This is a genomic window from Micromonospora sp. NBC_01392, assembly GCF_045040125.1.
In the GTDB taxonomy this organism is placed as follows: Bacteria; Actinomycetota; Actinomycetes; order Mycobacteriales; family Micromonosporaceae; genus Micromonospora.
The window spans coordinates 6505237-6617532 of sequence record NZ_CP109549.1; the positions used below are offsets into that span (position 1 = coordinate 6505237).

The window sequence follows — 112296 nt, forward strand, 5'->3', positions numbered from 1 at the left end:
CCGGCCAGCCCACCGACGGTCCGACCGAGGACAACGCCGGCCAGCGCGGCACCGGCGACTGAAGCGGCGCTCCCCCGGCCCGCCACCCACCTCCGGTGGCGGGCCGTTCGCCGTCTCCGGGCCGCTTCGCCGCGCCTGCGTCGTCCTCCGCCCGGCTCAGCCCTCGGCGACCGGGACCCGCAACCGGCGGGTGAGGTCGGCGCGGCGGGCGTACTCCGCCGGGTCGGCCGGGTAGCCGACCTCGACCAGCGCGAGGCCGTGCGCGGGTGCCACGGTGACCTCGCTGGACCGTTCCCGGCGGGTCAGCAGCCCGGCCGGCCACTCGACCGGCCGCCGGCCGTCACCGGCGACCAGCATGGCCCCGACCAGACTGCGCACCATGTTCTGGCAGAACGCGTCGGCCTGCACGGTGGCGACCAGGATCCCGTCCGGGTCGCGCCGCCAGTCCAGCCGGGTCACCTCGCGCAGCGTGGTGGCGTTCTCCTTGCGCCGGCAGTACGCGGCGAAGTCGTGCTCGCCCACCAGACCGGCCGCGGCGGCGTTCAGTGCGGCCAGGTCCAGCGGCTTCGGCCAGGCCAGCGTGTCCCGCTGACGCAACGGCTCGGCGCCCCACGGCGCGTCGGTGACCCGGTACTCGTAGCGCCGGAACGTGGCCGAGAACCGGGCGTCGAAGTCGGCCGGCACCTCGGTCATCGCGCGTACCCGGGCGTCCGGTGGGAGCAGTCGGGCCAGCCGGCGCAGCAGCCGTCCCTCGTGCGCCCGCCACACCTCGGTCGGCAGGTCCAGGTGGCAGACCTGCCCGGTGGCGTGCACCCCGGCGTCGGTCCGCCCGGCCACGGTGAGCCCGGGGACCGTGCCGGCGCCGAGCACCAGGTCCAGCGTCGCCATGAGCACGCCGGCGACCGTGCGCCGGGTGGGCTGGGGCGCCCACCCGGAGAAGTCGGTGCCGTCGTACGAGACGTCCAGCCGCAGCCGGGTCCGCTCGTCCACCTCGTACCTCCCGTTGACGGCGACGGGCCCGGCACCCCCGTGGGGATGCCGGGCCCGGTCGAGCCTGAACTCAGGCCTTGTCGTTCTCGGTGGCCTCGTCGCTGTCCTCGCGGGCGGCGGCGGTGTCACCGGAGGCGGAGACCGGAGCCTCGGCGTCCTGGTCGCCGGTGCTGGCCTTGGGGGCCTCCTCGGCCGGGGCCAGGGCCTCGACCTTGTCCTGCTGGGCGGCCTTGCGGGCGGCGGTCTTCTTGTTCGCCTTCGGCTCGGCGACCTGAAGCTCCTCGACCAGCTCGATGATCGCCATCGGAGCGGCGTCACCCTTGCGCGGACCGGTCTTCACGATCCGGGTGTAGCCACCGTTGCGGTTGGCGTACCGGGGCGCGATCTGGTCGAACAGGGAGTAGACCACGTCCTTGTCCTTGACGACGCCCGCCACCCGCCGACGCGAGGCGAGGTCGCCGCGCTTGGCCTTGGTGATGAGCTGCTCGGCCAGCGGACGGAGCCGCCGGGCCTTCGTCTCGGTGGTCTGGATCTTGCCGTGCTGGAACAGCGCGGTGGCCAGGTTGGCCAGCATCAGCCGCTCGTGCGCGGGGCTGCCGCCGAGGCGGGGGCCCTTGGTGGGCGTGGGCATGCTTGGTGCTCCTCAGGTGTGGCGGCAGCGCGGACTAGAGCTGCTCGGTCTCGCGGTAGTCGTCGGTGTCGTAGTCGGCCTCGCCGAAGGTGTCCACGACGTGCGCCGGGTCGAAGTTCGGAGCCGAGTCCTTCAGCCCCAGGCCCATCCCGGCGAGCTTCATCTTGACCTCGTCGATCGACTTCTGGCCGAAGTTGCGGATGTCGAGGAGGTCGGCCTCGGTACGCCCGATCAGCTCACCAACGGAGTTGATGCCCTCGCGCTTGAGGCAGTTGTAGGAGCGGACGGTCAGGTCCAGCTCCTCGATCGGCAGAGCCAGGTCCGCCGCCAGCTGGGCGTCCTGCGGGGACGGCCCGATGTCGATGCCCTCGGCGGTCTCGTCCAGCTCGCGGGCGAGCCCGAACAGCTCCACCAGCGTCGAGCCGGCCGAGGCCAGCGCGGTACGCGGGCCCATCGACGGCTTGGTCTCGACGTCGATGATCAGCCGGTCGAAGTCGGTCCGCTGCTCGACCCGGGTCGCCTCGACGCGGTACGTCACCTTCAGCACCGGCGAGTAGATCGAGTCGACCGGGATCCGGCCGATCTCGGCGCCCGCCTGCTTGTTCTGCGCGGCGGTGACGTAGCCCCGGCCCCGCTCGACGGTCAGCTCCATGTCGAGCCGGCCCTTGCCGTTGAGGGTGGCGAGCTTCAGGTCCGGGTTGTGCACGGAGACACCGGCCGGGGGCTGGATGTCGCCGGCGGTCACGTCGCCCGGGCCCTGCTTGCGCAGGTACATGCTGACCGGCTCGTCGTGCTCGGAGCTGACGCACAGCTCCTTGATGTTCATGACGAGCTCGACCACGTCCTCCTTGACGCCGGGGATGGTGGTGAACTCGTGCAGCACACCGTCGATCTTGATCGAGGTGACCGCGGCGCCCGGAATGGACGACAGCAGCGTACGCCGGAGCGAGTTGCCGAGCGTGTAGCCGAAACCGGGCTCCAGCGGCTCGATGGTGAACTTGGACCGGGTCTCGTTGATCGACTCTTCGGAGAGAGACGGTCGCTGGCTGATGAGCATCTTTTCTCTTCTCTTCCGGGGCGCCCGCTATTTGACGCCCACGACACAACTGTTCCGGTGGCCCGCCCCGCAGGACGGGCCACCGCAACGAGCCCTTACTTGGAGTAGAGCTCGACGATCAGCTGCTCCTGGACCTGGGTGTCGATCACCTGACGGGCCGGGAGCGAGTGCACGAGGACCTTCATCTGGCTGGGGATGGCCTCGAGCCACGCCGGAACGGTCTTGGAGCCGGCCTCGGCCTGCGCGACGATGAACGGGGTGAGCTCCTTGCTCTTGCCCCGGACCTCGATGATGTCGTGCTCCTTGACGCGGAACGACGGGATGTCGACCTTCTTGCCGTTCACCGTGAAGTGACCGTGCTTGACCAGCTGACGGGCCATGTCCCGGGACTTGGCGTAGCCGGCCCGGTAGACCACGTTGTCCAGCCGCGACTCGAGGATCTGGAGCAGAACCTCACCGGTCTTGGCCTTCTTGCCCACGGCCTCTTCGTAGTAGCCGCGGAACTGCTTCTCCAGCACGCCGTAGACACGACGGGCCTTCTGCTTCTCACGGAGCTGGAGCAGGTACTCCGTCTCCTTCGTGCGGCCGCGGCCGTGCTGCCCGGGCGGGAACGGCCGGGACTCGAACGGGCACTTCGGACCATCGCACTTGCTGCCCTTGAGGAACAGCTTCATCTTCTCCCGCCGGCAACGGCGGCAGTCAGCACCGGTGTAACGAGCCATCTCTCTCTAACCTCTCAGACCCGGCGACGCTTCGGCGGACGGCACCCGTTGTGCGGCTGCGGCGTGACGTCGGAAATCTGCCCGACCTCGAGACCGGCGGCCTGCAGCGAACGGATGGCGGTCTCCCGGCCGGAGCCGGGGCCCTTGACGAACACGTCGACCTTGCGCATGCCGTGCTCCATGGCCCGACGCGCGGCGGCCTCGGCGGCCAGCTGCGCGGCGAACGGGGTCGACTTGCGGGAGCCCTTGAAGCCCACCTGGCCGGAGGAGGCCCAGGAGATGACCGCACCGGTCGGGTCCGTGATGGACACGATGGTGTTGTTGAAGGTGCTCTTGATGTGCGCCTGCCCGTGGGCGACGTTCTTGCGTTCCTTGCGCCGGACCTTCTTGACGGCGGCTCCGGCACGAGCCTTCGGTGGCATAAGTCTGTGCGCTCCTAGTTACTTCTTGCCGGGCTTCTTCTTGCCGGCCACGGTCCGCTTCGGGCCCTTCCGGGTCCGCGCGTTGGTCTTGGTGCGCTGACCACGCACGGGCAGACCGCGGCGGTGCCGGATGCCGGCGTAGCAGCCGATCTCGACCTTGCGGCGGATGTCAGCGGCGACCTCGCGGCGCAGGTCGCCTTCAACCTTGTAGTTGCCCTCGATGTGGTTCCGGAGCTCGACGAGCTCCTCGTCCGTGAGGTCCCGAACGCGCTTGTCCGGCGAGATGCCGGTCGCGGCGAGCGTCTCCAGGGCGCGGGTACGGCCGACCCCGAAGATGTAGGTGAGCGCGATCTCCATCCGCTTCTCGCGGGGGAGATCCACGCCGACTAGACGTGCCATGTGCGGGCGTACTCCTCATGATTTGTGGCGGAGGTGTGGACCCGTCCCACCCCGCTGCCCGAGCGGGCCCCGGCCTCCGACCGGGGGTCAACCACGAGGGGTACGCGTGTGGCGCACCGTCCGCGGCGGGACGAGCTGGTGATGTGTGGGGCGTCAGCCCTGGCGCTGCTTGTGACGCGGGTCGCTGCAGATGACCATGACCCGGCCGTGCCGACGGATCACCCGGCACTTGTTGCAGATCCTCTTGACGCTCGGCTTGACCTTCACGGTTGCCTTACTTCCCATCTGGCCCGGAGCGCGACGGATCGCGACCCGGACGTCGAAGACGGACACGGGGACGTCCCGGCCGTCGTCAGGCTTACTTGTAGCGGTAGACGATGCGCCCGCGGGTCAGGTCGTACGGCGACAGTTCGACGACGACCCGGTCCTCCGGCAGGATGCGGATGTAGTGCTGCCGCATCTTGCCGCTGATGTGAGCCAGCACCTTGTGGCCGTTCGCGAGCTCCACCCGGAACATGGCGTTCGGCAGGGGCTCGATGACCCGACCCTCGATCTCGATGGCTCCGTCTTTTTTCGGCATGTACTCCGCTGTCCTGACGTCGGTTGCTCCGGACGGCCCACAACGTCTTACACGGGTGAACTGACCAAGATCAGTGAACCCGCGCCAGCCGCGGCTCCGACTCCCACCGAAGCGCAGGGTGGGCATGGCGGAGTGGACGCTGTGCGCCGATCTGAAAGTGTACGCCCGCCCGCGCGGAGTCGCCAAACCGGCCGGCCGGCAGATCCCTCGAACGGCGGATTTCCGGCCCGGTTGTGACCAGCGGCACAGCTATCGGCGGCGGTCGCGCCGCTTCCGGCCGTGATCCGCGCCGATCAGCCCGACCGACTGCATCAGCACCAGGCCGCCCCACGGCCCCAGCACCCAGAGCGGCTCCGCGACGGCCTCCCGGTCGCGGTCGGCCGCCCGCATCTCCCGCTGCCCGTCCATGTCGGCAAGGATGCCACCGGACCGCCACCCGACGGAAACCCGCTCCGACCTCGGCCAGTGTCCGACCGTCAGACGGCGTGGTCACTCAGGGTGATGCGGCCAGCGGACAGGCAACTCCGGGACGGTATGCCTGTGCGTCATATTTATGACCAGGAGGTATACCGCCGAAAAGTAGCTGCTTCAGTCACCGGCGCAGGCCAGATATGCCGCAGACGTGGGCACGGCACGGACGCCGGCATGGCGTGGGTCCGTCGGGGCGGGGACCGCGCTCCGCTCGGACGCCGCGTTCCGGGCCGGAGTCGGGCCGGTCAGCGGGCCGGGGAGTCCGCCGGCTGGCGGGCGGTCACCAGATCGCCGAGGCGGGCCCGGCCGCCGTCGGAGGCGGTGAGCACCCACACCCCGTCCGCCAGCAGCGCCATCGAGTGCTCCACGTGCACCGCCATCGAGCGGTCCCGCGTCACCACCGTCCAGCCGTCGGCCAGCTCGACGGTGCGCGGGGAACCCGCCGTGATCATCGGCTCGATGGCGAGCGCCAGACCGGGCACCAGCCGTGGGCCCTTGCCGGGGCGACCGTGGTTGAGCACGTGCGGGTCCTGGTGCATCTCCGTGCCGATGCCGTGGCCGCCGTAGCCGTCGACGATGCCGTACCGGCCGCCCCTGCGGACCGCGGTCTCCACCGCGTGCGAGATGTCGGTCAGCCGGCCCCTGCCGGAGGCCGCGCCCCGGGCCGCGGCCGCGATCCCGGCCCACATGGCGTCCTCGGCCACCTCGGCCATCCGCAGCAGCGCCGGGTCGACCTCCCCCACCGCCACCGTGATCGCCGCGTCGCCGTGCCAGCCGTCGAGCACCGCCCCGCAGTCGATCGAGATCAGGTCGCCCTCGCGCAGCACCTGTTCCGGCGACGGGATGGCGTGCACCACCTGCTCGTTGACCGAGGAGCAGATCGAGGCCGGGAAACCGTGGTAGCCCTTGAACGACGGGACCGCGCCGGCCTCCCGGATGGTCGCCTCGGCGATCGCGTCGAGGTCGGCGGTCGACACACCGGGCGCGACCGCCTCCCGCATCCGGGCCAGGGCACGGGCGACCACCAGACCGGCGGCCCGCATCAGCTCGATCTGCTCGGGGGTCTTCAGCTGGATGTCCAGCTGGGGACGGCGCATGACGGCGTTCACCTTTCGTTACACGGAACAGCGGGGCACGTCGCGCGTACCCCGCTGTTCACAGTCTATCCGCCGGGCGGCGGCGGGAGGTCAGCCGCCGTACGACCGCAGGGCGTCGATGGCGCGGACCGTGACGTCCTCCACCGGCCCGGTCGCGTCGATGCCCACCAGCTTGCCCTGGGCGCCGTAGTAGTCGACAAGCGGCGCGGTCTTCTCGGAGTATTCCCGCAACCGCGCGGCGATCGTCTCCGGCTTGTCGTCGTCGCGCTGGAACAGCTCCGCGCCGCACCGGTCGCAGATGCCGTCCCGGGTGGTCGCGTCGAACTCGACGTGCCAGATCTTGCCGCAGCCCCGGCAGGTACGCCGGCCGGAGAGCCGCCGGATCACCTCGTCGTCGTCGACCACCAGCTCCAGCACCAGGTCCAGCATGCTGCCCAGGTCGGCGAGGAGCTTGTCCAGCTCGGCGGCCTGCGGCGTGGTGCGCGGAAAGCCGTCGAGCAGGAAGCCCTCGCCGGCGTCCGGCTCGGCGAGCCGGTCCCGGACCATGTTGATGGTGACGTCGTCCGGGACCAGCTTGCCGGCGTCCATGTACCGCTTCGCCTCGACGCCCAGCGGAGTGCCCTGGGTGACGTTGGCCCGGAAGATGTCACCGGTCGAGATCTTCGGCACCGAGAGGTGCGCGGCGATGAACTCCGCCTGTGTGCCCTTGCCCGCGCCCGGCGGGCCAACCAGAACGAGTCGCATCTACCGCAGGAACCCTTCGTAGTTCCGCTGCATGAGTTGGCTCTCGATCTGCTTCACGGTCTCCAGACCGACGCCGACCATGATGAGCACAGCGGTGCCGCCGAACGGGAAGTTCTGGAACTGCTGGTTGTCCAGCCAGATGAAGAAGAAGTTCGGCAGGATCGCGATGATGCCGAGGTAGAGCGCACCCGGCAGGGTGATCCGGCTGAGGATGAAGTCGAGGTACTCGGCGGTCGGCTTGCCGGGGCGGATGCCCGGCACGAAGCCGCCGTACTTCTTCATGTTGTCCGCGACCTCGGTCGGGTTGAACGTGATCGACACGTAGAAGTACGTGAAGAAGATGATCAGCAGGAAGTAGATCGCGATGTGCTCCGGCGCGCTCGCCTTCACGATGTGGTTCTGGATCCAGGCCTGGACCTTGCCCGGGTCGTTCTGGTCGAAGAACTGGAGCGCGAGCGTGGGCAGGTAGAGCAGCGACGAGGCGAAGATGACCGGGATGACGCCGGCCTGGTTCACCTTGAGCGGGATGTAGGTGGAGGTGCCGCCGTACATCCGCCGGCCGATCATGCGCTTCGCGTACTGCACCGGGATCCGGCGCTGCGCCTGCTCGATGAACGTGACCGCGGTGATGACCAGCAGCACCAGGGCGATGACGAGGAGGAACATCCCCCAGCCCTTGGTGGTCTTGATCTTCCAGCCCTCGCTGGGGAGCCGGGCCGCGATCGAGGTGAAGATCAGCACCGACATGCCGTTGCCGACGCCCCGGTCGGTGATCAGCTCGCCCAGCCACATCACCACGCCGGTGCCGGCGGTCATCGTCATCACCAGGACGGTGAGCGTCAGCCAGTCCGGGATGCCGGTGCCCTTGGGCACGATCGGGAACTGGTCGCACTGGTTGTTGAACAGCTGCCCGGAGCGGGCCAGCGCCACGAACGCCGAGGACTGGAGGATGCCCAGCCCCAGCGTCAGGTAGCGGGTGTACTGGGTGATCTTCGCCTGGCCGGCCTGGCCCTCCTTGCGGAGCTGCTCCAGGCGCGGGATCACCACCGTCAGCAGCTGCAAGATGATCGACGCGGTGATGTAGGGCATGATGCCCAGCGCGAAGACCGAGAGCTGGAGCAGCGCGCCGCCGGAGAAGAGATCCAGCAGGTTGAGCACGCCGGTGCTGCCCTGGATGGTGTCGAGGCACTTCTGCACGTTGCCGTACGAGACGCCCGGGCTGGGCAGCGTGGCGCCCAGCCGGTAGACCGCGATGATGCCTACTGTGAACAGCAGCTTCTTGCGCAGGTCAGGCGTACGGAACGCACTGAGAAAGGCGGACAGCAACTTCTTCCTCCTGCGCGACGCGGGCCGCCGGTGACGATCCCTGGCGGGGCGGGGTGGGTGCCGGGCGGAGTGCCCGGTATCCATGGCTGGCAACGGACTCTAACAGTCCGATCCCGGTCCGGGCAGATGTGCCCGGCTACATAAAACGAATCCGATGTTACCCGGCGCACACGCGACCGGTAGACCATGACGCCCGCCCAGTCGCGAACAACTGAGCGGGCGCCACGAAAATGCCCTTAGAGCTCGGTGACCGAGCCGCCGGCCGCGGTGATCTTCTCCTTGGCCGACGCGCTGAACGCGTGCGCCGACACCTGGAGGGACACACCGCCGAGGTCGCCGGTGCCGAGCACCTTGACCGGGTGGCCCTTGCGGACCGCGCCGGCCTCGACCAGCTCGACCGGGCCGACCTGGCCGCCGTTCGGGAAGAGCTCCGCCAGCCGGTCCAGGTTGACCACCTGGAACACGACCTTGAACTTGTTCTTGAAGCCCTTCATCTTCGGCAGGCGCATGTGGATGGGCATCTGCCCACCCTCGAACGCCGGCGAGATGTTCTTCCGGGCCTTCGAACCCTTGGTACCGCGTCCAGCGGTCTTGCCCTTCGAACCCTCACCGCGACCCACACGGGTCTTGTCGGTCTTGGCTCCCGGGGCGGGACGCAGGTGGTGCACCTTGATCGTCATTACTCGACCTCCTCGACCTTCACGAGGTGGTTGACCGTGAAGATCATGCCGCGGATCTCCGGCCGGTCCTCCTTGACCACCACGTCGTTGATCCGCTTGAGACCGAGCGAACGCAGCGAGTCACGCTGGTTCTGCTTCCGCCCGATGCCGGACCGGACCTGGGTGACCTTCAGACGTGCCATCAGGACGCCACCCCCGCACGCGACGCCAGCATGGCGGCCGGCGCGACATCCTCCACCGGCAGGCCACGACGCGCCGCGACCTGCTCGGGGGACTCGAGCCCCTTCAGGGCCGCCACGGTGGCGTGCACGATGTTGATCGGGTTGGACGAGCCGAGGCTCTTGGAGAGCACGTCGTGGATGCCCGCGCACTCCAGCACGGCACGCACCGGACCACCGGCGATGACACCCGTACCGGCGGAGGCCGGCTTGAGCAGCACCACACCGGCGGCGTCCTCGCCCGTGACCGGGTGCGGGATCGACTGACCGATCCGCGGCACCTTGAAGAAGTGCTTCTTGGCCTCCTCGACGCCCTTGGCGATCGCCGCGGGCACCTCCTTGGCCTTTCCGTAGCCCACGCCGACGGTGCCGTCGCCGTCGCCCACGATCACGAGGGCGGTGAAGCTGAAGCGACGACCGCCCTTCACGACCTTGGCGACGCGGTTGATCGCGACGACCCGCTCGAGGTGCGGGGTCTTCTCGACGGGCGCGTTTCCGCGGCCGCCCTCACGGCGGTTGTCGCGGCGACCACCCTCGTTGCCACCGGACCCGCCGCCACGGCGCTGTTGACCTGGCATCAGCAGCCTTCCTTCTCTCTCGTGACGGGGTTTCTAGAACTCGAGCCCGGCTTCGCGGGCGGCCTTGGCAAGCGCGGCGACCCGCCCCGCGTACCGGTTGCCACCGCGGTCGAAGACGACCTTCGAGACGCCGGCGGCCTTGGCCCGCTCGGCGAGCAGCGCGCCGACCTTGCCGGCCAGGGCGCTCTTGTCGCCCTCGGCGCCGCGCAGCGAGGCGTCCATGGTCGACGCGGACGCCAGGGTGTGACCCTTGGTGTCGTCGACGACCTGGGCGACCATGTGCCGCAGGGAACGGGTGACGACGAGGCGAGGACGCTCGGCGGTGCCGCTGACGTTCTTGCGGACCCGGAAGTGCCGACGCGCACGCCCGACGGCACGCTTGGCGGCAACGCCGCGGCGGCGCTTGAGCAGCGTGGCGCTCACTTCTTACCTGCCTTTCCAGCCTTACGGCGGATGACCTCGCCCTGGTACTTCACGCCCTTGCCCTTGTAGGGCTCCGGCGGGCGGATCTTCCGGATGTTGGCGGCGACCTCGCCGACCTGCTGCTTGTCGATGCCGGCCACGTGGAACAGCGTCGGCCGCTCGACCGTGAAGGTGATGCCGTCCGGTGCCGGTACCACGACCGGGTGCGAGAACCCGAGCGCGAACTCCAGGTCCTTGCCCTTGGCGGTCACGCGGTAACCGGTGCCGGCGATCTCCAGGCTCTTGCGGTAGCCCTCGGTCACCCCGACGATCATGTTGGCCACCAGCGTACGGCTCAGGCCGTGCAGCTCCTTGGCCTTGCGCTCGTCGTTGGGCCGGTTGACGAGCAGCTCGCCGTTCTCGCTGCGCTCCGCCGTGATCGGCTCGGCCAGCACGTGGCTCAGCTCGCCCTTGGGGCCCTTGACCTTGACGGTCTGGCCGTCGATCGTGATGTCGACGCCGGATGGCACCGGGATCGACTTACGTCCAATACGCGACATTTCTACCTGTCTCCCGTTACCAGACGAAGGCGAGGACTTCCCCGCCAACGCTCCGCTTGCGGGCCTGCCGGTCGGTGAGCAGCCCCTGGGACGTCGAAATGATCGCCACACCAAGCCCGCCGAGCACCCGCGGGAGCCCCTCCGACTTGGCGTACACCCGGAGACCGGGCTTGGACACGCGCTTGATGCCGGCCAGGCTCCGCTCGCGGTTCTGGCCGTACTTCAGCTCGACGACCAGTCGCTTGCCGACGGCACCCTCCTCGGGGTCCTCGACCGACCAGGTGGCGATGTAACCCTCGGCCTTGAGGACCTCGGCGATGTTCGCCTTGATCTTCGAGTAGGGCATCGTCACCCGGTCGTGGTACGCCTGGTTGGCGTTACGCAGACGCGTGAGCATGTCTGCGATCGGGTCGGTCATCGTCATGAAAACTCGTCAACCTTTCTCGCCGGGGTTCCCCGGGCCGGGCCCGGGGCCTACGGCGAAGAGACAGTTCAGCTGACGCGCCGGAGCGCGCCGGGCTATTACCAGGAAGCCTTGGACACGCCGGGCAGCTCACCGCGGTGGGCCATCTCCCGGATGCACACCCGGCAGAGACCGAACTTGCGGTAGACCGCCTTCGGACGCCCGCACCGCTGGCAGCGGGTGTACGCGCGAACCGAGAACTTCGGCTTCGCGGCCGCCTTGAGGATCAGCGCCTTCTTGGCCATCTCAGTTCTCCTTGAACGGGAAGCCCAGGAGCTTGAGCAGCGCCCGGCCCTCGTCGTCGGTCGTGGCGGTCGTGACCACCGTGATGTCCATGCCCCGCTGGCGATCGATCTTGTCCTGGTCGATCTCGTGGAACACCGACTGCTCGGTCAGACCGAACGTGTAGTTGCCGTGCCCGTCGAGCTTGCGCCCGTCCAGACCGCGGAAGTCACGGATACGCGGCAGCGCGATGGAGAGCAGCCGGTCCAGGAACTCCCACATCCGGTCGCCCCGGAGGGTGACCTTCGCGCCGATCGGCATGCCCTCGCGGAGCTTGAACTGCGCGATGGACTTGGTGGCCCGCCGGACCAGCGGCTTCTGGCCGGTGATGGTGGCCAGGTCGCGGACGGCGCCGTCGATCAGCTTGGCGTCGCGAGCGGCCTCGCCGACACCCATGTTGACGACGATCTTGACCATCCGCGGCACCTGCATCGCGTTGCCGTAGCTGTACTGCTTCTGCAGCTCGGCCACGATCTCGTTGCGGTACCGCTCCTTGAGGCGCGGCTGGGTCTTGGTTTCGGTAGCCGTGGTCATCACAGGTCCTTACCGGTGCTACGCGCGATGCGGACCTTCTGGCCGTTGTCGTCGATCCGGTAGCCGACGCGGGTCGGCTTGCCGTCGGAGTCCACGACCATCACGTTCGAGACGTGGATCGGGGCTTCCTGGGTGACGATGCCGCCGGTCTTGGCGCCACGCTGGGTGGTGCTGATGCGAGTGTGCTTCTTGACCCGGTTCACGCCCTCGACCAGGACCTTGTCCTGCCGCGGGTAGGCCGCGATGACCTTGCCCTTGGCACCCTTGTCCTTGCCGGCGATGACGACGACCGTGTCGCCCTTCTTGACCTTCACGGTCACAACACCTCCGGCGCGAGAGAGATGATCTTCATGAACCGCTTGTCCCGCAGCTCACGACCCACCGGGCCGAAGATACGGGTACCGCGCGGGTCCCCACCGTCCTTGATGATGACGGCGGCGTTCTCGTCGAAGCGGATGTACGACCCGTCCGGCCGCCGCCTCTCCTTGGCGGTCCGAACGACGACGGCCTTGACGACGTCGCCCTTCTTCACACCGGCACCGGGGATCGCGTCCTTGACCGTGGCCACGATGACGTCGCCGATGCTCGCGTAGCGCCGACCGGAGCCACCGAGAACCCGGATGCACAGGATCTCCCGGGCACCCGTGTTGTCGGCGACGCGCAGTCGCGACTCCTGCTGAATCACGTCTATCTCCTATGTCTGCCGGTTCTCCGGCCGCCGGGGGCGGCCGGAGCCTGGCGGAACCTGCGCCCGACCGATCCCGGCCGAGCTCGAGCCTTCGCTACTTGGCCTTCTCGAGGATTTCCACGAGCCGCCACCGCTTGGTGGCGGAGAGCGGCCGGGTCTCCATGATCAGGACCCGGTCGCCGATACCGGCCGAGTTCTGCTCGTCGTGCACCTTCAGCTTGCGGGTACGACGCATGATCTTGCCGTACAGCGCGTGCTTGACCCGGTCCTCGACCTCGACCACGACGGTCTTGTCCATCTTGTCGCTGACCACGAGGCCCTCGCGCACCTTACGGCGGGACCGCGCGGCGGCGGTGGTAGTGGTGTTCTCACTCATGATGCAGTCACCTCAGTCGGCGCGGCCGAGAGACCCAGCTCACGCTCACGCATGATCGTGTAGATCCGGGCGATCTCCCGACGGATGACCTGCAGCCGCCGGTTGTTGTCGAGCTGCCCGGTCGCGCCCTGCACGCGGAGGTTGAACAGCTCCGCCTTAGCCTCGCGCAGCTTCGTGACCAGCTCCTCGTCGGAGAGCTCACGCAGCTCGGAGGGCTTGACGCCGGCTGCCATCAGGATTCACCCACTTCGCGCGTAACAATGCGGCACTTCATCGGGAGCTTGTGGATCGCGCGACGCATCGCCTCTCGCGCGATCTGCTCGTTGGGGAAGGACATCTCGAAGAGAACCCGCCCCGGCTTGACGTTGGCGACCCACCACTCGGGAGAACCCTTACCGGAGCCCATCCGGGTCTCGGCCGGCTTCTTGGTGAGGGCCTGGTCCGGGAAGATCGTGATCCAGACCTTGCCGCCACGCTTGATGTGGCGGGTCATCGCGATACGTGCCGACTCGATCTGACGGTTGGTCACGTACGCCGGCTCGAGAGCCTGGATCCCGAACTCGCCGAACACCACCCGGTTACCACCCTTGGACGCGCCACTGCGGTCCGGGTGGTGCGGCTTGCGGAAGCCCTTCGGGGGCTTGCGCGGCATCAGCATCTGTCAGCCCTCCTGCTGCTGTTCTGCCGGCTGGTTCGGAGCCGAGGCGGCGGCGGCGACAGCGCTGCTGTCGACCGGCTCACCGGCCGGCGTCTCCGCCTGCTGCGCGATGGTGGTCGCGGCAGCGCGGCCGGCCTCGGTGCCGCCGGCGGTCGTACCCGACGAGCCCGACCGGCCACGACGCGGCCGGTCCGGCCGGTCGCCACGGTCACGGCGCGGGCCGCGCGACGGGGCCGCCTCGGCCGGGGCCTCGCGGCCCGGCACGGCGTCGCCCTTGTAGATCCAGACCTTCACGCCGATCCGGCCGAAGGTGGTACGGGCCTCGAAGAAGCCGTACTCGATGTTGGCCCGCAGCGTGTGCAGCGGGACACGACCCTCGCGGTAGAACTCGGTCCGGCTCATCTCGGCGCCGCCGAGACGGCCCGAGACCTGAACCCGGATGCCCTTGCAGGCCGGGTTCTTCATCGCGGACTGCATCGCCTTGCGCATGGCCCGACGGAAGCTGACCCGGCTGGACAGCTGCTCGGCGACGCCCTGGGCGACCAGCTGCGCGTCCGACTCGGGGTTCTTCACCTCGATGATGTTCAGCTGGACCTGCTTGCCGGTGAGCTTCTCCAGCTCGCCGCGGATCCGGTCGGCCTCCGCACCCTTACGGCCGATGACGATGCCCGGCCGGGCGGTGTGGATGTCCACGCGGACCCGGTCCCGGGTGCGCTCGATGTCGACCTTGGAGATGCCGGCACGCTCGAGGCCCTTGGACATCATCCGGCGGATCTTGACGTCCTCGCCGATGTAGTCCTTGTAGAGCTTGTCCGCGAACCAGCGGGACTTCCAGTCGGTCGAGATGCCGAGCCGGAACCCAGTGGGGTGAACCTTCTGACCCATTACTCGGCACCCTCCGTCGTGCTCTGCGCCTGCGCCGGCTCGGCCTGCTTGGCCGGAGCGGCCTTCTTCGCCGACTTCTTCGGCGCGGCCGGCGCCACGGCCTCGACCGCCACCGTGATGTGGCACGTCCGCTTGCGGATCCGGTACGCCCGGCCCTGCGCCCGCGGCCGGAACCGCTTCATCGTCGGGCCCTCGTCGACGAACGCCTCGCTGACGAGCAGCGCGTCGGGGTCCAGCCGCTCGTTGTTCTCCGCGTTGGCGATCGCGCTCGCGAGCACCTTGTACACCTGCTCGCTCGCAGCCTGCGGCGCGAACTGCAGCACCGTGAGCGCCTCCTTCGCGGGCAGGCCGCGGACGAGGTTGACCACCCGGCGCGCCTTCATCGGCGAGATGCGCACGTGCCGCGCAACCGCCCGCGCGCCCGGAAGCACCGGAGCGTCGCCCTTTCCTGGCATCGCTGTAACCCCTTGTTCCTCTATCCGTATGCCCGCGGCGTCAGCGCCGGCGGCTCTTCCGGTCGTCCTTCTCGTGACCCTTGAACGTGCGGGTCAGCGCGAACTCGCCGAGCTTGTGCCCGACCATGGCCTCGGTCACGAAGACCGGGACGTGCTTGCGTCCGTCGTGCACGGCGATCGTGTGTCCCAGCATCTCCGGGATGATCGTCGAGCGCCGCGACCAGGTCTTGATCACGTTCTTCGAGCCCTTGTCGTTCTGCGTCTCCACCTTCTTGAGCAGGTGGTCGTCGACGAACGGGCCCTTCTTCAGGCTGCGAGGCATGTCTTATCTCCCTCAGCCGCGCTTACGCGTGGCGTAGCGGCGGCGGACGATCAGCCGGTCGCTCGGCTGGCCCTTACGACGGGTACGGCCCTCGGGCTTACCCTGCGGGTTGACCGGGTGGCGACCACCGGAGGTCTTACCCTCACCACCACCGTGCGGGTGGTCGACCGGGTTCATGGCGACACCACGGACGGTCGGGCGCTTGCCCTTCCACCGCATCCGGCCGGCCTTGCCCCAGTTGATGTTCGACTGGTCGGCGTTGCCGATCTCGCCGACGCTGGCGCGGCAGCGCACGTCGACCCGCCGGATCTCACCGGACGGCATACGCAGGGTCGCGTACGCGCCCTCACGGCCGAGCAGCTGGATGCCGACGCCGGCCGAGCGGGCCAGCTTGGCGCCGCCGCCCGGACGCAGCTCCACGTTGTGGATGGTGGTACCCACCGGGATGTTGCGCAGCGGCAGGTTGTTGCCCGGCTTGATGTCAGCGCCCGGGCCGGACTCGACGCGGTCGCCCTGCTTCAGGTCCTTCGGCGCGAGGATGTAGCGCTTCTCGCCGTCGGCGTAGTGCAGCAGCGCGATGCGCGCGGTGCGGTTCGGGTCGTACTCGATGTGGGCGACCTTCGCCGGCACGCCGTCCTTGTCGACCCGCTTGAAGTCGATCAGACGGTACTGGCGCTTGTGGCCGCCACCGTGGTGCCGCGTGGTGATCCGGCCGTGGGCGTTACGCCCGCCCTTCTTCGGCAGCGGAGCCAGCAGCGACTTCTCCGGCGTGGACCGGGTGATCTCGGCGAAGTCGGCGACGCTGGAGCCTCGCCGGCCCGGCGTCGTCGGCTTGTACTTACGGATAGCCATTGTCTACACCCCTCAGCTGACCGGGCCGCCGAAGGCCTCGATACGGTCACCGTCAGCCAGCTTCACGATCGCCCGCTTGGTGTCCTTGCGCTTGCCGAACCCGGTCTTGGTCCGCTTGCGCTTGCCCTGGCGGTTGAGCGTGTTGACCGTCAGGACGCGGACGTTGAAGATCTGCTGGATAGCGATCTTGATCTCGGTCTTGTTCGCGTCCGGGTGCACCAGGAAGGTGTACCAGTTCCGGTTCAGCTCGCTGTAGCTCTTCTCCGAGACGACCGGCGCGACGATGACGTCACGCGGATCGGCGATCGTGCTCACTTGCCATCCTCCTCGGTGGTCTCGGCGGGCACACCCAGGAACTCGTCCAGGGCCTCCTTGGTGAAGACCACGTCGTCGGCCACCAGCACGTCGTACGTGTTGAGCTGGCCGGCCTCGATCAGGTGCACCCGGCTGTCCCGCGTGTTGCGCAGGTTCCGCAGCGACACCCAGTTCAGCTCGTCGGTGCTGCTCAGCACGACCAGGACCCGGCGGGCGGCGGTCAGCTTGGTCAGCGTGGCCAGGGCCGCCTTGGTCGACGGCTTCTCGCCCGAGACGAACGCCTCGACGACGTGCACCTGGCCGGCGCGGGCCCGGTCGGAGAGGGCGCCACGCAGGGCGGCGGCCTTCATCTTCTTCGGGGTGCGCTGGCTGTAGTCGCGCGGCGTCGGGCCGTGGACCACGCCACCGCCGGCGAACTGCGGCGCGCGGGTCGAGCCCTGACGGGCCCGGCCGGTGCCCTTCTGCTTGTAAGGCTTCCGGCCACCGCCGGAGACCTCACCGCGGGTCTTGGTCTTGTGCGTGCCCTGCCGGGCCGCGGCGAGCTGAGCCACCACGACCTGGTGCATCAGCGCGACGTTCGCCTGGACGTCGAAGATGTCGGCCGGCAGCTCGACGGAGCCGCTCTTGCCGCCTTCGACGTTGAGGACGTCAACGGTGGTCACTTGGCCACACCGCCCTTCTTCACCTTCGCCTTGGCCGCGGTGCGGACCAGGACGAGCGCGCCCTTCGGGCCCGGGATGGCGCCACGGACGAGCAGGAGGTTGTTCTCGGTGTCGACCGCCTGGACGGTCAGGTTCTGGACGGTGTAGCGAACGCCACCCATCCGGCCCGCCATCCGGGTGCCCTTGAAGACGCGACCCGGGGTGGCGCAGGCGCCGATCGAGCCGGGCGAGCGGTGCTTGCGCTCGACACCGTGGCTGGCGCGCAGACCGTGGAAGCCGTGCCGCTTCATCGGGCCGGCGTAGCCCTTGCCCTTGGTCTTGCCGGTCACGTCGATCACGGCGCCGACCGGGAACTCCTCGACCGTGACCTCCTGGCCCGGCGCGTAGTCCGCGGCGTCGGAGGTGCGCAGCTCGACGATGTGCCGGCGCGGCGAGACGTCCGCCTTGGCGTAGTGCCCGGCGACCGGCTTCTTGACCTTGCGCGGGTCGATGGCCCCGTAGGCGAGCTGAACGGCGGTGTAGCCGTCCTTGTCGGCGCTACGAACCTGGCTCACGACGCACGGGCCGGCCTCGACCACGGTCACGGGGACGACCTTGTTGTTGTCCCAGACCTGGGTCATGCCGAGCTTGGCGCCCAGGATCCCCTTGACTTGCCTGTCCATTTGATCGATCCCTACAGCTTGATCTCGATGTCGACGCCAGCCGGCAGGTCGAGGCGCATGAGCGAGTCGACCGTCTTCGGGGTCGGGTCGATGATGTCGATCAGACGCTTGTGCGTGCGCATCTCGAAGTGCTCGCGCGAGTCCTTGTACTTGTGCGGCGAGCGGATGACGCAGAAACGGTTGATCTCCGTGGGCAGCGGCACCGGGCCAGCAACCTGCGCCCCGGTACGCGTCACCGTCTCGACGATCTTCCGAGCCGAGGAGTCGACGACCTCGTGGTCATAGGCCTTGAGCCGGATGCGGATCTTCTGTCCCGCCATGGTGGCTTCTGTTCCTTCTCTCGATGCCGCTGTGTCGCGGGCACCTGTACCGGCTGGTACAGGCCCACTTCCGCCGACCCCCGCGGTCGGGCGTGTCGCGCCCGTGGACCAGGCTCCGCCCCGAGGCTCCGGAGCGATTCTGACCGCGCGGTGGGTCATGGCGCCGATCGCGGTAACCGCGACCTGGACGCCGCGCGAGGGTGGTTGACCGCCGATGGCGATCAACCACCCCACGCGAAACGATCTGACTCCCGGAGGTCCAGCCTCAACCGGACGCAGGTGACCGACCGTCGTTACGCAACCTGACTAGTATGCCGCACGACCGGCGGCGACGCTAATCGGGGTTACCCAGCTCACTTGACGATCTTGGTGACGCGACCCGCGCCAACCGTACGACCGCCCTCGCGGATCGCGAACTTGAGGTTGTCCTCCATCGCGATGGGCTGGATGAGCTTCACGGACATCGTGGTGTTGTCGCCCGGCATGACCATCTCGGTGCCCTCGGGCAGCGTGACGACGCCGGTGACGTCCGTGGTGCGGAAGTAGAACTGCGGGCGGTAGTTCTGGAAGAACGGGGTGTGCCGGCCGCCCTCCTCCTTGGAGAGGATGTAGACCGTCGCCTCGAACTCCGTGTGCGGGGTGTTGCTGCCCGGCTTGATGACCACCATGCCGCGCTCGACGTCCTCGCGCTTGGTGCCACGCAGCAGCAGACCGACGTTCTCGCCTGCGCGGGCGTCGTCCAGGGTCTTCCGGAACATCTCGATCGCGGTGACCTTGGTCTTGAAGCCCTTCTCGCGGATGCCGACAACCTCGACGTCCTCGTTCGGGAGCAGCACGCCACGCTCGACACGACCGGTGACGACGGTGCCACGACCGGTGATCGTGAACACGTCCTCGACGGGCATGAGGAACGGCTTCTCGGTCTCGCGCTCCGGCTGCGGGATCGCGGTGTCGACCGCGCTCATCAGCTCGAGCAGCTTCTCGGTCCAGACCGGGTCGCCCTCGAGCGCCTTCAGCGCGGAGACCTGGACGACCGGCAGGTCGTCACCCGGGTACTCCTGCGCCGACAGCAGCTCGCGGACCTCGAGCTCGACGAGCTCCAGGAGCTCCTCGTCGTCGACCATGTCGCTCTTGTTGAGCGCCACGACGATGTACGGCACACCGACCTGACGGGCCAGCAGCACGTGCTCGCGGGTCTGCGGCATCGGGCCGTCGGTCGCCGCCACCACCAGGATCGCGCCGTCCATCTGCGCGGCACCGGTGATCATGTTCTTGATGTAGTCGGCGTGACCGGGGCAGTCGACGTGCGCGTAGTGACGCGCCTCGGTCTGGTACTCGACGTGCGCGATCGAGATCGTGATGCCGCGGGCCTTCTCCTCCGGCGCCTTGTCGATCTCGTCGAACGGCGTGTACGGGTTCAGGTCCGGGTACTGGTCGTGCAGGACCTTCGTGATGGCCGCCGTCAGCGTCGTCTTACCGTGGTCGATGTGACCAATGGTGCCGATGTTGACGTGCGGCTTAGTCCGCTCGAACTTCGCCTTCGCCACTGGTGTCCTCCTGGTGGACTTTCTTGGTTCGTTCGCCCCGGTGCGCCGGTCGGCGCGTAGGACTCTGTCGACAGCCTTTCCGGCCTGACGGCCGGATAGCCTTTGTGGGTTCTGCGGCGATGAAGCCTACAGGCCCGGATTCACACAACCCGACCGAGGTGGCCGCGGGCGGGAGAACCCTCCCGCGACCAACCCCGGATCACCGGGTCAGCTCGGGGTGAGCGTCACTCACCCGTCGCCTTGGCGATGATCTCCTTCGCCACGCTCTGCGGCACTTCGGCGTAGGAGTCGAACTGCATGCTGTAGCTAGCCCGGCCCTGGGTCTTCGACCGCAGGTCGCCGACGTAGCCGAACATCTCCGACAGCGGCACCAGAGCCCGGACGACGCGAGCGCCGCTGCGCTCCTCCATCGCCTGGATGATGCCCCGCCGGGAGTTGAGGTCGCCGATGACGTCACCCATGTTCTCCTCCGGAGTGGTGACTTCAACGGCCATCATCGGCTCGAGCAGTGCGGGGTCGGCCTTGCGGGCCGCCTCCTTCATCACCATCGAACCGGCGATCTTGAACGCCATCTCGGACGAGTCGACCTCGTGGTACTGGCCGTCCAGCAGCGTCAGCTTGAGACCCACCAGCGGGAAGCCGGCGAGAATGCCGTACTGCATGGCGTCCTGGGCACCGGCGTCCACCGACGGGATGAACTCCCGCGGGATGCGGCCACCGGTGACGGCGTTCGCGAACTCGTAGGTCGGCGAGTCGTTGCCCATGGGCAGCGGCTCGAGGCTCACGATCACGCGGGCGTACTGGCCGGAACCACCGGTCTGCTTCTTGTGGGTGTACTCGACCTTGTCCACCTTGCGGCGGATGGTCTCGCGGTACGCCACCTGCGGCTTACCGATGTTCGCCTCGACGTTGAACTCGCGGCGCATCCGGTCGACCAGGATGTCCAGGTGCAGCTCGCCCATGCCGGAGATGACCGTCTGACCGGTCTGGTCGTCCAGCTTGACGCGGAAGGTCGGGTCCTCCTCGGCCAGCCGCTGGATGGCGGTGCTGAGCTTCTCCTGGTCGGCCTTGGTCTTCGGCTCGATGGCCACCTCGATGACCGGCTCCGGGAACGTCATCGACTCGAGGATGACCGGGTTCGCCGGGTCGCACAGGGTGTCACCGGTGGTGGTCTGCTTCAGACCCTGGACCGCGATGATGTCGCCGGCCTTGGCGGAGCCGCGCTCCTCACGCTTGTTCGCGTGCATCTGGTAGATCTTGCCGATCCGCTCCTTGCGGTCCTTGGTGGAGTTGACCACCTGGGACCCGGACTCGACCACGCCGGAGTAGACCCGGACATAGGTGAGCTTACCGAGGTGCTTGTCGGTCTGGATCTTGAACGCCAGGCCGGAGAACGGCTCGGAGGGGGACGGCTTCCGCAGCATCGGCGTCTCGCCGTCGGTGGCCGTACCCTCGATCGCCGGGACGTCCAGCGGCGACGGCAGGAAGTCGATGACGGCGTCGAGCATGGGCTGCACGCCCTTGTTCTTGAACGCCGAACCGCAGAGCACGGGGTTGGCCTTGCCGGCGATGGTGGCCCGGCGGATGGCGGCCTTGGCCTCCTCGGCGGAGATCTCCTCGCCCTCGAGGTACTTCTCCATCACCGAGTCGTCGACGTCGGCGAGGGTCTCCATCAGCTTCTCGCGCCACTCGGCCGCGGAGTCGGCCAGCTCGGCCGGGATCTCCTCGATCGCGTAGTCCTCACCCTTCTGGGTCTCCCCGCGCCAGGTGAGGGCACGCATGCCGATCAGGTCGACGACGCCGATGTGGTCGCCCTCGAGGCCGATCGGGATCTGGAGGACCAGCGGGGTGGCGTTGAGCCGGTCGATCATCATCTGCACGCAGCGGAAGAAGTCGGCGCCGGTCCGGTCGAGCTTGTTGACGAAGCACATGCGGGGGACGTTGTACTTGTCCGCCTGCCGCCAGACGTTCTCCGTCTGCGGCTCCACACCGGCCACGCCGTCGTACACCGCGACCGCACCGTCCAGAACCCGCAGCGACCGCTCGACCTCGACCGTGAAGTCGACGTGGCCGGGCGTGTCGATGATCTGGATCGTGTGGCCCTTCCACTCGCACTTCGTGGCGGCGGAAGTGATGGTGATACCGCGCTCCTGCTCCTGCTCCATCCAGTCCATGACGGCGGCGCCCTCGTGGACCTCACCGATCTTGTACGTGATGCCGGTGTAGAACAGGATTCGCTCGGTGGTAGTGGTCTTACCGGCATCGATGTGCGCCATGATGCCGATATTGCGTACGTTGGCGAGCGCGTCTGCGGCGGCCACTTCAATCCCTACTTATCGTCGTCTCGACACAACTGGTGGTTGGTTCCGGCGCCCAACCGGGCGCCGGAACCACAGGTGTTACCAGCGGTAGTGCGCGAAGGCCTTGTTGGACTCGGCCATCTTGTGCGTGTCCTCACGCCGCTTGACGGCGGCGCCGAGGCCGTTGCTCGCGTCCAGCAGCTCGTTCATCAGCCGCTCGATCATGGTCTTCTCGCGCCGGGCCCGGGAGTAGGTCACCAGCCAGCGCAGACCGAGCGTGGTCGCGCGGGCCGGCCGGACCTCGACCGGAACCTGGTAGGTGGCGCCACCGACACGACGGCTGCGCACCTCGAGGGTCGGCTTCACGTTGTCCATCGCCCGCTTGAGCGTGACGACGGGGTCGGTGCCGGACTTCTCGCGGCAGCCCTCCAGGGCGGCGTACACGATGCGCTCGGCGAGCTGACGCTTGCCACGCAGCAGGATCTTGTTCACCAACTGGGTGACCAGCGGCGAGTTGTACACCGGGTCAGCGACCAGCGGCTTCCGCGGAGCGGGTCCCTTACGCGGCATGTCAGCTCTTCTCCTTCTTCGCGCCGTAGCGGCTGCGAGCCTGCTTGCGGTTGCGGACACCCTGGGTGTCCAGCGAGCCGCGAACGATCTTGTACCGCACGCCGGGGAGGTCCTTCACACGGCCGCCACGCACGAGCACGATCGAGTGCTCCTGCAGGTTGTGGCCGACGCCCGGGATGTAGGCGGTCACCTCGATCTGGCTGCTGAGCTTGACACGAGCGACCTTGCGCAGCGCCGAGTTCGGCTTCTTCGGGGTGGTGGTGTACACGCGGGTGCACACACCGCGCCGCTGGGGAGAACCCTTGAGCGCAGGGGTCTTGGTCTTGGTCGTCTTGGCCTGTCGGCCCTTTCGGACCAGCTGCTGAATGGTGGGCACCGGGTTTCTCCGCTCCCTTCGGCCGCTGCGAGGCGACCGCGCCGTCTGCTCTAGCCGGCCTGATGGACGGCTCTCCTACATTCCAGCCGGGGTCCCCTGAGGCGGCCCCAGCACCCGCGGTCGGGCGTGTCGCCCGAGTCACGGTCCCGGTGCCGGCCGCTGACGCGTCGTACCGGAATTTGGTCTTTGGTGGTGCGACCACACGATCACCGACTGAGCGGCTCCAGCGCACGCACGCATTGCCCGGGCGAGCCCGGGCGCAAGGGGAAAGAGTACCTACCACAGCCGCGCCGGTCAAAACGGATCGACTCGGGAGGACTGCATCGCAGCCCCGAACGGTCGGTTCCGGATCACCGGTGCGCCCCCGACAGGCACCTACGACCACAAGTGTACCGGCTCGTCCGGCGCACGGCCCGGCGGCCCCGACACCGGATGAGCGCCGAAGACCCGGACATACATTCCTCAACCGGTCAGCGACGCGCCGGCCGTCACGTGATCTGCACCACCAGGGCGATCCCGAGCCCGACCACGCTCAGCAGGAGCCCCACCGCGCCACAGCTCAGCCCCGCCACGGCCAGGCCGCCACCGGTGAACCGGACCGCCGGTGGCGGCGCCGGTCGCCGGATCTGCCGGCGGGCGAGCAGCCAGGCCACGATCGCCCCGACCCCGGCCAGCGCACCGAGCACCGTGAACGCGCCGGCCGCCCACGCGCCGCCGTAGTCCGGCCCGGCGATGCCGAAGCAGAGGACCAGCAGCGACACCAGGATCGAGGCGACGCCGGTGATCAGCGAGCCGATCGCCAGCCCGGAGGTGACCGGCGGCACGTCCAGGTGCACCACCCCGAACGGGGTGCCCGGCACCGCGTCGACCCGCTTCGGCGGCCGGGGCGCCTCGCGCGGGGGCGGCGGGAGCGCCGGCGCCCCCCACCCGCCGCCGTGGCCGGGCTCGTTCCCCGGGTACGCCCCGAACGCCGCTCCTCCAGCGCCGTACCCGTGCTGTCCCGGCGGGTACGCCGACCCGGGCCCGGCCGGTCCGGGCGGGTACGCCGACCCGAACGGTCCGGGCTGGTGTGCCGCCCCCGGCCCGGGCGACCCCGGATGGTGGGCCGGCGCGGACGCCGGACCGTGGCCGCCCGGCGGATACGGTCCCGCCGGCGGCCAGGGACCGGGCGGCGCGGCGTGCGGCGGGGCCGGGTCCGGCGTCCGGGCCTGGTCGAACGGCGGCGCGGACGGGTCCGACGGCGGGACGGAGTGCGGCGGCGGGCCCGGGTTCGACGGACGGGGGTCGGACGGCGCGGCCCACGGGCTGACCGGGTCGGGGCCCGGCGACGCGGCGGCGTCCGGCTCGGAACCGGGGCGGATCGGGTCGCCTCCCGGCGCGGCCGGTTCCGTCACGGGGTCCTCCTGTCACCTGGCTCACCCGCCACGCGGCGGACACCGGCCAGGCTACCGCCGCGCGTCACCACCGGGTGGGCCGGCGCGGGCCGCTCCCCCGCCCGGTCAGTCGAAGTTCGGGGCGAAGTCGTGCCCGAACGACGCGTCGGCGTGCCGGACCACCCCGATCACCACCGCGGCCACCACCGCCACGGCGGTCAGCAGCAGGCCGATCCGGGCCAGCCGCTCACCGCGCCGCAGCCAGTCGGCGCCGGTCAGGTAACCGCCCGACGCGTACGCCTCCCGGCGGGCCTGCCGGGCCAGCGTGAGCGCGATGGTCGACGGCACCACCCCGCCGACGAAGAAGCCGGTCAGCGCGCCGATCAGGCCGAGGGCGAAGACCGCGCGGGCCTTCGTGGAGCGGACCGGATCCGGGTCGTGCGGATGGCGGTGCGCCTGCGGCACGTGGGGCGCCTGCCCGGGCACGGTCGTCATGCCTCCATCATGCCTCCGCTCCGGGCGCGACCGGGCCCCGGACGCGACGAGGCCCCCGGCGGATGCCGGGGGCCTCGTCGTCCGTGCGGGTTAGCGGTACGACCCGAAGTCGAAGTCGTCCAGCGGAACCGCCTGGCCGCTGGCCGGCCCGAAGCCGTAGTCGGTCTCCGGGTAGCCGGTCATCGAGTAGACCTTGGCCTTCGCCTCCTCGGTCGGCTCGACCCGGACGTTGCGGTACTTGCTGATGCCGGTACCGGCCGGGATGAGCTTACCGATGATCACGTTCTCCTTGAGGCCGATCAGCGAGTCGCTGCGGGCGTGGATCGCCGCGTCCGTCAGCACCCGGGTGGTCTCCTGGAAGGAGGCCGCCGACAGCCAGGAATCCGTGGCCAACGAGGCCTTGGTGATACCCATCAGCACCGGGCGACCGGCGGCGGGCTCGCCACCCTCGCCGACAAGCCGGCGGTTCTCCGACTCGAACAGCGCCCGGTCGACAAGCACGCCCGGCAGGAACTCGGTCGAGCCGGAGTCGATGACCGTCACCCGCTTGAGCATCTGGCGGATGATGATCTCGATGTGCTTGTCGTGGATGAGCACACCCTGCGAGCGGTAGACCTCCTGGACCTCCTGGGTCAGGTGGACCTGGACCGCGCGCGGGCCGAGGATGCGCAGCAGCTCGTGCGGGTCGATGGTGCCCTCGGTGAGCTTCTCGCCGACCTCGACGTGGTCGCCGTCGTGCGCCCGGAGCCGGACCCGCTTCGAGATCTTGTCGTAGACGATCTCGTCGCTGCCGTCGTCCGGGATGACCACGATCTTGCGGGACCGCTCGCCGTCCTCGATCCGGATGCGGCCGGGGGTGTCGGCGATGGGCGCCTTACCCTTCGGCACCCGGGCCTCGAAGATCTCCTGGACACGGGGCAGACCCTGGGTGATGTCCTCACCCGCGACACCACCGGTGTGGAAGGTACGCATCGTCAGCTGCGTACCCGGCTCACCGATCGACTGGGCGGCGATGATACCGACCGCCTCGCCGACGTCCACGGTCTTGCCGGTCGGCAGCGAGCGGCCGTAGCACGCACCGCAGACGCCCAGCTTCGACTCGCAGGTGAGCACGCTGCGCACCCGCACCGTCTCCACGCCGGCGGCGACGATCGCGTCGACGCCGATGGAGTTGATGTCCTGGCCGCGGTGGGCTACCACGGTGCCGTCCGGCCCCTTCATGTCGTCGGCCAGCGTCCGGGCGTGCACGCTGGTCTCGGCGTGCTCGTGCACGACCAGCTTGCCGTCGACCCGCTCGCCGATCTGCATCGGGATGGCCCGGTCGGTGCCGCAGTCCTCCTCGCGGATGATGACGTCCTGCGAGACGTCCACCAGACGCCGGGTCAGGTAACCCGAGTCGGCGGTACGCAGGGCGGTGTCCGCGAGGCCCTTACGGGCACCGTGCGTGGAGATGAAGTACTCCAGCACGGACAGACCCTCCCGGTACGAGGCCTTGATCGGCCGCGGGATGATCTCACCCTTCGGGTTGGCCACCAGACCACGGATCGCCGCGATCTGCCGGAGCTGGAGCAGGTTACCGCGGGCACCCGAGTTGATCATCTTCCACAGCGGGTTCTCCTGCGGCAGCGCGGTGTCCATCTCCTTGGCAACCTCGTTGGTCGCCTTGGTCCAGATCTCGATCAGCTCGCCGCGGCGCTCCTCGGCGGTCATCAGACCACGCTGGTACTGCTTGTCGATCCGGTCGGCTTCCTTCTCGTACCGCTCCAGGATCTCCCGCTTGCGCGGCGGAGCGATGACGTCCTCCATGCCGATGGTGACGCCGGACCAGGTGGCCCAGTGGAAACCGGCCTCCTTGAGCCCGTCCAGGGTGGCCGCCAGGGCCACCTTCGGGAAGCGCTCGGCGAGGTCGTTGACGATCGCGGAGAGCTGGCCCTTGCGGATCTCGTAGTTCACGAAGCGGTAGCCCGGGGGCAGCGTCTCGTTGAACAGGACCCGACCCAGGGTGGTCTCGACGGTCACCGTTCCGCCCTCGACCCAGCCCTCGGGCGCGGTCCACGGCTCGGCGCCGGCGCCGTTGTCGACCCCGACGACGTCGTGCAGCCGGATCTTGACCGGGGTCTGCAGGTGCAGCTCGCCGTTGTCGTACGCCATCCGCGCCTCGGCGTCCGAGCTGAACGCCCGGCCCTCGCCCGTGCCGCCCGGGGTGAGGTGGGTGAGGTGGTAGAGGCCGATCACCATGTCCTGGGTGGGCATGGTGACGGGCTTGCCGTCGGCCGGCTTGAGGATGTTGTTCGACGACAGCATCAGGATCCGCGCCTCGGCCTGGGCCTCGGCGGACAGCGGCACGTGGACCGCCATCTGGTCACCGTCGAAGTCGGCGTTGAAGGCGGTGCAGACCAGCGGGTGGATCTGGATGGCCTTGCCCTCGACCAGCTGCGGCTCGAAGGCCTGGATGCCCAGGCGGTGCAGGGTCGGCGCGCGGTTCAGCAGCACCGGGTGCTCGCCGATGACCTCTTCCAGCACGTCCCACACGACCGGCCGCTGCCGCTCGACCATCCGCTTGGCGGACTTGATGTTCTGCGCGTGGTTGAGGTCGACCAGCCGCTTCATCACGAACGGCTTGAACAGCTCCAGGGCCATCTGCTTGGGCAGGCCGCACTGGTGCAGCTTGAGCTTCGGGCCGACCACGATGACCGAACGGCCGGAGTAGTCGACGCGCTTGCCCAGCAGGTTCTGGCGGAACCGGCCCTGCTTGCCCTTGAGCATGTCGGAGAGCGACTTCAGCGGCCGGTTACCCGGGCCGGTGACCGGGCGACCACGACGGCCGTTGTCGAACAGCGCGTCGACGGCCTCCTGGAGCATCCGCTTCTCGTTGTTGACGATGATCTCGGGCGCGCCGAGGTCGATCAGTCGCTTGAGGCGGTTGTTCCGGTTGATCACCCGGCGGTAGAGGTCGTTCAGGTCGGAGGTCGCGAAGCGGCCACCGTCGAGCTGCACCATCGGGCGCAGGTCCGGCGGGATGACCGGGACGCAGTCCAGCACCATGCCCAGCGGGGAGTTGCGGGTGTTCTGGAACGCCGCGACGACCTTCAGCCGCTTGAGCGCCCGGATCTTCCGCTGGCCCTTGCCGGAGCGGATCGTCTCGCGGAGGTTCTCCGCCTCGGCGGTGAGGTCCATGTTCTGGACCAGCGCCTTGATGGCCTCGGCGCCCATGCTGCCGGTGAAGTACTCACCGAAGCGGTCGCGCAGCTCGCGGTAGAGCAGCTCGTCGGTGACGAGCTGCTTCGGCTCCAGCTTGCGGAAGGTGTCGAGGACCTCGTCGAGGCGGTCGATCTCGCGCTGGGCCCGGTCGCGGATCTGGCGCATCTCGCGCTCTCCGCCCTCCTTGACCTTGCGCCGGACGTCCGCCTTCGCGCCCTCGGCCTCCAGCTCGGCCAGGTCGGCCTCCAGCTTGGCGGCCCGCTTCTCGATCTCCGAGTCGCGGCTGTTCTCCGACTGCCGCTTCTCGGCCAGGATCTCGTTCTCGATGGTCGAGAGGTCACGGTGACGCGACTCGGCGTCCACGCTCGTCACGACGTACGAGGCGAAGTAGATGATCTTTTCGAGGTCCTTCGGGGCGAGGTCCAGCAGGTAGCCCAGCCGGCTCGGCACGCCCTTGAAGTACCAGATGTGGGTCACCGGAGCAGCCAGCTCGATGTGACCCATCCGCTCCCGGCGAACCTTGGAGCGGGTCACCTCGACGCCGCAGCGCTCGCAGATGATGCCCTTGAAGCGGACCCGCTTGTACTTACCGCAGTAGCACTCCCAGTCCCGCTGCGGGCCGAAGATCTTCTCGCAGAAGAGCCCGTCCTTCTCCGGCTTGAGGGTGCGGTAGTTGATGGTCTCGGGCTTCTTGACCTCGCCGTGGGACCACTGACGGATGTCGTCGGCGGTGGCGAGACCGATGCGCAGCTCGTCGAAGAAGTTGACGTCGAGCACTGTGTCCCCTATGTCGTCGTCTGTACTGCTAGCTAACGGGCGGGATCGGGGGCCGGCGAGCCGGCCCCCGATTCATCGCCTCAGACCTCTTCGACCGAGCTCGGCTCGCGCCGGGACAGGTCGATGCCCAGCTCCTCCGCGGCCCGGAACACCTCGTCGTCGGTCTCGCGCATCTCCAGGGCCACACCGTCGCTGGAGAGCACCTCGACGTTGAGGCACAGCGACTGCAGCTCCTTGAGCAGCACCTTGAACGACTCCGGGATGCCCGGCTCGGGGATGTTCTCGCCCTTGACGATCGCCTCGTAGACCTTGACCCGGCCGAGGACGTCGTCGGACTTGATGGTCAGCAGCTCCTGCAGGGCGTAGGCGGCGCCGTACGCCTGCATGGCCCAGCACTCCATCTCACCGAAGCGCTGGCCACCGAACTGCGCCTTACCACCCAGCGGCTGCTGCGTGATCATCGAGTACGGGCCGGTCGACCGGGCGTGGATCTTGTCGTCGACCAGGTGGTTGAGCTTCAGGATGTAGACGTAGCCGACCGCGATCGGGTCGGGCAGCGGCTCGCCGGAACGACCGTCGAACAGCTGCGCCTTGCCGGTGCGCCCGATGAGCTGGTTGCCGTCCCGGTTGGGCAGGGTCGACGCCAGCAGGCCGGAGATCTCCTCCTCGCGGGCACCGTCGAAGACCGGGGTGGCCACGTTGGTGTCCGGCTCGGACTCGTGCGCGTTGATCGACTTGAGCTGGCGCTTCCACTCCGCGTCGTCGCCGTCCACACTCCAGCCGGTCTTGGCCACCCACCCGAGGTGGGTCTCCAGGACCTGGCCGATGTTCATCCGGGACGGCACACCGAGCGGGTTCAGCACGATGTCGACCGGGGTGCCGTCCTCCAGGAACGGCATGTCCTCGACCGGCAGGATCTTGGAGATGACGCCCTTGTTGCCGTGGCGGCCCGCGAGCTTGTCACCGTCCTGGATCTTGCGCTTCTGGGCCACGTAGACCCGCACCAGCTCGTTCACGCCCGGGGGCAGCTCGTCGCCGTCCTCGCGGGAGAAGGTACGCACACCGATGACCGTGCCGGTCTCGCCGTGCGGCACCTTCAGCGAGGTGTCCCGGACCTCGCGCGCCTTCTCACCGAAGATCGCGCGGAGCAGCCGCTCCTCCGGGGTCAGCTCGGTCTCGCCCTTCGGCGTGACCTTGCCGACCAGGATGTCGCCGGGGACGACCTCGGCGCCGATCCGGATGATGCCGCGCTCGTCGAGGTCGGCGAGCATCTCCTCGCTGACGTTCGGGATGTCGCGGGTGATCTCCTCCGGGCCGAGCTTGGTGTCCCGGGCGTCGACCTCGTGCTCCTCGATGTGGATCGAGGTGAGCACGTCCTGCTGCACGAGGCGCTGCGACAGGATGATCGCGTCCTCGTAGTTGTGGCCCTCCCAGCACATGAACGCCACGAGCAGGTTGCGCCCGAGCGCCATCTCGCCCTCGTCGGTGCACGGACCGTCGGCGACGACCTGACCGGCCTCGACGCGGTCGCCCTCGAAGACGACCGGCTTCTGGTTGACGCAGGAGCCGGCGTTGGAGCGGCGGAACTTGTGCAGCAGGTACGTCCGGCGGTGGCCGTCGTCCTGGTGCACGGTGATGTAGTCCGCGCACAGGTCCTCGACCACACCGCCGACCTCGGCGACGACCACGTCGCCGGCGTCCACGGCCGCGCGGTACTCCATGCCGGTGCCGACCAGCGGGGCCTCGGCCTTGACCAGCGGCACCGCCTGACGCTGCATGTTCGCGCCCATGAGCGCGCGGTTGGCGTCGTCGTGCTCAAGGAACGGGATCATCGCGGTGGCGACCGAGGTCATCTGCCGCGGCGAGACGTCCATGTAGTCGACGGCGCTGGGGACCACGTCCTCGGTCTCGCCACCCTTACGGCGGCACAGCACCCGGTCCTCGGCGAACGTGCCGTCCGACTTCAGCGGGGCGTTGGCCTGCGCCTTGACGAACCGGTCCTCCTCGTCCGCGGTCAGGTAGTCGATCTGGTCGGTGACCCGACCGTCGATGACCTTCCGGTACGGCGTCTCGATGAAGCCGAACGGGTTGACCCGGGCGAACGTGGAGAGCGCGCCGATCAGGCCGATGTTCGGGCCTTCCGGCGTCTCGATCGGGCACATCCGGCCGTAGTGGGACGGGTGCACGTCCCGGACCTCGAAGCCGGCCCGCTCCCGGGACAGACCACCCGGGCCGAGCGCGCTCAGCCGGCGCCGGTGGGTCAGACCCGCCAGCGGGTTGGTCTGGTCCATGAACTGGGACAGCTGCGACGTGCCGAAGAACTCCTTGATCGCCGCCACCACCGGGCGGATGTTGATCAGGGTCTGCGGCGTGATCGCCTCGACGTCCTGGGTGGTCATCCGCTCGCGGACGACCCGCTCCATCCGGGAGAGACCCACCCGGACCTGGTTCTGGATCAGCTCGCCCACGGTACGCAGGCGACGGTTGCCGAAGTGGTCGATGTCGTCGGCCTCGTAGCCGTCCTCACCGGCGTGCAGCCGGCAGAGGTACTCCACGGTGGCGACGATGTCGTCCTCGGTCAGCGTGCCGGTGTTCATCGGCACGTCGACTTCGAGCTTCTTGTTGAACTTGTAGCGCCCGACCTTGGCGACGTCGTACCGCTTCGGGTTGAAGAAGAGGTTGTCGAGCAGGGTCTGGGCGTTCTCACGGGTCGGCGGCTCGCCAGGGCGGAGCTTCCGGTAGATGTCGAGCAGCGCCTCGTCCTGGCCGGCGATGTGGTCCTTCTCGAGCGTGGTCATCATCAGCTCGGACCAGCCGAACTTCTCGCGGATGCGCTCCGCGGACCACCCGATGGCCTTGAGCAGGACGGTGACGGCCTGCCGACGCTTGCGGTCGATGCGTACGCCGACCGTGTCGCGCTTGTCGATGTCGAACTCCAGCCAGGCACCCCGGCTCGGGATGACCTTGACGCTGGAGAGGTCGCGGTCGGAGGTCTTGTCCGGCTGCTTGTCGAAGTAGACGCCCGGCGAGCGGACGAGCTGGCTGACCACGACGCGCTCGGTGCCGTTGATGATGAAGGTGCCCTTCGGCGTCATCATCGGGAAGTCACCCATGAACACCGTCTGGCTCTTGATCTCGCCGGTGGTGTTGTTGGTGAACTCCGCGGTCACGAACAGTGGCGCGCAGTAGGTCAGGTCCTTCTCCTTGCACTCCTCGATCGAGGCCTTGACCTCGTCGAAGCGCGGAGCGGAGAAGGAGAGCGACATGGTGCCGGAGAAGTCCTCAATGGGACTGATCTCGTCGAGGATCTCCGCGAGACCCGAGCGTGCGTGCGGGTCGTCCGCCGACCGGCCCTGCCAAGCCTCGTTGCCGACGAGCCAGTCGAAGGACTCGTTCTGAATGGCAAGGAGGTTGGGGACCTCGAGGTGTTCGGTGATCCGGCCGAATGAAACTCGGCGGGGTGCGAAAGCGCTCGACGTACGACTGGTCTTCGCAGGGCGGGAAGCTGCCAAGATGCGTCCTTCCGAGGACCGGTGCTGCAGAACGGCTGGTACGCGTGCACTCCAATGACCCCACCAGAAATATCCACAATCGGACATTTCCGAGCAGGGGTCAAGTCGGAAGGCAGCGCAAACTAGCAGTGTAGCCGAGAGGCTAACCGCTGTCCAGCCCACCCCGCAGGTCGTCGCGGAACAAGCCCTGGGACCTCGAAAACCCGGGTCCATCGGGCCGCTCGGAACGCGACGCTCCTGCCGGTCCGCTCGGGAGCCGCGGCGTTGGTGCTGCCGTTGCCCTTACCCGAGTGGCGGCCGTTGCAAGCGCGGAAGGTCTTGCTGATGCCAGCGTGCCTGCCGGCCGGTGCCGCGTCAAGGGCCGGTTACCGCTCAGAGTGTCTTTCCCACCGACGGGCTACCGGCTCCCCATCGCTGAGAGGCCGGTACGAGGAACCTGTACGCCCTGCTCACGGCGCTTCCAGCGGGTGACACCACGACAGCGGGCGGTGACCCGGTCTCCCGGATCACCGCCCGCTGCGACACGGTGTGCCCCGGCTCACGTGAGCCGGACGCGCGTCAGGTCAGCACAAGGTCACTTGAGGGTGACCTTGGCGCCCTCGCCCTCGAGCTTGGCCTTGGCCTTCTCGGCGGTCTCCTTGTTGGCCTTCTCCAGGACGGCCTTCGGAGCGGCCTCGACCAGGTCCTTGGCCTCCTTGAGGCCCAGGCCGGTCAGCTCACGCACGACCTTGATGACCTGGATCTTCTTGCCACCGTCGGCCTCGAGGATGACGTCGAACTCGTCCTTCTCCTCCTCGGCCGGGGCGGCGGCAGCGCCACCGGCACCGCCGGCAGCGGCAACCGCGACCGGAGCGGCGGCGGTGACCTCGAAGGTCTCCTCGAACTGCTTCACGAACTCGGAGAGCTCGATCAGCGTCATCTCCTTGAACGCGTCGAGCAGCTCGTCGGTGCTGAGCTTCGCCATGTCTGGCGTCCTTTCTGAAAGTGGAAACTAAGAATGTGGTGCGCCGTGCGGCCTCAGGCCGCCTCGGCGCCCTCCTGCTCGCGCTTCTTGTCCGCCAGGGCGGCCGCCGCGCGGGCGGCCTTGGAGAGCGGCGCCTGGAACAGGGCCGCGGCCTTGCTCAGGTTGCCCTTCATGGCACCGGCCAGCTTGGCCAGCAGCACCTCGCGGGACTCCAGGTCGGCGAGCTTCGTGACCTCGGCCGCGGAAATGGCCCTGCCCTCGAAGACACCGCCCTTGATGACGAGCTTCGGGTTGGCCTTCGCGAAGTCGCGAAGCCCCTTCGCCGCCTCGACGACGTCGCCCGAAACGAAAGTCAGCGCGGTAGGACCGGTGAACAGCTCGTCGAGGCCGGAGATGCCCGCATCGGTCGCGGCACGCTTGGCCAGCGTGTTCTTCGCGACCGTGTAGCTGGTCTCCTTGCCGAGCGCGCGCCGCAGCTGGGTGAGCTGCGAGACCGTGAGCCCGCGGTACTCGGTGAGCACGGTGGCTCCCGAGGTGCGGAAGTTCTCGGTCAGCTCGGCGACGGCCGTGGCCTTGTCGGCCCGGATCGGCTTGTCCGCCATGTCCCTCCTCTCTCGTTACTCGGAGCTGGCACGCCGGCGACAGGACGTCGCGACGGCGGCGGAGGCACCACGACAACGAAAAAGCCCCGGCGCGGGGCGCACGGGGCGAGGGCCGGGATCATGGAACACAGTCGGCGGACCGTGCCTGACACCGAGTTTCGCTTGCCGCCCTGCGCGGGTCGCCCGTCGTCGCGGGACCTTCGACCGTGCCGGGGCACGGTGACCAGCGGTCTTTGGGTGGAACTACCGGTTCAGGTTACGCGACGTGCGGCAGAGCGCCAAATCGCCCCGGAGTGCTCCGGGTCACCCGGCGGTCAGGCCCGGGTGCGCCGCCCCCAGGCGTAGCCGGCCAGCGCCACCGCCACCCACAGCGCCGCCCAGCCGGTGAGCAGCAGCCCCGCGCCGGGCGTCACCGGCGCGGTGACCGCCCGCGCGGTCGCCATCACCGGCGGGACCAGCCACGGCACCACCGAGTCGGACAACCCGCACACCACCACCCCGACCACGCCGACCGCCAGCACCGCCGCACCGTAGCCGGCGCTGCGGGTGATCGGCCGGCTGGCCAGCGCGCCGAGCGCCACCGCCGCCGGCAGCGCGAGCAGGTGCGCCCAGACGCCGAGCGCCACCCCGACGAGCGCCGGCCGGCCCGCCGGCCCGCCCGCCAGCGACACCGCGCCGAGCGGCCACGGCATCGCCAACGCGACAAGCACCACGGCGAGCCCGGCCACGAGCGCCGCGAGCAGCCCGGCCGCCCGTTCCCGGGCCGGCCCGACCACGACCCGGGCCAGCCGGCGCTGCACGTCGGGTTCGACGTCCAGCAGGATCTTGGTCTGCCAGGCCAGCACCGGGAAGATCACCACCGCGGAGACGCCGTAGACCTCCGCCGGTCGGCCCGCGCCACCGCCGCCGTAGAGGATGCCCAGGGCGAGCAGGCCGGTCAGCACCGGCGCGAGCGCCCGTCCGGTACGCACGAAGCCGGCCAGCCGCAGCCGGACCAGCGCGATCACCGGCCCACCTCCGACGCCACGCCGGCGCGGCCGGCACCGGCCTCCGGCGTCCCCGACCCGGCCCCGCCCTCGACGCCGGGCGGGCCGGAGACATCCGGTGACCCGCCGTCGGACTCGACCGTCGACGCGCCGGGAAGGCCCGGCGACCCGCCATCGGGCTCGGCCAGCGACGCGCCGGACCGGCCCGGTGCCGGCGACTCGCCGGGGGCCTCGACGCCCGGCCCGCCGGCGGGAGCCGGTGCCGGTGACCCGGCGGCGGGCGGGACGGCGGGTTCGCGTACCCGAAGGATCTGGTGGCCGTCGGCGCGCAGGCGGGCGACGGCGGCGGCGAGCCCCGCGGCCGGCACCGCCAGCTCGACCACCGCGACGGCCGAGCCCTCGGACGACGCCTCCTCGGTCAGCGTGCCGTCGGTGACCGACCAGCGGCGGGCGCCGGGCAGCCGGACCGTCTCGCCCCGGTGGTCGCTGACCAGCACCGCGCCGCCGCCGGCCAGCACCTCGCCGATCATCTCGGGGACCAGCTCGCGGGCCGCCGCGTCGAGCCCCTCCCAGGGCTCGTCGAGCACCAGCAGGCCGGGCGGGCGCAGCAGCGCCTGGGCCAGGCCGACCTTCTGCGCGGTGCCCTTGGAGAGCTGCGGCAGACGCACGTCGGAGAAGCGGGTCAGGCCCAGCCGCTCCACCCAGTGGCGCACCGCCCGGTCGGCGGCGGGACCGGGCAGGCCGGCGACGCGGCCCATGGCGGCCAGGTAGTCCCCGACGGTGAACGGCTGGTCGGCGGGGAAGCGTTCCGGCACCCAACCGACTGTCGCCGGCCGGTCGACCACCCGACCACGGCTCGGCCGCAGCACCCCGGCGGCGAGCTGGAGCAGCGTGGACTTGCCCGCGCCGTTGCGGCCGAGCACGACCGCGACCTCGCCCGGACCGATCGTCGCGTCGACCTGTCGCAGCACCCAGGGGCCGTGCCGGTGATACCGGAGCCAGACGCCGTCGAGCCGCATGCGCCGAGCCTGCCACAGCGGACAGACGGACGGGGCCCCGCCACGTGGTGGTGGCGGGGCCCCGTCCGGGAGGTGCGTGCTCAGGCCTCGGCCGAGCCCTCCTGCAGGTTCTTGATCAGCTTCGGGTCGACCGGGACGCCCGGGCCCATGGTGGTGGTCAGCGTGACCTTCTTGAGGTACGTGCCCTTGGCCGCGGACGGCTTGGCACGGAGGACCTCGTCCAGCACCGCGGCGTAGTTGTCGATCAGCTGGTTCTCCGAGAAGGATGCCTTGCCGATGATCAGGTGCAGGTTCGAGTGCTTGTCCACCCGGAAGGTGATCTTACCGCCCTTGATGTCCGCGACCGCCTTGGTGACGTCCATGGTCACGGTGCCGGTCTTCGGGTTCGGCATGAGACCGCGCGGGCCCAGGATCCGCGCGATCCGGCCGATCTTGGCCATCTGGTCCGGCGTGGCGATCGCCGCGTCGAAGTCCAGCCAACCGCCCTGGATGCGAGCGACCAGCTCGTCGGTGCCCACCTCATCCGCACCCGCGGCGGCGGCCTCCTCGGCCTTCGCGCCGGCGGCGAAGACGATCACGCGGGCGGTCTTACCGGTGCCGTGCGGCAGGTTGACCGTGCCGCGGACCATCTGGTCCGCCTTGCGGGGGTCGACGCCGAGGCGCATCGCGACCTCGACCGTGGCGTCGAACTTGACGTTGGTGTTCTCCTTGGCCAGCTTCACGGCCTCGGCGGGGGCGTACAGCTTCGACCGGTCGATGACCTCGGCGGCCTTGCGGTAGCTCTTGCTGCGCTGCATTTCTGGTGACTCCTGTGGTCTCTGGCGGGCGCGCGGGACTCGCGGCCCTCCCACGAACGGATCGGGTGGAGCGGGTACGACGAGATCAGTCGGCGACGGTCAGGCCCATCGACCGGGCGGTGCCGGCGATGATCTTCTCGGCCTGCTCGATGTCGTTGGCGTTGAGGTCCGCCATCTTCTTCTCGGCGATCTCGCGCAGCTGGGCGCGGGTGACCGAGCCGACCTTCTCCTTGTGCGGGACGCCCGAGCCCTTCTGCACGCCGGCGGCCTTGATCAGCAGCCGGGCGGCGGGCGGGGTCTTCAGCACGAAGGTGAAGGTGCGGTCCTCGTAGACGCTGATCTCGGCGGGGACGACGTCGCCACGCTGGGACTCGGTCTGCGCGTTGTAGGACTTGCAGAACTCCATGATGTTCACGCCGTGCTGGCCGAGCGCGGGGCCGACCGGCGGCGCCGGGGTGGCCTGGCCCGCCGGCAGCTGAAGCGTGAACGTCTTGACGAGCTTCTTCTTCGGAGGCATGTCTCTTCCTGGGGCTTGAAACTGGGATTCTCCGCCGCCCGCGGGCGCGCACGGTCAGCGCGGTGCGGACGGCCGACGTTCAAGGGTAGCGCAACCCGCTACCGGCTTTGCCGCCGAGGTCGGCGACCGGTGGAACGGCACACCGGCGGCCGGCCCGGGAAGGCCGACCGCCGGTGCGGACATCCGTCAGATCTTGGCGACCTGGTTGAAGTTCAGCTCGACCGGGGTCTCCCGGCCGAAGATCGACACCAGCACCTTGAGCTTCTGCTGGTCGGCGTTGATCTCACTGATCGTCGCCGGCAGCGACGCGAACGCGCCGTCGGTGACGGTGACCGAGTCGCCGACCTCGAAGTCGAGGACCTTGATCTCGGGCTTGGCCTTCTTCTGCTCGGTCTCGACCGCCGGGGCGAGCCACTTGAGCACCTCGTCGAGGCTCAGCGGCGCCGGCCGGTCGGCCCGGTCGGTGGCGCCGACGAAGCCGGTGACCCCCGGGGTGTTCCGGACGCAGGAGTAGGACTCCGCGGTCAGCTCCATCCGGACCAGGATGTAGCCCGGGAAGACCTTCGCCTGGACCTGAGACCGCTTGCCGTTCTTGACCTCGACCTCTTCCCGGGTCGGCACCTCGACCTGGTAGATGTAGTCCTCCATGTCGAGGGACGTGATCCGGGTCTCGAGGTTGGTCTTGACCTTGTTCTCGTAGCCGGCGTACGAGTGCACCACGTACCAGTCACCGGGCGCGTAGCGCAGCTTCTGGCGCAGCTCGGCGACCGGGTCGAAGTCCTCGTCCGGGGCCGGCTCGGTGGTCGGGAACTCCGGCTCGCTGGCGGCCTCGACCGACTCGTTGTTGGCCGCCGTCGCCACCGCGGACTGCTCGTCCGGGGTCTCGGCGGTCTCGTCGTACTCAGGCACGCTCGCTCACTTCCGTCAGTATTACTGTGCGCAGGTCAGCTGGGGTTGCCGAAGACCCACAGCACCGCCTTGGCGAAGCCGTAGTCCAGACCGGCCACGATCGCCAGCATCACCGCCACGAAGGTGACCACCACGGCCGTGTAGGTCAGCAGCTCCTTGCGGGTCGGCCAGATGACCTTACGCAGCTCGGCCACGACCTCGCGGAAGAACCGCGCGATGCGGGCGAACAGCCCGATCCGCTCGGTGTCCTTGCGGGTCTTCCGGCCCTCGGCCGGCTCGGCCTGGGCCCGCTTGCGGGTGGCAGTGCCGCCCCGGGAGACCGGCTCGTCCGCGTCGGCGGCGTCGTCGGCCACATCGTCGTCGGCCACGCCGTCGACGGTCGCGTCGTCGTTCAGACGCTCGTCGCCGTCGTCCTCGCCGCGCCGCTTCTTCTCGGCCACTTCGCCCTCCGTGCGGGTATGGGGTCGCACGCCGGGCGGCGTGCGCGGCGTGTTGGTCACGCCGGCCGGACCAACCGTCCCGCGACGGGCCGCGGCCGGCGGACCGGACGGGAGGGCCCCGAACGCCTCGGAACCACCCCACCGGTGCCACCACCACGGGCCGGACGCCGCCGCGAACGGCGGCACGACCCACGGGAACGGTCAGGCCTGAGGCGCAGGGGTGACAGGACTTGAACCTGCAGCCTGCGGTTTTGGAGACCGCTGCTCTGCCAATTGAGCTACACCCCTGTGCGGCAACTCACCTCCACCCGGACACGTTGTGCCGAGCGGGGGTCACTTGCCCCACGGCGGACCAGTGTACGGGTAGTCGTGCGACTTTCCCAACCGGTCTGCCCCTCGCGCGTCGGGTGGCCCCTCAGCGAGGAGTACGGATCAGTGCCCGGGCCTGCGACAGCACCTTCTCGCCCCGACAGGTGGCGGTGATGTCGAGCCTGGTCAGGCCCGCCTCGGTGACCTCCTTGACCACGGCGGCGACCTCGATCTCGGTGCCCTCGTCGGTGTCCGGCACGACCACCGGCCGGGTGAAGCGGACACCGAAATCGACCACCGCGTCCGGCGCGCCGGCCCAGCCGGCGACCGCGCGACCGACCAGGGCCATGGTGAACATGCCGTGGGCGATGACCCCGGGCAGGCCCACCCCGGTGGCGGTGCGGTCACTCCAGTGGATCGGGTTGAAGTCCCCCGAGGCGCCGGCGTAGCGGACCAGGTCCGCCCGGGTCACCCGGAACGTCTGGACGGGCAGTTCCATGCTCACGCCTCCTCCCGACGTACGACGATCTTGGACCAGACCGCGACCACCGGCTCACCGGCCACGGTGCTCACGTCGGTGCGGGTGGTCAGGAACCCGTGCCCGCCCCGGCTGCTGACGTCCTCGATGACGTTGACGCACACCAACTCGTCACCGGCCACCACCGGCCGGGTGTACGCGAAGCGCTGGTCGCCGTGGACCACCCGGCTGTAGTCGACGCCCAGCGCCGGGTCATCGACGATCTGCTGGTTGGCCGCCATGGTGACGATCACCGGGAAGGTCGGCGGCGCGACCACGTCGGGGTGGCCGAGCGCCCGGGCCGCCTCCGGGTCGTGGTGCGCCGGGTCGGTCGCGCCGACGGCGGTGGCGAACTCGCGGATCTTTTCTCGGCCCACCAGATAGGGGGCGGTCGGCGGATAGGTCCGGCCGACGAAGGACGGGTCCAGGGACATGCCGCGAACCTACACGGAACACACGAACGCCGATCCGCGCGGTCGAGCGACCTTCTCAGGCCGTCGACCGGTGCGAATCGGCGTACGGGATGCTGCTGCGGGGCCGGCGGTGCCGGCCGGGCGTCAGCGGGTCTCGCGGTGGACGGTGTGCTTGCCGTCCCGGGGGCAGAACTTCTTCAGCTCGATGCGGTCCGGGTCGTTACGGCGGTTCTTGCGCGTGATGTAGTTGCGCTCCTTGCACTCCACACACGCCAAAGTGATCTTCGGCCGGACATCGGTCGCCTTCGCCACGGCGGAGTGCCTTCCTCGCTCACGGATATCAACTACGGCGTGTCAGCCTACGCGCTGACCACGCGGACATGCAAAGTGGGCGCCCTGTGGCGCCCATCCCACCGACCACCGGGCGGACCCGGGGGACGAGAGTAGCGGTGGCCGGACTTGAACCGGCGACACAGCGATTATGAGCCGCTTGCTCTACCATCTGAGCTACACCGCCGTGGCGGGTCCAGCCGGACCCTTTGAGCCCCCTTACGGAATCGAACCGTAGACCTTCTCCTTACCATGGAGACGCTCTGCCGACTGAGCTAAGGGGGCCTGCTCGATCACCCTTCGGGTGTCGCGCAGAGGAAACAGTACACGACCGCGTCGCGGAGGTGAAATCGGATCCCCCCGACAGGTGCCAGCCCTGCTCAGGGCACCACACGCAGCCGCGGCAGCTCCCCCGCGGCGACCGTCTCGGGGTCGACCTGAGCGCCGAACCACGCCTCCAGGCGCTCGTACGGCAGCGGCCGGCTGAACAGGAAGCCCTGGCCGATCTCGCAGCCGATGTCCTGGAGCAACTCCAGGGTCAACTCGCTCTCCACCCCCTCGGCCACCACCGTCAGGCCGAACTGCTGGGAGAGCGTCACCACCGCGTTGACGATGGCCAGATCGCCCGGGTCGGTCGCCATGCCCTGCACGAACGACCGGTCCACCTTCACCTCGTGCACCGGCAGCCGACGCAGTTGGGCCAGCGACGAGTTGCCGGTGCCGAAGTCGTCCACCGAGAGCCGGACCCCGATGTCGCGCAGACAGCGCAGGATCGGCACGGGCCGTTCGGTGCCGTCCAGCACGCCCGCCTCGGTGATCTCCAGCGTGAGCCGCTGCGGCGGCACGCCGTACTCCGTCAGCAGCTCCCGCACCAGCCCCGGGAAGCGCGGGTCGTTCACCGTCCGGGCGGCCAGGTTGACCGAGACGCAGAGCGGCTGCTCGCCGTGGCTCCAGTCGCGGCTGCGCCGCAGGCTCTCCCGCAGCACGAACTCGGTGAGCCGGCCGAGCTGGCCGGTGTGCTCGGCCACCGCCACGAAGTCGTCCGGCGAGACCGTGCCGTGCGCCGGGTGCTCCCAACGCGCCAGGCACTCCACGCCCACCAGGCGGCGGTCCCGCAGCGTGACCTTGGGCTGGAAGTAGACCTCCAGCGCGCCGTCCTCCAGCGCCCGCTTCAGGTCGCCGGCGAGACCGAGCCGGCGCAGCGACCGCGACTCCAGCGCCGGGCTGTAGAGCTGCACGCTGCCCGGCACCGACTTCGCCGCGTTGGCCGCCAGGTCGACGCGCTGGAGCAACGCCACCGCGTCCCCACCGTGGTCGGGGTGGACGGCCACGCCGACGGCGGTGTCCACGTCCAGGGTGAGCGCGTCGAAGACCATCTCGTCCCGGATCTGCTCCCGGAGCTGGGTCGCCAGGTCCAGCGCGGCCTCGACGCCCTCCAGCCGGAGCGTCACCAGGAACTCGTCCCCGCCGGCGCGACCCACAAGCGCCGAGGAGGGCGCGCAGGCCCGAAGCCGCTCGGCCACCTCGACCAGCACCTTGTCGCCGGCCGCGTGGCCCAACGACTCGTTGACCTGGCGCAGCCGGTCGACGTCGAAGAGCAGCAGCGCCACCACCTCGCCGGGGGCGCGGATCTTGACCGCCTCCCCCACCGCCGCGATGAGTCGCCGCCGGTTCGGCAGCTTGGTCAACGTGTCGTGCTCGGCGTCGTGCCGCAGCCGGTCGACCAGGCGGGAGTTCTCCAACGCGACCGCGGCGTGCGCGGCGACGGTCTCCAGCAGCGGCACGTCGGTGCGGCTGAACGAGTTGCTGGCACCGAGCCGGTTGGCCACCTCAAGGGTGCCGACGACCGCCTGCCCGGAGCGCAGCGGCACCACGATGACGTCCTTGACCCGCTGCTCGGTGAGCGCGGTCCGCAGTTTCCCGTCCGCGCCCGCGCCGCGGGTGAGCACCAGCGTCTGCCCGTCCCGGCGGACCTGCTCGCGCAGGGCGGCGGGCGTGGGCGCCACGTCCAGCAGCCCCGGGTCGGCGATCCGGGAGGTCAGCAGCACCTCCGGGTGGCGGCGCTGCGCGGGCAGCCAGAGCGTCGCGTACTCCGCCTGGAGCATCGACCGGACGCGGCCCAGCAGGGCGTCGGCGAGCGTGCCGTCCTGGCCGCTGCCGCTGACCGCGCGGCTCAGCTCGTACATGTCGGAGAGCGTCCGGTGCTGCCGGAAGAACTGCGCGTACGCGCGGTAGACAAGCGCCAGCGCGGAGATCAGCGCGGACAGCAGGACCAACGACCACCAGTTGGAGGTGATCAGGATCAGGACGATCAGACCGGCGACGATGTTGATGCCGGCGGAGAACAGCGCGGAGGGCGACTTGCGGAAGGCGTCGCGGCCGGTCTGCCAGCCCTGGACCAACGTGTAGACGCCGGCCACCGACGTGATGCTGACCAGGTTGACCATGATGGCGGCGGTGAACAGCGTCAGCCAGGTGCGCGGGCCCACGCCCTCGACCGGGGGCAGCACCTGCAACACCAGCACGGCGAGCGAGGAGCCGGCCGCCGCACGGGCGACGTTGAACCAGAGCTTCGTCGCGCCCATCCGGTGCCAGAGATGGGTGAGGATCGCGGCCCCGGTGCAGATCGCGACCACCGTCAGCGGACGGGTCAGATAGAACGCGAGCACCAACGGGATCTCGGTGATCGTCACACCGAGCGACTGGCGTCGTACGGTGAAGTTGAGCACCGGGAGCCCGGCGGCGACCATCGCCACCAGCAGCACCACCGCCAGCGGCCAGCCGCCGAACGGATGGTCACTGATCAGACCGGTCACCGTCGAACAGACGACAGCGAAAAGGACGAGCGGCCCGGTGATCAGCCAAGCGTGATCATTGGACCGCGAGCCCTTGACGGGCTGTGCGGACATGCCGCCCCTTCCGTCGATCGACGTTCGCCTGGCTCGGAGGGGACGGTGAACGTCAGCGAGTCGCAGGCATGTTCCAGATGACGTCCGCGGTCTGCATGTCGCCGAGCTCGGGCCCTGCGCCGACCAGGACGCCACTCATGACAGCGGCAAAAACCAGCATTGAGCCAAGCAGCCGGCCCAGTCTTCGACCAGACATGTTCGCTCTCCTGTCGGGGATGGGACACCGGGGATGGTGGAGGTTCCACGATCGTGCCACAGGGCCCGCACGCAGGAAAGCGGTGGGAACAGGCCCGATCCGACCGTCGAAAAGGTTTCGCCGATCGGCCCGGTGCCAGAGGGACGCGAAGCCAGATCAGCGGGCTCAGGGGCCCCGCGGCCGTCCGTCCATTGCGTATTCCGACCTTCAGCGCGAACTGATCTAGGCGGCCTCGAAGCGATCGGGCCGCTGCGCCCGGCCGCACTCCCCATCCCCGTGGCTCGGACGACCCTGGGCATAGACCACCATACCTATAACTCGCCGCAGCACCAGAGGGCGATACGGGTCAATCGCTGGCGAATCACCGACACATCCCCTCACCTGCCGATTGCGCCTCAGTCGTCCACCGGCATCGGCCACACGTCCCGGGCGTCGTTGAACGCCGCCCCCGGCGGCGGCTCGACCGTGAACGACCGAAGCCGGCCGGGCAGCGCCCGCAGCCGGCCCGGCAGCGCCGCCACGCCGCGTCGCGTCGACCACCACAACCACCGCGCGAGGCAGACGATCGCGACGACCGCGGCGAGGGCCAGCACGTGGATCAGCACCCAGCCGAGCAGGCCGACATAGAGCATGACCGCACGGTACGACCTTTTTCTTGTACGCGGCGCGGCGGCGCTCAGACCAGGCGTTGGATGCGGACCTTCGGGCGCTCGTTCCTCAGGTGGCCCTGCTTGTGCTGGCGCACCTGTTCGCCCCAGACCTCCTGGTCGTAGTCCGGGTCCGGCGGGCCGTCACTGCAAGGGACTTCTCGTCAGATCACCCGTGGCGTTCCAGTCGCGCTCCCAGACGCCCGCGAGTGGAACGCCACGGGTGCATCAGGGCGCCGGAGACAGCCATAGCGTTCCACCCGATGGCGACCCGGCCGGCGGGTGGAACGCCAGGGGTGCGTAGAACCGTGAGCGGCGGCGCTCAGACCAAGCGCTGGATGCGGACGGTCGGACGCTCGTTCCGCGAGTGACCCTGCTTGTGCTGGCGCACCTGCTCGTCCCAGACCTCCTGGTCGTAGTCCGGGTCCGGCGGGATCCACCGGTGCGAGCCGTCGCTGTAGTGGAACTTCTCGTCGCCGGCCCGAAGGATGCTCATCGCGCCCAGCCCAGGAACCGGCGGTGCAGACGATCGGCGGGCACGTCGACCACCTGGGCCGCCGGCGTGCGGTGAGTGGTCATCGCGGCTCCTCCCGGCCCGGCCCGTTGGTGCGGTCGATCGGACGGGGTGGTGGTTCCGGCCACAATGCCCTGGCCTCGGCGAGCATCCGCTCCCTGTGCGCAGCCACCTTTGCCTCGTCGAGGTTCATCCGGGAGCGGGTGTCCCGCCAACTACGCACCATCAGTCCGTCCCTGTCCTGTCCATTGCCGCGCCGAGCGGGGAGAGGGGCGACTGGTCGGCACCCGCGCTCCATTGCTCCGGCGCCCGCCGTCCGGAGCCGGCCTCATCCCCAGCATTCGTTGTGAAGAAGCGGAGCCTGCGCTCAACCCGCACCGCTTGACGAAGATCGACCGCCGCGCCACGGCGTCGCCCTGCTCGTCGAGCTGGTAGCCGTCCAGCCACGTCCAGCCGTCGTAGGTGCTCCAGTCGAGGACGCGGATCAGCCGGAAGTGGAACGGCCTCGCGAACTGCACGCCGGCCGCCCTGCCCACGAGGAGCAGCACGCCGGGCTTCAGCTCCGTCACTGCCCACAGACCTTGCGCCAGGCGCGGATGCGGGCGCGGGCGACGACCACCCGGGGACACCATCCGTACGGCCGGCAACGCGGGCAGGTGTACGCCACGTGGTAGTCGATGACGGCCCAGGACACCGCCACGATGAGGGGCGTGTCCGGTCTCCGCTCCGGCCTCACGGCTCGCCACCGTTACGACGCTTCCCGCCATCTTCTGTTCGCGCCTGAGCGGCCCGGGTCGCTGGAGAGCGGACCAACGGCAGGACGTTGGCGCCGTCGTTGCGCTTCCCGGTTTCGCCAGGGCGCTCGCTGCTGGTCGGCCGCTGCACCAGATCGACCGGCTCGTTGCTGCGGTGGAACCACTTCCAGCGGGGCATCGCGCACCTCCGGCGAATCGTCAACCGATCCTTCGGCTGTCAACGTGGCGTAGTGGCACCGTCACTGCAACATCTCATCGCGGGTTTCAGACATCGAGATTGACGTCGTGCCATCCGGGCGGGCAGGGTGGCTGAAGTGAGACACACAGGCGGTTGAGGCGAGATTGGGGATCAGATGGCCGAGACGGGATCTTCCGTCCCGCGTCGACAACTCGGTCGGCTGCTGCGGCAGGCGCGCGAGGAAGCCGGCATCAATCTGGAAGCCGCCGCGAAGACGCTGGAGTGGTCGCGGGCGAAGATGTATCGGCTGGAGGCCGGTCATACCTCACTGCGCACCCACGACGTGAACCTCATGTGTCAGCTCTACGGCACCTCCACCGACCTGACCGAAGTCCTCGTCTCGCTCGCCCGGGAGAGCAAGAGCCGGGGCTGGTGGCACTCCTACGGCGACGTCATCCCAGCATGGTTCGAGTTGTACGTGGGGCTGGAAGCGGCGGCTCGCCACATCCGGCACTACGAGCCGAACCTGGTGCCAGGGCTGCTCCAGATACCCGAGTACATGTCTGAGGTCTTCAAGACGAAACCCGGTCGAACGCCGCAGGAGGTGGCGCAGAAGGTCGCCTTCCGGATGGAGCGGCAGAAGCTGCTCGTGCGAAGGAGTCCGGCAGCGCCGCTCTTCGAAGCCCTCATTGATGAGGCAGTTCTTCGTCGCCCCATCAGCGATGTGGACGCGTGGCGGGCTCAGTTGGCCCATCTGGTCAACGGGACCCAGGCAAGCAACATCAAGGTCCGGGTGCTGCCGGCGAGCGTCGGCCCACACCGGGCGTCCGTCGCCGGGGCATTCATGATCCTTGACTTTCCCACGAAGGGCACTCGTCCCGCCGAGCCCAGCACCGTCTACGGCGAGTCGATGACCGGCAGCATCTACCTCGATAGGCCGAGCGAGGTAGAGACTTACTCTTCGGCTTGGGAGACTCTGTGGGACCTTGCCCTGGACGAACGCGCCTCCGAGGATCTGGTGGGCGCCCTGATCAAGGAGACTTATGATGACTGAGATGGCCACGGCCCGCTGGCGCAAGAGCAGCTACAGCGCGAACGAGGGCGCATGCGTCGAGGTCGCCGACAACCTTCCGGGCGTCGTAGGCGTGCGCGATAGCAAGGACGTCGCCGGCCCGTCGCTAACGTTCAGCGCGGCCCACTGGGGCTCCTTCGTCGAGTTCGTCAAGGACTACTCCCGCAACTGAACTTCGACATCCGAGAGGGGCTTGCCAGGCAAGGCATACCCCCTTCTCGGCCCTCATGCTCTTCCAGCGGTACGTCGTCGCGAGCAAGTTAGAGAACGCGAGCACCCGATATAGCGGGCCACCCATCCAGTGCCACTCATGTCCCACTCCGCCCTGCCTTCCAGACCAACAAAACGGCCCCCGATCAGCGTCACGCTGTTCGAGGGCCGCATCTGCACCTGGTGGCGGGTAGAGGATTCGAACCTCTGAAGCTTTCGCGACGGATTTACAGTCCGCTCCCATTGGCCGCTCGGGCAACCCGCCAGGGCACCCACCGCGTCGTGACGCGGCAGCGGAAGCAAGGATAGCGGTTGTCCCCGGCCCCTGCGCAACGGGGTACCGTCAGGGGGTCCCACGCTGGTCAGTGCGGGACGGATCAGGACACACCGCCGGACAGCAGGAGCATGATCATGGCAGCGAACCCGTCGTTCGACATCGTGAGCAAGGTTGACCGCCAGGAGGTCGACAACGCCCTCCGCCAGGCGGAGAAGGAGCTCGCGACGCGGTTCGACTTCCGCGGCACCGGGGCCGAGATCTCCTGGTCGGGCGAGGAGGCGATCAGCCTCCAGGCGGAGACCGAGGAGCGGGTGCGCGCCGCGCTGGACGTCTTCAAGGAGAAGCTGATCAAGCGGAACATCTCCATGAAGTCGCTGGACGCGGGCGACCCCCGGTCGTCCGGCAAGATCTTCAAGATCGACGCCAAGGTGATCCAGGGCATCGACACGGAGAAGGCGAAGGCGATCAGCAAGAAGATCCGCGACGAGGGCCCGAAGGGCGTGCAGGCGCAGATCCAGGGCGACCAGCTCCGCGTCACCGGCAAGAAGAAGGACGACCTTCAGGCCGTCATCTCGCTGCTCAAGGGTGAGGACTTCGGGGTGGCGCTCCAGTTCACCAACTACCGCTAGGGGAGCCGGCGTCAGTCGTCGCCGACGTGCTCGGCCAGGATCGCCAGGAGGCGGTTCAGCTCCCGGTGGTCCCGTTCGCCGAGCCGCCGCCGGGTGGAGTCGTCGAGCGCGTCGACCAACCGGGCCGCCTCCCGTAGCAGCGCCGCTCCGGTGTCGGTCACCCGGATCGGCGCGGCTCGGCCCCGACCACGGCCGGCGGTCCGCTCGACCAACCCTCGGGTCTCCATCTGGTCCAGCAGTGGGCCCATGCTCTGCGGTGTGGTCAGCACGGCCCGCGCGAGGTCGGCGGAGGTCACGCCGGGCGATTCGGTGAGGACCGTCAGCACGCTGAACTGGCGGGGTGAGAGCCCGGTCGGGGCGAGCGCCGAGGCGAAGCGGCGTTCCAGCCGGCCGGCCAACCGGACCAGGCGGTATTCCAGGAACTCGTCGGGCGGTCGCCCGGGCGTACGGCTCGTCACGGCTCCACCGTACCGAGCGCGGCTGACGTGGCAGCGAGAATCAGTTGCCTGATACTCTGAGTATCAGGCAACTGATTCTTGGGAGGTTCCATGTCCACGATCACCCCTGACGCGACCAGGGTCGCGCTGCTCCGGTCCACCCGGACGCTCACCCTGACGGCGGCGCTCTGCCTCGCCGTACAGCTCTTCGGCAATCTCTACGAGGAACTGGTCAGCAACGTCGCCGTCCTCGCCCGGCCGCAGCCCGGCGAGGCGGTGGGTGCCCTCGACGCCGGCAGCCCGATGTACTACTACCTGCCCTGGGCGCCACTCGGGGTGGTCCTCGTCGCGGTGCTCGCGCACCGGCTCGCCACCCGTGGCGCACCGGGCTGGGTGGTCCGTCGGCTGCGGCTCGCCCTGGCCGCGCTGGCCGTCGCGGTGGCGGCGAAGGCGGTGCTGATCTCCTCGGTGAACCCGCGCTTCCGCGACCCGGCCGAGGACGCCGCGACGCTGCGGGAGCTGGCGACGCTCTGGGCCGGGATCAACGGGCTGGCGATCGTCGCGGTGGCCGTCGCGTTGACGCTGCTGCTGTCCTGGCGCGCCAGGGTCGCCGACCACGGCCCGGTCCCCGCGACCGGGCCGGTCGCCCGCGTCGCGGTCGGCTGACCACGGGACCGGAGGCTCGCCCCCAACACCGGTCGCCGGTCGTCCCGCGCGAGGTCGCACCGCGCGGGACGACGGGCGGGTCACCGGCCCAGCGCCTCGATGATCACCTTGGCGGTCTCGGTGCCGCTGAAGTTCTGCTGACCGGTGACGAGGTTGCCGTCCCGGATCGCGAAGCCCTTCCACAGCCCGGCCTGGATGAAGTTCGCCCCGAGCCGGCGCAGCTCGTCCTCGATCCGCCACGGCATGACGTGCGTGCCCCGCGGCAATCCGCCGGCGTCCCACACCGCCTGGTCCGCGAAGTCCTCCTCGACGTTGGCGAACCCGGTCACCGTCCGGCCCTTCACCAGCGGCTCCCCGTTGGACAATCGGGCGTACCGCAGGATCGCCGTGCCGTGGCACAGCGCGGCCGTCACCTTGCCAGCCTCGAAGAACTCGACGAACGTGCGGTGCAGGCTCTCGGCCGTGTCGAACGTGAACATCGGCCCCTGGCCGCCGGCGACGACGAGCGCGTCGTAGGCGTCCACCGAGATGTCGGCGACCGGCCGGGTGTTCTCGACGAGCTTGGCGAACTCCGGGTCGTGCCGGTAGCCGCGGCTGATCACGTCCTCGGCCTGCCAGCGGCTGGCGTCCTCGGGGTCGCTCATCGCGTCGGCCACGCACGGGCCGCCGTCCGGGCTGAAGATGTCCACCCGGTAACCCTGCTCGGTCATGTGGAAGTAGGGGTGGGTGAGTTCGCTCCACCAGAAGCCGACCGGCCAACCGGTCGTGGTGGACACGGCCGGGTTCGAGATGACGATCGCGACGCGCTTCGGCCGCTCGGCGCTGACCGGGTTCAAATCCTTGTGGCTCATGCTGTTCCTTCCCGTTTTTCTCACGAGGGGCGTCCGGGATCGGTCAACACCCGGATCCCGTGGTGTCGGCCGTGGCCCTGGCGGAAGGCCAGGGCGAACCAGAGGCGGGTGACGCCGTCGACCAGGTCGGCCGCGTCGAGCCCGCCCAGGTGGATCGGTCGGAGACCGACATCGGTGATCAGGTCCGCCACCCGGACCCGGTCCGGCCCGTCGGGGCCGCAGAACACGAGGTCGGCGCGGGCCCCGTCGATGACCGGTTCGGCCATGACCTCGACGCCGACCGAGCAGAAGGCACGGAAGACGCGGGCGCGTGGCACCCGGGCCAGCAGCAGCGGAAGCTGATGCATCGTCGTCCCGCCGAGGACGTTCGTCGCGTCGACGAGCAGGTGGCCGTCGAGGCTGCCGGCGTGGGTGTCGAGCAGGTCCGCCAGGGCCGCGCCCGGCACGGCGACGAGCACGGCCGCCGCCCCGTCCACGGCCGCCTCGATCGGCGCCACACCGGGCAGGTCGCGGTGCCGGTCGGCGTCGCGTACCCCGAAGGTGACGTCGTGCCCGGCCGCCCGCCACGCCGCGCCGACGGCGCGGCCGACCCCACCGGCGCCGAGCACCGCGAGCCTCACGCCGCGCCTCCCCGACCGAGCCCGCGCGGCGCCAGTGTGAAGTAGACCGCCACCAGCGCGCAGACCGCGAGGCCGGCGGCGGCGTGCACCGCACCCACCACGATCGCGATCGCGTACGCGGTCGGGCCGGCGAGGCTGCGCCGCAGCGCTACCCGGACGCCGCCACGTGCCGCCTCGCGCAGGAGGTGGGGCCGGGCCCGCAGGTAGCACCAGATGCCGGTGAACGCCGACGCGGTGCCGCACAGCACGGCCGCGTAGAAGACGGCGGCGGCACGGTCGTGCACGCCTCCTTGCAGCGCCCGTCCCAGCGTCGCCGTCGGATAGCTGATGAAGCTGATGCCCAGCAGCACGAGGCCGTTGAGGAACAGCAGCGGTCGGTCCACCTGCCGGATCAGCCCGAACAACGCGTGGTGGTTGACCCAGAAGATCAGGATGGTGAGGAAGCTGACGGCGTAGGTGAGGAACGCCGGCACCTCCTCGCGCAACGCGTGCCCCACGTCGGCCCCGGCCGCGGGCACGGCCAGCTCGATGACCAGCAGCGTGGCGGCGATGGCGATGATGGCGTCGCTGAACGCCTCGACCCGCGCGCCGCTCGGCCCGGCCATCTCCCCGGACACCTGATGGCCGGCACCGTCGGCGCCGACAACTCCGTCTCTCACGGTCGTTCCTCCCCGGCTGCGGCGCTCCGCGCGCCGCCACTCGCCTCGGCCACTATGCATGAGTGCATTGCTTGGACGCAAGCAATGCATCCGATCTACTTACCGCGATTGCTTGAGTTCGAGCGGTTCACTAGGCTGACCGGGTGCCCCGCAAGAGCCCGCCCACCGACCGGACGCCACCCCGCCCGGCCGTGCCGGACTCCGTCGACCAGATCCTCGCCGAGTGGGCCACCGAACGCCCCGACCTCCCGGTCACCCCGATCGCGGTCGTCACCCGACTCAACCGGCTCCGGACCCGGTTCGACGAGGAACTGTCGACCGTGTTCGCCCGCTACGACCTGTCGGCCGCCGACTTCACCGTCATCGCCGCCCTGCGCCGCGCCGGCGTCCCCTACACGCTTCCGCAGAGCGTGCTCATGAACCGGCTCGGCCTGACCAGCGGCACGGTCAGCGTCCGGCTCACCCGCCTCGTCAAGAAGGGCATCGTCGACCGCCGGCCCAGCCCGGAGGACGCCCGGGGCACCGTCGTGACCCTCACCGAACGGGGCGCGGCGCTGTTCGACGACATCGCCCCGGTCCACCTCGCCAACGAGGAGGTGCTGCTCTCCGCGCTCACCGCGGCCGAGCAGCAGCAACTGGCCGACCTGTTGCGCAAGCTGCTCGTCGGCTTCGAGCACCAGAGTTCGACCAGCCCGCTCGGCATGACGCTCGCCCCGGCCCATCTCGCCCGGCGGATGCGCAGCGCCGTCGGGTTGCCCGACACCCCCGGCCTGCTGATCACCGACGTCACCCCGCAGAGCCGCGCCGACACCGCCGGCCTACGACCGGGCGACCTGCTCACCAGCGTCGACGGCACGGAACTGCGATCCTGCGTCACCCTCGCCGAGGCGCTGGCCGGCACGTCCGGCGTCACCATCAGCTACCTGCGCGGCACCGACCAGCACCAGGCGCGGCTCGCGCCGGGCTGACCCGGATGGCACCCCACCCGACGGCGGTTCTTCTGCCCTGAGGCAACTTCGTTGAGCTGAGACCCCCGGATGCGGTCGGGTGGGAGCCATGCCGCTCCTCCCCTATCGCCCGGTCCTCGCCCAACCCGTGCTGCGCCGGCTGCTTCCCGGGCTCGCGGTCTCCGCGCTCGGTGACGGGCTGGCCCTGGTCGCGGTGACGTGGCTGGCGCTGCAACTCGCGCCGGTCGGGCAGCGCGGCACCTGGACGGCGTTCGCGGTGGCCGCGTACACGTTGCCGGGCGCGGCCGGCGCGGTGCTGTTGGGGCGCGTGCTGGGCGGGCGCAGCGGGGCGCAGCTCGCCGGCTGGGACGCGACGCTGCGGGCGCTGGCGTTGGGGGCGATCCCGGTCGCGCACCTCGCCGGGATGCTGGACGTCGGGCTGTACGTGGCGCTGCTTGCCGCCTCCTCGCTGCTGCACCCGTGGGGGTCGGCCGGCCGGTTCACGCTGGTGGCCGAGCTGCTGCCGGAACGGGATCACCTGGCCGGCAACGCGCTGCTCGGGCTGTTCGGGCAGGCGGCCACCGTGGTCGGGCCGCCGCTGGCCGGGCTGCTCATCGCCGGGGCGGGCGCGGTGTGGGTGATCGCCGTCGACGCGGCCAGTTTCGCGGTGCTGGCGGTCAGCTACCGGCTCGTGGTCCCGGCCGGGCGGCGGCGCGCGGGTCGGGCGGCGGGTGCCGGCCCGTCGCGTACCTCCGGTTTCCGGGTCATCGGCCGGGACCGGTCGCTGCTCGGCCTGCTGGCGTTGAGCTGTGGGTTCTTCTTCCTGTTCGGGCCGTTCTACGTGGCCATGCCGGTGCACGTGACCGAGGACCTGCACGCGTCCGCCGCGACGCTCGGCGGCTACTACACCGCGTTCGGCGTCGGGTCGCTGGCCGGTGGGCTGCTCACCGGTCAGCTGCGGGACCGGCCGCTGCGACCCACGCTGCTCGGCATCGTGGTGGCGTTCGGGGCCGCGCTGCTGCCGCTGGGTCTGGGCGCGCCGGTCGTGGTGTCGCTGCCGGCGTTCGCGCTGGCCGGCCTGGTCTGGGCGCCCTACCTGCCGACCGCGACCGCGTTGTTCCAGCGGCGGGCCGGCGCGGCGGAGCTGCCCCGGGTGCTGGCCGCCAACGGCGCGGTGACGGTGCTGGCGGTGCCGCTGGGCACGATGCTGGGCGGCCCGGCGACCGCCGCGCTGGGCGCGCGGCCCACGCTGCTGGTGTGCGCGGTCGGAACCATCGCGCTGGGTTTACTGGCAGCCGGGGCAGGCGCGCTCCGCCGGCCCGGGAATTGTCGCGTTGACCATGAAGTTGGCGGTGACAAATCGGGCGCAGGTTGCCGCCAACTTCATGATCAACGCGAGGGAGCGGCGCGAGGGAGAGGGTAGGAGGGGCTCAGGCGGCGAGCGACTGCTCGGCGCGGACCGCGGACGCCTCGGCGCGGGCGATCGGGCCGGTGGGCAGCGCGGCGACCACGGCCCCGACGGCGACGGCCGCGCCGGCGAAGAGGAACGCCCACGGCACGCCGCCGGCGTGGTCGACGATCAGGCCGGCGACCGCGCCGCCGGCCGCGCTCGCCGCGACCGACATGGTCACCACCCAGGTGTACGCCTCGTTGAGCATGCCGGCCGGGGCGATCCGCCCGACGAGCGTGTTCTCCAGCGTGAGCGCGGGCGCGATGGCGGCGCCGCCGAGCACCAGCGCGACGCCGAGCGCGACCGGGCCGGGCATCACCGCGAAGACGGCGAAGCTGGCCGCCACCGCGCCGAGCAACCAGGCGAACTGGCGGGTCATGTTGGCGGCCGGCTTGCGTACCCCGAAGGTGAAGCCACCGGCGGCGCTGCCGATGCCCCAGACGGCGAGCAGCACGCCGGCCAGGCTCTCCGGGTCGGCGGCGCCGCTGTTGCCGGCGAAGGCCGGGACGATCACGCCGGACGCGCCGAACGCGATGCCGAGGCTGGCCACGCAGAGCAGCAGCGCGGGGAAGCCACCGACCCGCAGCGGGCCGAGCCCCCGGGCGTGGTGTTCGCGCGGGTGCGGGCGCCAGGCGCGCATCACCCGGCCGAGCGCGACCGATCCGGTGCCGACCAGGGTGACCACGGCGGCGCCGAGCAGCGCGGTGGACGCGTCGGCGAACAGCACGAAGCCGGCCACCAGCAGCGGGCCGAGCACGAAGACGACCTCGAACAGGGAGGTCTCGGCCGCGAGCGCGGTGTTGCGCAGGTGCCCGCGCCCGCTGGCCGGCGTGGTCAGGTCGTTCCAGGCGCCCCGGATGGCGGCGGTCAGCGGCGGGTACGTGCCACCGGCGACGCCCGCCGCGAGGTAGATCAGGGCGAGGTTACCGGCGTCGGAGCGGCTGGCGCCGAGCAGCCCGAGCAGCGCCAGCGGGTGGGCCAGCGCGGTGGCCAGCAGCACCGGGGTGGGGCCGACCCGGTCGGCGATCCGGCCGGCGATCGGGCTGAGCGCGGCGCCGGAGAGCGCGTAGATGCCGCCGGCGACGGCGGCGAGCGAGTAGCGGCCGGTGACCTGCTCGACCACGAGCAGCAGCGCCAGCGGGGTCATGCCGATCCCGAGCCGCCCGATGATGCCGAGGATCAACAGCATCGGCGCGCCGGGGATCCGCCAGACACCCAGGTACTGGCGCAGCGCGGCCACTGTCGACCTCCAGGGATGTAACGAGTCAGAAGCCCTTCGACCCTAACGCCGACCGAGGGCGGGCGGAACGGTCGGCTGTCTCACAGTGGCCCGGCACACCCGGATCGCGCCAGCTATTTCCGGCATTCCGTCCCGCGCGGCCAGCCGGCGTCGGAGAGTCGGGGAGGGAGACCGGGGTCGAGGAGGAGCGGTGAGCCACCCGAGGGGCAGGTTGCTCGGGCTCGTCGCGCTCGCCGCGGCCGTCCCGGTGCTGCAGAACGTGCTGTTCCTGGCGCTTGACTTCCGCAGCGCGGAGGGCCTCTCGCCGCAGGGCTCGGCGGTCTGGCCGTACGACTCGTACAACGACATGCGGTGGCTGCTGGTCTACCACGACTCCTGGCAGGACTACCTGCTCGGGCTGGTGATCGCCATCGGGCTGCGTGGGCTGCTGTCCGCGACCCTGGTGAGCCTCGCCTGGCCGGTCGAGGCGACCCGCCCCGACCGCCGACGCATCCTGCTGCGCAACCTGGGGATCGCGGCGTTGACGGCGGTGATCGTCACCCCGTTCGCCGCGCTCGCCGTCGCCGCCGGCGTGGTGTCGCTGTCCTGGTTCGTGTTCGCCGCGGTGGGGCCGATGCTGCTGCTCGCGCCGTTCCTGCAACGGGCGGCGGTCAACGCCCACGGGTGGCGCGGCCTGCCGTCGGCGGCGCTTGTCGGCTGGTCGCTGCTCGACTTCGTGGTGATCACCATCGCCGGCGCGGTGGTCTGGCGGGTGCCCGGCTGGTGGACGCTGCTGGTGGCGGCGCTCGCCGGGGCCGCCAACGGGCTGCTGTGGAACCGGTCGGTACGCGCGGCGCTGCTGCCGTCCCGGGTCCACTGGCCCCGGGTGCCGGTGACCCCGTTCGTCGTGGTGCTCGCCCTGGCCATCCCGCTGGCGGCGCAGGCGGTGACGTCGAGTCCGTCGTACCAGGTGGGCGCGTTCCGGCCGCTGCTGCTCGACCGACGGCTACCCCCCTCGGTCCGGTACGCGGTGATCGTGATCGGCCCGCACAACTCGCGGTACGACGGGCGGCCCGCCGCCGACCCGGCGGTGGAGACGTTCTCCTACACCGGTCCGGACGCCGCCGGTCGTCCGAAGCCCTACCAGTCCCGGGACACGCACCGCTCGCTCGACTCCAGTTCGGTCCTGCTCGCCCGGCAGGTGGACGCGCTGCACGCCCGGACCGGCCGGCCGGTGGCGCTGCTCGGCGAGAGCGAGGGGGCGATGGTCGGGCGGACCTACCTGCGTGACCGGCCGAGTTCCCCGGTGAAGGCGCTGCTGATGTTCAGCCCACTGGTCCGCGCTGCCCGCGACTACTACCCACCGGAGGACGCGGCGACGGGCTGGGGCATCGCCCCTGGCTGGCAGTTACGCGGGATCTTCGCGCTGGCGGCCCGCCTCAGCGGGGGCGGCGACAGTCCGGACGAGCCGTTCATCCGCTCGCTGCTGGACCACGCGCCGTTCTACCGGTTCCAGACGATGTGCCCGGTCCCCGGGGTCCGGATGATCGCCTTCCTGCCCACGGTCAGCGCGACCGAACTCCCGCCGGGCCCGTTCACCCAGATCCCCGTCTACGAGGTGCCCGCCCTGCACGGGGGACTGCTGGGAGAGAAGACGATCACCGACCGGGCGATCGCGTTCCTCTCCGGCGAGGACATCCGGTCGCGGCGGCGCGAGTACGGCACGTTCCAACAGCTCGGTGCCGCCTGGCAGGCCCCCACGTTGGCCATCACCCTCAACCACGTCTGGCGGGGCCACGTGCCGCCGGGACCGCCGTTCTCCCAGACCCGGCTCTGCGGAAAGCCGAGCTGACGCGGGCGTCGCGACGCGGTCGGAACCACCGCCCGGAAACAGGGGCTGCCGTACCGATCGGTACGGGGTAGGTTCCTCATCGAATTGAGTCCATGCCAACGGCGGCAGGGTCGCCGTCGGCGTCTACGGAGGTCGGATGAGCGGCACGGCGGGTGCGCCGTCGCGGGTCGAGACAGCGGACCCGTCAGCCCGATGACCGACCCCGCGACGCCCGGTTACCGGGCGCTCTTCCGGCATCCGGTGGCGTCCCGGCTGCTGATCGCCCGGGGCATCTCCGAGCTGGGTGACTTCGTCGGGCTCGCCGCGCTGCTGCTGCTCGCCTACGACCAGACCGACTCGGTGCTCGGGCCGGCCGCCGTCTACGCCGCCCGGACGCTGCCCGCGCTGCTGGTCGCGACCGTGTTCAGTGGTTGGCTGGACGTGCCGGCCCGACGCACCATGCTGGTCGGGCTGTCGCTGGCCGGCGCGGCGCTCATCGCCGTACCGGTGGTGGTGCCCGAGCCGCTGCCGGCGATCGTGGCCGCCGGGCTGCTCGGCGCGGTCCGGGCCGGGTATTCGAGCGTGCACGTGGCGGTCACCGCGGAGGCGGTGGCGGCGCCGCTGCGGTTGCCGCTGTTCGGGCTCTCCGCGTTCGCGAACCAGAGCGGCCAGGTGGTCGGCCTGGTCGCCGGCGCGAGCATGACGGTGGCGCTCGGCCCCCGGACGGCCCTGGTGATCGACCTGGTGTCGTTCCTGCTCGCGGCCGTGGTGCTCGCCGGCCTGCCGGTCGGTCGGCAGGAGAGCCGGGGTCCCCGACCGCCCGCCACCGCCGGCCTGCGGATCATCGCCGGCCATCCGGTCCTGCGCGGGGTGGCCCTGCTGACGGTGACCACCGCGCTGTCCGGGGCGCTGCCGGAGACGCTCGCCCCGGACCTGACCGGCGGGGCCTGGCGGCCGGTGCTGCTGGCCGCCTCGTCGTTCGGTGGGGCCGTGTTCGTGCTGGTGGTCGGGCGTCGGAGCTGGCTGGCCCGGATCGCCGGGCAGGTCCTGGCCACCCGCGCGCTCGGCACCGCGTTCCTGCTGGCCGCCCTGCTGGTGGTGACCGGTGCCCCGCTCTGGGCGCTGGCCGTGGCGAACGCGCTGATCGGCGCCGGTGGCGGCTGGCTGATCGGCGCGCAGGCGACGTTCGCGCGGTTGGCGCCCCGGGAGCGGATGGGACAGGTGGAGGCGACCATGGTGGCCGGCAACATCATGCTCTCCGGCGTCGGGATCTTCCTGCTCGGCGGCACCGCCGCGCTGTTCGGTCCGGCCGCGGCCTATCTGGCGGCGGGGCTGCTGCTGCTCGTCGTGGGGCTGTTCACCCGGCTGGACCGGATTCCCGAACCGGCCTGAGACCGGCCCCGTCGGGAGGCGGCCCGAACGCGACTCCGCCCGCGTCCGGGGCCGGACGCGGGCGGAGGTGACAGACGAACGGGTCAGCGCTGGAACTGCACCGGCCCGGAGTTGCGGGCCATCTGCTCCAGCCGGGCCACCCGCTGCTCCATCGGCGGGTGGGTGGCGAACATCGCGGCGATGCCGCCGCCCCGCTTGAACGGGTTGTCGATCATCAGGTGCGCGGTGCTGGCGAGCTGGCCCTGCGGCGCGAGCGGGCGGGCCTGCGTACCCATGTGGATCTTCTTCAGCGCGCTGGCCAGGGCCAGCGGGTCGCGGCTAAGCTCCGCGCCGGACTGGTCGGCCTGGTACTCCCGGCTGCGGCTGATCGCCAACTGGATCACGGTGGCCGCGATCGGGCCGAGAATCAGGGTGAGCAGCAGCACCGCCGGGTTCGGGCCGTCCTCGTCGTCCGAGGAGCCCAACGGGATGAACCAGGCGATGTTCGCCAACATGGTGATGATGCCGGCCAGACCGGCCGCCACGCTGGAGATCAGGATGTCCCGGTTGTAGACGTGGGACAGCTCGTGCCCGATCACGCCGCGCAGCTCCCGGTAGTCCAGGATCTCCACGATGCCCTGGGTGACGCAGACCGCCGCGTGCTCCGGGTTACGCCCGGTGGCGAACGCGTTCGGCTGCGACGTCGGGCTCACGTAGAGCCGGGGCATCGGCTTGCCGGCCTGCGTGGACAACTCCCGCACCATGCGGTACAGCTCGGGGAACTGGGCCTCGCTGACCGGCTGCGCCTTCATCGAACGCAGGGCCAGCTTGTCGGAGTAGAAGTAGGTCACGCCGTTCATCACCAACGAGACGAGCACGGCGATGACGAGACCGCCGCTACCGCCGAACCAGTAGCCGACCGCGAGGATCAGCGAGGTCAACAGGCCGAGCAGCGCTGCGGTCTTGAGACGGTTGTGATGCACGATCGCTCCTTCGGTGCCGCGGGACCACACGGGAACCCGCTGACCGGTCCAACACACCGGTACCCGTCAACCATCCGGCTCATGGCTGAAAGTTGACTGGGGATTCCTGTGCGCCGGCTGAACCGACCGCCCACCCGGGCAGGAACCGGTCAGCGGGCCGCCACGTCCAGCACGAGCTGCGGTGCGACCCCGATCACCACGGCCGCCACGGTGGCCACCCCGAGCGCGACCGCCACCGCGCGGGCCGGTCGGGCCGCGGCGACGCCGCTCGGCACCGCGTAGAGCGACGCCGTCACCCGCAGGTAGTACGCCAGGCCCAGCACCGCGTTCAACGCCACCACCAGGGCCAGCCAGCCGGCGTGCCCGGCCAGCAGCGACCGGACCACCGTCACCTTGGCGAACAGCCCGGCCAGCCCCGGCGGCAGCCCGGCCAGCCCGATCAGCGCCAACGCGAACGCGCCACCCACCCACGGGTGCCGCCGCGCCGCGCCGCGCAGGTCGGCGAGCGTGCCGCCGTCGCCGTCCGCCGGCCGCAACGCCACCACCGCGGCGAACGCGGCCAGCTCCAGCAGCACGAAGAACACGGCGTACGCGACCGCTGCCGCGTACGCCCCGGCGCGGGCGTCCGGGGTGCGCCCGGCGGCCAACGCCAACGCGCCCAGCGGGGCCAGAATGTAGCCCGCCTGGGCCACCGACGACCAAGCCAACAACCGCACGGTACGCCGCTGACGCAGCGCCACCAGGTTGCCCACCGTCATCGTCAGCACCGCCAGCAACGCCAGCACCGGACCGGTCACCCCACCCGGCAGCGCCCGCTGCACCACCGCCAGCAACGCCACCACGCCGCCCAGCTTCGACGCAGTCGACAGGTACGCGGCCACCGGCAGCGGCGCGCCGTCGTAGGTGGCCGGCGCCCAGGCGTGGAACGGCACCGCGGCGACCTTGAACGCCAGCCCGGCCACCACCAGCGCCACCGCGACAGTGGTCAGCGGCAGGTCGGTCAGGTCGTCCCGCGCCGCCAGGGTGGCGCCGAGCCGGTCCAGGTGCAGGCTGCCGGTGACCGCGTAGAGCAGCGCGGCACCGAGCAGCGTCACAGTGGTGGCGACCACGCTGACCACGAAGAACGTCACCGCCGCCTCGGCCCCGGCCAGGCTGGCCCGGCGCAGCCCGACCAGCACGTACAACGGCAGCGTCAACGTCTCCAACGCCACGATCAGTGTGATCAGGTCACCGGCCGCGCCGAGCACCACGCCGCCGGTCATCGCGCAGGCGAGCAGGAAGCAGTATTCGCCGGCCGGCGTGCGCCCGGCGCGCAGCAGCGGACCGGAGATCGCCAGCACACCGAGCGTGAGCAACGCGATCACCACCGCCGCCAACGCGGCCCGACCGTTCCACACCCAGGAGCAGTCCGCGCCGACGCAGAACGTGCGCCGGGTGCCGGCCGCGCCGACCAGCGCCGCACCGGCCGCGGTGCCGGCCGCGCCGAGCGCCGCCACGACCACCGTCACCGTCGAACGGGCCACCAGCAGGTCCACCAGGAGCACCAGGATCGCGGTGCCGGCCGCCAGGTAACCCGGCAGCAACGCCACGTTGTCGACGCTCTGCACCAGACTCATGGCACGACCCCCAGCAGCGCCTCCACCGGGCCGGAAGCGTAGGACAGGACCAACGCCGGGGCCAGGCCGACCGCCAGCGCCAGCAGCACCAGCGGCGCCCAGGCGGTCAACTCCGCGCCGGCCAGCCCCGGCCCGAGCGGCGCCACCGCCGGGGAGGGCCGGCCGTGGGTGACCCGGCGCAACAACCGCAACAGGTACGCGGCGGCCAGCGCGCCGCCCAGCGCGGCCAGCACCGCCAGCGTCAGCCACAGCGGGCCGCCCCGCCGCACGGCCGCCACCACCGCGAACGCCTCACCCCAGAAGCCGGCCAGACCGGGCAGCCCCAGCGAGGCGACCGCCGCGAAGCCCAGCAGCCCGGCCAACCGGGGCGCGGTCTCCCGCAACCCGGACAGCTCGGCCAACGAACCGGTGTGCGTCCGGTCCTTGACGGCCCCGGCCAGGAAGAACAACAGGCCGGTGAGCACCCCGTGGGCGATGTTGCCGATCAGCGCCGCCTGGAGGCCGGTGGCGGTGAGCGTGGCCACCCCCAGCAGCACGAAGCCCATGTGCCCCACGCTCGAATACGCGATCAGCCGCTTCAGCTCGTCCTGCGCCAGGCAGACCAGGCCACCGATCAGAATGGCCGCGACGGCGAGCGCGCCGAGCACCGGCGACGCCCAGCGGGCCCCCTCCGGAGCCACCCCCACCGCCACCCGGATCAGCCCGTACGTGCCCATCTTCAGCAGCACCCCGGCCAGGATCACGCTGCCCACGGTCGGCGCCTGGGTGTGCGCGTCGGGCAGCCACGAGTGCAGCGGCCAGAGCGGGCTCTTCACCGCGAACGCCAACGCCAGCAGCGTGAACGCGGCAAGCTGGGTGCTCCGCGACAGGCCGGCGCCACCGGTCAACGCGACCAGGTCGGCGGTGCCCGCGGCGGCCACCACGACGTAGACGCCGACCAGCAGCAACACCGAACCGAACAGCGTGTAGAGCGCGAACTTGCGGGCCGCCCGCCGCCGGTCGTCGCCACCCCAGCCGGCGATGATCGCGTACATCGGCAGCAGGACGACCTCGAAGAAGAGGAAGAACAGCACCAGGTCCAGCGCCAGGAACGTGCCGAGGATGCCCACCTCGACCACCAGCAGCAACGCCACCAGCGCCCGCCCGCTGCCGCCGCCGGCCGGCACCCGCCACCACGTGTAGCCGCAGCACAGCACCGTGAGCAGCGCGGTCAGCACCACCAGCGGCCAGGAGATGCCGTCCACGCCCAGGTGGAAGCGCAGGTCGAGGCCCGGCACCCAGGGCACGTCGAGCCGGTGCCACGGCTGCACCGCCGGGCGCGGACCGTACCCGAACCAGCCGTGCTCGCCGCCGACCAGCGGCAACGTCGCCAGCAGCGTCAACGCGGCGGCGACGGTGCCGACCAGCCGGCCGGCCCGGTCACCCGGCACGGCGGCGGTCGCCACCGCGCCCAGCGCCGGGACCGCCACCACGGCCACCAGCAGGACCTGCCCGAACGTCATGAGGTGACTCCGATCAGGGCGACCGCCAGGCCGATCAGCAACGCGCCGGCCAGCACGCCGGCCACCGCGCGGGGCAGCGCCGCCCGGTGCAGCGCGGCCAGCCCGCCGCCCGCCTCCACCGCCGCCCGGCCGGCGCCCTCGACCAGGCCGTCCACGCCCAACTCGTCGCCGGCCCGCACGGCCCGCGCCAACGCGCCGGTCGGGCGTACGACCAGGGCGTGCTGGACGTCGTCGAGCCGGAACGCCCGGGCGAACACCGGCCGCAGCGGACCCAGGAAGCGGGCCGGGTCGGCGGCCGGGTCCCGACGCCAGCCGGCCCAGGCCCCGCCCGCGCCGGCCACCAGCAGCAGGAACGGCAGGATCAGGTTCGGCGCCAGGTGCACCAGCTCGACCGCCTCGCCGGAGGCGTCACCCGGCACCCGCAGGCGGTCGGCGAACCAGGGCGCGAACGCGGCCAGCCCGAGCAGCGCCGCCGGCACCGCCAGCAGCAGCACCGGCCAACGCAGCGACGCCGGCGGATCGTGCGGCCGGAGCAGTGGCGTACGGGTCGCGCCGAAGAACACGCGCAGCAGCAGGCGGGTCGCGTACCAGGCGGTGACCGCCACCCCCAGCAGCCCGGCCAGCCAGACCAGCCAGCCCACCCACGGCGCGGTCGGGCCGGCGTCGTCGAGCGCGGCGGCCTCGGCGGCGGCCAGCACGCCGTCCTTGCTCCAGAAACCGGACAGCGGCGGCACCCCGGCCAACGCGCCGAGCCCCACCACCATGCACCAGAACGTGACCGGCATACCGGCGCGCAGGCCACCCATCCGGGACATCAGCGTGGTGCCCACCGCGTGGATCACCGCACCGGCGGCGAGGAACAGCAGCGCCTTGAACGCGGCATGGGTGAGCAGGTGGAACAGCGCGGCGGCCGGCGCGCCGACCGCCAGCGCGCCGGTCATGTACCCGATCTGGGAGACCGTCGACCAGGCCAGCACCCGCTTGAGGTCGTCCTGGGCGGTGGCCGCGAACGCGCCCAGCAGCATCGTGACCGCCGCCATCACGCCCAGCACGGCGAGCGCGGCCGGGGCCCGCTCGAACAGCGGGAACAGCCGGGCCACCGCGTACACCCCGGCGGCCACCATGGTCGCGGCGTGGATCAGCGCGGAGACCGGCGTCGGGCCGGCCATCGCGTCCGGCAGCCAGGTGTGCAGCGGGAACTGGGCGCTCTTGCCGGCCACGCCGGCCAGCAGCAGCAGACAGGCCGCGGTCAGCGTGCCGGTGCCGTAGTCGTGCGCCAGCACGTCGGCGATCCGGAAACTGCCCGCGCCCACGCCGAGCAGCGCGATGCCGAGCAGGAAGCCCACATCACCCACGCGGGTGACCAGGAACGCCTTCACCGCCGCGCCGGGCGCCTCCGGCAGCCGCCGGTCGTGGGCGATGAGCAGGTACGAGCAGATGCCCATCACCTCCCAACCGACCAGCAGCATGATCAGGTCGCCGGAGACCACCACGGTCAGCATGGCGGCGGTGAAGAGACTGAGCTGCGCCGCGTACGGCGGGTAGCGGTGGTCCACGTCGACGTCGTCGTGCGGCCCGCGACGCAGGTAACCGGTCGAGTAGACCTGCACGGCCAGCGCCACCACGGTGACCGCGGTGGCGACCAGCACGGCCACGCCGTCCAGCCGCAGGCCCAACGTGACCCGCAGCCCGCCCACCTCGACCCAGGTGGTGGCCGCCTCCACCGGCCCGTCCACGCGGACCAGCAACGCCAACGCGGCCAGCGACGCCACCGCCGCGCCGGTCACCCCCAGCCCGACCGCCAGCTTCCGGGCCGGCGCCCGGTCCCCGTGCGACGCGGGCGGCAACAGCAGCCCGAGCAGGCCGGCGACCAGCGGCGCGGCCGGCAGCACCGCCGCCAGCCAGACCGTCGACGCGCTCATCGGGCCGCGCCTTCCGAGGACCGCTCGGCCAGCGGGACGTCGTCGACCGTGACGCTGGCCCGCAGCCGGTAGAGCTGGAGCACGATGGCCAGCCCGACACCGATCTCGGCGGCGGCCAGCACGATCACGAACAGCGCGAACACCTGCCCGGAGTGCGGCAACGCGGCCTGGACCGTGGTGTCCGCGGTGACCAGCACCAGGTTGACCGCGTTCAGCATCAACTCCACCGCCATCAGCACCAGCACCGCGTTGCGGCGACGCAGCACGCCGTACACGCCGAGGCCGAACAGCAGCGCGGCGGTGACGTACGGGATGACCGGCCTCACCGGCGCCCGCCCTCGTCGGCGGCTGCGGCGGCCGGTTCCAGACCGGCGGCCGGCCCGGATTCGCCGGCCGGACCGGTGCCCGCGGTCGGGTCGGCGCCCGCGGTCGGGCCGGCGGTGTCGACGGGCCCGGTCGGGCGGCCGATGTCCGGGCGGGAGAGGACGATCGCGCCGACCAGCGCCGCCAGCAGCAGCACCGAGAGCACCTCGAACGGCAGCACCCAGGAGCGGAACACCTGCTCGCCGAGGCGCTCGGCGGTCCCCGCCGCCGGCAACTCCACCCGCGACCACCGGAACGCGTCGACAAGCAGCACGGCCAGGCCGAGGCCGCTGCCGGCGCCGACCAGCGCGGCCGGCCAGCCGGGCCGGTCCAGGTCGTCCGAGGGGCCGATCGGGGCCCGGGTCAGCATCACCGCGAACAACAGCAGCACCACCACCGCGCCCACGTAGATCAGCACCTGCACCCAGGCCACCAGCTCGGCGGTGAGCACCAGGTAGTCGCCGGCCAGCGCACCCAGGCACACCACCAGCCACAGCCCGGCCCGGACCAGGTGGCGGGTGCCCACCACCAGCGCACCCGCGCCCACCGCCACCGTGCCGAGCGCGAGCAGCAGCACGTCCGCACCGGTCATGAGGCCGCGCCTCCGCCCGGGGAGTCGGCGTCGTCGGAGCGTACCCGGGTCGGGGCCGGACGAGCGGCGGGCGCGGCGGCCTTACGGGCGGCGGTGGTCTCCTCCTTCGAGGGGTCGCCGAGCGGGTCGTGGGCCGGCGGCGGCGGTACGGTGCCCATCCACTCGCCCAGGTGGTCCTTGTCGTGCAGCAGGTCCTTGATGTCGTACTCGGCGTACTCGAACTCGGGCGACCAGTAGAGCGCGTCGAACGGGCAGACCTCGATGCAGATGCCGCAGTACATGCAGAGCGAGAAGTCGATGTCGAACTTGTCGAGCACGTTGCGCTGCCGGGGGCGGGCGGCGCCGGGCACCGCCACCTCCTCCTTGTGCGAGTCGATGTAGATGCACCAGTCCGGACACTCGCGGGCGCACAGCATGCAGACCGTGCAGTTCTCCTCCAGCAGCGCGATCACGCCACGGGAGCGGGGCGGCAGCTCGGGCGCCACGTCCGGGTACTGCTGGGTGGTCGACCGGCGGGTCATCGTCTTCAACGTGACCGCCAGGCCCTTCACCAGCCCGCCGCCGGGCACTCCACCGTGCTCGCTCATGCCGCCCATCCTGCCCTGTGCCCCCGGCGCGCGCGACCACCACCCGACTCTTGGCGGCGCTATCGTGAGCGCGGGGAGAACGACACACCGGGAAGGGCCGGTCGATGACCGCCGACCTGGAGAGTCTGCGCCCGCCGGTGGGCGGCTGGACGACCGATCACCTGGACCTGCTGCCGGAGGACGGTCGCCGTCGCGAACTGGTCGACGGCGCGATGCTCCTGTCCCTGCGCGGCCAGACGCACCAGAGCATCGCTGCCCTGCTCATGGTGGCCCTCCACGAGGACTGCCCCGCCGGGTACGACGTGACCCAGGCGGTGGGGGTGCGGCTCGACCGGGACCGCTTCTTCATCCCGGACGTGCTGGTCACCACCGCGGCGGCCGCCGCCCGCGAGCCGTCCCGGTATGAGCCGCACGAGGTGGTGCTCGCCGTGGAGATCGTCTCGCCTCGCACCATTTCCATCGACCGGGTGCTCAAGCCGGCGCTCTACGCGCAGGCCGGCATCCCGTTCCACTGGCGGATCGAGATCGAGGACGGGGGCCTCGTCGTCCACACCTACAAGATTGATCCGGTGCACGAGGTCTACACGGAGACCGGGCGGTGGACGAAGTTCGTCGACACCGGCGAGCCGTTCCCGGTGAACCTGCCGATCAGCCGGATCACGCCCCGCCGGGTGTGAGCGGCGGCAACATCTCCACACCGAGCTGCTGGAGCACCTGGAACAGCTCGTTGACGCTCCACACGTCCACGATCCGCCCCGCGTCGTCGAAGCGCAGGAACGACGCCCCGGAGTAGCTGACCACCCGCCCGGTCGGCGGCACCGGACCGAACTGCCCGGCCTGGGTGCCGGCCGCCCGCCAGTGCACCGCGACCCGTCCGTCGCCGGCCACCAGCTCGACGATCTTGTAGCGCAGGTCCGGGAAGGACGCCCGCCGGTCCCGGTGTCCGGCCAGCACCGCCGCCGGCCCGGCGCCGCCCAGCCCGGGGCACTCCGGGGCCACCAGCTCGTACGCGCTGTCCTCGCGGCCGGCGTTCCACACGTCGGCGATGAATCGTCGGGCCGCCGCCTCCAGATCGGTCACGGCCGGCAGCCTATGCCGGCCCGGCGGCACCCGGCCCGCCGGGACGGACCGGCGCGACGGTCTCCGCCGCTCGAACTGCCGGGACCGGTGCGAGCGACCATGATGGGAGGTGACGACAACCTGGGAGGTGGGCGTGGGCGGCAGCGACGACGAGATCCTCGACCGGACCGGCGGCAAGTACGTGGAACCGGGCGGCGAGTTCACCCGCGACCAGCGGTACATCGCCACCCGGATCACCGCCGACGGGCGGGACGGCTGGCCGGTGGAACCGGGCCGCTACCGGCTGGCGGTCAGCCGGGCCTGCCCGTGGGCGAACCGGCTGATCATCGTGCGCCGGCTGCTCGGGCTGGAGGACGCCATCTCACAGGCCGTGGCCGGCCCCACGCACGACAAGCGGAGCTGGACGTTCGACCTCGACCCCGGCGGCAAGGACCCGGTGCTCGGCATCGAGCGGCTCGCCGACGCCTACTTCGCCCGCTTCCCCGGCTACGAGCGGGGCATCACCGTGCCGGCGCTGGTCGACGTGGCCACCGGCCAGGTGGTGACCAACGACTACGCGCAGATGAGCCTGGACCTGTCCACCGAGTGGACCGCGTACCACCGGCCGGGCGCGCCGGAGCTGTACCCGGAGCCGCTGCGCGCCGAGATCGACGAGGTCAACAAGGTCGTCTTCGCCGACGTCAACAACGGTGTCTACCGGTGCGGCTTCGCCGGCAGCCAGGAGGCGTACGACAAGGCGTACCACCGGCTCTTCGACCGGCTGGACTGGCTGAGCGAGCGGCTGACCGGCCAGCGGTACCTGGTCGGCGACACGATCACCGAGGCGGACGTGCGGCTGTTCACCACGCTGGCCCGCTTCGACCCGGTCTACCACGGGCACTTCAAGTGCAACCGGCAGAAGCTGAGCGAGATGCCGGTGCTCTGGGCGTACGCCCGGGACCTGTTCCAGACGCCGGGTTTCGGCGACACGATCGACTTCGACCACATCAAGCGGCACTACTACGAGGTCCACCGGGATATCAACCCGACCGGCATCGTGCCGCTCGGCCCCGACCTGTCGAACTGGCTGACCCCGCACGGCCGCGAGGACCTGGGCGGCCGCCCCTTCGGCGACGGCACCCCACCCCCGCCTCCGCCCCCCGCCGAGCGCGTGGACCCCGCCCACACCCCCCTGCGCTGACCCGCCCCGCCCCGCCCCACCCCGCCCCGCGATCTTGCACTTTCACGGAAAGAGTGGCTATTCGAGCCCCGTTAGCCACTCTTTCCGTGAAAGCGTGCGACCCGTAAAGGGGCGCGGGGCGCGGGCGCGGGGCTACAGCGCCAGGCGGACGGCGACGGTGAGGACGAGCTGGGCCAGCGCGAGGGGGACCAGGACCAGCCAGCAGAGGCGTTGGAGCTGATCCTCGCGAAGCCGGGGGTAGCTCACCCGCAGCCAGATGATCACGAACGCCACGGCGAACACCTTGAGCAGCGTCCACAGCCAGCCGAGCTGCGCGTCGGCGAACGGGCCCTGCCAGCCGCCGAGGAAGAGCACCGTGGTCAGCGCCGCGATCACCACGATGCCGACGTACTCGGCGAGCAGGAAGAACGCGAAGCGCAGGCCGGTGTACTCGGTCATGTAGCCGAAGACCAGCTCGGAGTCGGCCACCGGCATGTCGAACGGTGGACGGCGGATCTCGGCCAGCCCGGCCACGAAGAAGATCACCATGGCCGGCGCCTGCCAGAGCAGCCACCACGGCCGCCATGCCTCGACGATGCCGCTCAGGCTCAGCGTGCCGGCCGCCATCGCCACCGAGGCGGCGGCCAACACCAGCGGCAGCTCGTAGCCGAGCAACTGGGCCGCGCCGCGCAGCCCGCCGAGCAGGCTGTACTTGTTGGCCGACGCCCAGGCCGACATGAGCACCGCCAGCACTCCGATGCCCACCACGGCGAGCACGAAGAACAGGCCGATGTCCAGCGGCTGGGCGACCAGGCCCGCGGGGCCGAGCGGGATGACCAGCAGCACCAGCAGGTACGGCACCAGCGCCACCGCCGGCGCCAGCCGGAACACCGGCCGGTCCGCCTCGCGCGGGGTGACGTCCTCCTTCTGCACGAACTTGATGCCGTCCGCGACGAGCTGCGCCCAGCCGTGGAAGCCGCCCGCGTACATCGGGCCGAGCCGGCCCTGCATGTGCGCCATCACCTTGTGTTCGGCCTGGCCGACGATCAGCGGCAGGGTGAGGAACGCGACCAGCACGCCGGCCACCCGCAGGACCAGCTCCAACCAGTCCGGCATCAGTCCTCCCCCGCCTCGGCGCCGGAGCCCGCGTCGGGCCGGGCCGGGCCGGCGGGCCGGTCGTCCGCCGGTTCCTGCCGTGCGGGGCCGGTCGGTCGCTCCCCCGGCAGCGGGCGCCCGAGCGGGCCGGGTTCCGCCGGCGGCGGGGCGGGTTCCCGCCGGGCCGGGCCGGTCGGCCGGGACGCGCCCGGGACCGGACGAGCCTCGGGGCCCGGCCGCGTCCCACCCCCAGCAGAGGCCGGAGGCGCGGGGCGCTCACCGGAGGCCGGAGGTACCGGGCGCTCGCCGGACTCCGGGCGCTCGCCCGCCTCCGGGCGCGGCGGACGCTCACCGGAAGCTGGAGGCGCGGGGCGCTCGCCGGACGCGGGGCGCGCCGGACGCTCGCCCGGGGCCGGGCGGGGTGGTCGCTCGCGGGCCGGGCGGGCCGGCGTACCGCCGCGTGGGCCCTCGCCGACGCCGGCCGCGCCGGCCGGCGTGGGCGTCGTCCCCCACTCACCCGGCGCGGGCACGCCCGGCGGCCGGACCGGACGGCGACCGCCGCCCGCCTCCGACTCGCCCGGCTCCTTCGCGCCCGGCCACGGCTTCGCCACGCGGGAGGCCAGCACGAACTCCTTGCGCAGCGGGTGCCCCTCGAACTCCGGCGGCAGCAGCAGTGGCCGCAGCTCGCCGTGCCCGGCGAAGTCGATGCCGAACATCTCGTGGGTCTCCCGCTCGTGCCAGGCCGCGCCGGGGAAGACGTCGACCACCGAGGCCACGACCGGCGTGTCCCGGGGGACCCGGGTGCGCAGCAGCAGCCCGTGCCGGTGCCGCACCGACCAGAGGTGCGCCACCACGTCGAAGCCGTCGGCCAGCTCGTCCACCGCCGACAGCCAGTCGAGGAAGTCGCAGCCCAGCTCGGCGTCGTCGCGCGCCGCGCGCACCGCGTCCGCCCAGCTCGCCGGCGGTACGTCGACGGTGGCGCGGGCGTACCCCTGACCGCCGGAGACCGACGCGGCGGCCTCGACGGGCGCGAGCAGCACGACCACGCGACGGCCGACCTCTTCCGGAGTCATGCGCTGATCCTATGGCCGGCAGCTCGCGGCCGGGTCGGGCCGTCCGGGCCCGGTTCGCCGCTTTGCCGAGCGGGCGGCCGGCCGGCGGGGAAAGATGAGGGCCGTGCGCGCTGTGACTGTGACCCCTGGTGTCCCGGACTCGCTGCGGCTCACCGAGGACTGGCCCGAGCCGGCGCCCGAGGAGGGCGCGATCCTGGTCGAGGCGCTGGCCGTCGGCATCTGCGGCACCGACCAGGAGATCATCGCCGGGGAGTACGGCGAGGCGCCGCCGGGTCAGGAGCGCCTGGTGCTCGGGCACGAGTCGCTGGGTCGGGTGCTGGAGGACCCGACCGGCACGTTGCACCCCGGTGACCTGGTGGCCGGTGTGGTCCGCCGCCCCGACCCGGTGCCCTGCGCGAACTGCGCGGTGGACGAGTGGGACATGTGTCGCAACGGGCGGTACACCGAGCACGGCATCAAGGGGTTGCCCGGCTTCGCCCGGGACCGCTGGCGGCTGCCGCCCAAGTTCGCCGTCGGGCTGGACCCGGCGCTGGAGTCGGTGGGCATGCTGCTGGAGCCGACGAGCGTGGTGGCGAAGGCGTGGGACCACATCGAGCGGATCGGCCGCCGGGCCGAGTGGAAGCCGAAGACCGCGCTGATCACCGGCGCCGGGCCGATCGGTCTGCTGGCCGCGCTGCTGGCCAGCCAGCGTGAGCTGTCCGTGCACGTGCTGGACCGCAACACCACCGGCCCGAAGCCGGACCTGGTCCGCGCGCTCGGCGCGACGTACCACACGTCGACGGTGGCCGAGCTGGACCTCGCACCGGACGTGGTGGTCGAGTGCACCGGCGCGCCGCCGGTGGTGCTGGACGCGATGTGCAAGGCCGCGCCGAACGGCATCGTCTGCCTGACCGGGGTGTCCAGCGGCGGCCGGACCATCGACTTCGACGCCGGCGCGCTCAACCGGGAGCTGGTGCTGGAGAACAACGTGGTGTTCGGGTCGGTCAACGCGGGCCGCCGGCACTGGGAGCTGGCCGCCGAGGCGCTCGCCCGCGCCGACCGGTCCTGGCTGACCTCGCTGGTCACCCGCCGGGTGCCGGTCTCCGCGTACCGGGAGGCGTACGCGTCGACCGGCGACGACATCAAGGTGGTGCTGGACTTCGCGCAGTGAGCCGGGCGCCGGCTCAGATGCCGGGCAGCCGGCCGTTGCGGAACAGGTCCACGAAGAGCTGGTGGTCCTCGCGGGCCCGGATGCCGTACCGGTGGGCGAAGTCGACCAGGTAGTCGACGAAGCCGTCGACGTCGGCGTCCACGGCCGCGACGATCGACTCCTCGGTGGAGTAGTCGACCAGGTCGTGGCTGGACTCGTCGTCGGCAACCGAGTGCATCCGGGCCACCGCCCGGCCCAGGTCGGTGAGCACCCCGGCCAGGTCCTCGGGCTCGTTCACGTCGGCCCAGTCGAGGTCCGCCGCGTACGGGGAGACCTCGGCGACGAGCTGGCCCACGCCGTCCAGCTCCGTGAAACCCAGCCACGGGTCGGCGTGCGCCTGCAACGCCCGCTGCGACTCGGCGGTGCGGTGCCCCTGGTGCCGGAAGTACGACCGGACCCGCTCGTCGTCGATGTGCCGCGCCACGGCCGGCACCTGGGCCTGCTTCATGTAGATGACGACGTCGTTCTCCAGCGCCTCGGTGTGCCCCTCCAGCAACAGGTTGTACGACGGCAGCCCGGCCGAGCCGATGCCGACGCCCTTGCGCAGCACCACGTCCTTGATGGTGGTCGCCACCGGGCGCAGTCGGGCGCTCGACTCCGGCAGCGTGTGCAGGTAGTCGCCGAACGCGGCGCAGACCCGTTCCCGGGTGGCGGCGTCGATCTCGTGCACGCCGTCGCCGAGCGAGAACCGCCGCTCGTAGTTGTCGACGGTGGTCTGCGTGGCGAGCAGATCCACCCGGGTGCTCAGCCGGGCCTGCTGGAGCACCCGGCGCAGCACGCCGTCGGCGTTCTCCAACGTGATCGAGCCGATCGCGTCGTCCCCACCGGTGGCGATCGCCCGCAGCTCGGTCAGGTACGACCGGGCGAAGCCGGTCACCAGCTCGCCGATCACCCGGTCGGAGAGCGCCTTGGCGTAGCCGAGCAGGGCCACGCTGGCGGCCAGCCGCTTCAGGTCCCAGGTGAACGGCCCGACGTACGCCTCGTCGAAATCGTTGACGTTGAACACGAGCCGGCCGGATGCGTTCATGTAGGTGCCGAAGTTCTCGGCGTGCAGGTCGCCGTGGATCCACACCCGGCTGGTCCGGTCGTCGAGGAACCGGTCGCTGGCGAAGTCGCCGCGCTGGTCGGCGTAGAACAGCGCGGCGCTGCCGCGGTAGAACGCGAACGGCGAGGCGGCCATCTTGCGGAACTTCCGGCGGAACGCCGCCGGGTCGATCGCCATGGACGCGCCGAACTCCTCGGTCAGCACGTCGACGATGTAGGCGGAACGCTTCTCCGCGGAGTCGGTCATGGTCCGCAGGCTAGCCCCGCCGCGCCACCGGAGCGGGTCAGCCGATCGGGGGACGCACCGGGGGCGCGGTCAGCGCCTCGACCGGGCGCGGGAGCACGTCCGCCGGGGAGGCGAGCCGGTCCGGGCGAGGCACGCCGCCGAGGCCGGACTGCTCGGCGGCGATCTTCTCCTGGAGGCGGAGGATGCCGTGCAGCAGCGCCTCCGGGCGGGGCGGGCAGCCGGGCACGTAGACGTCGACCGGGATGAGCTGGTCGACGCCCTTGGTCACCGAGTAGGAGTCCCAGTACGGGCCGCCGCAGTTGGAGCAGGCGCCGAACGAGATGACGTACTTCGGCTCGGGCATCTGGTCGTAGAGCCGCTTGACCGCCGGGGCCATCTTGTCGGTGACCGTGCCGCTGACCACCATGAGGTCGGCCTGTCGGGGGCCGTGGGCGAACGGGATCACGCCGAGGCGCATGAAGTCGTGTCGGCCCATGCTGGTCGCGATGAACTCGATGGCGCAGCAGGCCAGGCCGAAGTTGAACACCCAGAGCGAGTAGCGACGGCCCCAGTTCAGCACGAACCGGATCGGCTCACCGAGCACGGCCGGCAACTGCACCTGACTCTCCCTCCACGGTCCCCGAACCGACAGTCAACCACAGCGTCCGGGGCCCGGACCGGCCGCCGGCCACCGCCGCTGTCCCCGACCGGACAGTCGGCCACCCGCCGGTACGGCAACGGCCGCAACCCGTACCGGCGTCCGGACGTGTGACCGGTGTGACCGCGCCGGCGGCATGCTCACGGGGAGGACCGGATGACAGTGACGAGGGAGCCGCGGCTCGACGAGCCGCCGCCCGAGGAGACCACGAGGCGCCCGGCCGGAGCGGGGCCGGTCGACTTCGACGGTCTCTACCATGCGCACTTCCGGTCGCTGACCGTTCAGCTCACCGCCTACTGCGGTGACCTGGCCCAGGCGCAGGACATGGTGCAGGAGGCGTTCTGCCGGGCGTTCGCGCGCTGGTCCCGGGTGTCCCGCTACGACGATCCATTGGCCTGGATCCGTCGGGTGGCATGGAACCTGGCGACGAGCCGGTGGCGGCGGGTGCGGACGGCCCAGGCGTGGCTGCACCGGCAGCGTGAGGAGCACGTGCCGGGGCCCGGGCCGGACCGCGTCGCGTTGACCGCGGCGCTGGCCGACCTGCCCGCCAACCAGCGTCGCGCGGTGGTCCTGCACTACCTGGCCGATCTCAGCGTCGCGCAGATCGCGGCCCAGGAGAACGTGCCGGAGGGCACCGTCAAGTCCTGGCTGCACCGGGGGCGGGCCGCGCTGGCAGCGAAACTCACCACCACGAACGAGGTGCACCACCATGACTGAGCCCGACGACATCCTGGTCGGCGGCGAGTTCGCCGAGTTCCGCGCGGCGTACGTGCCGGTGGTGCACCCGGCCGGGACGGCGGCGGTCCGGCGGACCGTGCGCCGGCGCCGCCGGCGGACCACGGTGGTGACCGCCGCGGCGGTGGTGCTCGCGGTGGCGGTGCCGGTGGGGGCCAGTGGGGCGTTGCACCGGCGCACCGGGCCGCCCCCGACGCCGGCCCAGACCGTCACCCCGAGCCCGTCCGAGACCACGTCGTCGCCACCCCCGCCGCCGACGACGCCGGCGCCGAGCACCGCCAGCCCGAGCCGGGCCGCACCGGACGGACGGATCAGCCGGTCCCAACTGCTGGCTGCCCGGGTCGACCTGCCGGCCTGGACACCCGACCCGGACTGCACGGCGGGTCCGACCCGGATCGCCGCCAGCTACCGCAAGGAGGGCGACGTGCTGCTGGAGGAGCTCGTCCACGGCGACGTGGACGGCGACGGCACGGTGGAGACGGTCGCCCTGCTCCGCTGCCAGATCTTTCAGCACGGCCCGTCCCAGGTGGTGGCGCTCGACCGGGACGCCGACGGCCGGATCGTCGTCCTCGGCCAGGTCGCCCGGTCCGCGAAGACGGCTCCCGAGTGGCTGCTCGACGCACAGGTCACCGACCGCGGCACGGTCCGGGTGGAGATGGCGGACATCGCGCCCGGCGGCGGCTGGTCGCTGGACTGGTCGCAGCGGCAGTGGCGCGGCTACCGGTGGACCGGCACGCGTTTCGACCAGGTGGACGGGCCCACCTCGTTCGGCCCGAACCCGCACCTGGCCGACCTGACGGTCTCCGCCGGCGACGTGGCGTGGAGCGCGCCGGACGCGGACGGCGCACGTACCGGGACGATCGCGGTCACGGTGCGGAACCTCAGCGCGGTCCCGGCCGAGCTGGTCGAACTGCACCTGCGGATGCAGGTGGGCACCGTCGCGGACGGTGACGCCTGGTCGGCCTGCCGGGACGGGGCACCGCCGAAGGGACCGATCATCTGCCGCTTCGGTCCGCTCGGACCCGGCGCGGAACGGATCTTCCGGTTCGGCCTGCGCAACACGAACAGCGCCAGCGGCACCGGCATCGCCGAGGTGACGCCGGTCGGCACCGACGCCGACCCGCTGATGGACCCAAACCACGAGAACAACGAGGACCGCTACACGTACCGCTGAACCGCTGTCGGATTCCATCCAGAAAGAGATCGCAACCGGATCGACGCCCGTCGCGTGCTACCGGTGACGCCGCGCGGACCAGCCGCGCGGTGACGGGGACCTTGGGAGGACCTTCCAGATGAGGACACGTATCGGAGGCCGGCTCGCCGGCGTCCTGCTCGGCTCGGCCGCCGCGCTGCTGGCGCTCACCGCTCCGGCCGCCGCCGCACCCACCACCGACCCGGCCGCCGACATCTCGGTGGGTCGGCTGGTGCTGGAACCGGGCGCGCGCGGCTACCACGGCAGCCTGCCGGTCACGGTGACCAACAACGGCCCGGTCGCCACCTACTTCAGCGTCTTCCTGCGGGAGCCGGTGGCCGGCTCGTTCCGCGGCGTGAACCCGGAGGAGGCGTGCGGCTTCGGGGCGTTGCAGGACAACCGGCGGACCGCCACCTGCGGCGTGCCCGGCGGCGACATCGAGCCGGGCGAGAGCCGGCAGTTCGCCGTCACGTTCGAGGTGCTCACGGCGACCCGCGACGTCGCGATGATCGCGAAGGGCGGCACGATCTCGGTGAACGTCGGCGACGGCCGGGACGAGGTCGCCGACCGGGCCAGCTACGCGGCACGGTTCCGCTCCACCACGGGGTCGCTGCGCGACCCGGTGCCCTACGTGCAGGACACCCAGGCCCGTGCCTCGATCACCACGGCCGGGGCGGCGACGCTGACCCGCCAGGAGGACGGCAGCTACCGGGGCCGGCTGCCGGTGACGGTCGGGTGGGCCGGTGACACCGCGCACGACCAGCTCTGGGCCGAGGCGACCGGGCTGCCGGCGGGCGTGCAGATCTGGGGCACCGACCCGCAGGACGCACCGAGCTTCTTCACCAGCTTCACCGTGCCGGGCGGACGTTTCATGGCCGGCGAGCAGCGGAGCTTCGACGTGCTGCTCTACGCCGAGCCGGGCACCGTGCCAGGTGACCTCGGCGCCGCCACGCTCCAGCTCAACACCCAGTGGGACGCCGTCACGGTGCCCGACGCCGCCCCGGCGGACAACGCCGCCTCGTTCACCGTGACGGTGGCCGACGCGGGCTGACACCCCCTCGCCCGGCCGGCGCCCACGCGCCGGCCGGGCTGCTCCGGCGGGCGGCCGGGCTGCTCCGACGGGGCGGCCGGGCTCACCAGGCGGGTCGCTGGAGCAGCCCGACGAACTCCGCCAGCAGGCGTTCCCGGACCGCCGCCGGGGCGGCGTCGAGCAGCGTGTTGACCACCGCCATCCGGTCCGGGACCCCGCCGGCCAGGCCGAGCCCCTCGGCCAGCCCGGCCACCAGCTCCGGGGTGAGCGCCTCCGGGGCGAGGCCGGCGGCCAGCGCCCGCAGCTCCGGCGGCAGCACGACCGGGCCGGCGGCCCGCGCCGCGGCGACCGCGTCGGCCAGCGCCGGTGCGAACTCGGCCACCCGGGGCGCCACCGCGGCGGTCACCGTGAGATGCACACTGGCCGGCAGGTCGGCGTACCGGAGCTGGGGCTGGGTGTGCCAGCCACGCGCGGTCAGCTCGTCGACCAGCACGAACAGGTCCAGCTTCGGGTCGTCGGCGGTGAAGCACACCACTGTGGACTCCGGCTCGGCCATCAGCCGCAGCCCGTCCGACGCCCGCACCGCGTCGGCCAGCCCGGCGACCGCGTCCCGGGTGGACGCGGCCAGTCGCAGGTAGCCGTCCTCGCCGAGGTGCCGCAACGTGGCGTACGCGGCGGCGATCGGGCCGCCGGACCGGGTGGAGGCGATCACCGGGTTGACCATCGTGTAGCCGGGCCAGTCCGCGTACGCGAAGAACTGCGGGGCGCGCAGCGCCGGATCGCGGTGCAGCAGCACCGACACGCCCTTCGGCGCGTACGCGTACTTGTGCAGGTCGACCGAGACCGAGGTGACGCCGGGCACGGCGAAGTCGAACGGCGGCACCGGCGCGCCGAGCCGACGCAGCCAGGGCAGCGCCCAGCCGCCGAAGCAGGCGTCCACGTGGCAGCGCACCCCGGCCCCGGCCGCCACCTCGGCGATCCCGGCCACCGGGTCGACCACGCCGTGGGCGTACGACGGCGCGGACGCGACCACCAGCACGGTCTCCGGCCGGATCGCGGCGGCCACGTCGGCCACCGCCGGACGCAACGTCGCCGGGTCGACCGGCACCGTGTCCAGCTCGACCCGCAGGTAGTGGGCGGCCTTGGCGAACGCGGCGTGCGCGCTGGCCGGCACCACGAGCCGCGGCGCGGTCAGCTCGGGGCGGGCGTCCCGGGCGGCCTTGACGGCGAGCAGGAGCGACTCGGTGCCGCCGCCGGTGACGCTGCCCACCACGTCCGGCGCGGCGGTGCCGGGGCCGCCGCCGAGCAGCCGGGCGGCGGCGGCGACCAACGCGTTCTCCATCGCCAGCAGCGACGGGAAGGCGGTCGGGTCGAGGCCGTTGACGTGCGCGCTCGCCGCGTACGCGGCCTGGGCCAGCTCGTCCAGGCCGGCCACGCCCGGGTCGTAGACGTAGGCGAACAGCCGGCCGCCGTGCGTCGGGCGGTCGGCCGACCGCAGCGCCCGGATCTCGTCAAGCACCCGCGCCGCCGGCACCCCTCGCGCGGGCAGCGCGCCCGTCCCCGCCGTGTCGCTCATCAGGTGTTCCTCTCGTGACGGTCCGCGTCGACCGGCGGACGGGTGCGGCGCCTCACGCCCGAGCCACCGGCGCGGTAGCGGTGTCGCCCGACCCGGACGCGCTGCCATCGGACGCGCCGGCGTCGGACGCGGTGCCGCCGGACGCGGTGGTCAGGTCGGCCGGGGTGAGCGTGTAGCCGCGCAGCAGCGCCACCGGGGCGGCCACCAGCAGGGCGGGCAGCACGGTGAACCCGAGCAGCACCCCGAGCCGGGCGGAGTCCGGCTGGACGGCGGCGGCACCGGTCGACGAGGAGACGTAACCGGAGAGCTGGAGCACCAGGCCGTAGATGCCGGGCCCGAGCGCCAGGCCGAACGTCTCGCCGGCGGTCCACAGCCCGGTGAACACCCCGGCCTGCCGACGGCCGGTGCGCGCGGTGTCGTACGCGATGCAGTCCGGCAGCATGGCCAGCGCGAACACCTGCTGGCCGGCGTAGCCGACGCCGATCAGCGCGACCACCGCGTACACCCCGGCGGCCGGCAGCGCGGGCGCGGCGACCAGGGCCAGCGCACCGGCCGCGAAGAGCAGCGACGCGGCGACCAGCGAGGTGCGCTTGCCGAGCCGGTCGCCGGCCCGGCGCCAGAGCGGCATGACCAGCAGCGCGGGCGCGACGAAGCAGGCGAAGAGCAGGGTGGGCCCGCTGTCCGGCGCGCGCAGCACCTGGTCGGCGAAGTACTTCACGCCGGCCAGCACGGTCGCCACCCCGGCGGACTGGAGCACGAAACAGACCAGCAGCACCCGGAACGGCCGGTTGCGGCCGGCGACCGCGAGCTGGGCGCGCAGGCTCGGCTCGCTCTCCCCGACCGTCCCGGCCGGCGCGGACCGGGTGCCGAGGAACGCGCCGACCGCGCCCACCACGATCAGCGCGGCGACGAACAGGCCCATCCAGCGGTGACCGGGCACGCCGTCGCCACCGGCGGCCACCACCGCCGGGGCCACCGCGCCGGAGACCAGGATGGCCAGCGCCAGCACCGCGATCCGCCAGGTCATCAGCCGGGTACGCTCCGCCGGGTCGGCGGTCAGCTCGGCCGGCATGGCCACGTACGGCACCTGGAAGAACGCGAACGCGGTCGCGGTGGCCAGGAACGCCAGCGCCACGTATCCGGCGGCGGCCGGGCCGCGCCCGAACGGGGCGGCGAAGATCGCGGCGAACAGCACGGCCAGCGCCAGCCCGCCGCCGAGCAGGTAGGGCCGGCGGGCGCCCCAGCGCGAGCGGGTCCGGTCCGAGACGCGGCCGGCGACCGGGTTGACCAGCACGTCCCACGCCTTCGGCAGGAGCACCAGCAGCGCGGCGAGCCCGGCCGCCACGCCCAGCGTGTCGGTCAGGTACGGCAGCAGGAGCAGCCCGGGCACGGTCCCGAACGCGCCGGTGACCAGCGAGCCCGACGCGTACCCGAGGTGCACCCGGCGGGGCAGGCCCGAAGCTGTCATGGAGTCGAATGTTACTCACGTTATGGTCGCGGTCACATCCCCTCCTCCGGCGACCAGGCGGCCACCGCCAGGTCGACCCGATCCCCGCGCAACGGGCAGCCCTCGGCGCGCAGCCGGGCCCGCGCCTGAGGCTCGTGCCCCGGCGGCAGCCGGCCGGCCGCGTTCACCACGCGGTGCCACGGCACCCCGCCCCCGTGCCGCGCCATGATCGAGCCGACCAGCCGCGCCGATGCCCGCCCCGACCGCTCGGCCAGCGCGTCGGCCACCGCCCCGTACGACATCGCCCGCCCGGGCGGGATGCGCTCGACCAGCGTCAGCACCGCCTCGACGTACTCGTCAGGTGTCACGAGCTGCCACGATATGGGAACGCGCCACGATCGCGCGGACCGCGACCCGCAGAATGGTCGGGTGCGTGAAGCAGTCGCCTCGGCCCGCCGGATCGTGGTCAAGATCGGATCGTCCTCGTTGACCACCGCGACGGGCGGTCTCGACGACGCCCGGGTCGACGCGCTCGTCGACACGCTCGCCGCCCTGATCGGCGCGGGACGCGAGGTGGTGCTGGTCTCCTCCGGTGCGATCGCCGCCGGCCTCGCCCCGCTCCGGCTGCCCCGACGCCCGCGCGGCCTGGCCACCCAGCAGGCCGCCGCCAGCGTCGGCCAGGGCCTGCTCATCGGCCGGTACGCCACCGCGTTCGCCCGGCACGGTCACCCCGTCGGGCAGGTGCTGCTCACGGTCGACGACGTGACCCGGCGGGCGCACTACCGCAACGCGTACCGCACGCTGCGCAAGCTGCTCGACCTGCGGGCCGTGCCGATCGTCAACGAGAACGACACGGTGGCCACCGACGAGATCCGGTTCGGCGACAACGACCGGCTCGCCGCGCTCGTCGCCGCGCTCGTCGACGCCGACCTGCTGGTGCTGCTCTCCGACGTGGACGCGCTCTGGACCGGCGACCCGACCCGTCCGGACAGCACCCGGGTCACCGAGGTGCACGGCGAGGGCGACCTGGCCGGCGTCGACGTCGGCGGGGCCGGCCGGGCCGGGGTGGGCACCGGCGGCATGGTCACCAAGGTGGAGGCGGCGCGCATCGCCACCGGCTTCGGCATCCCGGTGGTGCTCACCGCCGCGCCGCTGGCCGGCCCGGCGCTGGCCGGCGAGCCGGTCGGCACGTTCTTCCACGCCAGCAGCCGACGCCCGGCCGCCCGGCTGTTCTGGCTGGCGCACGCCACCGCGCCGCGCGGCCGGCTGCACCTCGACCCGGGCGCGGTGCAGGCCGTGGTCGGTCGGCGCAAGTCGCTGCTGCCGGCCGGCATCACCGCGGTGGACGGCGCGTTCACCGCCGGGGACCCGGTGGACCTGGTCGACACCGCCGGCGCGCCGGTGGCCCGTGGCCTGGTCAACTACGACGCGGTGGAGCTGCCCGGCCTGCTCGGCCGCTCCACCGCGGAACTCGCCGCGGCGCTCGGCCCGGCCTACGAACGTGAGGTCGTCCACCGCGACGACCTCGTCTTGTTGTAAGCAGGGGCCCCCTGTTAACGCATTCTGCATAACAGGGGGCCCCTCCTAACGCCACTGCGAAGGAGAGCGCACCATGAGCGTCGTCGAGCAGGCCCGCCGGGCCCGGGACGCGGCGGAGGCCCTGGCGGCGGCCACCCGTACCGCCAAGGACGCCGCGCTGCACGCGATGGCCGACGCGCTGGTGGCGCGTACCCCGGAGATCCTGACCGCGAACGCGACGGACCTGGCGGCCGGGCGCGACGCCGGACTGACCGCGGCCGTGCTGGACCGGCTCGCGCTCGACGAGGGCCGGGTCGCCGCCATCGCGGACGCGTTGCGCGAGATGGCCGCGCTGCCCGACCCGGTCGGCGAGGTGGTCCGCGGGTCCACGCTGCCGAACGGGCTGGAGCTGCGCCAGGTCCGGGTGCCGTTCGGGGTGGTCGGCATCGTCTACGAGGGCCGGCCGAACGTGACCGTGGACGCGGCCGGCATCTGCCTGAAGTCGGGCAACGCGGCGCTGCTGCGCGGCTCGTCCTCGGCGGCGCACTCCAACGCCGCCCTGGTCACGGTGCTCCGCGACGCGGTCGCCGGGGCCGGCCTGCCGGCCGACGCGGTGCAACTGCTCGACGCGTCCTCGCGTGACTCGGTCAAGGAGCTGATGCGCGCCCGGGGCCTGGTCGACGTGCTGATCCCGCGCGGCGGCGCGTCGCTGATCCGGGCCGTGGTCGAGGAGTCGACCGTGCCGGTGATCGAGACCGGGGTGGGCAACTGCCACGTCTACGTGGACGCCGCCGCCGACCTCGACAAGGCGGTGGCGATCACGCTGAACGCCAAGACGCAGCGGCTGTCCACCTGCAACACGGCCGAGTCGCTGCTGGTCCACCGGGCCGTCGCGGACGCGTTCCTGCCGGCCGTGCTGGCCGCGTTCGCCGAGGCCGGGGTGACCGTGCACGGCAGCCCGGAGGTGGCCGCCCACTCCGACGCGGTGGTCGCGGCGACCGAGGAGGACTTCGCCACCGAATATCTGTCCGCCGACATCTCGGTCGCCGTGGTCGACTCGCTCGACGCGGCGGTCGCGCACATCCGGCGCTACGGCACCGGCCACACCGAGGCGATCGTCACCGACTCGCAGCGGGCGGCGCGGGAGTTCGTGGCCCGGGTGGACGCCGCCGCCGTGATGGTGAACGCGTCCACCCGGTTCACCGACGGCGGCGAGTTCGGGTTCGGCGCCGAGATCGGCATCTCCACCCAGAAGCTGCACGCTCGCGGCCCGATGGGCCTGCCGGAGCTGACCAGCACGAAGTACGTGGTCACCGGCGACGGCCACCTGCGCTGAGCCGCACCCGGTCCCGGCTCGCGCCCGTGGCTGCGGGCTACGCCACCCGGAGCGGATTCGGGGCCGGAGCCGGCGTCCCGGTCGGGACCACAACCGGAGCCCGACCCGGCGTCCCGGCCGGGACCACAATCGGAGCCGGAATCACGACCGGAGCCGGGACCACGACCGGAGCCGGGACCACGACCGGAGCCGGGACCACGACCGGAGCCGGGACCACCGCCGGAGGCGGAACCACGGCCGGAAGCCGGGTCGGGGGTGCGGCCGGGGCCGGAAGCAGGGCCGGGGCCGCGGGCGCGGCCGGGTCGGGAACGGCCGGCGCGGCCTGCTCAGCCGGCGCGGGCGGAACGGGCGGCGCGGCCGGAGCGGGCGGCGCGGGCGCGCGGCGGCGGGACGGCGGCTCGGGCAGCGCGGCGGCGCGCGGCGCCACGAACGGGGCCCCGGACGCCGCGACCTCGGGCTCGGTCGGCCGGCAGGCCCGGATCGCGCGCAGCGTGGTGTGCACGTCGAACTGGTGACCGTCGTCGCTGTCCCAGCCGCCGTCGCTGCGTTGCGTCCCGGCCAGCCGACGCCGCGCCGAGACCAGCAGCCACTGCTCCTCGCCCACCTCCACCCGGCGCAGCGTGGCGGCGAGCCACGCCACGTCGGCCGGGGACATCTCCGGGATCCGGTCGGCGAGCACCGCCTGGATCCGGGCCGACTCGTGGTACATCCGCTGGCGGTGCAGCACCGCCGCGGCGAGCCAGCCGGCGGGCAGGAACGACGGCCAGCTTCCGTCCGGGGCGAGCTGCGCGGCGAGCGTGTGGGCCGCCGCCTGCACCACCCCGGCGTACGCCCCGCCGACGCGGTGGTCGAGCGGGCCGGCGGCTCGGGCGTCCAACCCGGCCACGGTGAGCCAGAACCCGGCGTCGGCGGTCAGGTAGAACCGCGCCTCGGGGTCGCCGGGAGTGGCCCACTCCGGCGCGAACCCGGCCAGCGACCGGTGCTCGTCCCAGCCACCGTCGGCGAGCTGGCCGGCGGCCAGCCAGTCCAGCGCGTGCCGGGCGGCGGGGCGGCCCAGCGCGCCGAGGTCGTCCAGCTCGGCGAGGCGGAAGCAGGTCGCGTCGACGGAGGCGACGTCGCCGCCGAGCACGGCGGGCCAGCCACCGCCGGGAGCCTGACCGGACTCCGCCGCGTCGAGCACCGCCGGCGGCACCGGCGTGCCGGAACGCAGTCGGGACAGGCGGGCCCGGTCCACCGCGTCCCCGTGTGCCACGACGAACCCGATCGCCGCTTCCAGATCGACCACGGTCGTGACGCTACCTGCGCGGACGCGGTCCCGCCTCGGTAGCTCGGCCAGAAAGCGGCAGACGCCGAGGGCCCTCCCGGCGCACCGGAAGGGCCCTCGGCGACATCGACGTCAGTACGCGGGCAGCGACGGGTCGACCTGCTTGACCCAGGAGAGCACGCCACCCTGCACGTGGACGGAGTCCTTGAACCCGGCCGCCTTGAGCGCGGCCAGCGCCTCGGCGGACCGGGCGCCGGACTTGCAGTGCAGCACGATCTGCCGGTCCTGCGGGAACTTCGCCAGCGCCTCGCCGGAGAGGATCTCCCCCTTCGGGATCAGCGTGGAGCCGGGGATGCGGACGATCTCGTACTCGGCGGGCTCGCGCACGTCGACCAGGAAGACGTCCTTGCCGGCGTCCTGCCACTCCTTCAGCTCCCGCGCGGTGATGGTGGAGTCGACCACCGCCTCCTGCGCCTCCTCGGAGACCGCGCCGCAGAAGTCCTCGTAGTCCTCCAGCAGGTCGGTGACCGTGGGGTTCTCGCCGCAGAGCGCGCAGTTCGGGTCCTTGCGCACCTTGATCTTGCGGTAGCTCATCTCCAGGGCGTCGTAGACCATCAGCCGGCCGACAAGCGGCTCGCCGATGCCGGCGAGCAGCTTGATCGCCTCGTTGACCTGGATCGACCCGATGGAGGCGCAGAGCACGCCGAGCACGCCGCCCTCGGCGCAGGAGGGGACCATGCCGGGCGGCGGCGGCTCCGGGTAGAGGCAGCGGTAGCACGGGCCGTGCTCGGCCCAGAACACCGACGCCTGGCCGTCGAAGCGGTAGATCGAACCCCAGACGTACGGCTTGCCGAGCAGCACGGCCGCGTCGTTGACCATGTAGCGGGTGGCGAAGTTGTCGGTGCCGTCGACGATCAGGTCGTACCGGGAGAAGATGTCCCGGACGTTCTCCCGGTCCAGCGCGGTGTCGTGGATCTCCACGGTGACCAGCGGGTTGATCTCGCGGATCGAGGCAGCGGCGGACTCGGCCTTGGACCGGCCGACGTCGGAGACGCCGTGGATGATCTGCCGCTGGAGGTTCGACTCGTCGACGGTGTCGAAGTCGATGATGCCGAGCGTGCCGACGCCGGCGGCGGCGAGGTACAGCAGGGCCGGCGAGCCGAGACCGCCGGCGCCCACGCAGAGCACCCGGGCGTTCTTCAGCCGCTTCTGCCCCTCGACCCCGACGTCCGGGATGATCAGGTGGCGCGAGTAGCGACGGATCTCGTCAACGGTCAGCTCGGCGGCGGGCTCGACGAGCGGGGGCAACGACACGGTGGACTCCCCGGAATCGGCGGTGGGAAAGCGCCATTGTCGCTCGCCGGAGTGCGGATCGGCCATGACGAGGGACACCCGGCCCGAACTGCGGGACCGGGAATATCTCAGACGCCGTCGGTGGGCTCGCCGGAGTACCGCGCCCCGTCCACGTACGGCCACGCGTTCGGCAGGCAGCCGTCCAGCCCGTACGTCTGCTGCTGCATCACCGGGGCCGGGGCGCCGGGGCGCGGGCACGCCTGGTGCAGCTCGCCGAACTCGTGCCCGACCTCGTGGTTGACCACGTACGTCCGGTAGACGTCGAGCGGGGCGCCGTAGTCGGGCACCGCGGTCATCCAGCGCGCCAGGTTCAGCACCACGCGACCGGGCAGCCGGCAGGACGTGTAGCGCTCGGTGTGCAGGCCGCCCTCGGCGCACATCCGCTCGGAGGTGGCCGGCGTGGCCAGGTAGACGGTGAAGTCGGCGGCGGCGGCCTCGGGCACCCGCTGCACCCGCAGCTCCCCGGAGGCGATCCAGCTACGCGGGTCGCCGAGCACCGCGTCCACGGTCGCGGCGAACGCGTCGGCGTCCTGCCCCGTACCGTGCTCGACCTCGATCCGGTAGCGACGCAGCGGGCCGGCGTGGCCGCGTACCGGTGAACGCCCGTCGGCCACCGCGAACGTGCCGGGGCCGGCGGTGGGGTAGCCGGTCGGCGACGCCGCCGCGGCGGTGTCGGCGTCCGGCATCAGCGTCGGCTCGGCGGCGAGCGGGACCCGCACGGGACGCGGCGGCTCGCTCAGCCGGGTGATGCCCGCCGCGCCGCCGACGGCCGCGAGCAGCATCGCCAGCAGCAGCACCGCGCGTCGGCGTCGGCGGCGCATCCGGCGCAGCCCGGGGCGTTCGGGCGGGTACGACGTCATGCGGACAGCGTGCCACGCAATTCGGGCATTTAGCTGCTTTTGCGGCGCAAGTCCTGAGAATTACTCACAACTCGGTCACAATGCCGGTCCGGTGTACCGCTTCCCGCCCAGGTACGGCCACGGGTTCGGCCGGCAACCGTCGAGGAAGAGCGTCTGCTGCTGCATCACCGGCGCGGCCCGCCCGGCGCCCGGACACGCCTCATGATGGTGCCCGAGCTGGTGCCCCACCTCGTGGTTGACCACGTAGAGCCGGTACGAGTCCAACGGCATCCCGGCGGCCACCAGGTGCGGCGCGGACGTCCGCCACCGGTCCAGGTTGAGCACGACCTTGCCCGGCACCCGGCAGGACGTGTACGGCACGCCGCCCTTGCGGATGTCGATCCCGCCCGCCCCACACAGCCGGCCGGCGGTGTCCCGGCTCGCCAGATAGATCGTGAAGTCGTACCGGCTGCCCGGCGTGACCCGCTGCAACCGCAGTCGGCCGCTGTCCACCCAGCTCCCCGGCCCGGCCAGGGCCCGCTGCACCGCGTCCCCGAACGCCCGGACGTCCTCACCGACGCCCCGCTCCACCGCCACCCGGAAGCGGCGCAGCTCACCGCCCCGGCCCAGCACGCCGCCGGCCCGGTCGTCGTACCCGAAACCGCCCGTGCCCCGCGCGGGCACCGGACCGGGCAGACTCAGCACGGGTGCCGGCGAGCGAGGCGGCGCGGCCAGCGCTGGCGACGACGAGACGCTCGGTGCCACCGGCGCCGGCGGCTGGGCGACGAACCCGTCGGCGACCACCTCCCGCGCGCCGGCCGGCGGCAGTTGCAGCGCCACGCCGACGCCGGCCCCGGCGGTGGCCAGGAACGCGCAGACCACCACGGCGGAGCGCCACCGACGGGCAGCGGACAGGGACCGCGGAAAACGCGGACGGCGGGAGCTGGGCATCCCGCTCAGCCTGCCATGTCGCGGACGCCGCCGCTCTCCCCCATTCCGCTCACCAGCGCCGTGACCTGCGCTTTCCAGCTGTCCGACCCCGGCGTGGCGGCCTCCGGCGACCCGGCCGGCGCCGCCTCGTCGAGCAGTGCCAGCACCGCCCGGGCCACCGTCCGGGGCACCTCCAACTGGGCCACGTGCCCGACGCCGTCCAGCATCAGCAGCCGGCTGTCCGGGATCACCCGGGCGGCCTGCGGAGCGACCCGCACGTCGACCAGCCGGTCCTGCCGCCCGCCCACCACCAGCGTCGGCACCCGCACCGCCGCGGCCTGCCGCCAGAGCGCGCCCTCCCCCGGCAGGTACGACCGCAGGAAACTGCCGACCAGGCCCCGGAACGTCCGGACGTACGCGGCGGCGTAGTGCGCCGCCTCGTACCGGATCCGGATCTCCTCGATCGCCTCCTGCCGGCGCTGCTCGCTGATCCGGGTCAGGTCCGCCACGCACGACTCCATCACCTGCTGCGCCATCGCCTCCGGAGCGAGCTGGGCCAGCCGCCAGGCGGCCAGCCGCTCGCCCCGGGGGATCACCAGCACCGGCAGCATCCGCCCCTGCAACGAGCGCCGGAAGTCCAGGAACGGCAGGGCCGGCGAGATCAGCGTGAGCGTGCGGACCAGATCCGGCCGCAGCGCCGCCACCCGGACCGCGACCGCCCCGCCCAGCGAGTTGCCGAACAGGTGCACCGGGCCCCGGTCGCTGTGCTCGATCCAGCGGACCACCCGGTCCGCGAACGCCGGGATCGTGTACCGCCGGCCGGGCTCGCTGCGCCCGAAGCCGGGCAGGTCGATCGCCTGGCCGTCGAGCCGGGGCGCCAGCAGGCCGGCCAGGTCGGTCCAGTTCTGCGCGGAGCCGCCGAGCCCGTGCACGTACAGCGCCGGCTCGGCGTCGGGCCCGGTGGCCGGCGTGTCCCGGACGTGCACGAGCGTGCCGTCGAGCCGCACGTGCCGGCCCGGCCAGGGCGGCGGGAGATGATGCGCGGGAAGGAGATGCTCGGGCCCGAGCGCGGCACGCTTCATGCGTTCAGTCTTCCCCGCGCCGGCCCCGCCCGCACAGTCCCCTAGGCGAGCAGCGCCTCCAGACGCCGGTTCACCGCGGCCAGCGTGGCCCGCACCACAGCCTGCCGCGGATCGCCCGCGACCAGGGCGGAACCGGCCAACTGCTCCACCCACCCGTCGCAGACCAGCAGCACCACCACGGTCGCCACCTCGCAGTTGCCGAACGGCACCACGGCGGCGTGCTCGACGAAGCACCGGCCCCGCTCGCCGGCCGGCAGGGCCGGGCCGAGCAGCTCGTCCACCGCGGCAGCCGCGGCCACCGCGCAGAGCCGCAACACGTACCCGTCGACGGCCGGCCCGGTCGCGTGCCCCTCGGCCATCCGGTCCCCGGCGAGCAGGCGGACCTCGGTGGTGGCGTCCAGCCCCAACGTGCTCACCAGGACGTGGTCGATCACCACCCGGGGCCCGGGCACGCCGCCCGGATCCAGCGGTCGCGACGGCGCGGTCTCCGTCGTGGTGATCTGCCCACCGGAGTACGAGGTGCCGAGCGTGACCGGACTGCCGGTGGACATGCCGGTGGGCGCGGCGGCCAGCGACGTCTCGTCCACGGTGGCCCGGCCCCGGTGGGTGGCCTGCCGGCGGCGGCGCGGCGGCTCGTCGGCGTCCTCCCCCGGCGCGTCGACCAGCCGGCCGGCGCGCGACTCCACGCCGCCGAACCGGCCCTCGCCGGAGCGGTTCTCGGCCGGCCGGTTCGATGCCGGCCGCACCACGCCGGCCCGCGCCGGCACGTCCGCCTCGGCCGGACCGGACGAGGCCCCGCCCCGCGCCGGAGCGCCCGGCTCGTCGTCGGCGCGCGGCGTACCGGATCGGGGCTCGGCCGACGCGGCCTCGGCGCGGCGGTCGGCAGCACGGCCCGGCGGGAACTCCGCGACCGGCGGGGCCTCGGCGAGGCGGTCGGCGCGGCCCGGTGGGACCTCCACCGGACGGTCGCGGCCGGCCGCGGCCTCGGCCAGGCGGTCCGCGCGCGCGGTGGCGGACCGGCGGCGGACCGGCGGCGGCGGTACGGCCGGCGCGCCGGGCAGGTTCTGCGGGGCGGCGGCCAGACCCATCCGATCCTGGAGCAGCCGGGCCACCAGCCGGCTCACCTCGGCCGGGTCCGCGCCGTCGGCCAGGTCCAGCCGGAGGCTGTGCGCACCGGCCGGGGTGCGGCGGAGCGCGGCGTCCCGGACGCCGGCCACCTCGCGCACGGCGTCCAGGATCGCGTTGACGTCGAAGCCCTCCGGCCGCTCGCGCAGCGGCGCCGGTTCGTCGTCCCGACGCAGGTGGGTGGCGATGCGGGCCAACTCCGGGGTCTCGGCGGACGGTTCCACGGCCGGCGGCTCCGGCACGACCGGCACGTCCGGCTCGGCGGGGACGCGCTGCGGCAGCACCGCCGGGGCCGACTCGGTCGGCTCCGGCCCGGCAGCCGCCTCGGCGGCCGGCGTCGGCTCCGGGGCGGACCGGCGGGCCGCGTAGGGCGGGGCGCTCGTCGGGCGGGGCGCGGACGGCGGGTCGAACCGCGCCGTCCCACCCGGCGCGGGGACGCCGGCCGACTCGCCGTGCGACGGCTCCGGTGCGGGGTACGCGGCGGCCGGCTCACCGAGGGCCCGGGCGGCCGGCCCCGCAGCGTACGCCGCCGGCGGTGGACCGGCCGGCGTCTCGCGCTCACGGGCGACCGGCGGCGCGCCGGCCGACTCGGGACGCGGGCCGAACGGGGTCACCGGCACCGGCGGACCCGCCCAGGAGGGCCGCTCGGCAGGCGGCTCGTGGCCCGAGCGGGACTCGGCGTCCTCGCGGGGCAGCCGGAACGGCCGGGTCGCCTCGGGACGCGGCGGCTCGGGCGGCGTCGCCGACTCGGCCCGCACCGCCTCATACGGCCGGACCGGCTCGGGCCGCGGCTCGTAACCGCCCGCCGGATCGACACGGGTCGGCTGGTAGCCGGTGGGCGGATCGACGCGGGTCGGCTCGTACTGTCGCATCGGTTCGGGCGCCCACTCGGACGCGCGGTCCTCGCGGGCGGCGCGGCGGCCGGTCGGCTCGTCGTCCCCGGTCCGTCGCTCGGCCGGCGCGTCGTCGCGGGCCGACCGGCGCGCGACCGGCTCGTCGGCGCGGGCCCACGGCGGGGCCCAGCCGTCGCCCCAACTCGGGCGGTTCCAGGACGGCCCGGGCCACTCCGGCTCGCCCGCCGGCCCCGCGCCCGGGTCGTTCGGCGCGGCAGCGTGGGGATCGGCGGCGGTCCGCTGCCCCTCTCCGGGGTGGACGTCGCCCGGGTGGTGCTCCGCCGCCGGCGGCTCGCCCCGGCCGGAAACCGGCACCGGCGGCTCGGCCGGGCCCCGGTGGGGCCAGCCCTGGTGCAGCGTCGGGGCCGGGTCGACGGTCGGGGCGTGGAAGCCCGGCGGCACCTCGAAGCCGGAGGCGGCGGCGCCGACCGGCGGCACCTGGAGCGCCGGGGGCGCGGAGGCCGGACCACTCTCGGCCCAGCGGGGCGACCGCCCGGCGGACGTGTCGTCCGAGGCGTGCCGGGAGCCGGTGGGGTCGGTCGGGCCGGGAAGCTGTTCGACGGCGGGCGCGGGGCGGGGGGCGGGCACGGCCAGCCGGTCGCCGTCGGTCTCCCGCGGCGGCTCGCCCACGGGCGGTGCACTCACCGGCGCCTGGCGGGTCACGGGTGACTCCTCCCCGGCGTGGTGCACGCCGTTGACGTGGCGGCCGTTGACGCGCGCCGGCGGCTCCTCGGCCGGGTGGCCGGGCAGCGGGGCCGGCAGGTCGCCGTGCCGGGGCGAGGACGCCGCCCACCCGCCACCGAGGTCGCCGTAGGGCCAGCCACCGGGCGCCGGGGCGCCGCGGGACCAGCCGTCCGCCGGGGGCGCCCATCCGCCGCCGGTGCGGGCCGGGTCGTCGTGCTGGCCCGTCCCGTCGCCGTGCTCTCCCGGGGTGGCGGCTCCGGGTTGCCCTGTTTCACTCACCGCGCGCTCCTTGGTCGCCCCCGCTGAGGCTACCGTGTGGTGACAGTGGCGATAAGTTACAGCGGCGGGCCAATTCCGCGACGGGTTCACGAACCCGGACCGGTTCGGGCGATACGTGCCGGCTCGACGCAGATACTCGGAGGTTCCCATGACGGCAGTGGGGAACGGTGCACACACGGCCGGCCGGCCCACCCGCCTGCCCCGCTCGGCGCGCCGCAAGCAGCTGCTCGCCGCGGCCCAGGAGGTGTTCGTCGCACACGGCTACCACGCCGCCGCGATGGACGACATCGCCGAGCGGGCCGGCGTCTCCAAGCCCGTCCTCTACCAGCACTTCCCCGGGAAGATGGAGCTCTACCTGGCGCTGCTGGACACCCACTGCGACGCCATCGTGGCGAAGGTGCACGACGCCATGCGCGGCACCAACGACAACAAGGAGCGGGTCGGCGCCGCGGTGCGGGCCTACTTCGACTTCGTCGACCACGAGAGCGAGGCGTTCCGCCTGGTCTTCGAATCCGACCTGCGCAACGACCCGGCCGTGCGGCAGCGGGTGGAGCGGGTCGAGCAGGGCTGCATCGCGGCGATCACCGACACCATCATCTCGGACACCGGGGTGAGCCGGGCGCACGCCGAGCTGCTCGCGTCCGGCCTGGTCGGCGCCGCGGAGACCGCCGCGCAGTTCTGGCTGGCGGGCGGTCGGCAGGTGGCCAAGCCGGAGGCGGAAGCGCTGGTCGCGGCGCTGTCCTGGCGTGGCATCGCCAGCTTCCCGCTGCAAGGTGAGTCAGCCTGACCATCGCCCCGCCCGATCGGATAGCCTTCCCACGGTGGCTTTTTCGCCCCAGTTGAGGAGGCACAGTGGAGGTCAAGATCGGCGTGCAGTACGCGCCGCGGGAGCTGGTCCTGGAGAGCGCGCAGTCGCCGGCCGAGATCGAGCAGATCGTGACCGACGCCTTCGCCGGGAGCGAGGGCACGCTCTCCCTGACCGACGAGAAGGGCCGGCGGGTCATCGTGCCGGTCGGCAAGGTCGCCTACGTCGAGATCGCGGAGGCCTCGCCCCGCGCGGTCGGGTTCACCGTCCGCTGATCCGCGTCGCACCGGTCGCCGTGGCGGGGAGACCCGCCGCGGCGGCTCAGTTGTCCCGACCGACCGATCAGGTGGTCGGTCCGACGGTCAGTTGTGCGGCCTGACGGCTCAGTTGTGCGGCCTGACGGCTCAGTTGTTCAGCCCGACCGCCGACATCCGCGTGGCGTGCGCCTCGGTCAGCCGGCGCAGCACCGCCGGCACTTCGTCGCCGGCCCTGCCGAGCAATGCGGCGAGCGCGCCCCGGTCGGCGGCGGCGACGCGTCCGGCCTGCGAGAGCGCCTCGCCGAGCAGTCGACGCGCCCACATCGAGAGCCGTCCGGCCGCCCTCGGGTCCGCCTCGATGGCGGCCCGGATCTCGGTGGCGGCGAACTCGGCGTACCGGGAGTCGTGCAGGACGTCGAGCAGCAGCGCGCGGTCCGGCCCGGCCAGGCCGTCGGCGATCCCGCGCAGGAAGTCGTCGGTGATCGCGTCGCCCACGTACGCCTTGGTCACCGCCTCCGCCCAGTCCCGCGGCTCGGTCGAGTCGTGGTACGCCCGCAACGCCTCGACGTAGGGGGCCATCGCCTCCTCGGGGGTCACGCCCAGCGCGGTGAGGCGGTCGGTGAGCCACCGGTAGTGCGCCATCTCGCCCGCGGCCAGCTCGCTGAGCGTGGCGCGACGGCGCAGGTCGGGGGCGAGCCGGGCGTCGGCGGCCAGCCGGTCGAAGGCGAGCAGTTCGCCGTACGCGACGAGGCCGAACAGGCCGACGGCGGCGGAATCGGGGGCGGACACGAGCGCAGGCTACCGCCCACTTGCTGTGATGCAGGTCACAGGAAGCACCCCCGGCTGCCTGGCCGACACCTGGAATCGGGACGGCTCGGAGGCCGTTCAGGTAGGATGAAGCAGTTGCCGTGGGCACCGACCTGGCCAGCATCGCTGATCAGCACCGGTCCCCGGCGCGCGTGCGGCCCGGTCCGGCTCGGCGAAACCGCCCCCGACCGCGTGGCCCGCGTCAAACCGTCCGCGCCCTGAGGACATGAGGGGCGCACCACGAGAGGGCACCCCCACATCCACATGAGTGAGCAGAGCACAGGCCAGCCACTGGCCCCCACCGCTCCGGTTCCCCCGGAGGCACCCACATTCGCCGCGCTCGGCGCCCGCCAGGAGACCGTCGAGGCGCTCGCCGCCGCGGGCATCACCCGCGCCTTCGCCATCCAGGAGTACGCGCTGCCGATCGGGCTGCGCGGCGTCGACCTGATCGGGCAGGCCCCGACCGGCACCGGCAAGACGCTCGGCTTCGGCATCCCACTGCTGGAGCGGGTCTTCGCCCCGTCCGAGGGCAGCGACGGCGTGCCCCAGGCACTCGTCGTCGTCCCCACCCGCGAGCTGGGCATCCAGGTCGCCAAGGACCTCGACGCCGCCGGTCGCACCCGGGGTGTCCGGGTGCTGCCGATCTACGGCGGCGTGGCGTACGAGCCGCAGATCGAGGCGCTGCGCAAGGGCGTCGAGATCCTGGTCGGCACGCCCGGCCGCCTGCTCGACCTGCAGAAGCAGAAGCACCTGCGGCTCGACCGGGTCCGCGCGCTCGTCCTCGACGAGGCCGACCGGATGCTCGACCTGGGCTTCCTGGACGACGTCGAGAAGATCCTGGCGATGCTGCCGGAGGACCGGCAGACCATGCTGTTCTCGGCCACCATGCCGGACCCGATCGTGGCGCTGTCCCGGCGGTTCCTCCGCCGGCCGGTCACCATCCACGCCGGGCACACCGCCGAGACCGGCCCGTCGCCGCAGACCCAGCAGCTCGCCTACCGCACCCACTCGATGAACAAGGTCGAGATCGTGGCGCGGATCCTCCAGGCCGAGGGGCGCGGGCTCACCATGATCTTCTGCCGCACCAAGCGGGCCGCCGACCGGGTCGCCGAGGATCTCGACTTCCGCGGCTTCGCCGTGGCGGCCGTGCACGGTGACCTGGGCCAGGGTGCCCGGGAGCGGGCGCTGCGGGCGTTCCGCGCCGGCAAGATCGACACGCTCGTCGCCACCGACGTGGCGGCCCGGGGCATCGACGTCACCGGCGTCACCCACGTGATCAACTACGACTGCCCCGAGGACCAGGACACCTACACCCACCGGATCGGCCGCACCGGCCGGGCCGGGGCGACAGGTGTCGCGGTGACGTTCGTCGACTGGGACGACATGCCCCGCTGGCGCATCATCGACAAGACGCTCGGGCTGGACATGCCCGAGCCCCCGGAGACCTACCACACGTCCCCGCACCTCTACACCGACCTGGACATCTCCCCGGACGTCAGCGACACCCTGCCGACCGCCGCGCGTACCCGCGCCGGCCTGTCGGCCGAGGTCGAGGAGGACCTGGGCGGCGGCCGGTCCCGGCGGGACGGCCGGCGCGGTGACACCCGCGGCGACAGCCGCGGTCGCGGCGGGGACCGCCGACGTGGGCGTGGTGGCGAGACCGGCGGCGCACCCGCCGAAGGCGGAGCGACAGCGGTCGCGACGGACGAGGGCACCCGTACCCCGCGCCGGCGGCGTCGCCGCCGGGCCGGCGAGACGGTGGCCGGCGAGCAGCCGACCGTGGTCGCCACCGAGGGCGCGACGGAGCAGCCCACCGCCACCACCGCCACCACCGCTACCACCGTCGCCACCGTCGCCACCACTGACGGCGGCGACGAGACCGCGACCAAGCCGCGCCGCCGCCGGCGTCGCCGCAGCGGCGCCGGCGCCGGCACCGCCGAGTCCCCCACCACGGACTGAGCAGAGCACCCACACACGACGGCCCTCGGACCCGCTCCGGGGGCCGCTCCCTGTCCCCACCCCGGCACTCTCCTCGTCGATCATGAGGTTGGCGTCCGCCCGCCCGGCGTGTCGCGCCGCCAACCTCATGATCGACCGGGCGCGAGCGGGGGACGGCGGGCGGGGAGGCTTGCCGCACGGGAGGAGCAGGGATGCCGGAGGCGTTGGACGCGGCGCTGCGGGAGGTACGGGCACTGCTGCTCGACCCCGGTCTGACCCGGGCGGTGGCCGCCGGCCGGCAACGAGGACAGCGGCCCTCGGTGGTCCGCGCGGAACTGCGCCCGGTCACGCTGAAGGCCGGTGCGCGGTTGCAGATCGCCACCTCCGACGGCGCCCGACCGCACACCCGCAACGTCACCCCCGGTACGGAGGAGGCCGACACGGCCGTCGACGCGTTGCTCGCCGAGCCGTTCGGCAACTGGCACGTGGAGACCACCGGCACCACGCTCCAGCTCCGGGTCACCAAGTCCGGCGAGGCGCAGGTGCACCGCGCCAAGGCCAGCCGGACGGTCGCCGAGCCGGACGGACACGACCGGGCCAAGGACTGGCTGCTCGACCCGGGCGACCCGCTGTTCGCCGCGATCGGCGGCTCGGCGGCCAAGCGCCGCCAGGTCGACGCGTTCCTGCGCGCGCTGGCCGCGACGCTGCCGGACGACCTCACCGGCCCGCTGCGCGTGGTGGACCTGGGCTGCGGAAACGCCTACCTGACCTTCGCCGCCCACCGCTACCTGACCCGGCGCGGCCTGGACGTGACGTTGATCGGCGTCGACGTCCGGGAGGACCAGCGCCGCCGCAACACGGAACTGGCCGAACGGCTGGGCTGGGCCGACCGGGTCAGCTTCGTCGCCGGCACCATCGCGCAGGCCCCTGTCGAACCGGCCCCCGACCTGGTGCTGGCGCTGCACGCGTGCGACACGGCGACCGACGAGGCGTTGGCCCGGGCGGTGCACTGGGGCGCCCGCTGGGTGCTCGCCGCCCCGTGCTGCCACCACGACCTCGCCGCCCAGCTCCGGGCCCGGCCCGCGCCCGGGCCGGACGGACTACTCACCCGCCAGGGCATCCTGCGCGAGCGATTCGCCGACGTGCTCACCGACGCGCTGCGGGCCGGGCTGCTCCGGCTGCACGGCTACCGTGCCGAGGTGGTGGAGTTCGTCGACTCCCAGCACACCCCACGCAACCTGCTCATCCGGGCACGACGGACGGCCGGCTCGCCGACCGACGGCCAGCGGGCCGAATACCGCGAGCTGGTGGACCGGTGGGGCGTCACGCCCCGGCTGGAGACGCTGCTCGCCGCCCCGAACCCGAACCCGGCCTCGGTCTAGCGGCGCCGCTCGCCGCGGTTGCGGTCGCCGCGGTCCAGCGCCGACACCCGCTCGCCGGGGCCGCGGTTGGTGGCCCGATCGCTGTCCGGCGGAGCGGTCGGGAACGGGACCACCTTCGCCTGCTGCTGGTCGGAGTTGCCGACGGCGGCGAACGCGTTCCAGGAGATGTCGACAAGCAACCGCTTCAGCTCGGCGTGCCGGGCCGCGGCGTTGCGCTGGAGCGCCATCCGCGCGCCCAGCACCACACCGACCAGCGTGGTGCAGACCGCGCCGGTCGCGGCGATCAGGTGCACGCCCTCCGCCGGGTCGCCCCGCACCGCCAGCACCAGCAGCCAGATCCAGAAACCCAGCGCGAACACGCCGGCCTTCGCCACGAAGAAGAGGCTCACCGCGCCAGGACGGTGCGGAACGGGACGGTCCGGTTCGGCCATGCTGCTCCTCTGAAGTCACTGCCGGGGAGGATTCATTCAGCTTAGTTGACAGTCCGCAACTGTTCACGCTGCGTCGGTCCCGCCCACGGGACCTTCCGACCGATCAGTCAGTTACTTCTTCCCCCGGGCGTACTAGGCTCGGGGCGCAGAGCCGGGCGCACCGGCGGAAAGGGACAGCCGAGGAGGGATGGGCTCCGCAGAGGTTTCGCCGCAGATGGCCTTCGCACGGTTCGTGCGACGGGCCATCGACGACGCCCGCGAGGAGCGCGGCTGGACGGTGACCGACCTCGCCACCCACACCGGCGTCGGCCGTTCCACGGTGTTCCGCTGGCTGGCCGGCGACTGGCAGGACTATCCCGAGCTCGCCAAGGTGCGCGGCTTCTGCGCCGCCCTCGACCTGCCGGTGGCCGCCGCGTTCCGGGCCCTGGGCCTGCCCGACGCCGGGGCCGTGCCCCGCCGACGCGCCGCCGAGGACGGTCCGGTCGAGGCAGACGTACGGGTCATCCTGGAACGGCTGGCCGACCCGAACGTCCCCGCCGAGGAGAAGCACCACATCCGCGACCTGCTGCGCTACCTGGCCCGCCGACCGGTCCGCCGCGCCGGCTGACCGTACGAGCCGGCCGGTCAGGGCCGCCCACCACGACCACCTCCGGGTCGAGCAGGTCGTTCAGGACAGACACCGCACGTGCCGCCGGTGCCGGCTGAGGCACGGGCCAGCCCGGTCAGGCGACGGTCAGCGTGAACTCGGCGGTCCGCACCACGCCGCCGACCTGGAAGTCCAGGAACATCCGGTAGCGGCCCGGCCCGGGGGCGGTCAACCAGAACGTCACCGCGTCGCCGTCCCGCACCGGCTCCGGGTGCACGTGCAGGTAGCCGAGATCGCCTTCACGCAGCGCCACCAGGTGACCGAACGCGCCCAGGTAGGGCTCCAGGGCAGCGGCCGCGCCGCCGGCGTCGGTGACCCGGAACCGCAACGGCACCGACCGTCCCACCTCGGGCGTGCCGGCGTACCCGACGGTGAACCCGTCGACCGTGGCCGACGTCTCCGGGGCGGGCAGCGGCCGGGGCAGGTAGTCACCCGGCACGGCCAGGTCGGCACCGAGCACGGCAGCGACCTGCCGGCCGTCGTCGGCTACGGCGGTGAAGTCCGCGTACATCCGCCAGGCCCCCGGCGCGGTGGGCGTCAACGGCACCGACCAGGTGCCGTCGGCGGCCATCGTCGGGTGCAGGTGCCGGTAGCCGGTGAGGTCGCGGCGGACCACGATCACGTGCATCGGCTTGTCGTGCACGACGGCGAAGCGGGTCACCGCCCGACGGTTGTCGTCGCGGACCTGGAACCGCAGCTCACCGACGCGGCCGGCGGTCAGGCCCCCGGTCGACGGGACGAGCGTGTAGCCGGCCGAGCTGATCGACAGCCCGGTCGCGCCGTCGCCACCGCCCTGGGTGACCGTGGCTCCGTCGTGCGAGTGCGCGCCGGCGCCGGGCGCGTGCGAGTGGGCGCCACCGGCCGGGGCGGAGCCGCCCGCCGGGACCGTGCCGGCCGGAGCCGCGCCGCCGCCCGGGTTCGCCGGCGGGTTCAACCGGCCGAGCCCGAAACCGAGCAGCACGGCCAGCACCAGGCCGCCCACCACCAAAGCGAGCCGTACCGTGTCCCGGTCCACCACCGCCGGACCCGTCGCCGCGCCCGCGCCGCCGGAACCCGACGCGGAACCGCCGAAACCCGACACGGCACCGCCGGAACCCGACACCGGGCCGCCGATGTCGGACGCGGGACCGTCGGAGCCCGACGCGGGACCGCCCGAGCCAGGCCCCGGGCCGTCGATGTCGGGCGCGGGCTCGGCGAGGGACGGCGACTCAGGCAACGCCGCCGGCCAACTCGTAACCCGCCTCGTCGACGGCGGCGCGGACGGACTCCACCGGCAGCGGAGCCGCGCTGGTGACGGTGGCCGTGCCCCCGACCAGGTCGATCCGGACCTCCTCGACGCCCGGCAACGCGGACAGCTCCCCGGTCACCGCCCGGACGCAGTGTTCGCAGGTCATCCCGGTCACGGTGTACGTCTGGACGACGGGTCGCTGCTCGGTCATGGCCCCACGGTACCGCCGGCCCGGTCGCCCGCGGACGACGCCCGCGCGAACGGTGGCGTCGCTCGCACCCACCCCCAAGGCCGGGCCCCTTCTTAACGCATTTGGTAGAGGCGGGGGACCCGCTTGACGCCTACGCCGCAGCGCGCGGAGCGCGGTGTCAAGCGGGGGCCGTTCCTATGCAGAATGCGTTAACAGGGGGCCCGGCCTTGCACGTCAGCCGGCGAGGGCGAGGGCGAGGGGCAGCACGTCCGGCGCGCCGGCGCGGCGCAGCAGGCGCGCCACCATGGCCACCGTCCAGCCGGAGTCGACCAGGTCGTCGACGAGCAGCACCGGCCCGTCCAGCGCGGGCAGCGCGCCGGCCAACTCGTCCGGCAGGTGGAACGCGTCGTGCAGCGCGCGTACCCGCTGGGCGCTGTTGCCGCGCGGCCCGCCGACACCGGCCGGACCGGTCGGCACGACCACGCCGAGCAACGGCAGCCGGCCGACCGCGGCGATCCGCTCGGCCAGCGAGCCGACCAGCGTCGGCCGGTTCCGGGAGCCGACCGCGACCACGCCGGCCGGGCGGCGCGGCCACGGGTCGTCGCCGTGCGCCCACGCCTTCAGCACCTCGACGACCGCCGCCGCCACGTCGTCGGGCACCGGGCCGTCCGGCGCGTCCGGGCCGACCAGGCCCCGCAACCGCCCGCCCCACCCCAGGTCGGACAGGCGCCCCACGGCCCGCCCGGGCAGTGCCTGCTCCGCCGGGGGGATGCGACCCTTCAGGGGTACGCCGACCGCGTCCAACCCGGTCGGCCAGAGCTTCTTCGGCGCGATCTGGACGCCGGGGCGGCCGAGGAACGTCTGCGCGGCGGTGAGCGCCTCCGGTGAGACGTCCGCGTCGAACAGCGGGCCGGCGCAGTTGTCGCACCGGCCGCAGTCCTCCGCCCCGGTGTCGTCGAGCCCTTCCCGCAGGTAGCGCATCCGGCAGCGGGACGTGTCCGCGTACTCCCGCATGGCCCGCTGCTCGGCGGTGCGCGCGTCGGCGACGCGCCGCAACCGGGCCTCGTCGTAGGTCCACGGCTCGCCGGTGGCGAGCCAGCCGCCGCGCACCCGGCGGACCGCGCCGTCCACGTCGAGCACCTTGAGCATCAGCTCCAGCCGGGCCCGGCGCAGGTCGACGACCGGTTCGAGGGCCTGGGTGGAGATCGGCCGGTCGGTGTCGAGCGCGGCGAGCACGGCGCGGACCTGCTCCTCGGGCGGGAACGCGAGCGAGGCGAAGTACCGCCAGATGGCCGCGTCCTCGACGCCGGGCAGGAGCAGCACCTCGGCCTGCTCGACGGCGCGACCGGCGCGACCGACCTGCTGGTAGTAGGCGATCGGCGACGGCGGCGCGCCGAGGTGCACCACGAAGCCCAGGTCGGGCTTGTCGAAGCCCATGCCGAGCGCGCTGGTGGCGACCAACGCCTTGATCTTGTTGTCGAGCAGGTCCTGCTCGGCGGCGCGCCGGTCGGCGTCCTCGGCCTGCCCGGTGTAGGACGCCACCGACCAGCCCCGGCCGCGGAGGAACTCCGCCGTCTCGGTGGCCGCGGCCACGGTGAGCGTGTAGACGATCCCCGAGCCGGGCAGCCGGTCCAGGTGGTCGGCCAGCCAGGCCAGGCGGTGGGCCGGGCTCGGCAGATCGAGTACGCCGAGGCGCAGCGACTCCCGGTCCAGCGTGCCGCGCAGCACCAGCGCGTCACCGAGCTGCTCGGCCACGTCGCGGGTGACCCGGGCGTTGGCGGTGGCCGTGGTGGCGAGCACCGGCGTGCGCTCGGGCAGGTTCGCCAGGAACGTACGCAGCCGGCGGTAGTCGGGGCGGAAGTCGTGCCCCCAGTCGGAGACGCAGTGCGCCTCGTCCACCACCAGCAGCCCGGTGGTGGCGGCCAGCTTCGGCAGCACGCCGTCCCGGAAGTCCGGGTTGTTGAGGCGTTCCGGGCTGATCAGCAGCACGTCGACCGCCCCGGCGTGGATCTCGGCGGTGATCTCGTCCCACTCGTCCAGGTTGGCGGAGTTGATGGTGCGGGCCCGGATGCCGGCGCGGGCGGCGGCGTCGACCTGGTTACGCATCAGCGCCAGCAGCGGCGACACGATCACCGTCGGCCCGTGCCCGCCGCCGGACCGCAGCAGCGCGGTGGCCACGAAGTAGACGGCCGACTTGCCCCAGCCGGTGCGCTGCACGCAGAGCACCCGCCGCCGGTCGACGACCAGCGCCTCGATGGCGCGCCACTGGTCCTCGCGCAGCCGGGCGTGGTCACCCGCCAGCCGCCGCAGGACCGCCTCGGCGCGTTCCCGGACGGCATTCCGATCCTGGCTCATCCGGCATTTCTACCAGGGGCGGCCGACCACACCGGCGGGGCGGGCGACGGCTCGGGCGGCAGGAAGAGCAGCAGCTCGCGCAGCGGTTCGGTGGTCGACGACGGCAGGTGGCAGCGCCCGGCCAGTTCTTCCAGCGAGCCGTACGGGCCGCGCAGCCAGCGGTCCACCGCGATCTGGCGGCACTGCTCGGCGGTCAGCCCGGGGAGCGTCGCGAGCACCGGCTCGGGTACGACGTTGACGTCGACCAGACCGCCGTCGTCGTAGCCGCGGAGCAGGTCCGGGCGGCCGATGCGCAGTTCCGTCCGGGCGGCCGGATAGTGGTGCAGCAGGTGACGCGCCTGTTCCCGACGCAGCCGGCGCTGCTCGTCGCTGCGTTGTCGGCCGGTCCAGAACAGCGCGCCGAGGGCCGCCCAGAGCGCCGGGTTGAGCAGCAGCACGTGCCCGGCGCCGAGCAACCAGCAGACGCCCATCGCCCCGATCAGATACAACGCCTCCGCATCCGTCACCTCCTCGTTCGCCGGCATGTTGAGCGCGACGACGACCAGGATGAAGATGAGCAGGAAGTAGGTGACGCCGGCCAGGGCCAGCCGCCAGCTCCGCCGCCACAGCGCATACCCGAGGACCACGGCCCAGGTGAGCGACCCGAACGAGAGCAGCACGGTGGTCGTAGCGAAGACGGTCGCGGTGACCTGGACCCACGTCGGCGAGCGGCGCGGCGGGGCCTCCGGCGGCGGGTTGAGGGCGAGCAGAAGCGCGTGCGGGAGCGGGGCCGGTCCGGCCCAGCCGGCCGGGGGCGGCGTCGGGACAGCCGGGGACGGCGTCGGAACGGCCGGGGATGGAACGGGCGCGGGCACGGGTGCGGCCGACACCGGCGGCACGGGCTCGGGCGGCGGCACGGGCTCGGGCGGCGGCGACACGGGTCCGGGCCGCGCCGACGCGGGGGACGGCACTTCCGCGACGGACGGGAGCAGTGCCGGGTCGGCCTGGAGGATGCGTTGGTGCAGGGCCCGGAGCGGCTCGCCGGGCTCGATGCCGTAGTCGTCGCGCAGCAGGCCGGCGAAGTCCCGGTAGGCGGCCAGCGCCTCGGCCTGCCGGCCGCTGCGGTAGAGCGCCAGCATGAGCTGAAGACGCAGCCGCTCCCGGACCGGGAACTCGGCGACCAGCTCGACCAGCCGGCCCACCGCCTCGCCGTGCCGGCCGGCGGCAAGTTCCAACTCGGTACGCGTCTCCAGCGCGACGGCCCGCAGCTCGACCAGCCGGTGCCGGGCGGCGTCGAACCAGAGGCCGGCGAACCCGGTGAACGGCTCGCCCTGCCACAGCTTCAGCGCGGCGTCCGCCTCGGCCAGCGCCACCCCGGTTTGCCCGGCCGCCTGCGCCTGCCGGGCGTGCCGCACGCCCCGCTCGAAACGCGTCACGTCGACCGCCTCGGGGGCCACCCGCAGCAGGTAACCGGCGTCGGTGAGCGTGAGCACCTGGGCCGGCGTACGCGGTGACCGGTCGGGCTCCAGCACCCGGCGCAGACCGGCCACGTGCTTCTGCACCACGTTGGGGCCGTTCACCGGCGCTTCCTCGGGCCAGACCGCCTCGACGATCTGGCCGGTGGGGACCGGACGGCCTGCGGCGAGCAGCAGCACCGCCAGCACGGCGCGCTGCTTGGCCGGGCCCAGCTCGATGGGACGGTCGTCGTACCAGGCCCGCTGGGGGCCGAGGAGCTCGAAACGCAGCGCCTCTGACATGCGAGTTTCCGCCCCCGTACCCCCAGCCGTCGCCCGCCGTGGCCGACGGCAGTCGGACGGCAGCATATCGGCAGTGGGGCGACGGTGGCGGCCTGCGATGCTTCGCCGGCAACAACCACCTCGGAAAGTGAGTCGAACAAGATGACGCAGCGAAACGGCACCGCCGCGACCGTCCGGCGGATCGTGCTCCGCGCGGCCGCCGTGCTGGCCACCACCGCCCTGGCCGCCGGGTGCGGCGCCGGGGACACCTCCGAGGGCGCCGGTCCCGCGCCGGCCCCGTCGGCCGACCCGAAGACCGCCCTGCTGGCCGCCGTGCCGACCGAGCAGGACCCGGCGTTCCGGTTCCTGCTCCAGGACGGCACCGACAGGTTCGCCGGCGTGCTGGACCCGGCCACCGAGGCCATGGACCTCGCCATCAAGCAGCAGAACGACGACCCGAAGTTCACCATGGACATGACGTTCCGGTGGATCGACACGGACCTGTGGATGCGGGTCAAGCTGACCGGGCTCCCCGGCCTGCACGAGATGCTCAAGCTGCCGAAGCGCTGGATGGCGATGGACCGCGACAAGCTGAAGGACGCGTCCAGCGTCCCGGCCTACCAGGGCGCCGACCCGGGCAACACCGCCGCCGTCATCCGGACCGCGGACACGGTCGAGGACAAGGGCGACGGTACGTACACCGGGCTGGCCGACCTGACCGACAACGCCGACGTGCAGAGCACGTTCGAGAACGTGGACCTGAAGGCGCTGGGCGAGGCGGGGAAGAAGGTGCCGTTCACCGCCGTCGTCGGCGCGGACGGCAACCTGACCTCGCTGACCCTGGACGTGCCGGCGGCCGGCAAGCAGAAGGCGATGAAGCTGGTCACGAAGTACTACGACTACGGCAAGGCGCCGAAGATCGCCGCCCCCACCGGGGACCAGGTGCAGAAGGCGCCGTCCTCGGCGTACGAGATGCTCAACGGCTGACCCACGACCTGCGCGACGGGCGGTGGCCACACGGGGGGGCCGCCGCCCGTCGCGGCGTGTCAGCGGCGCGGGCGGAGGGCGGCCACCAGGGGCGCCAGGCGGGAACGCAGGCTGGCCAGGCCGCCGGGGAAGAAGTAGACCGCCAGGATGAAGACCGTGCCCAGGACGAACAGGGGCTGGCTGAGCGGGTGGCTGAGGAACGCGGGCAGGCTGTTCACCGCGTCGCTGCTGCCGAACGCGGTGAGCCGGTGGTCCAGGTACATGTAGAGGACGCCGCCCAGCACCGGCCCCCACCGGGTGCCCGGGCCACCGAGCACCACCATCACCAGCAGCGACAGCGTCAGCTCGGACGACGTGATGTGCGGGCTGGCGCCGCCCACGATCAGCACGTAGACCACCCCGCCGGCGCTGGCCAGGCCGCCGGCCAGCGTGAACGCGACGAGCTTGAACCGGTACGGGTCGAGCCCGAGCACCCCGATCCGCCGCTCGTCGTCGCGCAGCCCGGCCAGCACCCGCCCGGTCGGCGAGCCACTGACCCGGTGCACCACCAGCACCACCAGCGCCAGGTACGCCAGCGCCAGCCAGTAGAGGTTGACCGTGTTGGTGACGCCGACGAGCGCCGACGGCAGCCCGGACACGTCCAGCGGCAGGCCCTCCTCGCCGCCGGTCAGCCCGCCGAAGTCGCGGGCCACCAGGATCGCCCCGACCTGCGCGAACGCCAGCGTCACCATGGCGAACGCGATGCCCACGGTGCGCAGCGCCACCGCGCCGAGCAGCGCGGCCAGCGTGGTGCCGCCGGCCACGGTGAGCACGCCGGCCTGCCACAGCGGCAGCCCGGCCTTGGTGACCAGGATGTCGGTGCCGTAGACGCCGGCGGCGAAGTAGAGCGCGTGCCCGAAGGAGAGCATGCCGGTGCGCCCGAACAGCAGGTCGTAGCCGGCCGCGAGCCCACCGAAGACCAGGCAGATGGCGAGCAGTTGCAGCGTGCCCGGCGAGTTCAGCGGCCCCTCGAAGATGCCGGGCAGGTTCACCGTCGAGTACGGCAGGACCGCGGCCACCACCAGCGCGACAAGCGGCAGGTACGGACGCAGCCCGTGCCAGCGGGAGCGCCCGGGGGTCAACTCGTCGGGCACCGTGGCCGGCGGCGCGGGCACCTCGGCACTCTTCACCTCGGTCATGCGTGAGCCACCTTTCCGGCCAGGCCCTGCGGACGCAGCAGCAGCACCACGGCGAGCAGGCCGACGACGCACAGGTCGCCCAGCCCGGACGTGCCGTAGTAGTTGACGAACTGTTGCAGCAGCCCCACCGCGACCGCCGCGTACGCGGAGCCGACGACCGAGCCCATTCCGCCGATCACCACCACGATGAACGCGAAGATCAGCAGCGAGCCGCCCTGGCCGGGTGAGACGGTGCCGAAGTAGACGCCGCCGAGCGCGCCGGCCAGCGCGGCGGCGGCCCCGCCGATCGCGAAGACCAGCGTGAACGCCTTGCGCACGTCGATGCCGAGCGCGGTCACCATCTCCCGGTTCTCCACGCCGGCCCGGATGATCAGGCCGTACCGGGTCCAGCGCAGGAACGCCAGCAGCGCGCCGAGCACCAGCACCGCGGCGACGATCAGCAGCAGCCCGGCGTTCGGCACCTGCGCGCCGAGCACCGCTGTCACGTTCCGGCTCCAGTCGGGGCGCGGGAACGTGCGCGGGTCCGCGCCCCAGGTGGCCTGGAGCAGCGCCACCCCGGCCAGCGACAGGCCGACGGTGACCAGCACCTGTTCGATGGTGCGGGAGTAGAGCGGCCGGATCAGCACCAGCTCGACAAGCACCGCGACCAGCGAGCCGGCCAGCACGCCGAACAGCACCGCGACCACGAAGCCGAACCCGTCCGGCCCGGCGCCGGGCAGGTTGCCGGCCGCCCACCAGGTCGCGTACGCGCCGACGCCGAGGAACAGGCCGTGCGCGAAGTTGAGCACGTCGGCGAGGCCGAAGACCAGGGACAGGCCGGACGCGACGAGGAAGTAGAGCGCCGCCAGGCCGAGCCCGGTCAGCGTCAACAGGACCACGGTGTTCACGAGTGCACCTCCGCCGAACCCACCCCGAGCAGCGACTTCGTCAGCGCGGTCTCCAGCAGCAGCTCGTGGGCGTCGCCGGTCCAGGCGACCCGGCCGGCGGAGAGCACCACCGCGTCGGACGCCAGCCGTCGCACCACCGCCAGGTTCTGCTCGACCAGCAGCACCGGCACGGATTCCGCGACCCGTTCCAGCACCTCGGCCACTTCGGTCACCACCTTCGGCGCCAACCCCTTGGTCGGCTCGTCGACCAGCAGCAGCCGGTTGTCGTTGAGCAGCACCCGGCCGATGGCGAGCATCTGCTGCTGCCCGCCGGAGAGCGAACCGGCCCGTTGCCGTCCGCGCCGGTCCAGCTCCGGAAAGAGCGCGAAGACCTTGTCGTACGCCGGGGTGGTGCCCCGCCGCTCGGCCAGCCGCAGGTTCTCCGCGACGGTGAGCCCGGCGAAGACGCACCGGTCCTCCGGCACGTAGCCGAGCCCGTCGCGGACCAGCCGGTGGGTGGGGCGGGCGAGCAGGCTCCGCGCGCCCATCCGCACCGTGCCGCGCACCTCGCCGCCCCGGGGGGTGAGCCCGACGATCGCGCGCAGCGTGGTGGTCTTGCCGACGCCGTTGCGCCCGAGCAGCACGGTCACGCCGGTCGGCGCCACCTCGAACGACACGCCCTGGAGGATGTGCAGCCCGGCGATCCGCACGGACAGGCCCTCCACGCTCAGGACAGGTTCACTCACAGTGCCGCCCGTCGTTCGCGACTGCGGGGCTCGCAAACCCGGCTCACTCCTCGCGCTCACAGTGACTCCCCCAGGTACGCCTCCTGCACGGTGGCGTTCGCCATCACCGTGTCCGGGGTGTCGCAGGCCAGCAGCGCGCCGTGGTGCATCACGGCGATCCGGTCGGCCAGTTCCAGGATCACGTCCATGTGGTGCTCCACCATGAGCACCGCCCGGCCGCTGTCCCCGGTCAACGACTTGATCACGCGGACCAGCTCCGGCACGTCCTCGGCGCTCACCCCGGCCATCGGCTCGTCCAGCAGCATCACCCGGGGCTCCCCGGCGAGCAGCAGCGCGATCTCCAGCTTGCGTTTCTCGCCGTGGGCGAGCGTGCCGGCCAGCGCCGTACCCCGGTGGTGCAGGCCGACCCGGTCGAGCGCCGAGTCGGCGGCGGCGGCCACCTCCCGGTCGGCCGCCGCCCGCCGCCACAGCTTCATCGAGCCACCCCGGTGCGCCTGTACGGCGAGCCGGACGTTCTCCCGGACCGTCAGCGAACCGAAGACCGAGGACGCCTGGAAGGTGCGCCCCAGACCGAGCCGGGCCCGCCGGTGCGGCGGGAGCGTGGTGACGTCCGCGCCGTCCAGCAGGATCTTTCCTTCGGTGGGCCGGCGCAGGCCGGTGATCAGGTTGAACAGCGAGGTCTTGCCGGCGCCGTTGGGCCCGATGACGCCGAGGAACTCCCCCGGCGCCAGATCGAGGTAGACGGAGTCGACGATGGCGACCTCACCGATCCGCCAGGTCAGACCGCGGGTGGCGAGCATCGGTCAGCCCTTCATCTGCGCGACCGGCGGCGCGCTCTCGTCACCGGTGAGCGTCTTCTGCGCGGTGGCCGTGAACGCGGTGCCGCTGCCGGTGAGCTTGGCCTGGTACATCGGCTGGAGCAGCGCGTGGTCCTCGGCGCGGATCTTCATGGTGCCCTTGACGCCCTCGAACTCCCAGCCCTCCAGCGCGGTGACCATCTTCGCCACGTCGTCGCCGCCCTCCTGCACCGCGCGCACGACCATCTGCGCGGCGGCGAACCCGTCCGGGTGGAACAGGTCGAGCGTGCCGCCGGAGATCTTCGCCTTGGCGGCCTTGGCGGCCTCGGTGTCGCTGGCCCCGTCGAAGTAGTGCGACAGGAACGAGATCTTGCTGCCGGCCGCGCCGAACGTCGGCCAGGAGGCGCGGATGTCCAGCCCGGTGACGACCGTGGTGGCGGCGAGCACGCCCTGCTGGTCGAGCGTCTGCCACATGGCGCCGGCGGTGGTGCCGGCCCAGGCGACGAAGAGCAGGTCCGGCTTGGCGGCCTTGATCTGGCTGGCGAACGGCGTGAACTCGGTGGCGCTGGCCGGCGCGCGGACGCTGCTCACGGTCGCGCCGGCGCCGCCGATCACGGCCTTCACGGCGGCCTCGTTGGCGTCGCCGAACGCGCCGTCCTGGGCGAACACCACGACCTTCTTGCCGGCCGCGTCGCCGATGAACGACTTGGCGGTCACCACGTCCTGCCAGGACTGCCGGCCGGAGCGGAACGTGTACTTGTTCGCGCCGGTGACCGCGTCGGTGGCGGCCGGGCCGGAGATGAACAGCACCTTGTTCTGCGCCGCGATCGGGGCCACCTGGAGCGCCACCCCGGAGGAGGTGGACCCGGCGATGATCTTCGTGCCCTTGCCGATCAGGTCCTTGGCGGCGGAGACGGCCTTGGCCGGGTCGCCCGCGTCGTCGGCCTCGCTCAGCTCGATCTTCCGGTCACCGACCTTGCCGGTGCCCTTGGTGGCGAAGTCGAGGCCGGCCTTGAACCCCTCGATGTACTGCTTGCCGTAACTGGCCAGCGGCCCGGACTGGGAGTAGACCAGGCCGACCTTGACCGGCGCGGCGTCGCCGCCGCCGGAGGCGGTGTCCTGCGGGCTGCCACACGCCGTGGCGGCCAACGCGGCCGCCATCATCGTGGCGGCGGAAAGGAACACCCGTCGCGTGTGCCGGATCGTCATTGCGACTCCAGGTGAGGACAGGAGGATTGTCAGTTGTCGGCTCACGCTAGAAGTGACGTCACCCACGAGCTATGTGGTCGACGCACACAAGTGCCCGGGACGGGATGGCCGCACGTTACAACCCCGGACACCGGCACGTAACCCGGCCGACCCGGGATGGTCCGCCCCACCACGCGGAACGCGGCCACGGTGTCGCCCCCGCCCATCGCGCCCCGCGTACGCGCGGCGGCCCGGCGGGGAACTCCCCGCCGGGCCGCCCGGTCAGCCGGTCACCGGCCGACGCCTCCTCCTCACATCGTCCGGCGTCGCCGCCAACCCAGGACGGTCAGCACCACACCGGCCGTCGTCGCCAGCGCGCCACCACCGATCAGTCCGGTCAGCTTCATGCCGGTGACCGGCAGGTGCTTGCCCGGGTGGAACGGCGGGAACGGCTTCGCCGCCATCCGGTTCGTGAAGGTGCAGGTGATGTCCTGCCCCCGCGCCGGGGTGACCACGCCGTCCACCACCGGCACCCGGGTGTCGGCGCCGGTCAGCACGCACTCCGGCGGCCCGGCCTGCTGGTAGCCCTTCGGACCACCGGACTCGCTCAGCCGGTAACCCACGCCGACCTGCACCGGCACCGAGGTGACCTCGGGGCTGCCGGACGGGCCGCTGATCGGGGTCGCCGCGTTGGTCGGTGCCGCGGTCAGCGTCCACTCGGTCGGGGCGGCCTTGCCCCAGACCTTCTTGACCAGGGTCAGGTGTGCCCCGTTCGGGTCGAGCTGACCGTTGCGCCAGGTGCAGGTGTACGCGCGGTCCGCGGCCGGGGTGAGCACGTTGCCCGGTGTGGGCGCCGGCTCGCCGGTGTCGTTGAAGACGCAGCGCAACTCCGTCAGCTCGTACCCGGCCGGACCGCCGCTCTCGCTGAGGCCGTACGGCACGCCGGCCGTCACCTCGACGTCGGTCACCGCCGGCTCGCCGCTGCGCCCGCTGACCGGGTTCGCGCCGGAGCCTTGCGGCGGGGTGGCGCTGAGCACCCAGTCGGTCGGCTTCGCCGTGCCACCGAAGGTGTTCGCCACCTCCTTGACCAGCGTGACCCGGCCGGTGGCCGGCGGCACGGGCACGTCGGCGTTGACGAACGTGCAGGTGATGTCCTGCCCGAACGTCGGCGTCAGCACGTTGCCGGGCGTCTCGACCGGCGTGGAGGTACCGGTCAGCACACAGGTCGGCGTGCCGACCTGCTCGTATCCGGCCGGGCCGCCGCTCTCGGCGAGCGTGTACGCGAGATTCGGGTTCACCGCCGCCCCGGTGACGGCGGGTTCACCGCTGCGGCCGGTGACCGGCGTGGCGGTCCCGGCCGGCGGGGTGGCGCTGAGCACCCAGTCGGTCGGCTTCGCGGTGCCGCCGTGGGTGTTGCGCACCTCCTTGACCAGGGTCACCCGTGCCGGCTGGGCCTGGTTGACCGCGACGCAGACCACGGTCTGGCCGATCTGCACGGCCACCTGGCCGTTCTCGCCGCCGAAGTCGGGGTTGACGCCCGGTCCGCTGCGGTCGCGGACCCCGCAACTCCAGCTACCGGTGGCCGGCGGCTCGATCACCGCGCCCGGCACCACGGTCTGGGTGAAACCGGGAACGGTGCTCTCGCCGAGCGAGTAGACGGCGCCCTCGACGACCGGGTGGGCCGGGTCGCCGCTCTTCACCGTGAACCCGTTCGGCCCGTACGCGGTCAGGTCCCAGGCCGTCGCCGGCGGCGCGGGCGGACCGTACGGATTCTGCACGGACTTGGCCAGGATCAGCTTCGTCTCGCAGGTCACCGTGTTGGTGATCTGGTAGGTGTTGGTGCCGGCGGCGAGCGTCTGCGCACCGAGGTCGCCGCTGGCCGTGTTGGTGCACCCGGGCGGCAGCGCGGTGATGGTCTCGTCGATGACGACCGACTGCCCCGCCTGGAAGGTGCTGTACGCGACGCCCCAGGCCGGCTGGTCCACGCCGGGCAGCACCAGCGCGGCCTGGATGGAGACGTCCTGCTGCGGCTCGGGGACGCTCTGCCCGTTGACCACCCAGGTCTTGTTCACCACCACGGTCGCCGGCTGCGGCTCGGCCTGGTTGATCACCACGCAGGCCACCGCGTCGTTGGCCAGCGCGTTGACGCTGAACCCGAATTCGCCGTTGTTGGCCACCAGGACCGGTTGGCCGCTGGCCGTGCAGGTGGCGTTGACGCCGTCCTGCTGGACCAGCGAATATCCGGCCTGCGGGGTCTCCGCGATCGCCACTGCCCGGCTGGGCTGCCCGTTCAGGTCGACGGCGAGGTTGACCGCGCCGGTGGAGGTGTCGGTGACGGCGCTCGGCGGGGTCACGCCGGTGCTGCTCGACGAGATGGTCCAACCACCGGTCGGCTGCGGGTCTCCGCCGCCCGGCGGGATCACCATCTTGACCACGCTGACCGTGCCCCGGCAGTTGTCCAGGGCGAGTTCCCGGAAGACGGCGGCGAGCTGGTCGTAGTCGGTCTGGTAGTAGTCCGAGTTGGCGACCGGCCCGGAGATCGCGACCAGGTTGTCGGGCGCGCCGGAGACGCCGGCGCCCACACCGACCGCGACGACCCGGGTCCCCTTGGCCTTGACCGCGTTGGCGGAGAAGATGCCGTTCTCCACCTCGACGAACCGGGTGAAGCTACCGGTTCCCTGGACCGGCGGCGGGCCGTACACGGTGGGGTTGCCGTCGGTCAGGATGATCACGGCGTCGTAGTCGTAGGGCGCGGCGGCGATCTGCCACAGCCCCTGGTCCCAGTTGGTGGTGCCACCGGCGGTGAGGCCGTTGATCGCCGCCTTGACCGTGTTCGCGCCGCTCTGGTCGGAGACCGGGATCGGGTTGAGCACCGCGGAGGCGTCGGTCGCGAACGTGTAGAGCGCGACCTGGGACGGGGTGCCGGTCAACGCGTCGACGAAGCCGTTCGCCGCGTTCTTGACCACCGGCAGGTCGGGCCGGATCGACCCGGACACGTCGATCAGCAGCGCGACGCGCAGGCCGCAGGAGGCGGGCAGGGCCGGGTTGTCCCGCTCGTCGGCCCACACCGCGCCACGTGCGGTCCGGTTCGTGTTTCCGGTGGTCACCGCCGGGAAGGTGTACGTCAGGTTGTTGGCCACCGCCCCGGTGAACACCCCGTTGTACGGCGTGGACTGGTAGGGCGCGCTGCCGCCGTTGCCGGTGACCAGGCTGTCGACGATCCGCCAGCCGCTCGGCGCGCTGCGCTCGACGATCCAGTAGCCCTGGTTGGTGCCGGTCCGTCCCGGCACGTCGACCGAGCACTTGCCGCTGGCGTCGGTGGTGCAGGACGCGTCCGGCGTGGCACCCGGACCGGGCCGGGTCCCGCTGACGCCCGCGTAGAAGTCGAAGGTGGCGCCGGCCAGCGGCCCGACGGTCTGTTCGCCGGTGCGGTCGCCGCCCTTGTTGACGACGAGCGTCGCGTTGTTGGCATCGGCGGCGCGCGCCGGCGTCGCCGCATGCGGTCCCACCAGCGGCACCAGGCCGCCCACCAGAGTCAGGACGGCGGTCGCGCACCAGCGGCGCCGCCCACGTGTCATCGTGAGAATGGACATTCACAACCCCCGTACATGCCTGCCCTTGGTCGCAGGACAACCAGGTCAGTATTGGGGCATATGTCCGTTTAACGGGCCGCTTCGCTGATGGTGAGCGTCCGTCACCTCCGCCCGCACTCGCCGTCGTGGTCGGCCGGCCGCGTGCAGCGCCGGCCACCGTCGAGCACCAGGTCGCACCAGACCCCGTGTCGTACGGACTGCTCGTCCTCCCGCGACACGGTCACCCCGGCCCGATAGCCCCCGTCTCCCTAGCAACTTGATGGCGTAGGTGAGTCACGCTATCCACGCCGAGCCGACGACCGGGACGACCAGCCCGCACGCCCCCGCCCCCACGCCGGCCCGCCCCGGCCACCACCGCCACCATGCCACCGGCACGCTCGCCACCACCGCCAAGCCGGCCCGACGCTGAGCGGCAGCGCCACCCACGGGTCCGGGGCGAACACGAAAGCACCTCAGCCGACCGCCACGCCGCGCCGCGCCCGATGACCAGGTTCGGGACCGACTCATTCTCGCCATCAAGTTGCTAGGCACCACGCGGGCCACGTTCCCTCGCCGCCTTTGGAGCTGACAGCAGCAACGACTCACCCGCCGATCCTCGTGGCCCGACGCCGCACCCTGGCTCATGACAGAACCACCGCCGAGGATCCTTGGAAAGCCGCATCCGCGGCAGGCTTCCCGGCGGGGACAGGCGGCAGTTCCGAGCGCAGCAGCCTCAGCTTTGGGTGCGTTTGTTGTCGCTCCAGCAACCACAGATGCGCCCAAGGCCAATCGCCACCGCTTCCACCTTCCGACGATGCGCGAACGATGCCCTACCGCCAGCCGAACGCGCGCCGAACGCGCGCCGGGGCGCCCGCGCGACACGGGCGCCCCGAACGAGCCGACGAGCCAACGAGCCGACTGGGCGTCAGCGGCCGGCGCGGGCGGCCACCGCCGTGTCCGGCTGGTCGGCGAACGCGCCGTCCAGACCCAGGCCGAAGAAGAGTTCGTACTCGGACGTGATGTCACCGCGCGCGTTCGGGTCGGCGCCGAGCCGGAAGTCGGCCGGCAGGAACTGGTTCTCGGCGCGGAACGT

The 112296-nt window shown here is 72.2% G+C and carries 120 protein-coding genes, 4 tRNA genes and 1 pseudogene (2 of these 125 cut by a window edge); 24 read left to right on the plus strand and 101 right to left on the minus strand.

Annotation, left to right across the window (positions count from 1 at the left end; all coding sequences use genetic code 11):
• A protein-coding gene (locus tag OG767_RS28320; RefSeq protein WP_405091232.1) for a hypothetical protein crosses the window boundary here: on the plus strand, positions 1-62 show its end. 1096 nt of this gene lie to the left of the window's left edge; the window shows 62 of its 1158 coding nt (coding positions 1097-1158); its start codon lies beyond the left edge, outside the window; its stop codon occupies positions 60-62.
• A gap of 94 nt (positions 63-156) precedes the next feature.
• On the opposite strand, the gene truA is transcribed toward OG767_RS28320, so the two are convergent.
• The 60 genes from truA to OG767_RS28620 all read right to left on the minus strand — a co-directional run bounded on the left by truA (position 157) and on the right by OG767_RS28620 (position 45271).
• Entirely contained in the window at positions 157-990 is an 834-nt protein-coding gene (gene truA, locus OG767_RS28325; protein ID WP_405091233.1) for a tRNA pseudouridine(38-40) synthase TruA, read from the minus strand.
• Between the two features lie 70 nt (positions 991-1060).
• Complete coding sequence (gene rplQ, locus OG767_RS28330; RefSeq protein WP_107157451.1) at positions 1061-1621, minus strand: 50S ribosomal protein L17; 561 nt, start codon at positions 1619-1621, stop codon at positions 1061-1063.
• A 34-nt stretch (positions 1622-1655) separates the two neighbouring features.
• A complete protein-coding gene (locus OG767_RS28335) occupies positions 1656-2678 on the minus strand; it encodes a DNA-directed RNA polymerase subunit alpha (RefSeq protein WP_405091234.1) in 1023 nt (340 codons plus the stop codon).
• A 95-nt stretch (positions 2679-2773) separates the two neighbouring features.
• Positions 2774-3400, minus strand: a complete 627-nt coding sequence (gene rpsD / locus OG767_RS28340; RefSeq protein ID WP_089155247.1) for a 30S ribosomal protein S4 — start codon at positions 3398-3400, stop codon at positions 2774-2776.
• Between the two features lie 14 nt (positions 3401-3414).
• Positions 3415-3822 carry a 30S ribosomal protein S11 gene (rpsK, locus tag OG767_RS28345; protein WP_014440747.1) on the minus strand — a complete coding sequence of 136 codons (408 nt, stop codon included), beginning with the start codon at positions 3820-3822 and terminating at the stop codon, positions 3415-3417.
• Positions 3823-3840: 18 nt separating this feature from the next.
• Positions 3841-4221 (minus strand): 30S ribosomal protein S13, encoded by a 381-nt coding sequence (rpsM, locus tag OG767_RS28350; RefSeq protein WP_013288614.1) that lies wholly within the window; start codon positions 4219-4221, stop codon positions 3841-3843.
• Positions 4222-4374: 153 nt separating this feature from the next.
• Positions 4375-4488: a 50S ribosomal protein L36 gene (rpmJ, locus tag OG767_RS28355; protein ID WP_043965539.1), complete on the minus strand. Its 114-nt coding sequence runs from the start codon at positions 4486-4488 to the stop codon at positions 4375-4377.
• 91 nt (positions 4489-4579) lie between these two features.
• Positions 4580-4801 (minus strand): translation initiation factor IF-1, encoded by a 222-nt coding sequence (gene infA, locus OG767_RS28360; protein ID WP_007073013.1) that lies wholly within the window; start codon positions 4799-4801, stop codon positions 4580-4582.
• Between the two features lie 249 nt (positions 4802-5050).
• Positions 5051-5209 (minus strand): hypothetical protein, encoded by a 159-nt coding sequence (locus OG767_RS28365; RefSeq protein ID WP_405091235.1) that lies wholly within the window; start codon positions 5207-5209, stop codon positions 5051-5053.
• Positions 5210-5517: 308 nt separating this feature from the next.
• Complete coding sequence (map, locus tag OG767_RS28370; RefSeq protein ID WP_405091236.1) at positions 5518-6369, minus strand: type I methionyl aminopeptidase; 852 nt, start codon at positions 6367-6369, stop codon at positions 5518-5520.
• A 90-nt stretch (positions 6370-6459) separates the two neighbouring features.
• Positions 6460-7113 carry an adenylate kinase gene (locus OG767_RS28375; RefSeq protein WP_405091237.1) on the minus strand — a complete coding sequence of 218 codons (654 nt, stop codon included), beginning with the start codon at positions 7111-7113 and terminating at the stop codon, positions 6460-6462.
• Positions 7114-8439: a preprotein translocase subunit SecY gene (secY, locus tag OG767_RS28380; protein WP_281938099.1), complete on the minus strand. Its 1326-nt coding sequence runs from the start codon at positions 8437-8439 to the stop codon at positions 7114-7116.
• A gap of 236 nt (positions 8440-8675) precedes the next feature.
• Positions 8676-9119, minus strand: a complete 444-nt coding sequence (rplO, locus tag OG767_RS28385) for a 50S ribosomal protein L15 (protein WP_018784561.1) — start codon at positions 9117-9119, stop codon at positions 8676-8678.
• A complete protein-coding gene (gene rpmD, locus OG767_RS28390; RefSeq protein WP_091065818.1) occupies positions 9119-9301 on the minus strand; it encodes a 50S ribosomal protein L30 in 183 nt (60 codons plus the stop codon). The genes rplO and rpmD overlap by 1 nt, the downstream gene beginning before the upstream one ends.
• Complete coding sequence (rpsE, locus tag OG767_RS28395) at positions 9301-9915, minus strand: 30S ribosomal protein S5 (RefSeq protein WP_013288621.1); 615 nt, start codon at positions 9913-9915, stop codon at positions 9301-9303. The genes rpmD and rpsE overlap by 1 nt, the downstream gene beginning before the upstream one ends.
• A gap of 33 nt (positions 9916-9948) precedes the next feature.
• Positions 9949-10338, minus strand: a complete 390-nt coding sequence (gene rplR / locus OG767_RS28400; protein WP_107157446.1) for a 50S ribosomal protein L18 — start codon at positions 10336-10338, stop codon at positions 9949-9951.
• Complete coding sequence (gene rplF / locus OG767_RS28405; protein WP_281938103.1) at positions 10335-10877, minus strand: 50S ribosomal protein L6; 543 nt, start codon at positions 10875-10877, stop codon at positions 10335-10337. The genes rplR and rplF overlap by 4 nt, the downstream gene beginning before the upstream one ends.
• A gap of 16 nt (positions 10878-10893) precedes the next feature.
• A complete protein-coding gene (gene rpsH / locus OG767_RS28410; protein WP_107157444.1) occupies positions 10894-11301 on the minus strand; it encodes a 30S ribosomal protein S8 in 408 nt (135 codons plus the stop codon).
• A 98-nt stretch (positions 11302-11399) separates the two neighbouring features.
• Positions 11400-11585, minus strand: a complete 186-nt coding sequence (locus tag OG767_RS28415; protein ID WP_007073023.1) for a type Z 30S ribosomal protein S14 — start codon at positions 11583-11585, stop codon at positions 11400-11402.
• Position 11586: 1 nt separating this feature from the next.
• Positions 11587-12156, minus strand: a complete 570-nt coding sequence (rplE, locus tag OG767_RS28420; protein WP_405091238.1) for a 50S ribosomal protein L5 — start codon at positions 12154-12156, stop codon at positions 11587-11589.
• Positions 12156-12476, minus strand: coding sequence for a 50S ribosomal protein L24 (gene rplX, locus OG767_RS28425; protein WP_018217055.1), 321 nt, complete (start codon positions 12474-12476; stop codon positions 12156-12158). Before rplX ends, rplE begins: the two co-directional genes overlap by 1 nt.
• Positions 12473-12841, minus strand: a complete 369-nt coding sequence (gene rplN / locus OG767_RS28430; protein ID WP_007465279.1) for a 50S ribosomal protein L14 — start codon at positions 12839-12841, stop codon at positions 12473-12475. Before rplN ends, rplX begins: the two co-directional genes overlap by 4 nt.
• A gap of 97 nt (positions 12842-12938) precedes the next feature.
• A complete protein-coding gene (gene rpsQ, locus OG767_RS28435; protein WP_405091239.1) occupies positions 12939-13220 on the minus strand; it encodes a 30S ribosomal protein S17 in 282 nt (93 codons plus the stop codon).
• Positions 13217-13453 (minus strand): 50S ribosomal protein L29, encoded by a 237-nt coding sequence (gene rpmC / locus OG767_RS28440; RefSeq protein ID WP_107157442.1) that lies wholly within the window; start codon positions 13451-13453, stop codon positions 13217-13219. The genes rpsQ and rpmC overlap by 4 nt, the downstream gene beginning before the upstream one ends.
• A complete protein-coding gene (gene rplP / locus OG767_RS28445; protein WP_007465292.1) occupies positions 13453-13878 on the minus strand; it encodes a 50S ribosomal protein L16 in 426 nt (141 codons plus the stop codon). The genes rpmC and rplP overlap by 1 nt, the downstream gene beginning before the upstream one ends.
• A gap of 3 nt (positions 13879-13881) precedes the next feature.
• Complete coding sequence (rpsC, locus tag OG767_RS28450; protein WP_107157441.1) at positions 13882-14763, minus strand: 30S ribosomal protein S3; 882 nt, start codon at positions 14761-14763, stop codon at positions 13882-13884.
• On the minus strand, positions 14763-15218 hold the full coding sequence (gene rplV, locus OG767_RS28455) for a 50S ribosomal protein L22 (protein ID WP_107157440.1): 456 nt from the start codon (positions 15216-15218) through the stop codon (positions 14763-14765). The genes rpsC and rplV overlap by 1 nt, the downstream gene beginning before the upstream one ends.
• A gap of 40 nt (positions 15219-15258) precedes the next feature.
• Entirely contained in the window at positions 15259-15540 is a 282-nt protein-coding gene (rpsS, locus tag OG767_RS28460; protein WP_007073032.1) for a 30S ribosomal protein S19, read from the minus strand.
• Between the two features lie 12 nt (positions 15541-15552).
• Positions 15553-16392, minus strand: coding sequence for a 50S ribosomal protein L2 (rplB, locus tag OG767_RS28465; protein WP_091065788.1), 840 nt, complete (start codon positions 16390-16392; stop codon positions 15553-15555).
• Between the two features lie 12 nt (positions 16393-16404).
• Entirely contained in the window at positions 16405-16707 is a 303-nt protein-coding gene (rplW, locus tag OG767_RS28470; protein WP_107157439.1) for a 50S ribosomal protein L23, read from the minus strand.
• A complete protein-coding gene (gene rplD, locus OG767_RS28475; RefSeq protein ID WP_107157438.1) occupies positions 16704-17369 on the minus strand; it encodes a 50S ribosomal protein L4 in 666 nt (221 codons plus the stop codon). The genes rplW and rplD overlap by 4 nt, the downstream gene beginning before the upstream one ends.
• Positions 17366-18031, minus strand: coding sequence for a 50S ribosomal protein L3 (gene rplC, locus OG767_RS28480; protein ID WP_405091240.1), 666 nt, complete (start codon positions 18029-18031; stop codon positions 17366-17368). Before rplC ends, rplD begins: the two co-directional genes overlap by 4 nt.
• Before the next feature lie 11 nt (positions 18032-18042).
• Positions 18043-18351: a 30S ribosomal protein S10 gene (gene rpsJ / locus OG767_RS28485; protein ID WP_007073037.1), complete on the minus strand. Its 309-nt coding sequence runs from the start codon at positions 18349-18351 to the stop codon at positions 18043-18045.
• Between the two features lie 353 nt (positions 18352-18704).
• Complete coding sequence (gene tuf, locus OG767_RS28490; RefSeq protein WP_089155259.1) at positions 18705-19898, minus strand: elongation factor Tu; 1194 nt, start codon at positions 19896-19898, stop codon at positions 18705-18707.
• A 224-nt stretch (positions 19899-20122) separates the two neighbouring features.
• Positions 20123-22219, minus strand: a complete 2097-nt coding sequence (fusA, locus tag OG767_RS28495) for an elongation factor G (RefSeq protein ID WP_405091241.1) — start codon at positions 22217-22219, stop codon at positions 20123-20125.
• A 78-nt stretch (positions 22220-22297) separates the two neighbouring features.
• Complete coding sequence (gene rpsG, locus OG767_RS28500; RefSeq protein WP_077938296.1) at positions 22298-22768, minus strand: 30S ribosomal protein S7; 471 nt, start codon at positions 22766-22768, stop codon at positions 22298-22300.
• A 1-nt stretch (position 22769) separates the two neighbouring features.
• On the minus strand, positions 22770-23144 hold the full coding sequence (gene rpsL / locus OG767_RS28505; RefSeq protein WP_007465318.1) for a 30S ribosomal protein S12: 375 nt from the start codon (positions 23142-23144) through the stop codon (positions 22770-22772).
• Between the two features lie 488 nt (positions 23145-23632).
• A complete protein-coding gene (locus OG767_RS28510; protein ID WP_107157495.1) occupies positions 23633-24004 on the minus strand; it encodes a hypothetical protein in 372 nt (123 codons plus the stop codon).
• A gap of 639 nt (positions 24005-24643) precedes the next feature.
• Positions 24644-25012 (minus strand): hypothetical protein, encoded by a 369-nt coding sequence (locus OG767_RS28515; RefSeq protein WP_405091242.1) that lies wholly within the window; start codon positions 25010-25012, stop codon positions 24644-24646.
• 90 nt (positions 25013-25102) lie between these two features.
• Complete coding sequence (locus OG767_RS28520; RefSeq protein ID WP_405091243.1) at positions 25103-28990, minus strand: DNA-directed RNA polymerase subunit beta'; 3888 nt, start codon at positions 28988-28990, stop codon at positions 25103-25105.
• An 80-nt stretch (positions 28991-29070) separates the two neighbouring features.
• The gene (locus tag OG767_RS28525; protein ID WP_405091244.1) at positions 29071-32502 is read right to left on the minus strand and encodes a DNA-directed RNA polymerase subunit beta; all 3432 of its coding nucleotides are present in this window, start codon (positions 32500-32502) and stop codon (positions 29071-29073) included.
• Positions 32503-33076: 574 nt separating this feature from the next.
• Positions 33077-33466, minus strand: coding sequence for a 50S ribosomal protein L7/L12 (gene rplL, locus OG767_RS28530; RefSeq protein ID WP_405091245.1), 390 nt, complete (start codon positions 33464-33466; stop codon positions 33077-33079).
• A gap of 53 nt (positions 33467-33519) precedes the next feature.
• Positions 33520-34068, minus strand: coding sequence for a 50S ribosomal protein L10 (gene rplJ, locus OG767_RS28535; protein WP_281938123.1), 549 nt, complete (start codon positions 34066-34068; stop codon positions 33520-33522).
• A 314-nt stretch (positions 34069-34382) separates the two neighbouring features.
• Positions 34383-35075 (minus strand): hypothetical protein, encoded by a 693-nt coding sequence (locus tag OG767_RS28540; RefSeq protein ID WP_405091246.1) that lies wholly within the window; start codon positions 35073-35075, stop codon positions 34383-34385.
• Positions 35072-36073, minus strand: a complete 1002-nt coding sequence (locus OG767_RS28545) for an ATP-binding cassette domain-containing protein (protein WP_405091247.1) — start codon at positions 36071-36073, stop codon at positions 35072-35074. The genes OG767_RS28540 and OG767_RS28545 overlap by 4 nt, the downstream gene beginning before the upstream one ends.
• 80 nt (positions 36074-36153) lie before the next feature.
• Positions 36154-36870 (minus strand): 50S ribosomal protein L1, encoded by a 717-nt coding sequence (rplA, locus tag OG767_RS28550; protein ID WP_107157430.1) that lies wholly within the window; start codon positions 36868-36870, stop codon positions 36154-36156.
• 85 nt (positions 36871-36955) lie between these two features.
• Positions 36956-37387 (minus strand): 50S ribosomal protein L11, encoded by a 432-nt coding sequence (gene rplK / locus OG767_RS28555; protein WP_107157429.1) that lies wholly within the window; start codon positions 37385-37387, stop codon positions 36956-36958.
• 186 nt (positions 37388-37573) lie between these two features.
• On the minus strand, positions 37574-38296 hold the full coding sequence (gene nusG, locus OG767_RS28560; protein ID WP_281938128.1) for a transcription termination/antitermination protein NusG: 723 nt from the start codon (positions 38294-38296) through the stop codon (positions 37574-37576).
• Between the two features lie 35 nt (positions 38297-38331).
• A complete protein-coding gene (gene secE, locus OG767_RS28565) occupies positions 38332-38736 on the minus strand; it encodes a preprotein translocase subunit SecE (RefSeq protein WP_107157494.1) in 405 nt (134 codons plus the stop codon).
• A 215-nt stretch (positions 38737-38951) separates the two neighbouring features.
• Positions 38952-39024, minus strand: a tRNA-Trp gene (locus OG767_RS28570).
• A gap of 127 nt (positions 39025-39151) precedes the next feature.
• A complete protein-coding gene (locus tag OG767_RS28575) occupies positions 39152-39544 on the minus strand; it encodes a MaoC family dehydratase (protein ID WP_107157428.1) in 393 nt (130 codons plus the stop codon).
• Between the two features lie 2 nt (positions 39545-39546).
• A complete protein-coding gene (locus OG767_RS28580; RefSeq protein ID WP_107157427.1) occupies positions 39547-39996 on the minus strand; it encodes a MaoC family dehydratase N-terminal domain-containing protein in 450 nt (149 codons plus the stop codon).
• A 123-nt stretch (positions 39997-40119) separates the two neighbouring features.
• Positions 40120-40287: a 50S ribosomal protein L33 gene (gene rpmG, locus OG767_RS28585; protein ID WP_013288652.1), complete on the minus strand. Its 168-nt coding sequence runs from the start codon at positions 40285-40287 to the stop codon at positions 40120-40122.
• A gap of 132 nt (positions 40288-40419) precedes the next feature.
• Positions 40420-40492 (minus strand) — tRNA-Met (locus tag OG767_RS28590).
• A 25-nt stretch (positions 40493-40517) separates the two neighbouring features.
• A tRNA-Thr gene (locus OG767_RS28595) sits at positions 40518-40590 on the minus strand.
• 95 nt (positions 40591-40685) lie between these two features.
• Positions 40686-43214: a putative bifunctional diguanylate cyclase/phosphodiesterase gene (locus OG767_RS28600; RefSeq protein WP_405091248.1), complete on the minus strand. Its 2529-nt coding sequence runs from the start codon at positions 43212-43214 to the stop codon at positions 40686-40688.
• Between the two features lie 591 nt (positions 43215-43805).
• Positions 43806-44042, minus strand: a complete 237-nt coding sequence (locus tag OG767_RS28605; protein WP_405091249.1) for a hypothetical protein — start codon at positions 44040-44042, stop codon at positions 43806-43808.
• A 337-nt stretch (positions 44043-44379) separates the two neighbouring features.
• The gene (locus tag OG767_RS28610) at positions 44380-44553 is read right to left on the minus strand and encodes a hypothetical protein (protein ID WP_405091250.1); all 174 of its coding nucleotides are present in this window, start codon (positions 44551-44553) and stop codon (positions 44380-44382) included.
• 233 nt (positions 44554-44786) lie between these two features.
• A complete protein-coding gene (locus tag OG767_RS28615) occupies positions 44787-45131 on the minus strand; it encodes a hypothetical protein (RefSeq protein WP_405094337.1) in 345 nt (114 codons plus the stop codon).
• A gap of 5 nt (positions 45132-45136) precedes the next feature.
• Positions 45137-45271, minus strand: a complete 135-nt coding sequence (locus OG767_RS28620; protein ID WP_405091251.1) for a hypothetical protein — start codon at positions 45269-45271, stop codon at positions 45137-45139.
• Between the two features lie 408 nt (positions 45272-45679).
• Here OG767_RS28620 and OG767_RS28625 point away from each other — a divergent pair, with 408 nt between their 5' ends.
• A complete protein-coding gene (locus tag OG767_RS28625) occupies positions 45680-46558 on the plus strand; it encodes a helix-turn-helix domain-containing protein (RefSeq protein ID WP_405091252.1) in 879 nt (292 codons plus the stop codon).
• Positions 46551-46748: a DUF397 domain-containing protein gene (locus OG767_RS28630; protein WP_405091253.1), complete on the plus strand. Its 198-nt coding sequence runs from the start codon at positions 46551-46553 to the stop codon at positions 46746-46748. Before OG767_RS28625 ends, OG767_RS28630 begins: the two co-directional genes overlap by 8 nt.
• Positions 46749-46967: 219 nt before the next feature.
• Here OG767_RS28630 and OG767_RS28635 read toward each other — a convergent pair.
• A tRNA-Tyr gene (locus OG767_RS28635) sits at positions 46968-47051 on the minus strand.
• Positions 47052-47197: 146 nt separating this feature from the next.
• On the opposite strand from OG767_RS28635, the gene OG767_RS28640 reads away from it, so the two are divergent.
• Positions 47198-47692: a YajQ family cyclic di-GMP-binding protein gene (locus tag OG767_RS28640; RefSeq protein ID WP_107157492.1), complete on the plus strand. Its 495-nt coding sequence runs from the start codon at positions 47198-47200 to the stop codon at positions 47690-47692.
• Positions 47693-47703: 11 nt separating this feature from the next.
• Here the strand turns inward: OG767_RS28640 and OG767_RS28645 are convergent, their stop codons facing one another.
• On the minus strand, positions 47704-48150 hold the full coding sequence (locus OG767_RS28645; RefSeq protein WP_405091254.1) for a MarR family winged helix-turn-helix transcriptional regulator: 447 nt from the start codon (positions 48148-48150) through the stop codon (positions 47704-47706).
• 90 nt (positions 48151-48240) lie between these two features.
• Here OG767_RS28645 and OG767_RS28650 point away from each other — a divergent pair, with 90 nt between their 5' ends.
• Positions 48241-48795, plus strand: coding sequence for a hypothetical protein (locus OG767_RS28650; protein WP_405091255.1), 555 nt, complete (start codon positions 48241-48243; stop codon positions 48793-48795).
• 80 nt (positions 48796-48875) lie between these two features.
• On the opposite strand, the gene OG767_RS28655 is transcribed toward OG767_RS28650, so the two are convergent.
• The 3 genes from OG767_RS28655 to OG767_RS28665 are packed head-to-tail and all read right to left on the minus strand — an operon-like array spanning position 48876 to position 50925.
• Positions 48876-49646 carry a type 1 glutamine amidotransferase domain-containing protein gene (locus tag OG767_RS28655; RefSeq protein WP_405091256.1) on the minus strand — a complete coding sequence of 257 codons (771 nt, stop codon included), beginning with the start codon at positions 49644-49646 and terminating at the stop codon, positions 48876-48878.
• 20 nt (positions 49647-49666) lie between these two features.
• On the minus strand, positions 49667-50266 hold the full coding sequence (locus OG767_RS28660) for an NADPH-dependent F420 reductase (protein WP_405091257.1): 600 nt from the start codon (positions 50264-50266) through the stop codon (positions 49667-49669).
• A complete protein-coding gene (locus OG767_RS28665) occupies positions 50263-50925 on the minus strand; it encodes a TMEM175 family protein (RefSeq protein WP_405091258.1) in 663 nt (220 codons plus the stop codon). The genes OG767_RS28660 and OG767_RS28665 overlap by 4 nt, the downstream gene beginning before the upstream one ends.
• 143 nt (positions 50926-51068) lie before the next feature.
• On the opposite strand from OG767_RS28665, the gene OG767_RS28670 reads away from it, so the two are divergent.
• Together OG767_RS28670 and OG767_RS28675 are read left to right on the plus strand one after the other, a co-directional pair.
• On the plus strand, positions 51069-51893 hold the full coding sequence (locus OG767_RS28670) for a MarR family transcriptional regulator (RefSeq protein WP_405091259.1): 825 nt from the start codon (positions 51069-51071) through the stop codon (positions 51891-51893).
• 88 nt (positions 51894-51981) lie between these two features.
• On the plus strand, positions 51982-53295 hold the full coding sequence (locus OG767_RS28675) for an MFS transporter (RefSeq protein WP_405091260.1): 1314 nt from the start codon (positions 51982-51984) through the stop codon (positions 53293-53295).
• 7 nt (positions 53296-53302) lie between these two features.
• On the opposite strand, the gene OG767_RS28680 is transcribed toward OG767_RS28675, so the two are convergent.
• Complete coding sequence (locus tag OG767_RS28680; protein ID WP_405091261.1) at positions 53303-54562, minus strand: MFS transporter; 1260 nt, start codon at positions 54560-54562, stop codon at positions 53303-53305.
• A 190-nt stretch (positions 54563-54752) separates the two neighbouring features.
• Between OG767_RS28680 and OG767_RS28685 the strand changes: the two genes are divergently transcribed.
• Together OG767_RS28685 and OG767_RS28690 are read left to right on the plus strand one after the other, a co-directional pair.
• Entirely contained in the window at positions 54753-56393 is a 1641-nt protein-coding gene (locus tag OG767_RS28685; RefSeq protein WP_405091262.1) for a hypothetical protein, read from the plus strand.
• Positions 56394-56585: 192 nt separating this feature from the next.
• Entirely contained in the window at positions 56586-57764 is a 1179-nt protein-coding gene (locus tag OG767_RS28690) for a hypothetical protein (RefSeq protein ID WP_405091263.1), read from the plus strand.
• 83 nt (positions 57765-57847) lie between these two features.
• On the opposite strand, the gene htpX is transcribed toward OG767_RS28690, so the two are convergent.
• From htpX to OG767_RS28725, 7 genes are all read right to left on the minus strand, one after another.
• A complete protein-coding gene (gene htpX / locus OG767_RS28695) occupies positions 57848-58726 on the minus strand; it encodes a zinc metalloprotease HtpX (protein WP_281938157.1) in 879 nt (292 codons plus the stop codon).
• Between the two features lie 149 nt (positions 58727-58875).
• Positions 58876-60342, minus strand: a complete 1467-nt coding sequence (locus tag OG767_RS28700; protein ID WP_405091264.1) for an NADH-quinone oxidoreductase subunit N — start codon at positions 60340-60342, stop codon at positions 58876-58878.
• Positions 60339-61844, minus strand: coding sequence for a NuoM family protein (locus tag OG767_RS28705; protein WP_405091265.1), 1506 nt, complete (start codon positions 61842-61844; stop codon positions 60339-60341). The genes OG767_RS28700 and OG767_RS28705 overlap by 4 nt, the downstream gene beginning before the upstream one ends.
• The gene (locus tag OG767_RS28710; protein ID WP_405091266.1) at positions 61841-63766 is read right to left on the minus strand and encodes an NADH-quinone oxidoreductase subunit L; all 1926 of its coding nucleotides are present in this window, start codon (positions 63764-63766) and stop codon (positions 61841-61843) included. Before OG767_RS28710 ends, OG767_RS28705 begins: the two co-directional genes overlap by 4 nt.
• Positions 63763-64092, minus strand: coding sequence for an NADH-quinone oxidoreductase subunit NuoK (nuoK, locus tag OG767_RS28715; RefSeq protein ID WP_405091267.1), 330 nt, complete (start codon positions 64090-64092; stop codon positions 63763-63765). The genes OG767_RS28710 and nuoK overlap by 4 nt, the downstream gene beginning before the upstream one ends.
• The gene (locus tag OG767_RS28720) at positions 64089-64721 is read right to left on the minus strand and encodes an NADH-quinone oxidoreductase subunit J (RefSeq protein ID WP_405091268.1); all 633 of its coding nucleotides are present in this window, start codon (positions 64719-64721) and stop codon (positions 64089-64091) included. The genes nuoK and OG767_RS28720 overlap by 4 nt, the downstream gene beginning before the upstream one ends.
• Positions 64718-65308: an NADH-quinone oxidoreductase subunit I gene (locus tag OG767_RS28725; protein WP_107157406.1), complete on the minus strand. Its 591-nt coding sequence runs from the start codon at positions 65306-65308 to the stop codon at positions 64718-64720. Before OG767_RS28725 ends, OG767_RS28720 begins: the two co-directional genes overlap by 4 nt.
• Before the next feature lie 104 nt (positions 65309-65412).
• Between OG767_RS28725 and OG767_RS28730 the strand changes: the two genes are divergently transcribed.
• A complete protein-coding gene (locus OG767_RS28730; RefSeq protein WP_405091269.1) occupies positions 65413-65985 on the plus strand; it encodes a Uma2 family endonuclease in 573 nt (190 codons plus the stop codon).
• Here OG767_RS28730 and OG767_RS28735 read toward each other — a convergent pair.
• The gene (locus OG767_RS28735) at positions 65966-66388 is read right to left on the minus strand and encodes an ester cyclase (RefSeq protein WP_405091270.1); all 423 of its coding nucleotides are present in this window, start codon (positions 66386-66388) and stop codon (positions 65966-65968) included. The two genes, OG767_RS28730 and OG767_RS28735, sit on opposite strands and share 20 nt — an antisense overlap.
• A gap of 127 nt (positions 66389-66515) precedes the next feature.
• Between OG767_RS28735 and OG767_RS28740 the strand changes: the two genes are divergently transcribed.
• Positions 66516-67568 carry a glutathione S-transferase family protein gene (locus tag OG767_RS28740; protein WP_405094338.1) on the plus strand — a complete coding sequence of 351 codons (1053 nt, stop codon included), beginning with the start codon at positions 66516-66518 and terminating at the stop codon, positions 67566-67568.
• A gap of 132 nt (positions 67569-67700) precedes the next feature.
• On the opposite strand, the gene nuoH is transcribed toward OG767_RS28740, so the two are convergent.
• Together nuoH and OG767_RS28750 are read right to left on the minus strand one after the other, a co-directional pair.
• Positions 67701-68663 (minus strand): NADH-quinone oxidoreductase subunit NuoH, encoded by a 963-nt coding sequence (gene nuoH, locus OG767_RS28745; protein ID WP_343445002.1) that lies wholly within the window; start codon positions 68661-68663, stop codon positions 67701-67703.
• Positions 68664-69118: 455 nt separating this feature from the next.
• Positions 69119-69715: pseudogene (locus OG767_RS28750) on the minus strand (NADH-quinone oxidoreductase subunit C); the annotation flags it as partial.
• Between the two features lie 103 nt (positions 69716-69818).
• Between OG767_RS28750 and OG767_RS28755 the strand changes: the two are divergent.
• On the plus strand, positions 69819-70865 hold the full coding sequence (locus OG767_RS28755; protein ID WP_405091271.1) for a glucose 1-dehydrogenase: 1047 nt from the start codon (positions 69819-69821) through the stop codon (positions 70863-70865).
• Between the two features lie 13 nt (positions 70866-70878).
• Here the strand turns inward: OG767_RS28755 and OG767_RS28760 are convergent, their stop codons facing one another.
• Both OG767_RS28760 and OG767_RS28765 read right to left on the minus strand, forming a co-directional pair.
• Complete coding sequence (locus tag OG767_RS28760; protein ID WP_405091272.1) at positions 70879-72195, minus strand: DUF2252 domain-containing protein; 1317 nt, start codon at positions 72193-72195, stop codon at positions 70879-70881.
• A gap of 37 nt (positions 72196-72232) precedes the next feature.
• On the minus strand, positions 72233-72793 hold the full coding sequence (locus tag OG767_RS28765) for an NADH-quinone oxidoreductase subunit B (RefSeq protein WP_405091273.1): 561 nt from the start codon (positions 72791-72793) through the stop codon (positions 72233-72235).
• A gap of 195 nt (positions 72794-72988) precedes the next feature.
• On the opposite strand from OG767_RS28765, the gene OG767_RS28770 reads away from it, so the two are divergent.
• The 3 genes from OG767_RS28770 to OG767_RS28780 all read left to right on the plus strand — a co-directional run bounded on the left by OG767_RS28770 (position 72989) and on the right by OG767_RS28780 (position 75810).
• The gene (locus OG767_RS28770) at positions 72989-73549 is read left to right on the plus strand and encodes a SigE family RNA polymerase sigma factor (protein ID WP_405091274.1); all 561 of its coding nucleotides are present in this window, start codon (positions 72989-72991) and stop codon (positions 73547-73549) included.
• A complete protein-coding gene (locus tag OG767_RS28775; RefSeq protein ID WP_405091275.1) occupies positions 73542-74741 on the plus strand; it encodes a hypothetical protein in 1200 nt (399 codons plus the stop codon). The genes OG767_RS28770 and OG767_RS28775 overlap by 8 nt, the downstream gene beginning before the upstream one ends.
• 118 nt (positions 74742-74859) lie before the next feature.
• The gene (locus OG767_RS28780) at positions 74860-75810 is read left to right on the plus strand and encodes a hypothetical protein (protein ID WP_405091276.1); all 951 of its coding nucleotides are present in this window, start codon (positions 74860-74862) and stop codon (positions 75808-75810) included.
• Positions 75811-75892: 82 nt separating this feature from the next.
• Here the strand turns inward: OG767_RS28780 and OG767_RS28785 are convergent, their stop codons facing one another.
• From OG767_RS28785 to OG767_RS28795, 3 genes are read right to left on the minus strand one after another with little or no spacing between them, the layout of a single operon-like run.
• On the minus strand, positions 75893-77365 hold the full coding sequence (locus OG767_RS28785; protein ID WP_405091277.1) for a pyridoxal phosphate-dependent decarboxylase family protein: 1473 nt from the start codon (positions 77363-77365) through the stop codon (positions 75893-75895).
• A 52-nt stretch (positions 77366-77417) separates the two neighbouring features.
• Positions 77418-78833: an MFS transporter gene (locus OG767_RS28790; RefSeq protein ID WP_405091278.1), complete on the minus strand. Its 1416-nt coding sequence runs from the start codon at positions 78831-78833 to the stop codon at positions 77418-77420.
• A 32-nt stretch (positions 78834-78865) separates the two neighbouring features.
• Entirely contained in the window at positions 78866-79180 is a 315-nt protein-coding gene (locus OG767_RS28795; RefSeq protein WP_405091279.1) for an MGMT family protein, read from the minus strand.
• A 13-nt stretch (positions 79181-79193) separates the two neighbouring features.
• On the opposite strand from OG767_RS28795, the gene proB reads away from it, so the two are divergent.
• Positions 79194-80351 (plus strand): glutamate 5-kinase, encoded by a 1158-nt coding sequence (gene proB, locus OG767_RS28800; protein ID WP_405091280.1) that lies wholly within the window; start codon positions 79194-79196, stop codon positions 80349-80351.
• Between the two features lie 73 nt (positions 80352-80424).
• Positions 80425-81666 carry a glutamate-5-semialdehyde dehydrogenase gene (locus OG767_RS28805; RefSeq protein ID WP_405091281.1) on the plus strand — a complete coding sequence of 414 codons (1242 nt, stop codon included), beginning with the start codon at positions 80425-80427 and terminating at the stop codon, positions 81664-81666.
• 37 nt (positions 81667-81703) lie between these two features.
• Here OG767_RS28805 and OG767_RS28810 read toward each other — a convergent pair whose 3' ends face one another.
• The 6 genes from OG767_RS28810 to OG767_RS28835 form a co-directional block, all read right to left on the minus strand.
• Positions 81704-82951 carry a hypothetical protein gene (locus OG767_RS28810; RefSeq protein WP_405091282.1) on the minus strand — a complete coding sequence of 416 codons (1248 nt, stop codon included), beginning with the start codon at positions 82949-82951 and terminating at the stop codon, positions 81704-81706.
• A gap of 111 nt (positions 82952-83062) precedes the next feature.
• Positions 83063-84310 (minus strand): adenylyltransferase/sulfurtransferase MoeZ, encoded by a 1248-nt coding sequence (moeZ, locus tag OG767_RS28815; protein ID WP_405091283.1) that lies wholly within the window; start codon positions 84308-84310, stop codon positions 83063-83065.
• Between the two features lie 41 nt (positions 84311-84351).
• Positions 84352-85143, minus strand: a complete 792-nt coding sequence (locus OG767_RS28820) for a DUF3152 domain-containing protein (protein ID WP_405091284.1) — start codon at positions 85141-85143, stop codon at positions 84352-84354.
• 75 nt (positions 85144-85218) lie between these two features.
• Positions 85219-86073 carry a DUF3152 domain-containing protein gene (locus tag OG767_RS28825; protein WP_405091285.1) on the minus strand — a complete coding sequence of 285 codons (855 nt, stop codon included), beginning with the start codon at positions 86071-86073 and terminating at the stop codon, positions 85219-85221.
• 5 nt (positions 86074-86078) lie between these two features.
• Positions 86079-87134 carry an alpha/beta fold hydrolase gene (locus OG767_RS28830; RefSeq protein ID WP_405091286.1) on the minus strand — a complete coding sequence of 352 codons (1056 nt, stop codon included), beginning with the start codon at positions 87132-87134 and terminating at the stop codon, positions 86079-86081.
• Positions 87135-87175: 41 nt separating this feature from the next.
• Positions 87176-90115 carry a hypothetical protein gene (locus OG767_RS28835; protein WP_405091287.1) on the minus strand — a complete coding sequence of 980 codons (2940 nt, stop codon included), beginning with the start codon at positions 90113-90115 and terminating at the stop codon, positions 87176-87178.
• 148 nt (positions 90116-90263) lie between these two features.
• Between OG767_RS28835 and OG767_RS28840 the strand changes: the two genes are divergently transcribed.
• Both OG767_RS28840 and OG767_RS28845 read left to right on the plus strand, forming a co-directional pair.
• Positions 90264-90902, plus strand: a complete 639-nt coding sequence (locus tag OG767_RS28840) for a TetR/AcrR family transcriptional regulator (RefSeq protein ID WP_107161786.1) — start codon at positions 90264-90266, stop codon at positions 90900-90902.
• A gap of 65 nt (positions 90903-90967) precedes the next feature.
• Positions 90968-91195, plus strand: a complete 228-nt coding sequence (locus OG767_RS28845) for a DUF3107 domain-containing protein (protein ID WP_107161788.1) — start codon at positions 90968-90970, stop codon at positions 91193-91195.
• Between the two features lie 129 nt (positions 91196-91324).
• Here OG767_RS28845 and OG767_RS28850 read toward each other — a convergent pair whose 3' ends face one another.
• Positions 91325-91966, minus strand: coding sequence for a ferritin-like fold-containing protein (locus tag OG767_RS28850; RefSeq protein ID WP_405091288.1), 642 nt, complete (start codon positions 91964-91966; stop codon positions 91325-91327).
• A 282-nt stretch (positions 91967-92248) separates the two neighbouring features.
• On the opposite strand from OG767_RS28850, the gene OG767_RS28855 reads away from it, so the two are divergent.
• Together OG767_RS28855 and OG767_RS28860 are read left to right on the plus strand one after the other, a co-directional pair.
• Positions 92249-93943 carry a DEAD/DEAH box helicase gene (locus OG767_RS28855; RefSeq protein ID WP_405091289.1) on the plus strand — a complete coding sequence of 565 codons (1695 nt, stop codon included), beginning with the start codon at positions 92249-92251 and terminating at the stop codon, positions 93941-93943.
• 191 nt (positions 93944-94134) lie between these two features.
• Positions 94135-95304 carry a class I SAM-dependent methyltransferase gene (locus OG767_RS28860; RefSeq protein WP_405091290.1) on the plus strand — a complete coding sequence of 390 codons (1170 nt, stop codon included), beginning with the start codon at positions 94135-94137 and terminating at the stop codon, positions 95302-95304.
• Here the strand turns inward: OG767_RS28860 and OG767_RS28865 are convergent.
• Positions 95301-95735, minus strand: a complete 435-nt coding sequence (locus tag OG767_RS28865) for a hypothetical protein (protein ID WP_405091291.1) — start codon at positions 95733-95735, stop codon at positions 95301-95303. The two genes, OG767_RS28860 and OG767_RS28865, sit on opposite strands and share 4 nt — an antisense overlap.
• Positions 95736-95922: 187 nt before the next feature.
• Here OG767_RS28865 and OG767_RS28870 point away from each other — a divergent pair, with 187 nt between their 5' ends.
• Positions 95923-96342 carry a helix-turn-helix domain-containing protein gene (locus tag OG767_RS28870; protein ID WP_107161798.1) on the plus strand — a complete coding sequence of 140 codons (420 nt, stop codon included), beginning with the start codon at positions 95923-95925 and terminating at the stop codon, positions 96340-96342.
• A 115-nt stretch (positions 96343-96457) separates the two neighbouring features.
• On the opposite strand, the gene OG767_RS28875 is transcribed toward OG767_RS28870, so the two are convergent.
• The 4 genes from OG767_RS28875 to OG767_RS28890 all read right to left on the minus strand — a co-directional run bounded on the left by OG767_RS28875 (position 96458) and on the right by OG767_RS28890 (position 101890).
• Positions 96458-97399 carry a hypothetical protein gene (locus OG767_RS28875; RefSeq protein ID WP_405091292.1) on the minus strand — a complete coding sequence of 314 codons (942 nt, stop codon included), beginning with the start codon at positions 97397-97399 and terminating at the stop codon, positions 96458-96460.
• 190 nt (positions 97400-97589) lie between these two features.
• A complete protein-coding gene (locus tag OG767_RS28880; protein WP_107161800.1) occupies positions 97590-97820 on the minus strand; it encodes a heavy-metal-associated domain-containing protein in 231 nt (76 codons plus the stop codon).
• A 213-nt stretch (positions 97821-98033) separates the two neighbouring features.
• Positions 98034-100154 (minus strand): DEAD/DEAH box helicase, encoded by a 2121-nt coding sequence (locus OG767_RS28885; protein ID WP_405091293.1) that lies wholly within the window; start codon positions 100152-100154, stop codon positions 98034-98036.
• Entirely contained in the window at positions 100151-101890 is a 1740-nt protein-coding gene (locus OG767_RS28890) for a BTAD domain-containing putative transcriptional regulator (RefSeq protein WP_405091294.1), read from the minus strand. The genes OG767_RS28885 and OG767_RS28890 overlap by 4 nt, the downstream gene beginning before the upstream one ends.
• 141 nt (positions 101891-102031) lie before the next feature.
• Between OG767_RS28890 and OG767_RS28895 the strand changes: the two genes are divergently transcribed.
• Entirely contained in the window at positions 102032-102856 is an 825-nt protein-coding gene (locus OG767_RS28895; protein WP_405091295.1) for a hypothetical protein, read from the plus strand.
• A 59-nt stretch (positions 102857-102915) separates the two neighbouring features.
• Here the strand turns inward: OG767_RS28895 and OG767_RS28900 are convergent, their stop codons facing one another.
• The 7 genes from OG767_RS28900 to OG767_RS28930 form a co-directional block, all read right to left on the minus strand.
• Complete coding sequence (locus OG767_RS28900) at positions 102916-104034, minus strand: branched-chain amino acid ABC transporter permease (protein ID WP_405091296.1); 1119 nt, start codon at positions 104032-104034, stop codon at positions 102916-102918.
• Positions 104031-104921, minus strand: coding sequence for a branched-chain amino acid ABC transporter permease (locus OG767_RS28905; RefSeq protein WP_405091297.1), 891 nt, complete (start codon positions 104919-104921; stop codon positions 104031-104033). The genes OG767_RS28900 and OG767_RS28905 overlap by 4 nt, the downstream gene beginning before the upstream one ends.
• Positions 104918-105646: an ABC transporter ATP-binding protein gene (locus tag OG767_RS28910; protein ID WP_405091298.1), complete on the minus strand. Its 729-nt coding sequence runs from the start codon at positions 105644-105646 to the stop codon at positions 104918-104920. Before OG767_RS28910 ends, OG767_RS28905 begins: the two co-directional genes overlap by 4 nt.
• A gap of 56 nt (positions 105647-105702) precedes the next feature.
• Positions 105703-106446 carry an ABC transporter ATP-binding protein gene (locus OG767_RS28915; protein WP_405091299.1) on the minus strand — a complete coding sequence of 248 codons (744 nt, stop codon included), beginning with the start codon at positions 106444-106446 and terminating at the stop codon, positions 105703-105705.
• Positions 106447-106449: 3 nt separating this feature from the next.
• The gene (locus OG767_RS28920; protein ID WP_405091300.1) at positions 106450-107652 is read right to left on the minus strand and encodes a substrate-binding domain-containing protein; all 1203 of its coding nucleotides are present in this window, start codon (positions 107650-107652) and stop codon (positions 106450-106452) included.
• Positions 107653-107942: 290 nt separating this feature from the next.
• A complete protein-coding gene (locus OG767_RS28925; protein WP_405091301.1) occupies positions 107943-111209 on the minus strand; it encodes a VWA domain-containing protein in 3267 nt (1088 codons plus the stop codon).
• A 116-nt stretch (positions 111210-111325) separates the two neighbouring features.
• Positions 111326-111448: a hypothetical protein gene (locus OG767_RS28930; protein WP_405091302.1), complete on the minus strand. Its 123-nt coding sequence runs from the start codon at positions 111446-111448 to the stop codon at positions 111326-111328.
• A 44-nt stretch (positions 111449-111492) separates the two neighbouring features.
• On the opposite strand from OG767_RS28930, the gene OG767_RS28935 reads away from it, so the two are divergent.
• A complete protein-coding gene (locus tag OG767_RS28935) occupies positions 111493-111633 on the plus strand; it encodes a hypothetical protein (RefSeq protein WP_405091303.1) in 141 nt (46 codons plus the stop codon).
• A gap of 495 nt (positions 111634-112128) precedes the next feature.
• Here OG767_RS28935 and OG767_RS28940 read toward each other — a convergent pair whose 3' ends face one another.
• Positions 112129-112296 carry the 3' portion of a glycerophosphodiester phosphodiesterase gene (locus OG767_RS28940; protein WP_405091304.1) on the minus strand. Its footprint extends 951 nt past the window's final position, so only the last 168 of its 1119 coding nucleotides appear in the window; its start codon lies beyond the right edge, outside the window — the gene reads right to left on this strand; its stop codon occupies positions 112129-112131.

What these genes read in the sequence shown, in the direction of transcription:
- rplQ (WP_107157451.1), bottom strand. Translation starts at nt 1,621, where the DNA reads ATGCCCACGCCCACCAAGGGCCCCCGCCTCGGCGGCAGCCCCGCGCAC.
- OG767_RS28335 (WP_405091234.1), bottom strand. Translation starts at nt 2,678, where the DNA reads ATGCTCATCAGCCAGCGACCGTCTCTCTCCGAAGAGTCGATCAACGAG.
- rpsD (WP_089155247.1), bottom strand. Translation starts at nt 3,400, where the DNA reads ATGGCTCGTTACACCGGTGCTGACTGCCGCCGTTGCCGGCGGGAGAAG.
- rpsK (WP_014440747.1), bottom strand. Translation starts at nt 3,822, where the DNA reads ATGCCACCGAAGGCTCGTGCCGGAGCCGCCGTCAAGAAGGTCCGGCGC.
- rpsM (WP_013288614.1), bottom strand. Translation starts at nt 4,221, where the DNA reads ATGGCACGTCTAGTCGGCGTGGATCTCCCCCGCGAGAAGCGGATGGAG.
- infA (WP_007073013.1), bottom strand. Translation starts at nt 4,801, where the DNA reads ATGCCGAAAAAAGACGGAGCCATCGAGATCGAGGGTCGGGTCATCGAG.
- OG767_RS28365 (WP_405091235.1), bottom strand. Translation starts at nt 5,209, where the DNA reads ATGGACGGGCAGCGGGAGATGCGGGCGGCCGACCGCGACCGGGAGGCC.
- map (WP_405091236.1), bottom strand. Translation starts at nt 6,369, where the DNA reads ATGCGCCGTCCCCAGCTGGACATCCAGCTGAAGACCCCCGAGCAGATC.
- OG767_RS28375 (WP_405091237.1), bottom strand. Translation starts at nt 7,113, where the DNA reads ATGCGACTCGTTCTGGTTGGCCCGCCGGGCGCGGGCAAGGGCACACAG.
- rplO (WP_018784561.1), bottom strand. Translation starts at nt 9,119, where the DNA reads ATGACGATCAAGGTGCACCACCTGCGTCCCGCCCCGGGAGCCAAGACC.
- rpmD (WP_091065818.1), bottom strand. Translation starts at nt 9,301, where the DNA reads ATGGCACGTCTGAAGGTCACCCAGGTCCGGTCCGGCATCGGGCGGAAG.
- rpsE (WP_013288621.1), bottom strand. Translation starts at nt 9,915, where the DNA reads ATGCCAGGTCAACAGCGCCGTGGCGGCGGGTCCGGTGGCAACGAGGGT.
- rplF (WP_281938103.1), bottom strand. Translation starts at nt 10,877, where the DNA reads ATGTCGCGTATTGGACGTAAGTCGATCCCGGTGCCATCCGGCGTCGAC.
- rpsH (WP_107157444.1), bottom strand. Translation starts at nt 11,301, where the DNA reads ATGACGATGACCGACCCGATCGCAGACATGCTCACGCGTCTGCGTAAC.
- OG767_RS28415 (WP_007073023.1), bottom strand. Translation starts at nt 11,585, where the DNA reads ATGGCCAAGAAGGCGCTGATCCTCAAGGCGGCCGCGAAGCCGAAGTTC.
- rplE (WP_405091238.1), bottom strand. Translation starts at nt 12,156, where the DNA reads ATGACCACGGCTACCGAAACCAAGACCCAGCCGCGCCTCAAGGAGCGG.
- rpsQ (WP_405091239.1), bottom strand. Translation starts at nt 13,220, where the DNA reads ATGAGTGAGAACACCACTACCACCGCCGCCGCGCGGTCCCGCCGTAAG.
- rpmC (WP_107157442.1), bottom strand. Translation starts at nt 13,453, where the DNA reads ATGGCAGCCGGCGTCAAGCCCTCCGAGCTGCGTGAGCTCTCCGACGAG.
- rplP (WP_007465292.1), bottom strand. Translation starts at nt 13,878, where the DNA reads ATGCTGATGCCGCGCAAGCCCCCGAAGGGCTTCCGCAAGCCGCACCAC.
- rpsC (WP_107157441.1), bottom strand. Translation starts at nt 14,763, where the DNA reads ATGGGTCAGAAGGTTCACCCCACTGGGTTCCGGCTCGGCATCTCGACC.
- rplV (WP_107157440.1), bottom strand. Translation starts at nt 15,218, where the DNA reads ATGCCAGGAAAGGGCGACGCTCCGGTGCTTCCGGGCGCGCGGGCGGTT.
- rpsS (WP_007073032.1), bottom strand. Translation starts at nt 15,540, where the DNA reads ATGCCTCGCAGCCTGAAGAAGGGCCCGTTCGTCGACGACCACCTGCTC.
- rplB (WP_091065788.1), bottom strand. Translation starts at nt 16,392, where the DNA reads ATGGCTATCCGTAAGTACAAGCCGACGACGCCGGGCCGGCGAGGCTCC.
- rplC (WP_405091240.1), bottom strand. Translation starts at nt 18,031, where the DNA reads ATGGACAGGCAAGTCAAGGGGATCCTGGGCGCCAAGCTCGGCATGACC.
- rpsJ (WP_007073037.1), bottom strand. Translation starts at nt 18,351, where the DNA reads ATGGCGGGACAGAAGATCCGCATCCGGCTCAAGGCCTATGACCACGAG.
- rpsG (WP_077938296.1), bottom strand. Translation starts at nt 22,768, where the DNA reads ATGCCGCGTAAGGGACCCGCTCCGCGGAAGCCGCTGGTCGCTGACCCG.
- OG767_RS28515 (WP_405091242.1), bottom strand. Translation starts at nt 25,012, where the DNA reads ATGACGACCGTGCCCGGGCAGGCGCCCCACGTGCCGCAGGCGCACCGC.
- rplL (WP_405091245.1), bottom strand. Translation starts at nt 33,466, where the DNA reads ATGGCGAAGCTCAGCACCGACGAGCTGCTCGACGCGTTCAAGGAGATG.
- rplJ (WP_281938123.1), bottom strand. Translation starts at nt 34,068, where the DNA reads ATGGCGGACAAGCCGATCCGGGCCGACAAGGCCACGGCCGTCGCCGAG.
- OG767_RS28545 (WP_405091247.1), bottom strand. Translation starts at nt 36,073, where the DNA reads ATGCGGCTCGACGGCGTCTGGCTCCGGTATCACCGGCACGGCCCCTGG.
- rplA (WP_107157430.1), bottom strand. Translation starts at nt 36,870, where the DNA reads ATGCAGCGCAGCAAGAGCTACCGCAAGGCCGCCGAGGTCATCGACCGG.
- rplK (WP_107157429.1), bottom strand. Translation starts at nt 37,387, where the DNA reads ATGCCTCCGAAGAAGAAGCTCGTCAAGACGTTCACGCTTCAGCTGCCG.
- OG767_RS28575 (WP_107157428.1), bottom strand. Translation starts at nt 39,544, where the DNA reads ATGGAACTGCCCGTCCAGACGTTCCGGGTGACCCGGGCGGACCTGGTC.
- OG767_RS28580 (WP_107157427.1), bottom strand. Translation starts at nt 39,996, where the DNA reads ATGTCCCTGGACCCGTCCTTCGTCGGCCGGACCTATCCGCCGACCGCC.
- OG767_RS28600 (WP_405091248.1), bottom strand. Translation starts at nt 43,214, where the DNA reads ATGTCCGCACAGCCCGTCAAGGGCTCGCGGTCCAATGATCACGCTTGG.
- OG767_RS28605 (WP_405091249.1), bottom strand. Translation starts at nt 44,042, where the DNA reads ATGCTCTATGTCGGCCTGCTCGGCTGGGTGCTGATCCACGTGCTGGCC.
- OG767_RS28610 (WP_405091250.1), bottom strand. Translation starts at nt 44,553, where the DNA reads ATGAGCATCCTTCGGGCCGGCGACGAGAAGTTCCACTACAGCGACGGC.
- OG767_RS28625 (WP_405091252.1), top strand. Translation starts at nt 45,680, where the DNA reads ATGGCCGAGACGGGATCTTCCGTCCCGCGTCGACAACTCGGTCGGCTG.
- OG767_RS28630 (WP_405091253.1), top strand. Translation starts at nt 46,551, where the DNA reads ATGACTGAGATGGCCACGGCCCGCTGGCGCAAGAGCAGCTACAGCGCG.
- OG767_RS28640 (WP_107157492.1), top strand. Translation starts at nt 47,198, where the DNA reads ATGGCAGCGAACCCGTCGTTCGACATCGTGAGCAAGGTTGACCGCCAG.
- OG767_RS28650 (WP_405091255.1), top strand. Translation starts at nt 48,241, where the DNA reads ATGTCCACGATCACCCCTGACGCGACCAGGGTCGCGCTGCTCCGGTCC.
- OG767_RS28655 (WP_405091256.1), bottom strand. Translation starts at nt 49,646, where the DNA reads ATGAGCCACAAGGATTTGAACCCGGTCAGCGCCGAGCGGCCGAAGCGC.
- OG767_RS28675 (WP_405091260.1), top strand. Translation starts at nt 51,982, where the DNA reads ATGCCGCTCCTCCCCTATCGCCCGGTCCTCGCCCAACCCGTGCTGCGC.
- OG767_RS28690 (WP_405091263.1), top strand. Translation starts at nt 56,586, where the DNA reads ATGACCGACCCCGCGACGCCCGGTTACCGGGCGCTCTTCCGGCATCCG.
- OG767_RS28700 (WP_405091264.1), bottom strand. Translation starts at nt 60,342, where the DNA reads ATGAGTCTGGTGCAGAGCGTCGACAACGTGGCGTTGCTGCCGGGTTAC.
- OG767_RS28705 (WP_405091265.1), bottom strand. Translation starts at nt 61,844, where the DNA reads ATGACGTTCGGGCAGGTCCTGCTGGTGGCCGTGGTGGCGGTCCCGGCG.
- OG767_RS28710 (WP_405091266.1), bottom strand. Translation starts at nt 63,766, where the DNA reads ATGAGCGCGTCGACGGTCTGGCTGGCGGCGGTGCTGCCGGCCGCGCCG.
- OG767_RS28720 (WP_405091268.1), bottom strand. Translation starts at nt 64,721, where the DNA reads ATGACCGGTGCGGACGTGCTGCTGCTCGCGCTCGGCACGGTGGCGGTG.
- OG767_RS28725 (WP_107157406.1), bottom strand. Translation starts at nt 65,308, where the DNA reads ATGAGCGAGCACGGTGGAGTGCCCGGCGGCGGGCTGGTGAAGGGCCTG.
- OG767_RS28730 (WP_405091269.1), top strand. Translation starts at nt 65,413, where the DNA reads ATGACCGCCGACCTGGAGAGTCTGCGCCCGCCGGTGGGCGGCTGGACG.
- nuoH (WP_343445002.1), bottom strand. Translation starts at nt 68,663, where the DNA reads ATGCCGGACTGGTTGGAGCTGGTCCTGCGGGTGGCCGGCGTGCTGGTC.
- OG767_RS28760 (WP_405091272.1), bottom strand. Translation starts at nt 72,195, where the DNA reads ATGACCGACTCCGCGGAGAAGCGTTCCGCCTACATCGTCGACGTGCTG.
- OG767_RS28770 (WP_405091274.1), top strand. Translation starts at nt 72,989, where the DNA reads ATGACAGTGACGAGGGAGCCGCGGCTCGACGAGCCGCCGCCCGAGGAG.
- OG767_RS28775 (WP_405091275.1), top strand. Translation starts at nt 73,542, where the DNA reads ATGACTGAGCCCGACGACATCCTGGTCGGCGGCGAGTTCGCCGAGTTC.
- OG767_RS28780 (WP_405091276.1), top strand. Translation starts at nt 74,860, where the DNA reads ATGAGGACACGTATCGGAGGCCGGCTCGCCGGCGTCCTGCTCGGCTCG.
- OG767_RS28785 (WP_405091277.1), bottom strand. Translation starts at nt 77,365, where the DNA reads ATGAGCGACACGGCGGGGACGGGCGCGCTGCCCGCGCGAGGGGTGCCG.
- OG767_RS28790 (WP_405091278.1), bottom strand. Translation starts at nt 78,833, where the DNA reads ATGACAGCTTCGGGCCTGCCCCGCCGGGTGCACCTCGGGTACGCGTCG.
- proB (WP_405091280.1), top strand. Translation starts at nt 79,194, where the DNA reads ATGGGAACGCGCCACGATCGCGCGGACCGCGACCCGCAGAATGGTCGG.
- OG767_RS28805 (WP_405091281.1), top strand. Translation starts at nt 80,425, where the DNA reads ATGAGCGTCGTCGAGCAGGCCCGCCGGGCCCGGGACGCGGCGGAGGCC.
- moeZ (WP_405091283.1), bottom strand. Translation starts at nt 84,310, where the DNA reads ATGGCCGATCCGCACTCCGGCGAGCGACAATGGCGCTTTCCCACCGCC.
- OG767_RS28820 (WP_405091284.1), bottom strand. Translation starts at nt 85,143, where the DNA reads ATGACGTCGTACCCGCCCGAACGCCCCGGGCTGCGCCGGATGCGCCGC.
- OG767_RS28825 (WP_405091285.1), bottom strand. Translation starts at nt 86,073, where the DNA reads ATGCCCAGCTCCCGCCGTCCGCGTTTTCCGCGGTCCCTGTCCGCTGCC.
- OG767_RS28830 (WP_405091286.1), bottom strand. Translation starts at nt 87,134, where the DNA reads ATGAAGCGTGCCGCGCTCGGGCCCGAGCATCTCCTTCCCGCGCATCAT.
- OG767_RS28840 (WP_107161786.1), top strand. Translation starts at nt 90,264, where the DNA reads ATGACGGCAGTGGGGAACGGTGCACACACGGCCGGCCGGCCCACCCGC.
- OG767_RS28855 (WP_405091289.1), top strand. Translation starts at nt 92,249, where the DNA reads ATGAGTGAGCAGAGCACAGGCCAGCCACTGGCCCCCACCGCTCCGGTT.
- OG767_RS28860 (WP_405091290.1), top strand. Translation starts at nt 94,135, where the DNA reads ATGCCGGAGGCGTTGGACGCGGCGCTGCGGGAGGTACGGGCACTGCTG.
- OG767_RS28865 (WP_405091291.1), bottom strand. Translation starts at nt 95,735, where the DNA reads ATGGCCGAACCGGACCGTCCCGTTCCGCACCGTCCTGGCGCGGTGAGC.
- OG767_RS28870 (WP_107161798.1), top strand. Translation starts at nt 95,923, where the DNA reads ATGGGCTCCGCAGAGGTTTCGCCGCAGATGGCCTTCGCACGGTTCGTG.
- OG767_RS28880 (WP_107161800.1), bottom strand. Translation starts at nt 97,820, where the DNA reads ATGACCGAGCAGCGACCCGTCGTCCAGACGTACACCGTGACCGGGATG.
- OG767_RS28885 (WP_405091293.1), bottom strand. Translation starts at nt 100,154, where the DNA reads ATGAGCCAGGATCGGAATGCCGTCCGGGAACGCGCCGAGGCGGTCCTG.
- OG767_RS28890 (WP_405091294.1), bottom strand. Translation starts at nt 101,890, where the DNA reads ATGTCAGAGGCGCTGCGTTTCGAGCTCCTCGGCCCCCAGCGGGCCTGG.
- OG767_RS28895 (WP_405091295.1), top strand. Translation starts at nt 102,032, where the DNA reads ATGACGCAGCGAAACGGCACCGCCGCGACCGTCCGGCGGATCGTGCTC.
- OG767_RS28900 (WP_405091296.1), bottom strand. Translation starts at nt 104,034, where the DNA reads ATGACCGAGGTGAAGAGTGCCGAGGTGCCCGCGCCGCCGGCCACGGTG.
- OG767_RS28915 (WP_405091299.1), bottom strand. Translation starts at nt 106,446, where the DNA reads ATGCTCGCCACCCGCGGTCTGACCTGGCGGATCGGTGAGGTCGCCATC.
- OG767_RS28920 (WP_405091300.1), bottom strand. Translation starts at nt 107,652, where the DNA reads ATGACGATCCGGCACACGCGACGGGTGTTCCTTTCCGCCGCCACGATG.
- OG767_RS28925 (WP_405091301.1), bottom strand. Translation starts at nt 111,209, where the DNA reads ATGACACGTGGGCGGCGCCGCTGGTGCGCGACCGCCGTCCTGACTCTG.